At 46.1% G+C, this 115,343-nt stretch carries 89 protein-coding genes, 1 tRNA gene and 1 pseudogene (2 of these 91 running past the window's edge); 53 read left to right on the top strand and 38 right to left on the bottom strand.

What is annotated here, in order from left to right; all coding sequences use genetic code 11:
• On the bottom strand, positions 1–249 hold the beginning of the coding sequence (clpP, locus tag NDI42_RS02210) for an ATP-dependent Clp endopeptidase proteolytic subunit ClpP (protein ID WP_190425527.1). Its footprint begins 351 nt before the window's first position; only the first 249 of its 600 coding nucleotides appear in the window; the start codon lies at positions 247–249; its stop codon lies off the left edge, out of view.
• Between the two features lie 197 nt (positions 250–446).
• Here clpP and ccsB point away from each other — a divergent pair, with 197 nt between their 5' ends.
• From ccsB to NDI42_RS02195, 3 genes are all read left to right on the top strand, one after another.
• Positions 447–1,520, top strand: coding sequence for a c-type cytochrome biogenesis protein CcsB (gene ccsB / locus NDI42_RS02205; RefSeq protein ID WP_190455990.1), 1,074 nt, complete (start codon positions 447–449; stop codon positions 1,518–1,520).
• 146 nt (positions 1,521–1,666) lie between these two features.
• On the top strand, positions 1,667–2,479 hold the full coding sequence (locus tag NDI42_RS02200; RefSeq protein WP_190455987.1) for a KGK domain-containing protein: 813 nt from the start codon (positions 1,667–1,669) through the stop codon (positions 2,477–2,479).
• Between the two features lie 286 nt (positions 2,480–2,765).
• Positions 2,766–3,125, top strand: a complete 360-nt coding sequence (locus NDI42_RS02195) for a DUF6464 family protein (RefSeq protein WP_190425518.1) — start codon at positions 2,766–2,768, stop codon at positions 3,123–3,125.
• Positions 3,126–3,150: 25 nt separating this feature from the next.
• Here NDI42_RS02195 and fmt read toward each other — a convergent pair whose 3' ends face one another.
• Positions 3,151–4,152, bottom strand: a complete 1,002-nt coding sequence (gene fmt, locus NDI42_RS02190; protein ID WP_190455986.1) for a methionyl-tRNA formyltransferase — start codon at positions 4,150–4,152, stop codon at positions 3,151–3,153.
• A 380-nt stretch (positions 4,153–4,532) separates the two neighbouring features.
• Entirely contained in the window at positions 4,533–5,354 is an 822-nt protein-coding gene (locus NDI42_RS02185) for an OmpA family protein (protein ID WP_190455984.1), read from the bottom strand.
• A gap of 269 nt (positions 5,355–5,623) precedes the next feature.
• Here NDI42_RS02185 and NDI42_RS02180 point away from each other — a divergent pair, with 269 nt between their 5' ends.
• A complete protein-coding gene (locus tag NDI42_RS02180) occupies positions 5,624–6,511 on the top strand; it encodes a hypothetical protein (RefSeq protein ID WP_199295171.1) in 888 nt (295 codons plus the stop codon).
• A gap of 345 nt (positions 6,512–6,856) precedes the next feature.
• Positions 6,857–8,530: a hypothetical protein gene (locus NDI42_RS02175; RefSeq protein ID WP_199295170.1), complete on the top strand. Its 1,674-nt coding sequence runs from the start codon at positions 6,857–6,859 to the stop codon at positions 8,528–8,530.
• A gap of 58 nt (positions 8,531–8,588) precedes the next feature.
• Here NDI42_RS02175 and NDI42_RS02170 read toward each other — a convergent pair whose 3' ends face one another.
• Together NDI42_RS02170 and NDI42_RS02165 are read right to left on the bottom strand one after the other, a co-directional pair.
• Positions 8,589–9,278 carry a TVP38/TMEM64 family protein gene (locus NDI42_RS02170; protein WP_190455982.1) on the bottom strand — a complete coding sequence of 230 codons (690 nt, stop codon included), beginning with the start codon at positions 9,276–9,278 and terminating at the stop codon, positions 8,589–8,591.
• Positions 9,279–9,366: 88 nt separating this feature from the next.
• Positions 9,367–10,347 (bottom strand): glycosyltransferase family 2 protein, encoded by a 981-nt coding sequence (locus NDI42_RS02165; protein ID WP_190455980.1) that lies wholly within the window; start codon positions 10,345–10,347, stop codon positions 9,367–9,369.
• A 464-nt stretch (positions 10,348–10,811) separates the two neighbouring features.
• Between NDI42_RS02165 and NDI42_RS02160 the strand changes: the two genes are divergently transcribed.
• Positions 10,812–12,026 (top strand): glycosyltransferase, encoded by a 1,215-nt coding sequence (locus NDI42_RS02160; RefSeq protein ID WP_190455978.1) that lies wholly within the window; start codon positions 10,812–10,814, stop codon positions 12,024–12,026.
• A 51-nt stretch (positions 12,027–12,077) separates the two neighbouring features.
• On the top strand, positions 12,078–13,814 hold the full coding sequence (locus NDI42_RS02155; protein ID WP_190455976.1) for a glycosyltransferase family 39 protein: 1,737 nt from the start codon (positions 12,078–12,080) through the stop codon (positions 13,812–13,814).
• A 107-nt stretch (positions 13,815–13,921) separates the two neighbouring features.
• On the opposite strand, the gene NDI42_RS02150 is transcribed toward NDI42_RS02155, so the two are convergent.
• Together NDI42_RS02150 and NDI42_RS02145 are read right to left on the bottom strand one after the other, a co-directional pair.
• A complete protein-coding gene (locus NDI42_RS02150) occupies positions 13,922–14,530 on the bottom strand; it encodes a DUF3318 domain-containing protein (RefSeq protein ID WP_190455974.1) in 609 nt (202 codons plus the stop codon).
• A 57-nt stretch (positions 14,531–14,587) separates the two neighbouring features.
• The gene (locus NDI42_RS02145) at positions 14,588–16,261 is read right to left on the bottom strand and encodes a NupC/NupG family nucleoside CNT transporter (protein ID WP_190455973.1); all 1,674 of its coding nucleotides are present in this window, start codon (positions 16,259–16,261) and stop codon (positions 14,588–14,590) included.
• A 286-nt stretch (positions 16,262–16,547) separates the two neighbouring features.
• On the opposite strand from NDI42_RS02145, the gene NDI42_RS02140 reads away from it, so the two are divergent.
• Both NDI42_RS02140 and NDI42_RS02135 read left to right on the top strand, forming a co-directional pair.
• On the top strand, positions 16,548–16,811 hold the full coding sequence (locus NDI42_RS02140) for a hypothetical protein (protein WP_190455971.1): 264 nt from the start codon (positions 16,548–16,550) through the stop codon (positions 16,809–16,811).
• Positions 16,812–16,986: 175 nt separating this feature from the next.
• Positions 16,987–17,763, top strand: coding sequence for a DUF1350 family protein (locus NDI42_RS02135; RefSeq protein ID WP_190455969.1), 777 nt, complete (start codon positions 16,987–16,989; stop codon positions 17,761–17,763).
• Between the two features lie 227 nt (positions 17,764–17,990).
• On the opposite strand, the gene NDI42_RS02130 is transcribed toward NDI42_RS02135, so the two are convergent.
• The 6 genes from NDI42_RS02130 to NDI42_RS02105 all read right to left on the bottom strand — a co-directional run bounded on the left by NDI42_RS02130 (position 17,991) and on the right by NDI42_RS02105 (position 21,680).
• Complete coding sequence (locus NDI42_RS02130) at positions 17,991–18,491, bottom strand: hypothetical protein (protein WP_190455966.1); 501 nt, start codon at positions 18,489–18,491, stop codon at positions 17,991–17,993.
• 287 nt (positions 18,492–18,778) lie between these two features.
• Positions 18,779–19,267, bottom strand: a complete 489-nt coding sequence (locus tag NDI42_RS02125; protein WP_190455964.1) for a hypothetical protein — start codon at positions 19,265–19,267, stop codon at positions 18,779–18,781.
• A gap of 58 nt (positions 19,268–19,325) precedes the next feature.
• The gene (locus tag NDI42_RS02120) at positions 19,326–19,868 is read right to left on the bottom strand and encodes a Dps family protein (RefSeq protein WP_190455962.1); all 543 of its coding nucleotides are present in this window, start codon (positions 19,866–19,868) and stop codon (positions 19,326–19,328) included.
• A 131-nt stretch (positions 19,869–19,999) separates the two neighbouring features.
• Positions 20,000–20,674 (bottom strand): helix-turn-helix domain-containing protein, encoded by a 675-nt coding sequence (locus NDI42_RS02115; protein ID WP_190455960.1) that lies wholly within the window; start codon positions 20,672–20,674, stop codon positions 20,000–20,002.
• A gap of 66 nt (positions 20,675–20,740) precedes the next feature.
• On the bottom strand, positions 20,741–21,292 hold the full coding sequence (gene dps, locus NDI42_RS02110; protein WP_190455958.1) for a DNA starvation/stationary phase protection protein Dps: 552 nt from the start codon (positions 21,290–21,292) through the stop codon (positions 20,741–20,743).
• A 124-nt stretch (positions 21,293–21,416) separates the two neighbouring features.
• Entirely contained in the window at positions 21,417–21,680 is a 264-nt protein-coding gene (locus NDI42_RS02105) for a sulfiredoxin (RefSeq protein ID WP_190423083.1), read from the bottom strand.
• A gap of 220 nt (positions 21,681–21,900) precedes the next feature.
• On the opposite strand from NDI42_RS02105, the gene NDI42_RS02100 reads away from it, so the two are divergent.
• Positions 21,901–23,604: a SpoIID/LytB domain-containing protein gene (locus NDI42_RS02100; protein ID WP_190455956.1), complete on the top strand. Its 1,704-nt coding sequence runs from the start codon at positions 21,901–21,903 to the stop codon at positions 23,602–23,604.
• A 134-nt stretch (positions 23,605–23,738) separates the two neighbouring features.
• On the opposite strand, the gene NDI42_RS02095 is transcribed toward NDI42_RS02100, so the two are convergent.
• Positions 23,739–24,038 (bottom strand): ferredoxin, encoded by a 300-nt coding sequence (locus NDI42_RS02095; protein ID WP_190423071.1) that lies wholly within the window; start codon positions 24,036–24,038, stop codon positions 23,739–23,741.
• Positions 24,039–24,454: 416 nt separating this feature from the next.
• Here NDI42_RS02095 and NDI42_RS02090 point away from each other — a divergent pair, with 416 nt between their 5' ends.
• Positions 24,455–25,516, top strand: a complete 1,062-nt coding sequence (locus NDI42_RS02090) for a Gfo/Idh/MocA family protein (RefSeq protein WP_190455954.1) — start codon at positions 24,455–24,457, stop codon at positions 25,514–25,516.
• A gap of 108 nt (positions 25,517–25,624) precedes the next feature.
• On the opposite strand, the gene NDI42_RS02085 is transcribed toward NDI42_RS02090, so the two are convergent.
• Both NDI42_RS02085 and NDI42_RS02080 read right to left on the bottom strand, forming a co-directional pair.
• Positions 25,625–26,578: a glycosyltransferase family 2 protein gene (locus NDI42_RS02085; protein WP_190455952.1), complete on the bottom strand. Its 954-nt coding sequence runs from the start codon at positions 26,576–26,578 to the stop codon at positions 25,625–25,627.
• A gap of 265 nt (positions 26,579–26,843) precedes the next feature.
• Positions 26,844–28,166: a pentapeptide repeat-containing protein gene (locus NDI42_RS02080; RefSeq protein ID WP_190455950.1), complete on the bottom strand. Its 1,323-nt coding sequence runs from the start codon at positions 28,164–28,166 to the stop codon at positions 26,844–26,846.
• 247 nt (positions 28,167–28,413) lie between these two features.
• Between NDI42_RS02080 and NDI42_RS02075 the strand changes: the two genes are divergently transcribed.
• Complete coding sequence (locus NDI42_RS02075) at positions 28,414–28,620, top strand: hypothetical protein (RefSeq protein WP_190455948.1); 207 nt, start codon at positions 28,414–28,416, stop codon at positions 28,618–28,620.
• A pseudogene (locus NDI42_RS02070) lies at positions 28,620–28,964 on the top strand (type II toxin-antitoxin system PemK/MazF family toxin). The gene NDI42_RS02075 and the pseudogene NDI42_RS02070 overlap by 1 nt, the downstream one beginning before the upstream one ends.
• Positions 28,965–29,078: 114 nt before the next feature.
• Here NDI42_RS02070 and crtH read toward each other — a convergent pair.
• Positions 29,079–30,602 (bottom strand): carotenoid isomerase, encoded by a 1,524-nt coding sequence (crtH, locus tag NDI42_RS02065; RefSeq protein WP_190455946.1) that lies wholly within the window; start codon positions 30,600–30,602, stop codon positions 29,079–29,081.
• 305 nt (positions 30,603–30,907) lie between these two features.
• On the opposite strand from crtH, the gene upp reads away from it, so the two are divergent.
• The 3 genes from upp to NDI42_RS02050 all read left to right on the top strand — a co-directional run bounded on the left by upp (position 30,908) and on the right by NDI42_RS02050 (position 32,513).
• A complete protein-coding gene (upp, locus tag NDI42_RS02060) occupies positions 30,908–31,558 on the top strand; it encodes a uracil phosphoribosyltransferase (RefSeq protein ID WP_190455944.1) in 651 nt (216 codons plus the stop codon).
• 225 nt (positions 31,559–31,783) lie between these two features.
• Positions 31,784–32,149, top strand: a complete 366-nt coding sequence (locus NDI42_RS02055; RefSeq protein ID WP_190434864.1) for a ssl2009 family thylakoid membrane protein — start codon at positions 31,784–31,786, stop codon at positions 32,147–32,149.
• Between the two features lie 79 nt (positions 32,150–32,228).
• Positions 32,229–32,513, top strand: coding sequence for a YggT family protein (locus tag NDI42_RS02050; protein ID WP_190426301.1), 285 nt, complete (start codon positions 32,229–32,231; stop codon positions 32,511–32,513).
• 36 nt (positions 32,514–32,549) lie between these two features.
• Here NDI42_RS02050 and NDI42_RS02045 read toward each other — a convergent pair whose 3' ends face one another.
• Positions 32,550–32,984, bottom strand: coding sequence for a hypothetical protein (locus NDI42_RS02045; RefSeq protein WP_190455942.1), 435 nt, complete (start codon positions 32,982–32,984; stop codon positions 32,550–32,552).
• Positions 32,985–33,269: 285 nt separating this feature from the next.
• Between NDI42_RS02045 and NDI42_RS02040 the strand changes: the two genes are divergently transcribed.
• Positions 33,270–33,890 (top strand): hypothetical protein, encoded by a 621-nt coding sequence (locus tag NDI42_RS02040; protein WP_190455939.1) that lies wholly within the window; start codon positions 33,270–33,272, stop codon positions 33,888–33,890.
• Between the two features lie 30 nt (positions 33,891–33,920).
• Here NDI42_RS02040 and NDI42_RS02035 read toward each other — a convergent pair whose 3' ends face one another.
• On the bottom strand, positions 33,921–34,775 hold the full coding sequence (locus NDI42_RS02035; protein ID WP_190455937.1) for a shikimate dehydrogenase: 855 nt from the start codon (positions 34,773–34,775) through the stop codon (positions 33,921–33,923).
• Positions 34,776–34,906: 131 nt separating this feature from the next.
• Between NDI42_RS02035 and NDI42_RS02030 the strand changes: the two genes are divergently transcribed.
• The gene (locus NDI42_RS02030; RefSeq protein ID WP_190455936.1) at positions 34,907–37,414 is read left to right on the top strand and encodes a CHASE2 domain-containing protein; all 2,508 of its coding nucleotides are present in this window, start codon (positions 34,907–34,909) and stop codon (positions 37,412–37,414) included.
• Positions 37,415–37,452: 38 nt separating this feature from the next.
• Here NDI42_RS02030 and NDI42_RS02025 read toward each other — a convergent pair whose 3' ends face one another.
• Entirely contained in the window at positions 37,453–39,504 is a 2,052-nt protein-coding gene (locus NDI42_RS02025) for a tetratricopeptide repeat protein (protein WP_190456041.1), read from the bottom strand.
• 852 nt (positions 39,505–40,356) lie between these two features.
• Between NDI42_RS02025 and NDI42_RS02020 the strand changes: the two genes are divergently transcribed.
• Together NDI42_RS02020 and NDI42_RS02015 are read left to right on the top strand one after the other, a co-directional pair.
• Positions 40,357–43,053 (top strand): DEAD/DEAH box helicase, encoded by a 2,697-nt coding sequence (locus tag NDI42_RS02020; RefSeq protein WP_190455934.1) that lies wholly within the window; start codon positions 40,357–40,359, stop codon positions 43,051–43,053.
• A 212-nt stretch (positions 43,054–43,265) separates the two neighbouring features.
• On the top strand, positions 43,266–45,827 hold the full coding sequence (locus tag NDI42_RS02015; RefSeq protein ID WP_199311182.1) for a glycoside hydrolase family 10-like protein: 2,562 nt from the start codon (positions 43,266–43,268) through the stop codon (positions 45,825–45,827).
• 203 nt (positions 45,828–46,030) lie between these two features.
• Here NDI42_RS02015 and NDI42_RS02010 read toward each other — a convergent pair whose 3' ends face one another.
• Positions 46,031–46,354 (bottom strand): DUF5362 family protein, encoded by a 324-nt coding sequence (locus NDI42_RS02010; protein ID WP_190455932.1) that lies wholly within the window; start codon positions 46,352–46,354, stop codon positions 46,031–46,033.
• Between the two features lie 24 nt (positions 46,355–46,378).
• Between NDI42_RS02010 and NDI42_RS02005 the strand changes: the two genes are divergently transcribed.
• Both NDI42_RS02005 and NDI42_RS02000 read left to right on the top strand, forming a co-directional pair.
• On the top strand, positions 46,379–46,540 hold the full coding sequence (locus NDI42_RS02005) for a hypothetical protein (RefSeq protein WP_206755930.1): 162 nt from the start codon (positions 46,379–46,381) through the stop codon (positions 46,538–46,540).
• A gap of 138 nt (positions 46,541–46,678) precedes the next feature.
• On the top strand, positions 46,679–47,872 hold the full coding sequence (locus NDI42_RS02000; RefSeq protein ID WP_190455928.1) for a pentapeptide repeat-containing protein: 1,194 nt from the start codon (positions 46,679–46,681) through the stop codon (positions 47,870–47,872).
• A 97-nt stretch (positions 47,873–47,969) separates the two neighbouring features.
• Here the strand turns inward: NDI42_RS02000 and NDI42_RS28865 are convergent, their stop codons facing one another.
• A complete protein-coding gene (locus NDI42_RS28865) occupies positions 47,970–48,836 on the bottom strand; it encodes a glycine-rich domain-containing protein (RefSeq protein WP_190455925.1) in 867 nt (288 codons plus the stop codon).
• A 53-nt stretch (positions 48,837–48,889) separates the two neighbouring features.
• Entirely contained in the window at positions 48,890–49,768 is an 879-nt protein-coding gene (locus NDI42_RS01990; RefSeq protein WP_190455924.1) for an aspartoacylase, read from the bottom strand.
• Positions 49,769–49,927: 159 nt separating this feature from the next.
• Between NDI42_RS01990 and NDI42_RS01985 the strand changes: the two genes are divergently transcribed.
• Complete coding sequence (locus NDI42_RS01985) at positions 49,928–50,815, top strand: LysR family transcriptional regulator (protein ID WP_190455922.1); 888 nt, start codon at positions 49,928–49,930, stop codon at positions 50,813–50,815.
• Between the two features lie 176 nt (positions 50,816–50,991).
• Positions 50,992–51,222 (top strand): hypothetical protein, encoded by a 231-nt coding sequence (locus tag NDI42_RS01980; RefSeq protein ID WP_348231358.1) that lies wholly within the window; start codon positions 50,992–50,994, stop codon positions 51,220–51,222.
• A gap of 277 nt (positions 51,223–51,499) precedes the next feature.
• On the opposite strand, the gene NDI42_RS01975 is transcribed toward NDI42_RS01980, so the two are convergent.
• The 5 genes from NDI42_RS01975 to NDI42_RS01955 form a co-directional block, all read right to left on the bottom strand.
• On the bottom strand, positions 51,500–53,410 hold the full coding sequence (locus NDI42_RS01975; protein ID WP_190455918.1) for an ATP-binding protein: 1,911 nt from the start codon (positions 53,408–53,410) through the stop codon (positions 51,500–51,502).
• Between the two features lie 270 nt (positions 53,411–53,680).
• Complete coding sequence (locus NDI42_RS01970; RefSeq protein WP_190455916.1) at positions 53,681–53,869, bottom strand: CsbD family protein; 189 nt, start codon at positions 53,867–53,869, stop codon at positions 53,681–53,683.
• A 250-nt stretch (positions 53,870–54,119) separates the two neighbouring features.
• Positions 54,120–54,944 (bottom strand): cyanophycinase, encoded by an 825-nt coding sequence (locus tag NDI42_RS01965; RefSeq protein ID WP_190455914.1) that lies wholly within the window; start codon positions 54,942–54,944, stop codon positions 54,120–54,122.
• A gap of 316 nt (positions 54,945–55,260) precedes the next feature.
• On the bottom strand, positions 55,261–56,460 hold the full coding sequence (locus NDI42_RS01960) for a response regulator (RefSeq protein ID WP_242017666.1): 1,200 nt from the start codon (positions 56,458–56,460) through the stop codon (positions 55,261–55,263).
• 336 nt (positions 56,461–56,796) lie between these two features.
• Positions 56,797–59,019: an ATP-binding protein gene (locus tag NDI42_RS01955; RefSeq protein ID WP_199311181.1), complete on the bottom strand. Its 2,223-nt coding sequence runs from the start codon at positions 59,017–59,019 to the stop codon at positions 56,797–56,799.
• 752 nt (positions 59,020–59,771) lie between these two features.
• Between NDI42_RS01955 and NDI42_RS01950 the strand changes: the two genes are divergently transcribed.
• The 5 genes from NDI42_RS01950 (at position 59,772) to NDI42_RS01930 (ending at position 65,570) form a co-directional block, all read left to right on the top strand.
• A complete protein-coding gene (locus NDI42_RS01950; protein ID WP_190456033.1) occupies positions 59,772–60,899 on the top strand; it encodes a HetZ-related protein 2 in 1,128 nt (375 codons plus the stop codon).
• A 403-nt stretch (positions 60,900–61,302) separates the two neighbouring features.
• Entirely contained in the window at positions 61,303–62,472 is a 1,170-nt protein-coding gene (locus NDI42_RS01945; RefSeq protein ID WP_190455912.1) for a GspE/PulE/PilB domain-containing protein, read from the top strand.
• Between the two features lie 291 nt (positions 62,473–62,763).
• Positions 62,764–63,447: a Crp/Fnr family transcriptional regulator gene (locus tag NDI42_RS01940; protein WP_190455910.1), complete on the top strand. Its 684-nt coding sequence runs from the start codon at positions 62,764–62,766 to the stop codon at positions 63,445–63,447.
• Between the two features lie 109 nt (positions 63,448–63,556).
• Positions 63,557–65,422, top strand: coding sequence for a M61 family metallopeptidase (locus tag NDI42_RS01935; RefSeq protein ID WP_242017664.1), 1,866 nt, complete (start codon positions 63,557–63,559; stop codon positions 65,420–65,422).
• Positions 65,403–65,570, top strand: coding sequence for a hypothetical protein (locus NDI42_RS01930; RefSeq protein WP_190455907.1), 168 nt, complete (start codon positions 65,403–65,405; stop codon positions 65,568–65,570). The genes NDI42_RS01935 and NDI42_RS01930 overlap by 20 nt, the downstream gene beginning before the upstream one ends.
• Before the next feature lie 107 nt (positions 65,571–65,677).
• Here NDI42_RS01930 and NDI42_RS01925 read toward each other — a convergent pair whose 3' ends face one another.
• The 3 genes from NDI42_RS01925 to nadA all read right to left on the bottom strand — a co-directional run bounded on the left by NDI42_RS01925 (position 65,678) and on the right by nadA (position 68,328).
• Positions 65,678–66,367 carry a TIGR04283 family arsenosugar biosynthesis glycosyltransferase gene (locus tag NDI42_RS01925; protein ID WP_190455905.1) on the bottom strand — a complete coding sequence of 230 codons (690 nt, stop codon included), beginning with the start codon at positions 66,365–66,367 and terminating at the stop codon, positions 65,678–65,680.
• Positions 66,368–66,404: 37 nt separating this feature from the next.
• On the bottom strand, positions 66,405–67,019 hold the full coding sequence (locus NDI42_RS01920) for a TIGR04282 family arsenosugar biosynthesis glycosyltransferase (RefSeq protein ID WP_190455904.1): 615 nt from the start codon (positions 67,017–67,019) through the stop codon (positions 66,405–66,407).
• 334 nt (positions 67,020–67,353) lie between these two features.
• Positions 67,354–68,328, bottom strand: a complete 975-nt coding sequence (nadA, locus tag NDI42_RS01915; protein ID WP_190455902.1) for a quinolinate synthase NadA — start codon at positions 68,326–68,328, stop codon at positions 67,354–67,356.
• A gap of 155 nt (positions 68,329–68,483) precedes the next feature.
• Between nadA and NDI42_RS01910 the strand changes: the two genes are divergently transcribed.
• From NDI42_RS01910 to NDI42_RS01895, 4 genes are all read left to right on the top strand, one after another.
• Entirely contained in the window at positions 68,484–69,410 is a 927-nt protein-coding gene (locus NDI42_RS01910; protein WP_190455900.1) for a TIGR04168 family protein, read from the top strand.
• 42 nt (positions 69,411–69,452) lie between these two features.
• A tRNA-Ser gene (locus tag NDI42_RS01905) sits at positions 69,453–69,537 on the top strand.
• A 58-nt stretch (positions 69,538–69,595) separates the two neighbouring features.
• Complete coding sequence (locus NDI42_RS01900; RefSeq protein ID WP_190455898.1) at positions 69,596–70,057, top strand: MgtC/SapB family protein; 462 nt, start codon at positions 69,596–69,598, stop codon at positions 70,055–70,057.
• Positions 70,058–70,196: 139 nt separating this feature from the next.
• Positions 70,197–70,373, top strand: a complete 177-nt coding sequence (locus tag NDI42_RS01895; RefSeq protein ID WP_190455897.1) for a hypothetical protein — start codon at positions 70,197–70,199, stop codon at positions 70,371–70,373.
• 46 nt (positions 70,374–70,419) lie between these two features.
• On the opposite strand, the gene NDI42_RS01890 is transcribed toward NDI42_RS01895, so the two are convergent.
• Complete coding sequence (locus NDI42_RS01890) at positions 70,420–71,211, bottom strand: SAM hydrolase/SAM-dependent halogenase family protein (protein WP_190426239.1); 792 nt, start codon at positions 71,209–71,211, stop codon at positions 70,420–70,422.
• 113 nt (positions 71,212–71,324) lie between these two features.
• Between NDI42_RS01890 and NDI42_RS01885 the strand changes: the two genes are divergently transcribed.
• The 6 genes from NDI42_RS01885 (at position 71,325) to NDI42_RS01860 (ending at position 76,893) form a co-directional block, all read left to right on the top strand.
• Positions 71,325–71,651, top strand: coding sequence for a hypothetical protein (locus tag NDI42_RS01885; protein WP_190455895.1), 327 nt, complete (start codon positions 71,325–71,327; stop codon positions 71,649–71,651).
• A 2-nt stretch (positions 71,652–71,653) separates the two neighbouring features.
• Positions 71,654–71,866 (top strand): hypothetical protein, encoded by a 213-nt coding sequence (locus tag NDI42_RS01880; RefSeq protein WP_190455893.1) that lies wholly within the window; start codon positions 71,654–71,656, stop codon positions 71,864–71,866.
• A gap of 305 nt (positions 71,867–72,171) precedes the next feature.
• A complete protein-coding gene (locus NDI42_RS01875; protein ID WP_190455891.1) occupies positions 72,172–72,867 on the top strand; it encodes a Nif3-like dinuclear metal center hexameric protein in 696 nt (231 codons plus the stop codon).
• Positions 72,868–72,909: 42 nt separating this feature from the next.
• Positions 72,910–74,751, top strand: coding sequence for an ABC transporter ATP-binding protein (locus NDI42_RS01870; RefSeq protein WP_190455889.1), 1,842 nt, complete (start codon positions 72,910–72,912; stop codon positions 74,749–74,751).
• A 196-nt stretch (positions 74,752–74,947) separates the two neighbouring features.
• Positions 74,948–75,724, top strand: a complete 777-nt coding sequence (gene map / locus NDI42_RS01865; RefSeq protein ID WP_190455887.1) for a type I methionyl aminopeptidase — start codon at positions 74,948–74,950, stop codon at positions 75,722–75,724.
• A 158-nt stretch (positions 75,725–75,882) separates the two neighbouring features.
• On the top strand, positions 75,883–76,893 hold the full coding sequence (locus tag NDI42_RS01860; RefSeq protein ID WP_206755929.1) for a cyanophycinase: 1,011 nt from the start codon (positions 75,883–75,885) through the stop codon (positions 76,891–76,893).
• 151 nt (positions 76,894–77,044) lie between these two features.
• Here NDI42_RS01860 and NDI42_RS01855 read toward each other — a convergent pair whose 3' ends face one another.
• Complete coding sequence (locus NDI42_RS01855) at positions 77,045–77,740, bottom strand: pentapeptide repeat-containing protein (protein WP_190455885.1); 696 nt, start codon at positions 77,738–77,740, stop codon at positions 77,045–77,047.
• Between the two features lie 219 nt (positions 77,741–77,959).
• Positions 77,960–78,697 carry an NADH-quinone oxidoreductase subunit NuoB gene (nuoB, locus tag NDI42_RS01850; protein ID WP_190455883.1) on the bottom strand — a complete coding sequence of 246 codons (738 nt, stop codon included), beginning with the start codon at positions 78,695–78,697 and terminating at the stop codon, positions 77,960–77,962.
• Positions 78,698–78,817: 120 nt separating this feature from the next.
• On the opposite strand from nuoB, the gene NDI42_RS01845 reads away from it, so the two are divergent.
• Positions 78,818–82,387 carry a WD40 domain-containing protein gene (locus NDI42_RS01845; RefSeq protein WP_190455881.1) on the top strand — a complete coding sequence of 1,190 codons (3,570 nt, stop codon included), beginning with the start codon at positions 78,818–78,820 and terminating at the stop codon, positions 82,385–82,387.
• Between the two features lie 144 nt (positions 82,388–82,531).
• Here NDI42_RS01845 and NDI42_RS01840 read toward each other — a convergent pair whose 3' ends face one another.
• The gene (locus NDI42_RS01840) at positions 82,532–82,756 is read right to left on the bottom strand and encodes a hypothetical protein (protein WP_348231357.1); all 225 of its coding nucleotides are present in this window, start codon (positions 82,754–82,756) and stop codon (positions 82,532–82,534) included.
• A gap of 1,012 nt (positions 82,757–83,768) precedes the next feature.
• Here NDI42_RS01840 and NDI42_RS01835 point away from each other — a divergent pair.
• The gene (locus tag NDI42_RS01835; protein WP_190455880.1) at positions 83,769–86,951 is read left to right on the top strand and encodes a DEAD/DEAH box helicase; all 3,183 of its coding nucleotides are present in this window, start codon (positions 83,769–83,771) and stop codon (positions 86,949–86,951) included.
• 6 nt (positions 86,952–86,957) lie between these two features.
• Positions 86,958–87,797: an SWIM zinc finger family protein gene (locus NDI42_RS01830; RefSeq protein ID WP_190455878.1), complete on the top strand. Its 840-nt coding sequence runs from the start codon at positions 86,958–86,960 to the stop codon at positions 87,795–87,797.
• 57 nt (positions 87,798–87,854) lie between these two features.
• Here NDI42_RS01830 and aroF read toward each other — a convergent pair whose 3' ends face one another.
• Positions 87,855–88,745, bottom strand: a complete 891-nt coding sequence (gene aroF, locus NDI42_RS01825; RefSeq protein WP_190455876.1) for a 3-deoxy-7-phosphoheptulonate synthase — start codon at positions 88,743–88,745, stop codon at positions 87,855–87,857.
• Between the two features lie 541 nt (positions 88,746–89,286).
• On the opposite strand from aroF, the gene psb28 reads away from it, so the two are divergent.
• Positions 89,287–89,622 (top strand): photosystem II reaction center protein Psb28, encoded by a 336-nt coding sequence (psb28, locus tag NDI42_RS01820; RefSeq protein ID WP_190426200.1) that lies wholly within the window; start codon positions 89,287–89,289, stop codon positions 89,620–89,622.
• A 57-nt stretch (positions 89,623–89,679) separates the two neighbouring features.
• Positions 89,680–90,183 (top strand): molybdenum cofactor synthesis domain-containing protein, encoded by a 504-nt coding sequence (locus tag NDI42_RS01815; RefSeq protein ID WP_190455874.1) that lies wholly within the window; start codon positions 89,680–89,682, stop codon positions 90,181–90,183.
• Between the two features lie 64 nt (positions 90,184–90,247).
• Here NDI42_RS01815 and ctpB read toward each other — a convergent pair whose 3' ends face one another.
• Positions 90,248–91,552 (bottom strand): carboxyl-terminal processing protease CtpB, encoded by a 1,305-nt coding sequence (gene ctpB / locus NDI42_RS01810; protein ID WP_190455873.1) that lies wholly within the window; start codon positions 91,550–91,552, stop codon positions 90,248–90,250.
• A gap of 298 nt (positions 91,553–91,850) precedes the next feature.
• Between ctpB and NDI42_RS01805 the strand changes: the two genes are divergently transcribed.
• Together NDI42_RS01805 and NDI42_RS01800 are read left to right on the top strand one after the other, a co-directional pair.
• A complete protein-coding gene (locus NDI42_RS01805; RefSeq protein WP_199311179.1) occupies positions 91,851–92,561 on the top strand; it encodes a YdcF family protein in 711 nt (236 codons plus the stop codon).
• Between the two features lie 97 nt (positions 92,562–92,658).
• Positions 92,659–94,080, top strand: coding sequence for a DnaJ domain-containing protein (locus NDI42_RS01800; RefSeq protein ID WP_190455871.1), 1,422 nt, complete (start codon positions 92,659–92,661; stop codon positions 94,078–94,080).
• Between the two features lie 133 nt (positions 94,081–94,213).
• Here NDI42_RS01800 and gndA read toward each other — a convergent pair whose 3' ends face one another.
• Positions 94,214–95,716, bottom strand: a complete 1,503-nt coding sequence (gene gndA / locus NDI42_RS01795; protein WP_190455868.1) for an NADP-dependent phosphogluconate dehydrogenase — start codon at positions 95,714–95,716, stop codon at positions 94,214–94,216.
• Between the two features lie 230 nt (positions 95,717–95,946).
• Here gndA and NDI42_RS01790 point away from each other — a divergent pair, with 230 nt between their 5' ends.
• From NDI42_RS01790 to NDI42_RS01760, 7 genes are all read left to right on the top strand, one after another.
• Positions 95,947–96,885, top strand: a complete 939-nt coding sequence (locus NDI42_RS01790; RefSeq protein WP_190455866.1) for a Ycf66 family protein — start codon at positions 95,947–95,949, stop codon at positions 96,883–96,885.
• A gap of 287 nt (positions 96,886–97,172) precedes the next feature.
• Complete coding sequence (gene ileS, locus NDI42_RS01785; RefSeq protein ID WP_190455864.1) at positions 97,173–100,058, top strand: isoleucine--tRNA ligase; 2,886 nt, start codon at positions 97,173–97,175, stop codon at positions 100,056–100,058.
• 1,149 nt (positions 100,059–101,207) lie between these two features.
• The gene (locus NDI42_RS01780; RefSeq protein ID WP_190455862.1) at positions 101,208–102,125 is read left to right on the top strand and encodes a DUF11 domain-containing protein; all 918 of its coding nucleotides are present in this window, start codon (positions 101,208–101,210) and stop codon (positions 102,123–102,125) included.
• Positions 102,122–106,243 (top strand): hypothetical protein, encoded by a 4,122-nt coding sequence (locus NDI42_RS01775; protein ID WP_190455860.1) that lies wholly within the window; start codon positions 102,122–102,124, stop codon positions 106,241–106,243. The genes NDI42_RS01780 and NDI42_RS01775 overlap by 4 nt, the downstream gene beginning before the upstream one ends.
• An 8-nt stretch (positions 106,244–106,251) precedes the next feature.
• Complete coding sequence (locus tag NDI42_RS01770; protein WP_190455858.1) at positions 106,252–108,345, top strand: OmpA family protein; 2,094 nt, start codon at positions 106,252–106,254, stop codon at positions 108,343–108,345.
• Positions 108,346–108,452: 107 nt separating this feature from the next.
• A complete protein-coding gene (locus NDI42_RS01765) occupies positions 108,453–111,500 on the top strand; it encodes a DUF11 domain-containing protein (RefSeq protein WP_190455856.1) in 3,048 nt (1,015 codons plus the stop codon).
• A 391-nt stretch (positions 111,501–111,891) separates the two neighbouring features.
• Positions 111,892–115,343, top strand: the 5' portion of a protein-coding gene (locus NDI42_RS01760; RefSeq protein WP_190455854.1) for a beta strand repeat-containing protein. It continues 2,299 nt past the right edge of the window; the window shows 3,452 of its 5,751 coding nt (coding positions 1–3,452); its start codon is at positions 111,892–111,894; its stop codon lies beyond the right edge, outside the window.

The raw sequence follows: 115,343 nt of genomic DNA, 5'->3' as shown, positions 1-115,343 counted from the left end.
GCGAATTTGATTCATCGTGTCAAAAATGCCCATGCCTGCGGTGACAGAACCGCCGGGAGAGTTGATGTAGAGGTAAACATCTTTTTCCGGATCTTCGGCATCTAGAAACAGCAGCTGAGCCACGATTAAGTTGGCGAGGTCGGAGTCAACTTGTTGTCCCAAGAAGATGATGCGTTCGCGCAGCAGCCGGGAGTAGATATCAAAGGCGCGTTCGCCGCGACCTGATTGTTCGATTACGGTAGGAATCATTACGCCAAGCCTGTTATCGTGATTTTTCTTAATTTTAGCGATTAGAATGCTGAAATCTCCTGGGCGGGTTTCCGTATGCGTTGCGCGATCGCCTGAAAAAACACTGCCAACTCTAACCAGAGTCCCCAGAACCGATAGGATCAAAGTGGCGCTATGCCGACGCCATTGTTTTAAAACTGCACTTTCTAGTACACAACATGAACCTGGTTGCACTTCAGAATGGGTTGGATAATATCTCGTTTGCTGTCCTGTTTGTCACGATGCTGATTTACTGGGGAGGGGCAGCTTTTAATAACATTCCTTACCTACCAGTATTGGGAACATCGGGGATGGCGATCGCGAACCTTTGCATTGCTGCTTTACTGAGCGCACGTTGGCTGGAAGCTGGCTACTTCCCCTTAAGCAATCTTTATGAATCCCTATTTTTTCTGGCTTGGGGGATTACCACAATTCATCTAATTGCGGAAAATATGAGCAAGAGCCGCTTAGTGGGCGTTGTCACTGCACCAGTGGCAATGGGCATCAGCGCTTTTGCCGCCTTGACTTTGCCATCAAGTATGCAGTCGGCAGAACCGTTAGTTCCGGCGCTAAAATCTAATTGGCTGATGATGCACGTCAGCGTCATGATGCTCTCTTATGCAGCGCTGATGGTGGGTTCGCTGTTAGCGATCGCTTTCCTTGTCGTTAGTGGCGGGAAAAACATCGAACTTCGCGGCAGTTCCGTAGGAACTGGTGGATTTCGCAGTAAGGACGAAAGCGATCGCCCCTACCGTCTACAAAAAGCAAGCGATTTGGTACTTCAACCACAAGGGGAAGCTAGCAACTCATCTTCTGTCAACAGTGTTTTTGAAAGCAATGGCAGCGCCAAAACCGCCGTTCTCGATTTAGCCAACCCCCAAACCTCTCAAAAAGAGGTAATTAATGACGCTGCCATCCTGTCGCCGCAGCGCCTGAATCTCGCCGAAACCCTAGATAACATCAGTTACCGCATCATCGGCTTAGGATTTCCCCTGCTGACAATTGGGATTATCGCTGGTGGTGTTTGGGCAAATGAAGCTTGGGGGTCATACTGGAGTTGGGACCCCAAAGAAACCTGGGCGCTGATTACCTGGCTGGTATTTGCTGCCTACCTCCATGCCCGCATCACCAAAGGCTGGCAAGGGCGACGACCAGCAATTTTGGCAGCAACAGGATTTGTAGTAGTCTGGGTCTGCTATCTTGGGGTCAATCTGTTGGGCAAAGGACTCCACAGCTACGGTTGGTTCTTTTAAGCTTTTTGTTTGTTGGCGGAAAGAACGTTGGCAGGTTGGAAAGTTGTTAGAACCTGACAACGTTTCAAATTGACAACTTGACAATTAGGTGACACCTAACAACTGACTAATCACACTTTGAAAAAATTAAGCCGGGGGAGATAGTTGTGGATAATCAATTCGACTCATTATCAAAAGGCGAAGTTCTCTCTGTTGATGATTCTGCCCAAATTTTAATTGGACACCGCACCTTCAGAGTCGGAGAATTCGCAGAAGCCATCAGAACTCAATTGGAATATGGGTTAGGTGGATGGACAGAAGAAAAAGATGGTTGGTTTAGCGAACAAGGCATCTCTTGTGAGGTGCTGAGATTTGGTTCTAACGGCTGGCAAAAAGGAAAAGTGAGATTTACTCTGGAATTTTCTCCTGAAGATTCAGATGCACCACAGCCACCAGCTACGAGAGCGAGCCAGCCAGTACAAGTACAAGCACCGCCACCAGCAGCTATCGAAGAGGATGAGCTAGTCGCAGCACCGACAGCCTTTATTTATGAAGAAGAGGTCATCTTGGTAGAGGGGCCATTCGCTGAAGATGAGCTGGATTTGTCAGGGACACCAGTTTTCGCTGAAGATGAGCTGGATTTGGCAGAGACACCAGTTTTCGATGAGAATGAACTGGATTTGGCAGAGACACCAGTTTTCGATGAAAATGAACTGGATATGACAATTTCACCAGTTTTCGATGAGAATGAACTGGATTTGTCAGGGACACCAGTTTTCGATGAAAATGAGCTGGATATGACAATTTCACCAGTTTTCGATGAAAATGAACTGGATTTGTCAGGGATGACAGGAATGCAGGACGATGAGCTGGACTTTGCAGAATTATCCCAAAACAATGAGACGGAAGACAATGCAGCCGACTCGCTACTTGACGATGTGTGGCAAGACATGAACCAGGGTAATTGGCAAAATCAATAACATTGTTTATAGCAATTCATCGGGACATGGTATTGTCATGTCCCTACCAAGGTGGCGATAACGTCACCGCGATATATTCCACCCAACCCTTGAAACGCTATAACTGGATGTGAAGCGATCGCATAAGCGAAAGTAGCCTTAGACTTCAGTCTGAGGCTACACCAATTCTTGAGAAGCGATCGCGAAATTTATGTCTTGTCTATTCTCGTTCCCAATGAGGATAAAGCAGGCTATAAGCTGCGAGTGCGATACTTTGAAGATATAGTTACCAACACATCTGTTGTTTATGGAGCCATACTCTTTACCCACAGAGCTGATTTTGACGCATCCACGTCAGTCTCTCGGCAACCTCGATCTAGATTGGACACCGCAACCGGGTAACTATCTAGATGTAGCAGGTAAAACTTACGCTGTTTTAGAACGTCGCCACCGCTACCAGTACAAGGCGGGACGCTATCGATTACATAAAATCGCGCTTTACGTGCAGTCAGCGCAACGTCCGACAGAGAAAAGCTTTGTAAAGGGGCGCTGGGTAATTGGGGATGCTAGATGCCGCTTTAATGCTCACTCAGAGCTAATTCGCTGTGCGGTTAATCCAGAGGGGCCATGCGATCGCTGCCGTTCATTTGAAAGTGCTGAGTGCTAAGTGGGAAAGAGTAAGAGTTATTAACTCATAACTCAAAACTCTCTATAACTTCCCCCACCGCCAAACGAGTGCCATTGGCAAAGTCCCAACCAGACTGAGTGCGTTTTCCAGATAGCTGCACTTCCCGCAGTAGCAACAGTCCATCCCCGGTTTGAACAATGGGCCCCATTCCCTTGACAATATTCACCACTTCACCGGGATGAACTGAAAGGGAAGATAAGGCTTGGCATTCTTGCTGTAATGCCTCTAATTCTGGTGGCAATGACCCATAAGCCGAGCCAAGGGGAGCAGTAGCAATGATTTTGAGAGGATTACCCCGAAATCTCGCCACACAGTCCGGGAAAAATCCTCTGATTTGGTTGTGTAATGCGATCGCTTCTTTCGACCAATCGATAGAATAATCCGGCTTTTTAATCAGCGGCGCATATGTCGCCTCAGAAGCATCTTGGGGGATTAGTTCAATTTCTTGATTCAACTTCCGGAGAGTTTCCACTAACAAATCTGCTCCTACACCAGCCAGCCTTTCTTGCAAATCTTGGGCATTGTCTAACAGCCCAATCGGAGTAGAAGCTTTCAAGAGCATAGCACCGGTATCCATCCCCGCATCCATCAGCATCGTCGTGATTCCGGTTTCTATCTCGCCATGATAGAGACACCATTGGATCGGGGCAGCACCCCGATACTTCGGTAAAATCGAGCCGTGTACGTTGATGCAACCCAATGAAGGCATATCCAGAATTTGTTGGGAGAGAATTTGCCCGTAAGCAACAACCACAAACACATCAGCCCCCGTCTCCTGTAGCTGGGTAAGAGTTTCCTCGTCTTTTTTTATCCGCGGGGGTTGCCAAACTCTGATCTGATGTGATAAAGCTACACTTTTTACTGGTGAAGGCATCATTTGATTGCCCCGTCCCCGCCGCTTATCTGGTTGCGTGACAACGCCCAAAACCTCAAATTCTGGATTGCTTAATAGCCTTTCTAAAGTTGGTACAGCAAACTGTGGGGTGCCAAAAAATATTACTTTCATTTAATTGGGGATTGGGAATTGGGGACTGGGGATTGGGGATTGTTATAGCAATCCTAAATCATTCATTAAATCTTCCGTGTCTCTTCTTATTTTCGCGGTTCATTAATTTTTACAGCTCAGTTATTATTGCTGTAATTCCTTACTTAACAACTAACTAATGATATCAAATCCGTGGAATTGCCCAAAAATAAAAATACCTCTACAGCAATCCTTGTAGGAGTTGTACTATCTGTTTTATTTGTCTGCGCCTCTGCGGTTCGTTTTTAAACAAATGAAACAGGACTGCTATAGAGAGACTTTGGCGCAACCCAAATTCTCCCACTCCCTAATAGAAGAGAAGTTCGCTAACAATGATGGGCAATTGACCAGGCATAATGTAACTAATGGCTAATAACTATTAATTCAATGCGGCGGTTACGCTGTCGGTTGGTATCGCTATCATTAATTACTAAGGGAAAACTTTCGCCGTAGCCAATAACAACCATACGGTATTGCTTACCCAAAGCGGTAGATAAATACTGTTCAACTGTTCTAGCGAGTAAAAATGATTTTTCGGTATTATCTTTGGCTTCCCCAGCGTCATCAGTGTGGGCAGCAATATGAATTGTGGCATCTTGGTAATTACGCAAATCAGCGATCGCTGCGTCCAAAATCACCGGGGCCTCTGGGAGCAAAACCCTCTCAGTACCTTTAAATAAACTATCCGTGGGCAGTGTTACTTTCAAGGCATCCGATGGCGATCCAGGCACAGAGGCGGTTGGTTGACTGGTAATGGGAAGGCTTTTGCCTTGAAGTTGCCCTTCGATGGCAGCTAATCGCGCTTCTAGGGGAACGTTGGCGCGATCGCTACCAAGTTGAGTTTCCAGGCTGCTAGTGCGATCGCGTATTCCCTGTAAATCAAGCTGCAACTGTTGTAACTCAGATTGTAGTTGTTGCCTTTGCTCTATACTGAGCTGTGACGGTATCATCCTAACAGCACTTGATGGCTGCGGCTGTTTGAGGCGTAGCACTCTGACCACCAGAGGCACTTCTGCATTTAAGTCAGGAAATAACGTGGCGACAACAATACCAAAAAGCCCAGCCAAACCACCTCCAACCAAGAGTAGCAGCAGCCGCCACCCTAAAGCCTGTATAAATCGACCCTTGCCCCTAGATTGGCGAGGGGAAGTATTAGCCTTAGCAAATGTTGCGTCTTCTGTCACCCGTTTTTCCCACTTTCTTCCACAACAGAGTAGCACTCGCTAATGTCAACGAGGTTATTCTTTTATGCTGATGCGTATCTTTTCCGCCTCCCTGTTTGTGCTGCATGACCCCGGAAGCGAGATTTAAGGTCAGATAATAAATTTTTTAAAATCTTTTGTCATTTATGCCAGGTTTTATGACATATACATATACGTATAGGGACGCTGCACTGTTCCTTAGGCGTTGCTCTTCACACAAGAAACGCTGTTTAGCAACAAACCCCTAATCGATGTTGAAACGCCTCCTCCGCTCAGTATGGTTTTGCCCCGAACCATACCTTCCTCTCTTAGCGGCTGCGCTGCTGATGGCTCCTAGCTCATTTGCCTTGGCTAGCACAGCTGCGTCTACAATCGCACGTCCCTCACCTATGCAATATCCCCAGTCGTCAAAGGAAGTTCGTGAAGCTGCCCCCGAAATGACTCCCCAAATAGCTCAACTTGGGGTGCAGATCGATCCCCTCGATAGTCCTCATCCCATCCCTTGGAATTGGGTATTGACAACCCATACGGAAGTCAGCACCAAGGCGGGTTCTGGTGTGCGCTACTATCGCAGTCCGTCCTTAGTTTCTCCGGATGGTCAGTACGCAGCCTACAGTCGGATTAAGATGGAGGTGCAGCCGGATTTATTCCGCTCCCGCGTTACGAGTGTGATGTTTTTGGAAAATTTGCGGACAGGGGACTTAAGGACAATCTCAGCATCTTCTCCCTTGGCTGACAATCCTTTTGTCAGTAACGAAGAAGCCGATATGCCAGGGATAATCGCCATTTTGATCCCCGTTTCTTGGTCTAAAGAAGGCGATCGCATCCTAGCACGGCAATTTGAAGGTCTGTTTAGCACCTCTGATGCTTCTGACTACGCCGTTGTGTGGGATCGTAAGCAAAATCGCACTACCACAATTGCGCCAAATAGGAATGATTACAGTAACGCTATCCTGTTAGGTTGGAGTCGCACCAATCCCGACCAAGTTCTCTTTCGCGCTGGCGAATTGGGCGAGGAAAACTGGCCTTTATGGGCTGTTGATCTCGATGGTCAAACCCTAGCCGCCATCGAAGATCAACCTTTGGTGTTTGGTCAAACAATTACCCATTCTTGGGCAGGGCCGCAAGCTCATTACTAATGTTTGGAATTTTGAGTTTTGAATTAGCTTTTAATTCAAAACTCAAAACTTTTATGTTTTTACTTAGTTAGATATTTTTATAAATTATTTTTATTAATAAATAAATTGCGGAAAACAAAACGACCAAAAAAGGTATTATTAATTATTTTTTTGCTTCTGAGTCTATTAATTGGTACTTTAGGAGGATATATTTATTATACCCTAAAAAATAATTCTGCTAAACCTAATATATCTAATTATGAAATATATATCAAAAGTCCATTCAATCAACCAAATTATTATCCGGCAAATCAAAGGATTTCATCAATTTATCAACCCGTTAGTTCGTGGACGGGAAGACTTATATTGCCATCGAAAGAACAGCGACAAAAAGACGATTCGGTACTTTTTGAAGTACAAAACGCTGATTCCACTCATCAAAATTTAATTGGAAAGATTGTCAATTTAAAGTGGAGTGGCGACCCAGAGGTGCAAGAATTTGTTAAAACTGTAACGCAAGATGTAAGTTTTAACCAGACAACTGAAGATAGTAAAAAATCAGGAAATTTGCATCCCGATAGATTGAACAATTGGCAAAGGGTTGGCCCTTTAGAGTCACTGGCGGGGGCAAACCCTCAAGATAATATCATCGTGGAATTACAAAATCCTGTTGTTGTATCCAACGCCAACGACGAACGCCAATCTTTGATTATTACCAAGGAACCCGTGCAAGTCGTGGGTCGAGTTTATGGCTTGGTTAGTATTATTAAAAGAGCAGAAAAGAACAAAGATAAGTTTGTTGTTCGTCACTTTAATAAAACATCACAACAATTCGATGGCACCAGAGAAACTATCCGCATTCCTCAAGTGCCACCTGACCGCAATGGGATTACCAGATCGACGAATCGCGGGCTGGAAAAATCTCCTTTTAATTCAACAGGTTGGTATATTTATGGTGCAAAAGATGCGGATGGTGTCTTTGTGACACAAGCAATTGAACCCCGCGCCCTGATGCGACTCCAAGCGGATGAAGTTTATGTAAATCAGAGGGCAATTGCCTATATTAATAAGATTTGGAAAGGTACGAAAAGGCAAAAGGGAACTGCAAAAATTATTTTACTAGAACCAAAGAAGCAACCAATTACTCCCCAATCTTTAATAGATACTCCTTGGCGCGAGGGAGATAAGGCAATTGTGATTCATACTTATGGGGGGATAGGTGGGAAAAAAGCTGAACCAGCACCTTTGGGTTTGGTTACGGGACACTTCGCTTATGGTATTGCTAAAGTAGTGCGCGATCGCATAACTTCAGAGTTACGCTTCGACATCGAATATCAGCAAATTTATGCCCATAATCCTGATGGCATCGTTGCTGGCGCAATTAAATGGTCTAGCTACATGGGAGATTTACAGCGGGGTTGGCTAGGGAATCGACCAGTTTCCGACATCATTGTTAAATTCGATGCTGTCACCCAAGATTATGATTTTGATGGCATCAAACTGTCACCAATGGATGAATTTTTGCGGCAGTTAAACATCATGATGGCACGCTATCGAATTGGTGATGGTACTGGCGGATCGGTAGTCACACCAGCAACTTCTTGCGTACAAGATGCAAATCAGGCGCTTTTTGTGACAATTAAGCAAGTAGAGGAAGAAGTTAAGTCTAATCCCCGCATTCAAGAATGGTTACGCCGTCATCCCCAAGACACCCAAACTCTGAGATTTAAACAGTTAGTAAAATTGGGCCGCAGCCTTGAAAAACAATTAGCACCCTTGGGGATTATCCGATCAGACTGGGAGAAAAACGCTGAAAATTTAGCAGGAATTCGGGCAACAGACGGCACCCTTACCACCATCTTCAAGGCGCTGACAACTTGGCGCACAATGTTACCGCGACGAGCGCATGATGAAATTGCTACTATATTGTTAAAAAATGGTGCCACATTGTGGGTAATTCGTACTAATCAGGTGGGAGGATTTAATCCAGATATTGCGCCTGTTGCCCCAACAGCAATTTTGGGTCATCGCACAAATTGAAAGAATTGTGGGTTATGAATTGCAAAGCGTTAAGTAAACCCTATTGATTCCTAACTCCTCACTCCTTAGTTTCCCCACGCTCTTTTTCTAATAAAGCCTTGCGTGGATCGCTGCGGCGACGATAATACCATGTGGCACCCCCAACCAGCATCGCCGCTAACAGCAACGCCCCGATTAGAGGCAAAAAATCACCCGTTCTCAACGCTCGCAAACCATAACTGCCCAACATTACAAACGGCAGCACTCCCGGAACTGTTCCCAGAATTGTTCCCAGAAGGTAGTCCCGAAAGCGGACTGACGTTAAACCAGCGGCAAAATTGACTAAGCCGTAGGGAATAATTGGCTGTAGCCGAACGGCAAACATATAGAACAATCCCCCCTGAATCATCTCCGCATCGATGGCAGCTAAGCGCCCAGCCAGCTTTCGGGCAACAAATTCGCGTCCGACCGTGCGCGTAAAGGCAAAAGCCACTACAGCGGCAATCACAGCGGCAATAGTCGTCCAAAGCGTCCCCAGCCAAGGGCCAAAAATTGCGCCACTGGTGAGATTGAGTGCCGTTGAAGGCAATATTAACAGCGTTGCCACGGTATACAGGGCGATATAAATAATCGGTGCCCAGATGCCAGCTTTATTCAGGCTTGCCTGAAGTTGCGCGGGATCGATGCCTCCCAGCAGATATACTGCGATCGCAGTCACAATAATGCAGACGGAAGTAAGTAGGAAAATGCCGCTTTTAAAATTCAACATTTAGGGATTGGGGATTGGGGATTGGGGATTGGGCAAAACTTAGAAATTAGGATTTATTAATTCACAACTTTTACCTCTTAGCTATTCCCTATTCCCTATTACCAATTCCCTCTTCCCCATTATTTTTAAAGCCATAAGCGTCTCGCACTAAATAAAGCGGTCGTCCTTTGACTTCTTCGTAGACCCGACTAAGATACTCGCCAATGATACCCAGAGTTACTAGCTGAATGCCTCCCAGAAATAGAATCGCTACCATTATCGAGGCATAACCAGGAAGATCGACCCCATAGAGCAAAGTCCGATAAATTAAAAAAGTGGCGTAGACAAATGACAATAGAGAAATGGTAACGCCTACGTAACTCCAAACTTTCAAGGGGAGAAAGCTAAAAGAGGTAATGCCATCAATGGCAAAGTTCCACAAACGCCAATAGTTCCAGGTAGTGGTTCCTTTGTAACGTTGGGGACGGTCAAAAAGTACGGATGTTTGCTTAAAACCTACCCAGGCAAATAATCCTTTCATAAACCGGGTGCGTTCTGGCATTTGCTTGATGGCTTCAACCACACGCCGATCTAGCAAGCGAAAGTCTCCGGTATTGCGGGGGATGGGGACGCGACTCATTTTGCCAATTATTTTGTAGAAAGCATTGGCTGTCATTTGCTTCAGCCAGCTTTCTTCTCCACGCGATCGCCTGGTCGCATAAACTACGTCATAGCCTTCGCGCCATTTTTCCACGAGTTCTTTAATTAACTCTGGCGGATCTTGCAGGTCGGCATCAATCGGCACCACGGCGGCACCAGTAGTATAGTCGAGTCCGGCGCTGAGGGCAACTTCTTTGCCGAAGTTGCGAGACAAGTTGACTACTTTAATAACTGGATTACGATGATGATGTTCAATTAGACACTTCAGGGTATTATCCTTACTGCCATCATTGACGCAAACTATCTCATAGCTAGTGTCCAAGGTTTCCAGCACAGATAGCAGTCGTTCAAACAAGTAGTCAATATTTAGCTCCTCGTTGTAAACAGGAACTATCACAGAGAGTTCTACAGAGTTTATACCTGAGGACATATAAAAAAACTACGAAAAGTTAAGATATGTTAATTTTCATCTGGCTTGGCTAAAGTTTAACCTAAATTCTCCTTGTCACAGTAGAATTCTCGCTCTAGGGTTTCTAGACCGTTGCGGCGCTTGTCGCTGTTCGATGTGGCTTTAATGATCGCGATCGCAGTGTAGTTAGGCATTCTATAATCTGGAAGGCTGAAAATTCGGGTATGCCGAAGTCTTATCGCCAATTGTGTCCACCAGGCAACGGGGAAATTACCAAAATCCAGACGTAACTTTACTCTACGCGAATATACGGCATTGTAAAGGTTAGAGCCAAATGTTAATTTCTGCCTTGGCTAAAAAAACAAAAAATTATTTACCTTGGCGACACGACTAGGCTGAATAAAGATTATCATTTTGCTTTAAGCTTGCATGGAATCTCATGAATCGAGTTCGCTCCTCCCACACACTCGATTTGGTGGAGTTTCATGGCGAATTGGTCTGTTACACAACCTCACTTCCTTTTGCCCGTCCCCTTGGGTGCATTGCAAATTCCTGAAGCCCAAACAGCTTCTAAGAATACAAGCACTAGCCTGATTCGTTTATCTCTAGTGATTCCTACTTATAACGAAGGTGAAAACATTGAGTACATAATTCAGTTATTGAGCCTGCTGCTGGATGCAGTTCTCCCTAATGCCTACGAACTGATCGTCGTCGATGATGATAGCCCAGACCTTACCTGGAAAGTTGCCCTGTCACTCGTCAGCAAATATCCCCAAATACGGGTGATGCGGCGAGTTGAGGAACGGGGACTTTCTACTGCCGTGATTCGCGGTTGGCAGGTAGCGAGGGGAGAAGTGTTAGGCGTGATTGATGGCGATCTCCAGCATCCCCCAGAGTTGTTATTGCAGCTGTGGGGAAAAATGCAGCGGGGAGCAGATTTGGCAGTTGCCAGTCGTCATGTGGAAAACGGCGGCGTAAGCGATTGGAGTATTGTGCGGCGGTTTTTGTCCCGTGGGGCGCAGTTAATTGGGTTAATGGTGCTGCCTGGGGTGGTTGGTCGCGTTTCTGACCCGATGAGTGGATACTTTTTAGTGCGCCGCGACTGTCTTGCTGGCAAAATGCTCAATCCGCTGGGTTACAAAATTTTGCTTGAGGTGCTGGGTCGAGGAAATATCAGTTGGATTGCCGAGGTAGGCTACGTATTTCAAGAGCGGCAGGAGGGGATGAGCAAGGTAACTTGGAAACAATACGTGGAGTATTTGCGACATCTGCTGAAGTTACGTTTTTCCCTCTGGCCTGTGGGTCGGTTTATTCGCTTTGGTGCGGTGGGTTTAAGTGGGGTGTTTGTCCATATGGCAGTGTTTTATCTGTTGCGTAGCGAGTTGGAATGGGGATTAACTCGCAGTGCAGTTATTGCGGCTGAAGTGGCAATTATCAATAATTTCTTGTGGAATGATCGCTGGACGTTTGGGGATATCAGCAGTCAGCAAAAGGGCTGGAGCAAGCGCTTTAAACGGCTGTTGAAATTTAATATTGTCTGTTTGACGGGGCTGGTGTTGAATGTGACGATTCTAAATTTGCTGTTTAATTTGTTGGGAATCAACGAATATATAGCGAATCTGATTGCGATCGCTACTGTCACATTCTGGAATTTCTGGATTAACCTCAAACTTAGCTGGCGGGTGACGGAAGTCAGGTAGTTACGAGTTAGGAGTTGGGAGTTAGGAATTAAGAATTAGGAAATATAAATTATGAGTTCTAACTCAAAACTCAAAATTCAAAACTCAAAATTCCCACTCCTGCTGCTAGTGGTGTGGATAGGAATTGGAACTGGCTTGCGCTTGATGAATCTGGCTCTTAAGTCGCCTTGGACTGATGAGTTTTCTACGCTCACTTTTAGTCTGGGCAATAGTTTTACGGGGGTTCCTCTAGATCAAGCGATCGCTCTCGATACTCTTCTGCAACCACTTATACCTAGCGCAGCAGCAGGTATAGGTGATGTAATTCATCACTTACTTACTGAGAGTAACCATCCACCACTCTACTTTGTGCTAACTCACTTGTGGCTGCAACTGTTTCCTCCTCCCGTCAACGGAGGGATGGAAGGATTGGTTTCTTTGTGGGGGGCGCGATCGCTTGCTGCGCTTCTGGGTGTAGCCTCGATTCCTGCTGTCTACGCACTAGCACGGTTTGCTTTTCGCTCCCAGTTAGTCGGGCAAATGGCGGCGGCAATGATGGCAGTTTCTCCCTACGGCATCTTCCTGGCGCAGGAAGCTCGTCATTACACTCTGGCAATGTTATGGGTGATTGCTTCTTTGGGGTGCTTGGTGGTCGCTGTAAGGCACATTCAGCGTCAGAAACCACTGCCAATCTGGTTGGTGCTGGTTTGGGTAGGGGTGAATACTTTAGGTATTGCTAGTCATTATTTCTTCGCTCTTACCTTGTGTGCGGAAGCTGTGGCGTTAATTGCCATAGTTTGGCGAGAAATGAACCGTCCAGACACAGAGAACGCAGAGGAAAGACAAGGAATTGCGGGAATGAAAAAAGCTTCCCTTGAAAAAGGGGATCTGTTTACTCCTCGGTTTCTACTTCCATTGGTTGCGGTTGCTGCGGGTACGCTGGCGGGAGGATTAGTTTGGGTGCCAGTATTTTTGCAGAACAGTTATGGAGGTAAGCTTACTGAATGGATTCAAGGCGATCGCGTCGGCCTTGCTTGGCTGAGTCCAGTGTTTCAGGCGATCGCCGCTTGGATAACTATGATATCTCTGCTACCAGTGGAGGCAAGTCAGTTACCTTTAGTAATTGCTTCTGTGGTGGTGATGGTGATTTTCTTTTTTCGGGCGCTACCCATGCTATATCGCGGTCTAAAAGTCCAGCGGCAGCGCCATCAAAATACTTGGTTATTTGAGGCTTTCGTCTGGAGTGCGATCGCGTTGTTTTTCGTCTTTACCTATTTTCTCGGTATCGACCTCACGCGGGGCGCACGGTATAACTTTGTCTATTTTCCGGCTGTAATAGTGGTAGTGGGAGCTAGTCTTGCCGCTTCTTGGGAAGATAAAGGGAAAACAGCCGTTGTTCTAATTTGGCTGATGGGACTTTTGAGCGGAATAACAGTAGTCACTAATTTAGGCTATCAAAAATATTATCGTCCCGACCTTTTAGCACCAATAATTCAACAAAATTCTCAAGCGCCCGTGCTAATTGCCACCACCCGCAAAACCCACGTACAAAATGGAGAAATGATGGGAATAGCTTGGGAATTTAAACGTCAAGGTTTGCCACAAAATCCCCAATTTCTCTTAGCCCATCAAGACAAAAATCCCAAAACCTCAACAATTGCCTTGCAAAAAACTTTAGCTACTTTGCCGCGACCCCTAGATTTGTGGCTAGTAAATTTCCACGCACCAATAGAATTAAACGGATGCGTTCAAAACCCTTTATCTTCTCCCGCAGTAGATGGCTATGACTATAAACTCTATCGCTGCTAAAAATAAAAAGAGTTTTGGGTTTTGTTACTAACTTCTTTCTTCTTTCTTCTACTTCTTCCTTCACGCTCTTTGCGTCTAAAGCGCTAACGCGGTTCATTTCTTAATCCTTATTCCTGCTTAATAGACTCAGGAACACCAACCGCTGATAAACCAGCGATCGCTCGCAAATTCTGACAACGAATCAACTCGGTAAAATCCAAACTAAGACGACCTTCGATGTTAGCCACAGCTTCAATAGCAGACAACATCTGTCGAGCAGCTTCAGCTTCAGAATAACCCCGCCTAATCGCCACCTTAATTGCCGCTTCATCCGCATCCAGTTGCGACTGAGAACTGCGAGAATTGCGGAAAATTTGGGATAGCGCGATCGCGCTCATTCCTCCAGCCACCACTACACCGACAGCATCCCCCTGCACAAGTTCCACCATCGCCCCTAAAACCCCAGCCAGCGTCACACCTTGATAAATGTCGGGCTTGAACCACTTAATGCCTATCAACCAGGAGACTGTGCGTAAAATTAGCAAATCTCGCTGCGGCTGAGACAAGCGCCGCCATAGATCGAAATTGATGTAAATCGTTCGATCCTGCGCCCAAGGTTGGGGAAAGGGGCTATCAATCACCTGCGGTTGCTGCGGTTTGCTGACAATTTTCGTCAACATCCGACCAGATGCAGGCATGACATCTAATAAGCGGCGAATTTCAGGCTCTGGATTCATCTTTTAGGAGCTAGTGAGAAACTAAAGTAGGTACTGCCCACCCTACTCAAAACTAATCTAATTTTGGGGTACAGGAGATGGAACTGGGGATGCGGTAGGTTTCGGTTGCGATCGCTGCTGATTTGGGGTAGTCGCTTTGGGGGCAGTACCCGTAGGTTTAGGCGTTACTTGGGTAGCTGGCTTAGGAGCAGCACCAGTTGTAGGACGGGGCTTTGCCGCTGGGGGCTTGGTGGCGGGTGATGCCGTCGGTACGGGTGCCACTTTGGGGCTGACTGCTGGTGCTACTAACGGGACGGGAGAAACCGTGACACTGGGCGAAGGCGCGACGGCGGGGGTGATCGGAGCGATTTGAGCGGGGGAAGTTTTGTCACCGAGAATGGTGGGATCTCCTGTGTCAAACACACCAGCCAGACAAGCAATCATCATCGTTGCCAAGGTGCCAACAAACAAAGCTTTCCAACCGAGTTCGGAAATATCTTTGCGCCGCGAGGGAATCAGGGCAATTGTGCCGCCTACGAAAATTCCCACAGATGCTAGATGAGCAAATCCCGAAAGAGCGTAGCTGACAATTAAGACAGTGCGATCGCTCACTGTTCCCGCCGCAGCTGCTTCTGCCAATGCTTGATAAGGAGGAATTGCGGTTTCTAATAGTCTGCGCCCAATAATTACTGAAGCCGTCCAAGATTCACTAAACGGAACACCTGTCAAGATAGTTAGGGGATAAAACAAGAATCCTTGAATATTTGCCAAGGTGACAACTTTAAATACATCACCCACTGGACTAGGTAAACCACCCAACCAACCAAAAAATTGATTAACTAAAGAAACCAAACCCAAGATTAGAATTAACACAGCAGCGATCGCTACTGCCATTTTCACCCCATCTAAAGCTCCCACAATTGCGGCATCTAGTGGGCTGATGCGTTCGATGGGTTCTCCCGCTACGGTTTCCTGTTTAAACTCCTCTTCATCACCAAACGCCTCAAGCTCTCTAGCGCTTTTCTCGGTAGGAATGCCACCAAGAGTGAGAGGAGTTTCTGTTTCTGGGACTAAAATTTTCGATAAAACAAAACAGGCGGGAATCGCGATAATCGATGCCGATACTAAGTGTCCCAGAATGTTCGGAAAAACAGGTCTTAAGAAACTAACGTAAATCGCCAAGGTTGATGAAGCAGCGGTTCCGAAACAACAAGCTAGAATCGCGCACAATTCTGAGCGAGTCATTTTTGCCAAAAATGGCTTGACAACAATAGCCGCTTCAATACCCACAAAAATATTAGCGGCACCGCTGAGGGCTTCGGCTCCACTCAAGCGCATTGTCCAATAGAATAATTTGGCAAAAATGTTTGTAATTACTTGGATGACACCAATGTTGTAAAGTAGCGCCATCAGTCCGGAGAAAAAGATGACTGTGGGTAAGGCGCGAAAGGCAAAAATATATCCCAGATTGATTGGTGGATCTTGACCAGGAACTGGGACAATATTTCTGCCAAAAACAAATCTTGCGCCAGCGTCAGCAGCCAGAAAAACGCCATCAAGTAAGCTAGTAAACCACTCCAGCGCTGTGCGAGTTGGTGGAAACTGAAACACCAAAAATGCTAAAACTAATTGCAAGCCGATGCCCCAGATGATGACGCGCCAAGGTATAACCCGTTTGTGTTCTGAAAACAACCACGCGATCGCGCACAATCCAAATATGCCCAGAAACGAGATAATGTTGAGATAAGACATGGGCGAGAGTCCTTACTTTTATACAAAGTGCTTCCCATTCCGCCTTTTGTTAAAATTTTGGCGTTTTTCAGCTTTATCCCCGCCTTCCGGGGGATGACCCAATACACCCAAGACAATAACTGAAAATGAGGTGCTTCGGTACTACTACAGCCTTAAAATAAGCGCAGAATACAAAAATTTATTCAAACTTAAGATATTTCTTAAAGTCAGGGAAGCAACTTGACTAGGCCAGTCCCAGACTCGTTATCCTAAATCTTGGGCAGTTAACCACCAGCAAATTCAATAAATGGAAGCTTTTGACCCAGTTCCTCCTCAATGGATTGAAGCGGCGATTCACGCCCACGATTTCTGCTGTCCCAAATGTCGCGCTGACTCTAGGGAGCAAGCGCGGGTTTGGATAAACAGGCGATCGCCTGTGATGACCCCAGAGTATCGCAGAAAATGGCAGGAGTTCTATCAGTGCCAGTGCGGTTCTGCGTGGTGGGCGTGGAGTAGCGATCGCCCTCCCTCAGACTTGGCAAAACGCGACCGTCCCCCAATAAACGAATAATGCTTTAGGAAGTGCGCGATTTCCTACGGGATAGCAACTCTTCACGCATTCTCTCTCGTTGTTAGCGCGTTAGCGAAGCGAAATTGTGTCAGCCTGATGGAAAAGAGCGATCGCATCCCATCTCTGCCAAGCAAGCTTTAAGATGAAGATGTATTAACAACGCGCTTATCGCTTCATGGACTGGAAAGAAATATCCGGTAATTGGGTACTCATTCCCCCACATCCGGTGGGAATTGTACATTTTCTTGGGGGCGCTTTTGTCGCTGCTGCACCCCAAGTAACTTATCGTTGGTTACTCGAACAGTTGGCAAAAGAAGGCTATGTGGTAATTGCTACGCCGTTTGTGAATACGCTGGATCATAGCGCGATCGCAGGCAATGTCCGCCTCAGCTTCGATAGCGCCCTGGAACAAATGCGCTCAAAAGGTTTACTCCGACGGCGATATCTTCCAATTTACGGAGTCGGACACAGCATGGGCTGCAAACTGCATTTGCTCATCGGTAGCCTTTTCCCAGTCGAACGGGCTGGAAATATCCTAATTTCCTTCAATAACTACGCCGCACGCGATGCTATCCCATTTGTAGAGCAATTTAATTTTAATAATGCCTTTTCTGTCGAGTTTACGCCTTCGCCCGTCGAAACTAACAATCTCATCGCCCAAAAATACGGCATTCGCCGCAATTTATTGATTAAATTTAATAACGATAATATTGACCAAACAACTGCCCTGAGCGAGTTGCTGCAAAACCGCTTTCCGGGAATGGTGGCGATGCAGATGCTATCAGGAAGCCACCTGACACCTTTAGGTCAAGATGTCAACTGGAAATCGGGAAAAGAGTTTACAGCCTTTGATGCTGTTGGTCAGTGGGTGAAGCAAGAAATTGTCTACCGAGAGCTAAATCTGCTGAAAAAAGAAATTGGACGCTGGCTACAACCGTTCTCGCCAGCTTAATTATGCCAATTTACTTTATAGCGTTTATCAGTTGGGCGGAATATATGGTGGTTTTAATGTCTGGTCAACCTTAGTAAGGACATGGGATTGCCATGTCCCTACAGATGTATCGCACCTAACCCTAGAATTGCTATATTGGCGGTACACTTGTGATTTTCTGCGATCGCCCCAACCCTAAGAGTAAATTGGCGCGATCGCATATGTTGCATCACAAAGAAAAATTAATATCACTGCACCATTGGGGGTAAGCCATCTCCCTTTTCACCCACAAATGTTACCCGGCGGTCTACCCCTATATCAAACTGCCAACTGTTGTAACGGGAGTTGGCTTCACCCCATCTAGATTCAAAAATCACAGTGTAGCCTCCTCTAGACTTACGGGGATTAACAACTGTCGTCAGCGTCATAGGTTGATTGCAATTCTTCATCAGCGCTGGAGGAGGGGGTGCGCCGCAGGTATTGTAACCAGTTTGCACTGAACCGGGTTTATCGGGCCATGCGCCAAGGCTGCCGCCGACGACTAAGGGGCCATAATAAGCATAAATGCGGGGTGGAGATTTTTGCTTATTTGCTGCTTCCTTGGCTAACGCGATCGCAACACTTACAGTAACTTGTCTGTCCATGCGCTTCCCAGTTGGACGTTGCACAATTATCTGATGATTTGGTTGCAGGGGTAAAACTGGTGTAACTGCGCTGTATACGCTTAAGAGTAAAGCTGGGAGCATCATACTGTAGGCACTCAGTGGCAGATTGTTCTTTTCTATACGAGTGCCAGATATCTACTAAAGTTCCACATCTCCAATGCTTGAATACTGCGTAGGGTGAGCATTGCCCCACCCTAGGCATACTTTTGGTATTGGTAATAAAATCACCAATTACCACTAGCCAAATTACTTCATATTAACGGCATCTCACAACTTAAATAGGATTGCTATAGAAATGAACAATAATAAATTGTGCTTTCTTTTATTCAGCGCCAAATAGCCACAAAAGTCCTACTATTTTATCGTTTCTTTCAGCAATGCGGAGGCCCGTCATAGTAGGAAATTAAACTATCTCCTGACTCAAGAATAAACTGAACTTGACGGTCTGTAGCAACATGAAACCACCAACTATGTTTAAGTTCCCCTCTTTTATACGGGCTGTCCCACTTACAAACAAATATTATGTTGTCCCCTCCCACAGGTAAGTGAACGGAGGAATTGCTTTTTTGGGGAAAGATTCTATTCTTTAATTTTTGAACTAGAGTGACCGAATCGTTCTGTTGTTTAGCAGCTTCGCCTTCAAAGGTAATAGTGAGCAGCGTTATCTTAGGGTAGCACTCAGTTGGAATGTAAACACCGCCTATATACTGTAAAGTTAAAATATTTTCCGAACCAGGGGAATCAGGCCATTTTTGAACACACCCATTCCGATTCTGATAAATTCGTGGCGGTGATGGTAGCAAATTTGCTACTTGTTTAGCTAATCTAATTGCTTCACTAGGACTCAGTTCTGGCTGCATAAAAAATTGAGGAGGTAGAACTTAATCTACCTCCTCAGTATCTACTTTTCCCGATGAATTACTTCATATTGACGGGAACTTTCAGACCTTCTGCCGAAAGTCTGCCGTCTGGCTGAATGGATTCACCTTCGATGAAGGAACGCAACATCCAAGCCATTTGTTCATGTTGTTCCATCAAGCCGGTGAGGAAATCAGCGGTACCTTGATCGTGGAAGTTATCTCCGCACTGATCGATGTGTTCGCGCAGGTTGCGGATAACTTGCTCGTGATCTGACACGAGGTTTTCTACCATGTGAAAGGCGTTGGGAAGAGTACCTGGGTCTTCTTTAATAGAAGCGTACTTCAGGAAGCCTTCCGCAGTTCCTACTGGATAACCACCCAAGGCGCGAACTCGCTCAGCGATCGCATCAATGCTTTCCGTCAATGCGGTATAGTGTTCTTCCCACAGTTGGTGCAAGGAGCGGAACTGAGGCCCGACGACATCCCAGTGGTATTTTTTGGTTTTGATCAATAGCAGGTAGGCATCTGACAAATCTTTATTTAATAAATCGGTCACGCCTTGACGCTGCTCTTCTGTTAAACCTATGTTTAAAGGACGCATAATTGTTGTGTTCTCCAGAGATAGTCACTCTTATCAGTGCAACAAATCTATACAGGAGATTCATCAGCCAAACGGGAGATTCATAGATCGCTTGGTGTTGCGTGGTTTTGAGTGTAGTCAGCTTAGTAGGCTCATGCTTTAGAAATAGCACTGACTTTGGCGCGGTGCAGAAGTTTCTCTCCTTGGCGGTAGCCGATGTTACGTACTTTCACCATTTCCCCTGGTTGGGCGGTTCCTTCGATGAGTTGATGTAGCTTTTGGTCGTAAGGTAATTCTGCACCAACAGATGCGATCGCTTCCACTCCCCACGCAGCTAGAAGCTTTTCCACCGGACGTACCAAAGGCAGCAATTGCACCGCCGCCATCTGAGGATTTTCCTGGGCTTTATTAGCAGCTGTAGGCCAATATACTAAAAAAGATTCCAAAATTTGCAGGCTTGAGTGTTGAAATTCCAGCAGCAAAGTTTCCCGCTGCTGCTCCATCTGCGCCAAAAGAACCTGGTACTCCTGCTTCAGAGCTTCCTCTACCTTGGGCGCATTCCCAGTCCCCAGCCCCCAGTCCTCAGCCCCCAGTGCCTTCATTTTCCCAAAAATTGTCAGTAACTCGCTTACCGATACTTTCAGCACTTGACTAATCTTAAAGAGTGTTTCTACCCGCATCTGGGACACTTCTCCCAACCGCAGATGCTTCACCTGTCGTTCAGAAACGCCAGCTTCTCGACTCAAAGCTTTAAAACTAGAAATACCCACCTGCTGCATTAAGTCCTGCAACAGCTGGGTGTAATTTTGCTGCGAAGATTGGCTCATCTGAGTCTAAGAATGAAGAATCCCCTGTGCTTTAGCCAGGGGAGTGTCAAAAAAGTGAATTTGGCGTTAGTTGCTGGCTACTACTTCTTTTAAAGCAGCAGTAGAAGTTACTGCGGAAGCTTGTAGATGTGCTTCTAAGAACCACAACCGCTTATCAATTGCGCGAGAAACTTCCGTGTAAAGGTCAGCAGTATCAGCATCACCCAGCTCAGCTGAAGCATCAATGTTTTGGCGCAGCGATTTGGCGTATGGTGCAAAGCGGTCTGACAAAGCTGTGATATGGTCTTTGCCGTCGAGAATATCAAAAGGATACTCTGGCAGCATGGACACATTCGCCGCCGTGCGAACTGTCCCCTTTGCTAACCCTCCCAAGGCTGTCACCCTTTCGGCAAATAAATCGATGAATTCTTCTAACTCAGTGGCGAGTTCATCAAAAAGTAAGTGCAACTGGTAAAAATCCATACCTTTGACATTCCAGTGCGCTTGTTTCACCTGAGTTTTTAGGTCGAGGGTGGTTGCCACGGTTTGGTTAAGAAGCTCAATCACTTTAGACCGAGTTTCTGGGGCAATGTCAATGCTGGTCGGGTAGAGACGTGAAGAATTATTCTTGCTAGTCATTATGTCTCGCTCCTTGTAGTGGAAGTATAAAAAAGCGCACCTGACGGCTTGTGTAGATTATATTCGCGGTTCATAATTCATGGAAGCTTGTAGTGCTACTCTTGAACAATGAACGTTTTCATGCTCAGGCTAGGTGCATACTCAGAACAGAACGCGGTGCGCGGCGGATGCGGCAACGAATGGTTTCTTGACCTAAACGCTGAATCGCCTCAAATCTATGACAACCTGAAAAACCATAGTATTCTCCATCCACTTCCAGCACGTCGATGGGTTCTTGCTGACCAATTAGTTGAATCGATTGCATCAAAGTTGCCACTTTAGCTGGGTCAGTTTGTCGGGGCAGAGGACGGTGAATTTTTCGCAGGGGTATCTCTTGAACCCTTACCATAGGACGAGTCGCTGTCTCCATCTAGGTTCCTTCCTTCTAAATCATACTCATTATGACTTCGTTTTGCAACCAGCCATTGTGAATCAAGCTGAAGATTCTCGCTCATCCCCTTCGCATTTGTGCCTTGCGTCTAGCACAATAGATGGAGCAACTAGCTACCTAGTTTGAGACTGAATATAGGGTTACATCTATCAAAAAGTCTTCTATCCTCAGATAGTTCATGCAAAAAAAGGGTTACACCTTGAGACAGATTTTGGTAAAGACCAAGCCGAACCGTCGGAAATTTATTCGTCCGGCTGGGGCGGAAAATCGGTTGAGCCACTGGTCTAGCACCGTCCTAACGGTGTTTTGTCTGGTGGGACTCACGGCGGCGTCAGGAGCGCCCCCAGCTAAATCGGATGTAGAACTGAAAGTAGGTGTAGTGCAGCGGTTTGGTGAGGAACCGACTGATGAAATGACGTTAGCTGCAACAACAGGCGATCGCTTAACTGTGCGTTTTGATGCAGGCGATCGCCAACAAACCCTGCAAGCAAGCAATGTCAAGCTGCAAGTGACAATGCAAGCGCTACCCGACCCAGTGCTAGAGGAAAGGCTTGTTCTAGGAACCTACCGCAGCTTTGAGACAGCGGAATACAGTGCCAACCAGTGGAAAGCCAAGGGAATTGAAGTTGAAGTGGCGCAGCCGGAACGCTGGCAGGTTTGGGCAAAACGAGATGTTTACAAAACGCCTTTAGTGCGCCGCTGGCTGTTGCAGAGTCTCAAAACTCAAGGCAATCAAGCTGCCTTTCTGGATACGGAAATTGTGCAGCAGGTGCCAAAAACGTCTTTAGTCGTGAATGGCGTTAAGTACAGTCGCGACAAAATGGAGATTACGGCGGCCAAAAACCTGATCCAGGTTCAAAAAGGTAAAAACGCCAAAAATAGTTTTCTCTACGCGGGCCCCTTGCAACTGCAACCAAATGCCTACGGCACCTACACCCTAGTAAACCAGGTACCGCTAGAAACTTATCTGCGGGGTGTGGTACCGCATGAACTTGATGCTGGTGCGCCGTATGCGGCGGCTGAAGCGCAGGCAATTATAGCTCGAACTTACGCTTTGCGGAACTTGCGCCGATTTACTGTGGATGGGTATGAATTGTGTGCCGATACTCACTGCCAAGTTTATAAAGGTCTAACTGGCACAGTGCCAACTACCGACAAAGCGATCGCAGCTACCAAAGGCAAAGTGCTAACTTACCAGAATGAACTGGTGGATGCCCTTTATTCGAGTACCACTGGCGGCGTTACTGCTCATTTTAGCGATGTTTGGAATGGCTCAGATCGCCCCTATCTCCAAGTTGTGGTAGATTCAGCGAACTCTGTTTGGAACTTGTCGCAGTTTCCTTTGGCTTCTGAGCAAAATATCCGGCGGTTCATTAACCTAAAACAAGGATTTAATGAAACTGGCGCGAATTGGTTTCGTTGGAGTCGGTCTAGCACTATTGTCCAGATTACCCAGGATTTAAAGCGTTATCTCCAGAGAACAAAGACTCCTTTTGTCCCGTTTAACACAATTAAGCAGTTACGGGTGGTGGAGCGAAGTCCTTCAGGACGTATTCTCAAATTAGCGGTGCAAACTGACACAGGTGTGATAGAAATCCACAAAGATGATGTCCGCAGCGCCTTTATGGCACCCCGCAGCACTCTGTTCTACTTGCAACCTATTTATGGTGCCGACAAAAGCGTAAAAGGTTATGCCTTTGTTGGCGGTGGACTAGGGCATGCCGTAGGGATGAGTCAAACAGGCGCATTCAATCTGGCTAAAGTAGGCTGGTCAAGTCAACAGATTCTCAACTTCTACTATCCAGGGGCGCAAATTCAACCTCTCAACGAGTCAATTACCTTTTGGCAGGATAGATCCCAACAAACCCAGCCCAATTCCTGAAAAAAATTTAGGAGGGACACTCGTTATGGTGTCCCTCCTAAAACAATGAATTGTCAGTAGTCAGTAGTCAGTAGACATTTGAAGGTTTCAACCTTCCAATTTTCCAACTCTTAACAGACCATTGACTCATCTTCTTAATACAGTTCTTCTTCTTGATGGGTCATGATGGTGCAATCAGACTTGGGATAAGCCACACAAGTCAGGACGTAGCCAGCTTCAATCTGATCGTCATCCAAGAAAGATTGGTCAGACTGATCGACTTCACCCGCAGTTATCTTGCCAGCGCAGGTAGAGCAAGCACCAGCCCGACAGGAGTAAGGCAAGTCAATGCCTTGCTCTTCGGCAGCGTCGAGAATATAGGTATCGTCGCTTACATCAATTGTGGTATCCAGACCTTCAGCTTCGTTGATTAATGTAACCTTATAGGTTGCCATGCAGCGTTCCTCTCACTTAGTCGAAATGGCACTAGAAATTTGTAGAGCGACCCTTCCAGCTCACTTCGCTCATGCAAAGGTCTGCTTGCTGGGTTCACTTCCTTTCTGATACTACGGGAAAAATCAGAATCTTTTACACCAAATCAATAAATAGTGTGAATGGTATTCATAATAAACTTTTTCGGTTCCATCCTAATTACTTATATTTATCAGTCTTATGCTACACCAGTGATACTATGTTCAGTTAACACTTTATCCTGAACATCCAGATATATTTTTAGGGTGAATAGATTAGAGGGGATTATATATGGAATTAATAATAACAATTAATAGTTAGATAAAAGGCAGTTATGAAGAAGTCAAATAATAGTGATTTGGGAATATTTTACAGTGTTAGCGATCGCGCCTAATTGACAATGGCAACATCAGTCTCTCATCCTGTTTGGTCTGGTAAGCTCCCGATACGTGTGGCGGTGGTGGGAACCGGATTTGCTGCTAAACTACGGGCGCAAACGTTGCAATCTGAAGAACGCGCCCATCTGGTAGCAGTTGCTGGGCATACGCCAGAAAAAACAGAGGAATTCAGTCAAACTTACTCTTGCCTTGCCGTCTCATCTTGGGAAGAGTTGGTTTGTCGTGAAGATGTGGATATGGTGATAATCTGCACAGTGAATCAAAATCATGGTGCGATCGCGCTTACAGCACTTAACGCAGGTAAACACGTAGTCGTCGAGTATCCCCTCGCCTTAGAAGTTGACGTTGCAGAAGAAGCGATCGCCTCTTCAAAAGAAAAAAACCAACTCCTGCACATCGAACATATAGAACTACTCGGCGGATTGCATCAAGCACTGCGACAAACTTTACCCCAAATTGGAGAAATTTTTTACGCCCGCTACAGCACCATCAATCCCCAACGTCCAGCACCCCAACGCTGGACATATCACCCAGAACTATTTGGTTTTCCTTTTAGTGGCGCACTTTCCCGCATCCACCGTTTGACAGATTTGTTTGGCACCGTAGCCACTGTCAGCTGTCAAGCCAGATTTTGGGGCGAATTGGAAACTAGGGAAGAGGGATTAGAAATTAGGAAATCCTCCCAATTCCCCAGTCAAGAGTCCCCATTCTACAAATCCTGTCTTTGCACAGCCCAGCTAAAGTTTACCAGCGGCGTTGTTGCAGAGGTAGTTTATGGAAAAGGGGAAAATCTCTGGCAACCATCACGAAGTTTTGAGGTTCACGGAGAACAGGGGGGATTAATTTTCGATGGAGATGAAGGCAAGCTGATAAAGGAGAATGAAACAACGCCAATTGAGGTGGGAGGACGACGGGGTTTATTTGCTAAAGATACTGGCATGGTTTTAGATCATCTAATTGAAGGCACCCCCCTATATGTAACCCCAGAAGCTAGTTTATACGCCCTCAAAGTTGCCGATGCTGCCCGTCGTTCAGCAGAAACTGGGCAGACAGTTTTAGTTTAAACGCTTCCCTCGGTAGTTATAAACAAGTAATGTATGTTGGGTTGAGGAACCTCACCCAGCATTGCATAAATTGATTGAAAATATTTGCCTTTAAAAAGCTTCCACTTGCTACTTACGACTCGCTACATTATGAAAACCACCTACTTCGGAAAGAGTGTAAAGCGGTCTGCCTTTAACTTCTTCGTAAATTCGTCCAATGTATTCCCCCAGAATGCCGATACTCACCAGCTGTACAGCACCTAAAAAGAAAATAGCAACCAGAATAATTGTAAACCCAGTTAAAGGCGATTGGGGGACGAAAATCCGCCAATAAATAACTAACAAACCCATGAAAATTGCGGCAACAGCGGCGAGTAAACCTACATAGGTGGAAATTCGCAACGGTACTTTAGAAAAGGACACCAAACCATTTATCGCCAAAGACAAAGATTTGCTAAAGGTGTATTTTACTTCACCAGCAAAACGAGGATGACGCTCAAAGTATACCGCTGTTTGTTGGAAGCCAATCCAAGAGCGCATTCCTCGAATGTAGCGATCGCGTTCTGGCATAGAATTAAGTACATCCACTACTTGCCTATCCATCAAACAAAAATCCCCGGTGTCTGTGGGAATGTCTACATCAGCTAACTGCTTGAGAAGGCGATAAAAGACGTAAGCTGTAAAGCGTTTAAACCAGCTTTCTTTCTGGCGTTGGGTGCGCTTAGCATAAACCACATGATAGCCTTGTCGCCACTTTTCCACCATGTCAGGAATTAACTCTGGCGGATCTTGTAAGTCAGCATCAAGGATAACTATTACTTCACCCCGGACATAATTTAAACCAGCTGTTACGGCAATTTGGTGTCCAAAGTTACGCGCCAAGCTTAGATAGCAAACTCGCGGATCTTTTTCATGCAAATCTCGCAGCAGTTCTAAAGACCGATCTTTACTACCATCGTTGATTAGAATTAGCTCCGCCTGGTCATCCAACCGAGCCATTAATCCACTTATTCGTCGATACAGTTCCGGGAGAGTGTTCTCTTCGTTGTACACCGGAATTACCAAAGAATACTTTGGTTTCATTGATTATTAGGCATCTCGCCTTTTGACAGAAACAACTTTTAAAATTTTCTCAGAAAAAAGGACTTTTTTTCTGGTATTATAGGTCTTATTAATTAAAAATTATATGGGCTTCTTAATAATTGAAATATTAGCCTATATACTTTACGCACAGATTTCCATTATTCAATCATACGTCAATAGGTAGAAAAAGTATAGTAAAAGTTGCTACAAAAAAATGTTTTTTTAACCTTTAAATGAAAAGAAAAAGAGAAGTTTTTTTTCATTTTTAGATAGTAGCCTCTAATTTATTGGGAATACCTTCACAACCGCCGGGAATTGTGGATCTAGTTTCCTCGCCTCCCCAAGCACAACAGTATTGACGCTGTTCTTCGGAGAGTTGCTGTACACCTGTGAAATCAGCATTTTCTACGACAGCGCCAGTAAAAACGCCAGTTCTGTAATTGGGGTAGGGGGGTTGAGTGTGACTGCGTGGGGTGGCGGTCTCCGCTGAACCGTAGAACAAGCGGGTGGCTTTAAAGTCAGCACCAGCAAGATTAGCTCCGTACAAAATAGCACGAGACAGGTTAGCTTTGACTAAATCGCAGTTGCTTAAATTGGCACCGATGAGATTAGCTTCGCTTAAGTCGGTGCGGCGCAGATCTGTATTAGACAAATCTGCCTTAGCCAACATGACTCCCAAATCAATGACCCGCACACCGTTGACGCGATCTTCAGCATAACCTCCAGCACCATCAAAAATGGCTCTCCCTAAGCGGCGATCGCGTTCTAGGGGAGTCAGTAATTTCGAGGTTGACAAGAAACGGAGAATTTTCGATTTCCCGCTAGAGTCTACACTGCTAAGAATAGCGGCGGTGCGTCCTTCAGCGAGTAACCGCTCTTGAGGCCAATCTTCTAGAAGCCCTTCTTCATCTAATACTAAGTCAGATATCCCCTGAAAATAAGTATCAATCGTTTGCTGCTGGGTAATAATATTTTGCTGAGCGGTGAGATCGTTTTGCTTAATCGTCAAATCTCTGGAAATAATATATTGTCGCCAAGCTACATATACAGCTAAAACGGCAATGAAAATTTGCCCGACAGCACCAGTCCATTCTGCCAGAGATCCGATTTCGTCCCATTTTTGCTGGTTCGCCCATTCATTAAGGCGTTGGTTGATACCACTGAACTTGAGTAAAGCGAAGAGCGATACTATTGCTCCCACAACAGCTACTATGATTGAGCGCTGTTTTGCTGGAACCAACTCATCCAGCAGCGGTTGGGAACTAATCCACAGTACGCGCAGGGAAATCAACCCGCCGACAAGCGCCCCCGACACCCCAATCCAGAAATTATTGATAGATAACCCAACGACTACCAAAGCGATCGCCATAAAGATAATTGGCGATACTACTGGAATAGAGGGAGTTTGTTTGTTGAGTAGGAGACTTCGCGGCATTTTAGCCAATTGTTGCTCATATTGACTTTGCGCCTCAGCGGAGGGCGATCGCATCTGAGGAAGTTGGTTGTTTTCAGGCGAACTTTTCCCATTCTGACTATCAGGGGCGTTTGTGGGTAAGTTTGACTGGCGAGGATCGGGCGGTGTCGTCATGTGTCGATTTAATTAGCCTAAGATAACCCATGCTTTATTTTTGTGCTTCGTAGCTGGGTTAGTAGCATTTCCATTTGCCTTAGTTTGGATTGTATCACTGACCCTGTGGCGATTGGTACGCGCTCAACTGAGGCTGAAGATAAATTGTGAATGATATTCGCCCACAAAAGCTACAGTCTGCGGTGATTTTAAAAGCGCGATCGCTATTATAAAACAAGCAACTTAACAGAAAATAGGAGCATAATTTATGAATGCACAATTAGTTGACTCCCTAGTTCAAGTTATTTTAGCTCTCTCACCCGATGAGCGATCCCTACTAGAAGAAAAATTATTTGGGAATATACCCTACCCTTCAGCCCTTGAATTAGCGCACCTTGCAGAAAGCGGAGGAAATTTTGACTATTTGCACGATGAACCGGATATTTATACCCTCGAAGATGGAAAACCAATCTAGTGACACTAAAAAAAGGAGATATTGTCCTAGTTAATCCCTTTACAGACTTGAGTACAACAAAATTACGTCCTGCCTTAGTGCTGGCGTTAAGCTCTACAATAGATGAAGTAACTCTTTGCTTCATTTCGTCTCAAAATGTCACCATTTTAAATTCGGAATAATTTGCTCTTGATGTTTCAGATCCAGAATTTGTTAATACTGGATTGAGAGTTGCCTCTAAAGTGAGAGTAACTCGAATTGCTACTCTTGAGAGTAGATTAATTATCAGACGCTTGGGAGAGTTGGGAAGTCTGCAAATGCAGCAATTGAACGCAGTGATGATACGGGCATTTCAAATAATTTAACCTGTGCAATTTGCAGCCAGAAATCACAAGAACATTTTGGAGTAGTTTAAAAAAGATGCGATCGCGTCCCTATTTTCCTCTGCGCCCTCTGCGCCTCAGCGGTTTAATCTCCTCCTACAACCCCAAATCCACCGCCACCCGATGAGCGCAAGCAAACCCCGAAAACGCCACCGCATTTAAACCCTGTCCCGGAAACGTACTATCTCCCACACAATAAAGTCCCGGAATAGTAGTTCTATTAAACGGCATTCCCAACAATCCTAATAACTTGCGACCGGGAATCGGCCCATAAGTGCCATCTTCACGATTTAAAAAGCGCCGATGAGTGCGAGGAGTCCCAACTTCCAGATAATCTAAACTTGCATCTAAGCCTGGGAAAATCTTCTCCAAACGCTCAATAACTCGCCCGGCTGCTGCTTCCTTCTTCTCTTCGTACTCACTAGAAGAAAGTTCCTGCCAATTTTCAATCCAATCCGGTGTAAATGCGTGCAGAATGTGATAACCTGCTGGTGCTAAATTCGGGTCAAGCAACGTAGGAATTGACAAAAAGATAGTGCCTTGTGTCGCTTCCATATTTTCCCAATCTTCCAACAAAATATGGTGACATTCTGTTCCCACTGGCAAAACATCTGCTTTAACTCCCATATGCAAACTCAAGAAACTGGGAGATTTTTGATAACGTTTTTGCCACTTCTTCTCAGATGTTGGCATCTCCTCTGGTGGTAATAACTTCTCAAAAGTATCCCAGCGTGTCGCATTAGAAACGATGCGCTTAGCGCGATATACTTTTCCATCAGCCAGCTCAACGCCAACGGCGCGATTATTTTCGGTGATAATTTTCGTGACTCTGGCTTTATACTGAATTTCCCCGCCAACTTTTTCCAGTCCTTCCACCAGTTTTTGGGCGATTTGTCCCACGCCGCCTTTAGGATAGTTGATGCCGCCATAGTGCCGATCTGAGAATACCATCCCGGCATTAATCATCGGAGTGCGATCGCTTGGCACAACTGACCAGATGTAACAGTCCATGTCGATAAATTGCAGCAGTTGCGGGTCGCTAATGTATTTCCTGGCAATATCACCAACATTTTGCGGCAAGTATTTCACCAAACCCAGACACGCCAATGGATGCCGGAAAAACACCCGCGCCAGATACCGGGGTTCTTCCAGCGATAGCAATTCCATCACATTTAGACAATTAAAAACCTTCCAACATTCATCGTAAAACTTGCGAATCCCCTCACGCTCATGCGGAAAGTTGGCAGTTAGTTCTTGCAAAAATTTTTCATAATCGCGATGAATTTTCAGGTCTAAGCCGTTAGGCAAATGATAGTGAATCTGTACGCTATCGGGAATAGTTTCTAGGCTGACGTTTACAGCTTCCAGGGCGCGGGTGAGCAAGTTGGTAGTACCTTGAGTACCAAAACCAAAAATCATCGATGCTCCCACGTCAAAGCGATACCCTTCCCGTTCAAAGTATCCGGCACTACCTCCGGGAATTAAGTAGCTCTCCAGTACCAGAACTTTAGCGCCTTTCGCTGCTAGCTGGGTTGCACTCACCAGCCCTCCAATTCCAGAACCGATAACAATAACATCAAACGTCGATGCAGCGGAGGTAGGGATAGAAGTTGCAGGCATGGAAGAGAAAGGAAATTACTTAACGTTTCTGAGTTTAACGTCTTATATTACATCTCGCCTCAAAAAAAAATGGGACTAGCTTGCTACTGCACACCCAGCCCCACCTGCCGATCCTTAATGAGAGGAGAACACTAAAAATAAATATAGTCTTGTTGATAATAGATGTCAATACTGTTGAAAATAATTTTCAACAGTATTGACATCTCGTTGGACGGGATGCCAAACAGAGGCGACGAGAAGAATCGCTCTTAGCGTATGATAGGTCAGGTCTTTGAGCTGGCATCCCTCAGTCAAGATAAGCAACTATGACTCTTCAACTGCGTGTCTACGTTCCTCCCCATCCCCTGATTAAGCACTGGCTGGCTGTAGCTCGCGATGCAGCAACGCCGTCGGTGTTGTTCAAGAGCGCGATGAAAGAACTGGGGCGCTGGCTGACTTATGAGGCAATTCGGGACTGGCTACCGACGATAGAAACGACGGTGCAAACACCGTTAGCTGAATGTCCTGCCACTTTTATCAATCCAGAAGTGCCGCTGGTTGTAGTGCCGATTCTCCGAGCAGGATTAGGATTATTAGAGGGGGCGCAGACTTTGCTACCTTTGGCTTCGACTTATCATATCGGTTTGGTACGGAATGAGGAAACGCTGGAAGCCAGCTGTTATCTCAACAAAATGCCGGAGCAATTTCATCCCCAAACGCGAGTTTTAATTACTGACCCGATGCTGGCGACGGGTGGGACAATTATGATGACGATGGCAGAGTTGACTAAACGAGGCATCGACCCAGCTTTGACGCGGATTATTTCTGTGGTAGCCGCGCCACCAGCGTTGCAGAAGCTTTCCTCAGCTTATCCGGGTTTGATTGTCTATACGGCAATGATTGATGAGGGTCTGAACTCTCAGGGGTATATTGTACCGGGATTAGGAGATGCAGGCGATCGCACGTTTGGGACATAGGGAGTGGGGATTGGGAATTGGGAATTGGGAATTGGGAATTGGGAATTGGGAATTGGGAAAAAGTCTTACCTAGTCCTTAGTTCCAAGTCCCTAGTCCCTAGTCCCTAGTCCCCAGCCCCCAGTCCCCAGTCCCCAATCTCCTCTACTCCCCTAGTCGGTAGGCAGGGGGGTCAGCTAAAAGTTACCCTGAAAACAGTTGAAAAAAGATCGTGACGGTAGTTAAAGATGAGTCAGCGCGATGGTTTTGGAAGCGGATTTCTGGCTGGGACTATAGTTGGCGGTCTAGTCGGTGGGATTGTCGGGGCGCTGATTGCTTCTGGACGCACCTCGGAAGCTGATGCCAAAGATGCGTCTCTGCTGAATTCGGGAGCGTCAGAAGCTAAAGCTGGCAAAGGTAGAAAGCGTCAACTCAAAGACTCAGATAGTATTGAATTTGCACGGCGGAGCTTAGAGGATAAAATTGCCCAACTAAATGCGGCGATTGATGATGTCCGGACTCAGCTTGGCAATGTAAATGGAAACGCTGTGGAAATAGAGCGGGAGCGATTCTCTCCCTCTGACGCACTCTCGTCCCTACCCAAAGATCCCTAAACTCAAAGTAGAGCAAATCCGTTAAACTAACTTCAAGTTTCAAGCGTTCACCGATTATCAAAAGGAAGCTTCAACACCAATGAATTCTTCAGCCGATTTACTAATCAACACTATCTCCACCTTTCTGAACATCTATGTTTTTCTGTTGATTGTGCGGATTCTCTTAACTTGGTTCCCCACAATCAACTGGATGAACCAGTTGGCTTCTACCTTGAGTCCGATTACAGATCCCTATCTCAACATCTTCCGTTCTATCGTTCCGGCGATGGGTGGTCTAGATATCTCGCCGATTTTAGCGATTTTAGTGCTGCAAATTTTGGCACAGTTGTTTGGCAGCATTCAAATGAGTCCCGCTGGTTTCTAAGATTTTAGATTCTAGTCCAAAATCTAAAATTGGGTGTTAGCGGCGAACTGTGCCTGTAAACCCAGCGGCTTTGAACTGCTTGAGCTGCAAGGGAGTCGGCTGATTTGCCGGAACTGAAATTCTCAGTTCAAAATCACTGACTCCAGGCGGCACTTCTTCGATTGAACCCAGGCGCGTCCGGTTTTGCATCACCGAGTCTCCATTGGCATCGTAGATGCGACCAAAGATATCGGCGTTGAGAACTGGCTTATTAGAGCTATTTTCGGCTTTTCCGGTGACTATAAAGCAATTAGCTGCACGGCTCGCTCCGGTACTCGTAACCGCTCCTTGGCCTATATCAGCCGGGCAGTCATGGTAGGTAACTTCAGAAAGTTTAATCTGTGTCAGTGCCAGTGCAGGGGGACTAAACAGCAAGCTGAATATCCCGATGAGGCATGACATCACAACAATAGAGACGGCTCGAAATCGCATAAACCCCACCATGACTTAGGTTTTTCGGTGACATCAATCCTCAGCTTACCGCGAATCTAGGTCAAACAAGGGACTCTTGGCTGGAGAGAGAGGGAATTATTAATTAGCAATGCTTCAATTAGCAGGTGTCCCTTTTTGTCCAAATAAACTCTTACGGTGCCTTGAAAGCTCTGCGATAATAGTGGATAAACTCTAAATGAGCGTTCCGATACAGGGCATTGCCACTCAGAATTTGTAGGATAACTCTAGGGAGTGGTAAGAGTCCACTCTGTAGAAAATATTGACATGAATCCATCTGAGATTGATGCAGCTCTGCAAGCAGCATTTAGCCAGTGTGACAAAATGTTGTGTCCTCTGAGTGAGGAGCAAAAACAAATTTTGCTGCAAGTTGTTGTTGAGGAACTGATAGGTGTTGCGTTGGGTGTTCCTGAGCCTGAGAATGGGGATGGCGATCGCACTAATCCTCTTGCAGAACTGACACCAGAGCAACGCAGGGCTTTGCTGCAATTTGTCAAGGAGCAAGAGAGAGAAAATCGCCTTTGGAAAATCAAATTGCTAAATGACTGGCTGAATAATCAAGACTCTGGAGAAATGCAATTTATTCGCGATCGCTATGGTTTCCAATGGCTAAATCGCGTCCAGCCAGTTCACTTAGCCGAATATTATCAGTTAAAGCTAAAAGTAGGCGATCGCATTGAAGTCTCGAATGGTCTTTGGGAATGGGTGCAAGAAAATGGCCCCTGTAGCCGCGAATGGTTTCCCTGTACGGTGGTTGGAGTTTCTGAGACAGCAGAGGGCGAGAGAACCTATACTAACTGCATCATCCGCTTTGATAATGGGACTGAGTACGAGATTCAAGGCATTTACGACTGGAACAGTTTTAACTGGCGATGGACAAATAATTGAAGGCTCTTAGGCAATAAAAAGAGCGTTTCGTTATTGTATTGCTTGGCGCATTACGTCTACCGGTGGCTCTTTGTCTAACCAGAATTTTAGAGCGATCGCGCCTTGTTGGACGAGCATTTCTAACCCGTCGATAGCGATCGCACCTTGTGTTTTTGCTTGTTGTAGAAACTTGGTGGGGCGGGGCGTGTAAATTAGGTCATAGGTGATCGCGTCTTTCTTCAATCGCGCCATTACACCTATATCGACGGGAGACTGATCAACTTTGGGAGACATACCTACTGGTGTTGTATTAACTAGCAAATCTGCTTGAGAAATTAGATTTGGCAGTTCTTCCCAAAGATGGATGTGTAAATTATTAATTGCTAAAGGTGAATTGCTCCAACTCTGTTGAAAAGCGTTTAAATTCTCTCGGTTACGCCCGACAACATGAATAGAAGCACAGCCGAGTTTAGCGCAACCCGCAACCACTGCTCGCGCTGCGCCGCCATTGCCTAAAATTACGGCTTCAGTTTGACTCCAATCGCGCTTGTAAGCGAAAAGAGGCGCGATAAAGCCCTCGACATCAGTGTTGGTGCCAATCCAACCCCCAGCAGTGTTTTTGACGGTGTTAACGGCTCCCACGGCTTGGGCAATATCAGATACTTCTGATAGCAAGGGAATAATTGCCTGTTTGTGGGGGATAGTGATGCTGAAACCAACCACACCAATAGCCCGAAAACCTGCGATCGCATCCTCTAAATCTTTTGGTTGCACCGGGAAAGGCAGATAGATGTAATCTAATCCTAGAGAAGCGATGGCTGCATTGTGCATCTTGGGAGACTGGGAATGCTCGACGGGATGACCAATCACCCCTAAAAGTTTAGTTGTACCTTTAATCAGCTGCATTAAGTAAAAATCAGTTAGAATTATCACTCCTTTAACAATACGTCATTGGGAATTGGCGATTCTTAAGTTCCTAATGACCAATGAGTGCGGAAATTGTATGTCAAAATCAGGATAACGGATACTAAGCCACCATGCTGGGAAGACTACTAGGGGGGCGCTATAAACTAATCGAGGAATTGGGATCGGGAGGATTCGGTCAAACTTACATTGCCGAAGACACACAGCGACCCGGAAAGCCCAAGTGTGTTGTAAAGCATCTCAAACCAGCTCGTCAAGATCCCGCTTTTTTAGCGATCGCTCGGCGTATGTTCAACACCGAGGCAAAAACTCTCGAAAAGCTGGGACACCATACCCAAATTCCCCATCTGCTGGCATATTTTGAAGAAAATAAACAATTTTACCTAGTTCAGGAATTCATTGAAGGACATCCGCTCGCCGATGAATTGTGTCACAAACAACTGAGCGAAGCTGAGGTAATTGACCTCTTGCAGGATCTGCTGGGCATTCTGGAGTTTGTTCACTCTTATCACGTCATCCACCGCGACATCAAACCGAACAACTTGATCCGCAGGCAGCAAGATGGCAAATTAGTCTTGATAGACTTTGGTGCTGTAAAAGAAATCCATACCCAGCTGGCAACAGAGTCAGGCCAAACTAACATAACCGTGGGAATTGGCACCCAAGGTTATGTACCCAGCGAACAACTAGCGGGTAAACCAAGATACAGCAGCGACTTGTATGCCTTGGGGATAACAGCAATTCAAGCGTTAACAGGGGCTAAACCTTCTCAATTGCCAGAAGATCCCGAAACCTGCGAAATTATTTGGCGGGATAAAGTAAAAGTTAGCGATCGCTTGGCAGAAATATTAGACAAAATGGTGCGCTACCACGTCCGGGAACGCTACCAGTCTGCCACAGAAGTAAGCCTTGAACTCCAACAACTGCAACAAGATTTATCTGCGCCGACCGATGAAAATCCCTTTGCCAAAACCAGAAAAAGGGTAGGTGCTGCTATAGCGATCGCAATTACCAGTATGGTAGCCAGTGGCTTAGTGCTGGGAGCGCGACACATGGGAGGAGTAGAATCGCTAGAACTGGCGGCATTCGATCAAATGGTGCGGTTGCGTTATTTGACGCGGACGTGGGAAGACTTAGACCGAAAGCAACCGATGGAAGGGCCAGATTCTCGCCTGCTGGTAGTTGAAATCAACGATGCAGATATTGCGGCTCAAGAAAAATATCCTTTAACTGACCGAGTTTTAAATCAGTTATTAAAGAAACTGGAAAGTTATAACCCGCGTGCCATCGGCTTAGATATTTACCGAGATTTACCTGTACCGCCTGGTTATCCAGAGTTAGAGAAGACATTGCAAACAAGCGATCGCATCATAACTGTTTGCAAAATGAGTAATCAGGATAACCCTGGAATTGCACCCCCAAAAGCAGCATCTGAAGATAGCGTTGGCTTTAACGATTTAGTCATTGACCCTGATAACAAAGTTCGTCGCAGTCTTTTGTTTGCCAACGACGACAACGGTGCTTGTAAAACAAGTTACTCGTTTGGCGCTCAACTAGCACTGCACTACTTAGAAAAAGAAGGTATCCAAGCAGAGGGAACCCCCGAAGGGCATCTCAAGATAAATTCAACTATATTCAAACGCTTAAAACCCAATTTTGGCGCATATCAGAACGCTGATTCTGGAGGCTACCAGATTGTTTTGGATTATCGTTCCGCTCACAATATCGCGCCGCAGGTAACGCTTAGTGATGTCCTCACAGGGGAGATTAACCCGAATTTGGTAAAAGATCGCATCGTCATTATCGGTGTGACATCAAGCAAAAAAGATAACGCTTTTTACACCTCCTACGGTGGCGGTCGGAAGATGTTCGGGGTGCTGGTGCAAGCACAGGTGATCAGTCAAATCCTCGGTGTAGTTCTGGATAATCGACCGCTGATTTGGGACTGGTCTGAATGGGTGGAAATGCTGTGGATTGCCGGCTGGGGACTTGGGGGAGCAGTTTTGGTTTGGAAAATCCGTCGTCCTCTGGTGTTGATTGTGGGTGGAACCGCAACACTGGGAGTGATATTTTTTACCGGGTTCTATTTATTTACTCAAGGCGGATGGGTGCCAGTCGCGGCTCCAGCTTTAGCCGTAGTTGCCAATGGCTCGGCTTTCGTGCTGCTGCGGCTGTATCGGTCAACCCAAAAGCACTTCCAAGACACAAAGAAGCGGAAACCTCCTACATCTGCGGACAACCAGCCAAAGGTAGACCCAATTTACGCAGCAGACACGCTCCCACTTCAGGAAGTTAGCTTCCTATCAGGCGCACAAACAACCGTGGGAGGCAGTTTAGAGCCTCATCAGTGTCAGCCGTATTCGGTCAATGGCACTAAGGGGCAGCTATTGACGGTGAAAGCACAAGAAGGCAACGTGAATATTGAGGTAATTGCGCCGAATGGCGAAACAGTCGGGAAGGTGAGTGAGCGATCGCACTGGCAAGGGATACTACCGACTGATGGCGATTACAAAGTCAAAGTTTATGCAGCTGATGCCTCTGTATATGCAGTTAGTTTGGATGTTGTAGATAATACTTCAGCCGGAAGCACCGCAGCCACAATTGTCAGCATTCACACGTGAGCTGCCATTTCTCGTTAACGGGACTTAGATAATTTTATTTACAAGCGTCGTAGCAGTTCTGGCAACAATTTACCAGGAACTTTAGAAAGAGCAAGATTTTGCCCTTGCAACCCACGTTCGCGATAAAATGCTCGAATGGTCTGCACAACTAATGAAAGAGCAGATTCATAAGAATCAGGTTGATCGCTAAAGCCTTGCAACGCTTGTAAATGGTAGTGTAATGCTGCCTCTAAATGCTCTAGCTGAGATGTTTTTTCTAAAGAAAACTTCTTATCTGTCGCCATTTGATAATGAGCCAATCCCAGATTATTCTGAGTAGCAGATACATCAAATGTCACTGGAACTGGGGGATTATTGTTGCTAAGAAACTCGACAAGCGCGATCGCACTCTCATAAGCTGCAATACACATCTGTAAATATTGTTGCTGCCCCTCTGGGTTAATTTCTACCTGAGTTGCCAAATGCCAATAAGCCGTACCCAAATTATTCTGCGTCGCCGCACAACCTGCTGGTGCTGACTGAGGCGTGCGATAAGTCAGCGCACTTTGATAAGCCGCAATCGCAAGTTGTAAAAACTCTTCCGGTTGTTCGTACTGGGCAAGATTCCAGTATGCGGTGCCAATATTATTTTGCAGCATTGCCCAGTTAAGGGAATCTCGCTCTGGATTGTAGAATGGAAGTGCCTCAGTGTAAGATGCGATCGCGCATTTGAGATGCGTAACTGGCTGTTGCTGTTGCGCCAAATGCCAATAAGCCGTACCCAAATTATTCTGCGTCGCCGCATATTTTAGCGGTTCATCTTCTGGGGAACGATAACGCAAAGCTTCCCCATACGCCAAAATCGAATTCTGCAAGTTTTGGGCAGTATCTTGATGACGCGCTAAATCCCCATATGCTGCCCCCAAGTTATTTTGAATCATGGCGTAGCTGTGGGGTGCGTCGTCAGGATTGAACTTGGTTAAAGCAGTATGATATGCGTTAATTCCTTGCTCAAGATAAGCAAGCATCTCCTGGGAATCCGCAGCGTAGCGAGATAGCATCCAATAGAGATTGCCCAGATCGTTGAGAATATCAGCAGCTAACGGCGAGGATTCCTCCAACCATGCCAATGCTTGATCGTAAGCCTGGATAGCCGTTATTAGATTTTCCTGGGAAGTATTCGATTGTTCAATGCGATCGCGATAATAATTTCCCAGCCTTAAATATGCTTGTGCAAGTTCTTCCGGTGGGCGAGATTGCTGTAATTGCTCAATCTCCTGCAAAGATTGCACCGCATCGGCAGGATTAAGGATAAAGGATGCTTTCTCTTCCCCCTCGCCGCTTGTCACCGGCGCACCTGATTCCTTTTTGAAATCCTCCTTCTGGGATGCCGGATTTTCCTGATCGGCGAGGCTAAATTTATCTAATTCACTGCCCAGAATGTGCCACAGATTTTCCTGCGGTACCGCCGTCTCCTCTTGGGGGACAGTTTGGCGGGGGAATTCCTTTAGAGAAGTTGCCATCAATGTTCTTAAATCTGAAGCTGGTGCGGGTTCCCCTTCAAACTCAAACACTCCCGTGTGCCATCGCCAAAACTCAGGTGCCGACGTCTCAATAGCGCGCAACCAAGGGCGAGGCATCCACAGCAACAGGCTAGACTCTAAATTAGGCAGACTGCGCTCAATTGTCTTTAGCGAGTTCAGGAAGAATCCCTGCACCTTCGCTGATTGTTTGGTTAATAACTCAACACCTAAAATTTGAAATCCCGGCGGGTTATTGCTTGGTGGCGGGTGTTGCCCTAACCACCGATTAATCTGCGCCACAGGATGCGGTTGGCTCAAATTCAAGTTTAAGCTTACCAGTCGCGGATATTCTCTGGAAGCCGGAGGACGGAAGACGGAATTAATTCCACCTGCTTTACCCCTGCTGTCTTCCGAAATTGCCAACTCTGCGTGTAACCGCGCCGCTAGACGATTTCTCAGGCTAATATCATCGCATACCGCTATAAAGATTTGGCGGCGCAAACCCAGACTCAGCGCCTGTTTCAATCGCTGGTAGATTTGCCGATTCACCAAGGAAATTTTCCGGTGAGCGGTATCCGTCACCGTCATGCTGGCAGGGGAGTGTCCGTTAACTTGTGCCACAGACGCTATTGAGGGGCTAGGGACTAGGAACTGGGGGTTGGGGACTAGGGGCTAAAAAGGGAAAAGTCAAGAATTCTTTTTTTGCCTTTTTCCTTTTACTGATTGCCTTCCTATGGTGGATATACAGCTCTTCTAATTACTGTTGTCTAGCTCAGGATTAAATGCAACTATCGTCTATCAGCCAAAAGGATGAATTAATCTTTCACAATTTTGGCTAAGGGCTACAGAAACTAGCAGGAGCCGGGTTGGTTTGGGCGATCGGTAGTCAATCCAACTAAAACTGTCAAATTGGTGTTGGGTTTCGCTTCTGCACGAGTCCTACCTACAAGGTTGCTGGATATATTTATAAGTATCTTGGCACCAAACAGCGGCAAGAGGAAATAGCTAAAAGTGATACTTTAACTATGATTTAGGAAATTTTCAGGAGTTGTTTAAAGTGCTTGGATTAGCGGCATAAGTAACACTAACAGCTAAACTAATGTAGGTTTTTTAAATTTAATTTTGCTAAAAATTAAATTATACTATTTATAATAGCGTTAATTAGTTGATTAATTTACAATTAGATTTTGGTAAAGCAGTTTTGACAGGCTCACAGCGCGAGAGGGGATGAAGGCAGTGGCGAAAAGCCGCGTTTATCACACGCGATCGCGATCGCACCTGGAAAACAGCCGCTTTTAGTCAGGAGTTGGATAAGGGGTAGCACTTTAAGGAATCTCCGATTCTAAAAAAGCGCTTTAAAATTGGAGATAGAGCGGATACACCGTTAATTATAGAGTTAAATCCCTGAAAGCAAGTAGATTAGAATTATTTGGCAGCACCGTGCCTACAACAATACCAGAGCTTGATCTAAAGAACCTGTTTCCGTTTGAACTAGACGAATTTCAGTCGGAAGCGATCGCGGCGTTAAATGACGATTGCTCCGTAGTCGTGTGCGCCCCAACAGGTGCGGGAAAAACGCTGATTGGGGAATACGCCATACACCGCGCCCTGCATCGCGGCGGGCGAGTATTTTACACCACGCCCTTAAAAGCACTATCCAATCAGAAATTACGAGACTTTCGCGAAGTCTTCGGCGCGGACAGGGTAGGTTTATTGACTGGCGATGTCTCCATCAACCGGGATGCCCCAATCCTAGTGATGACCACAGAAATCTTCCGCAATATGCTTTACGGCACCCGCATCGGCGAAGTCGGCACCTCCCTAGCTGGAGTCGAAGCCGTCGTGCTAGATGAGTGCCACTACATGAACGACCGCCAACGCGGTACCGTTTGGGAAGAATCAATCATCTACTGCCCCCACGAAGTCCAGCTAGTAGCCCTTTCCGCCACCGTCGCCAACAGCGACCAACTCACCGACTGGCTGAATCGCGTTCATGGCCCGACAAAGCTCATATATTCAGAGTTTCGCCCAGTTCCCTTGCAGTTTCACTTCTGCAATCCCAAAGGACTGTTTCCCCTGCTGGACGACTCGCGAAAGAGAATTAATCCCCGCCTCAAACCCAAAAGACAACAAAAAGAAAAAGGCAAAAGGCAAGAAAGCCCTAGCCTAGTTTACGTCTTGGGTCATCTGTGGCAACGGGATATGCTCCCGGCGATATACTTCATCTTTAGCCGTCGGGGTTGCGACAAAGCAGTAGAAGAGTTGGCTGATATAACCCTAGTCAACGAACAAGAAGCGAAAATTTTAAAACAGAAAGTAGAGGAATTTTTAGCGCGAAATCCCGAAGCAGCCCGTAGTGGCGGGGTGGAACCTTTGCTCCGGGGTATTTCCTCCCACCACGCCGGAATTTTACCAGCCTGGAAAGGTTTGGTAGAGGAACTGTTTCAAGAAGGCTTGGTGAAAGTGGTATTTGCCACAGAAACCCTGGCAGCTGGGATTAATATGCCTGCCAGAACCACAGTAATTTCCAGCCTTTCCAAGCGCACAGACCGGGGACACAGACTGCTAACAGCTTCCGAATTTTTGCAAATGTCGGGACGGGCAGGACGGCGGGGGATGGACACTACAGGTCATGTAGTGACTTTACAGACACCATTTGAAGGTTCCAAGGAAGCGGCTTATTTAGCAACCTCTGGCGCTGATCCTTTGGTGAGCCAGTTTACCCCCAGCTACGGCATGGTTTTAAACTTGCTGCAAACCCATAGCATAGAAGAAGCTAGAGAGTTAGTCGAACGCAGCTTTGGGCAGTATTTGGCGACATTGGATCTTAAACCGCAAGAACAAGCGATCGCAGATTTGTCAGCAGAACTGGCGCAAATTGAAAGCATACTTCAAACAGTAGACGGCAAACTGATCCAAAACTATGAAAAACTGGTTGCCCGACTCAAAGAAGAACGCCGCTTACTGAAAACCTTAGAACATCAAGCCGAAGAGATGCGATCGCGCGAAATTGCGATCGCCCTCACTACAGCCTCACCCGGAACCCTCCTCAACCTAAAAGGCAAACACGTCCCCGTCTCATCTCCCATCCCAGCAATATTAGTCGCCCGCATACCCGGTTCCGGCCAATTGCCCTACCTGGGTTGCTTAGGCGCAGATAACCGTTGGTATGTAGTCACCACCGCCGACGTAGTAGGTTGCCAAGAATGGTCTCGCTTATCCGAAGTCGAATCCCTACAGCCACCCCCAGAGATATTTAAAGCCAAGCCTGGACAATCCAAAAGCAGCACAGAAGCCACCGCTGAAATTGCCCGTCAGATTGGATGGGCATCCAGCCGCGTTCATGGTTCATCCCAACTAGGCAACGAACCATCAACCATCAACGATGAATATCCAGAAGTCATAGCCCAACAGCAGCGACTCGCCGCAGTAGAAGCGCAACTGAAAAATCACCCTGCCCTACAGTGGGGCAACCCCGCCCTCCTGATCAAACGAGCTTCGCGGCGGCAGATGTTGCAAGACCAAATCGCCCAACTGCAAGCCCTGCTTCAAGAACACTTAGCACGCCACTGGGAAGAATTTCTCGACCTGATGGAAGTTTTGCGGCATATGGGCGGACTCGATAACGTAACACCGACACCTTTGGGAGAAGCCGCCGCCGCCATTCGCAGCGACAACGAGTTGTGGGTTGCTTTGGCGCTGATGTCGGGAGAAATGGACGAATTAGACCCCCAACACCTAGCCGCCGCCTGTGCCGCCTTTGTCACCGAAGCACTGCGCCCCGACAGCTGGACAAGATACGACACACCGTCAGAGGTGGAACAATCTTTAGGCAAGTTGCGGACTTTGCGCCGTCAGTTGTTCCAGCTACAGCGTCGCTATCGAGTCGCACTGCCAGTCTGGATGGAGTATGACTTAACTGGTTTGGTGGAAAGTTGGGCATTAGGCGAGCAATGGCCGCAGCTATGCGCTAACACCAGCTTAGATGAAGGAGATATAGTTCGGGTGCTGCGTCGAACTGTGGATTTATTATCTCAGATTCCCCATATTCCCCATGTGTCAGATGCCTTGCAGCGCAATGCTTATCGGGCGATTCATTTAATTGATCGCTTTCCGGTTAATGAGAGTGTTGCTTAGAATTAGCAATGGCTAATGGCTAATGGTGCAACTATTAGCCATTAACTAATGACACAGGCTTATATGTCGCCTGGGCTACAGACTAAGATTTGCAGGAGCAGCTTGTGTTGAGGAGTGGTTTTCGTTTTTCAGAAAAATTCAAAAGGCGATCCCCCTTAAAAAAGGGAGCAGCAAAAGAAAGAATAATCTTTTCCTCTTTATTTGCTTATTTTTTGCCTTTTTCCTTTTTACTTTTGCCTTCTTCGGTTAGTGCCGCACCTGGTGTAATGGGTGTGGTGAAAAGTCAGACAAATGCAACGCAATGGGAAGGTATTACAAGACGCTTGGGGTTGAGTGGTGTCGCCTACTGTATTGTTGACTTGCAGCAAATTCGACAAGCGGCAGATTTGACAGGTACGCAGGTTTTATTTTTACCCAACGTTGAAACTCTGAGTGCTGTACAGGTACAAGCGTTACAAGACTGGATGGGTAAGGGCGGGCGCATTATTGTCAGCGGCCCCGTGGGGACTTTATCCCAGCCGGATGTGCGAAGTAAATTGCGATCGCTTCTGGGCGCATACTGGGGATTCAGCCTGCAAAATCCCTCCACCCTCGCCCCTACCTCCGGAAAAACCCAGGGATGGATGCAACAGAACGGACTCACCGGAATTATTCGCGGCGGCGTAATCATTCCTGCTGGGTTGACAAGTCAAACCGCCGCTGTCTGGAAATCCACCGAAAATCCCCCAGCAGTCGTGACTACAGACCGCTCAGTTTTTTTAGGCTGGCGCTGGGGAGTCGATACAGCCTCTGAACCCAAGCTAGATAGCGCCTGGTTGCGGGCATCCCTGACTCGCTACGGGGGAGTCGGGACAGCTAGCAACCCAGCACAACGAAATTGTACGCCACCGAATGCGATCGCAAGTTCTGCCTCCACCCCTGCAAAACCCCCTTCCCCAGCCCCAACAAATCGCAGTGCTGCACTTCCCCCCGCCTCTCCTGCATTCCAACTCCCAGACCTAAATGGCGATGGTCTAGTAGCGCCTGCTGGACTAGAAGTAAAACCCAGCTCCCAACCCATCACAGCCTCACAAGCAATTGCCATGCGTCAAGAGCTAGAAGCTCTCATCGGTCGTTTTCAGAGCGCCCAGCTAGCCGCCAACACCCTTACAGGAGGATTGGAGAACCGGGGAACTTCCTCAACTCAAAACTCAAAAGTCAAAACGCCAAATCCGCTCAGTAATGCCCGCCTAGGGCTGCAAAACTTTCTTCAACTCGTTGCCCAAAAAAACTACACAGGAGCCAGACAACAGTGGCTTCAGGCGCGGCGCATCCTATGGGACAACTACCCCAAAGACCGACCCCAAACCCAGCCAGAAATTCGGGCAATGTGGTTAGACCGGGGTACGATTATTCGTGCTGGTTCAGAGCAGCAACTAGCTAAAATTTTCGACCGACTAGCAGCAGCAGGGTTTAACACTGTCTTTTTTGAAACCGTCAATGCTGGATATCCCATTTACCCAAGTCGCGTTGCCCAAATTAAAAACCCACTGGTGCGTGGCTGGGATCCCCTAGCATCTGCTGTCAAATTAGCCCATCAGCGACGCATGGAATTGCACGCTTGGGTATGGATTTTCGCTATTGGCAACCAGCGTCACAACGCCCTGCTCAACCTCCCCAAAGAATATCCCGGCCCAGTGCTTGACCTCAACCCTACTTGGGCAGGCTACGATAACCGGGGGCGCATTTTCCATCTGGGTTCCGGTAAAACTTTTCTTGACCCTGCCAATCCAGAGGCGCGGCGCTACTTAATACAAATGTTGGAGGAAATTGTCAAGAATTATCAAGTTGATGGGGTTCAGTTCGACTATATTCGTAATCCCTTTCAAGACCCTAATGCCGGATATTCCTTTGGCTATGGTACAGCTGCTCGCCAGCAATTTCAGCAATTAACTGGTGTAGATCCGGTTAAGATTTCTCCAAAAGATAGAGACTTGTGGCAAAGGTGGACGCAGTTTCGCACTAATGCAATTGACAGTTTTGTAGCAGAAGCATCCAGAAATCTACGCTCTATAAAAAGTAACCTCATTTTGTCGGCAGCAGTGTTTCCCTTTCCTAAAAATGAACGCCTGCAAAAACTGCAACAAAATTGGGAAGTTTGGGCGCAACGTGGGAATATAGATTTATTGGTGCCGATGACTTATGCTCTGGATACAAACAGGTTGCAGAGTTTAACACAGCCTTTGCTAAGTCAAAATCAACTGGGTTCAACCTTGATTTTGCCATCTATTCGACTGCTGAATCTGCCGGATGTGGTAGCAGTAGATCAAATTCAGGCACTGCGAAATTTTCCTGCTAGTGGTTACGCCTTATTTGCTGCGGAAAATCTCAATGATAATCTGCAAGGAATCTTCCGTCGTACTCAGTCGCTACAAGCGATCGCATCCCCTCTACCTTATCGTCAACCCTTCAAAGCCGCAGCTGCCCGTTACGTTTCTCTACAACAAGAATGGACTTTTCTAGAGGCAAATAATCAACTTTGGATTAAAGAACCAGCTCTCTCGGAATGGCGTAAACAAGCAGATGCTCTCTCTAAGGCACTGAATCAACTAGCAGATAATCCTTCTAGAAATAATCTGACAATGGCAAAAGCCTTGTTAGCATCTTTTCAATTTCAATTCAAGAAATGGATGCAATCGGAAGGTTTAGAGCAACCTTATCAAGTCGAAGTTTGGGCAAATCGTTTGGCAACTTTAGAGAGATTGTTGCTTTATGGTGAGCGCACGCTGAAGTAAAGGTTAAAAAGCAAAAATACCAGGAGAAAAGGAAATCGCGGCTACACAAACGAAGTCCGCCTGCGCGGACTCAATTAAGCCTGCCAAGGCAGGCTTAGTTTGTGTAGCGCCAGACTTTAGCCTGAGCGCATTTTTGCAAATAGGTGAGGCAATCGCCTCACTCTCAGCATTCCTAGGATCTGATTCTTAAGGGGAGAAATCTTTCACGGAGTAACGTTGACAGCCCCTAAAATTAGACCCGTAATAAGTGCAATAGCAATAAAAATGAGTGCTATCAATATCAGCCAATACTGGAGAGTATAGAGTTTCCTAAGTTGCTCAAGCGCTATCATTAAATTTTCGATATCGTTTCCTTGAGTATCAGCAATTAAATTAAAAGAAGAAGCGGCTTTGGTAGTCCAGAAGCCAATGAGTATTTGCAAAACTCCATTGATAATGCCGCTGATTAAACCCGATCTGACACTGACGATTCCCCCGATAATTAGAAGCACTCCCAAGGCAATTAGGAAGTAGCTAACAAAGCGCATTTTTTGAGCAAGATCCTTAATCAGATGGTTGTGCGACTGGTTAAACTCGTAGCGATCGCTTTCCACTTCAAACTTCCTCCCAATGAACTGAGACAGATTTTAGGACATCGCTGCCAGATTGGGATCGTAGATATAGAAAACGATAAGCGATGCGTGAAGCAAAGCGATCGCTCTGGTAAATCTTGAACCGTTCCCAACGCTTCATAATCTCAAATGCGCTGCAAACAATTTATTATCCCTTTACGTAGCAAAGCGTGTAGCTTAGCATCAAGACAGTTTTAGCTGCCAACCAAGAGCAGACACGAACCGAGGGGAGCAGAAATTGTGGTAGCAGACTTCAAAGAAACAGATTTAAGGGGATCTCATCTCAAAGGGAAAGATTTGCGGGCAAAAGACCTCAGAGGGGTTAACCTCAGCGAGGCGAACCTGACTTATGCAGACATGATTGAAGCCAACTTGGCTTCAGCAAACCTGAGTGGATCGAATCTGGCTGGGGCGTGCTTAAATTTAGCTAATCTGAGCGAGACAAACCTCAGAGGAGCCGATCTGAGTGCCACGAACTTTGTCGGGGCTGATTTGAGCAAAGCAGATTTGAGGGCGGCAAACCTGAAAAAGGCTAATCTCGTTAGCAGCAACCTGGAAAATGCCAACCTAACTAGAGCCAACTTGATTGGGGCAGACTTAACAGCAGCGGATCTCACGGGAGCTATCTTACACCAAGCTATCTACAATCAAGAAACTCGGTTCTCACCAGGCTTTGACCCCAAGCAAGCTTCTGCTTACTTGATTGCCTATAACGTATCGCTAACAGGGGTAAACCTGAGTGAAGTGGATCTAAGTGGGGTTTATCTAAAAGCAGCAGACTTGAGGGCGGCAAACTTGATGCGGGCAAATCTGGTTGGGGCAAATTTGGAAAGTGCTAACTTGGCGGGAGCCAATTTAGTCGGGACGGATCTTAGTAAAGCCAAGCTGAGGGGAATCATTCTGGAAAAAGCTGTCTACACTCAAGAAACTTTGTTTTCCTATGATTTTGACCCACGAGAAGCCGGGGCTTATTTAATTGCTGCTGGCGTATCGCTGCCTGGGGTTAACTTGGGTCGAGTAAATTTGAGTGGAGCAGATTTGCGGGGGACGAACCTCAGAGGGGGAAAGTTACGGGGAGCAAATCTAATAGAGGTAGACTTAAGCAATGCCAATTTGAGAAAGGCTGACTTGGAAGATGCCGACTTGAGTAGGGCAGATTTAAGAGGGGCAAATTTGACGGGAGCCATTTTAACTCAGGTAAACTTGAGCGAAGCTGACCTGAGAGGGGTAGACCTGACTCGAACCGATTTGCGGGGAGCTAACTTGAGTATGGCAGACTTGCGAGGAGCGGACTTGACGGGAGCCATTTTAACTCAAGTGAACTTGAGTGAGGCTGATTTGCGGGGTGTAGACCTGACGCGAACAGACTTGCAGGGAGCTAATCTCAATGGAGCAGACTTGACTGATGTTGATTTGAGTCGAGCCAATCTTTGAAAAGGCAAAAAAGTTAGGAGTGAGGAGTTATTAATTTAATTTTAAACAGCGTCTCTAGAGCTGTATCTGCCTATCCAGCCTGAAGGCGTGCCTGTGATCACATACAGACTGCACAACCGTCATTATTACCACCATTACTACCACCACCACTGCTATTACCACGACCGCCGAACAGGGAAAAAATAATGGCTATGGGTATCCACCACCAAGACCACCCTGAAGATTTTCCCGAAGTAGAATTATGTTTGTTCTCAGAAGTTGGGGTTGGAGTGTTACGAGGTAGCGGAGGATTTTCAGCAGCTTGAGACAACGCTAGTTCAGAATTTGTAGAGTGAATTTTCGGAGGAGAAATTTCTGCTATCAGTAGCGTAGAGCTGCTGATAGTTAGGACTAACATAAACGACAACAGAGCGATCGCTATGAATTTCAGCAAAGGCAAGCGAGGTAGATAAACAGATGGCAACCGACTCAGAGTAAAAGATGGTTTGGCTACAACCCAGTACCGATAAGCGTTGACTCGCGTGAACTGAACATCTGGACTAAATCGGATGTCGGGTGGAGACCAGATATCGGACGGGGGGCGCTGGCTAAAGAATTTTTCATAGCTAATCAGCGTCTGGTTATAGAACCTATAAAAATTATCCTGTTCGCTAGAACCGCCACGAGTAGGGTGGTGGTGCAATGGTTTCTGTAAGATTTTGGCGCAAAACTCATCCCAGTACGATCGCGTGTAAGTCAAGTGCAGATGCCAAACTTGATCCACTTGATCGGAGGGAGTGACGGGATGTTCAGCTATAACAGCAAGAAAGATAAACTTTTTGTATTCGTCAATCACTTGCTGAGTATATTCAACCGTCCATCCGTTTTCTCTTGCCAATCTTTGACTAAAGGGAAAAGCAGCGTCAGGGTCATCAAGGGAAAATTCTTGAATACTTTGGTAAAGTTTTGTCTGCTGAGCGTTCATTAGTGACTCCTTTGTGGTTTTTACTCACCGATTCACTTTTTATCCTTTTTGTCTCAAACTACAACCAGTTCCTTTTGGGTTATGCACATGGCAATTCCTTTCTCGTAGTAAGCCGCCTCGTTAATGAAAACTGGATAAACGGTTGATGTTCCTTGATAAGCGATCGCTCGACCATCAAATGTCAAAAACATTGGCTCGCCTGGTTTAATAGCTTCGTAATCTCTAAATTGAAGTTCTGGGTGGATCATTGCATGAATTTCCCCGTCCTCATTTCTGGGATAGTCGATTGTCTGTAAGCATTGATAAATTGTGAAGGTATCTCTTGCTGGGAAAGGTGTTCCCCGGTTATAGGCGTCTACAAAGTCTAAAATTGCGTAGATAAGTTCTTCTGTTTGCTGAAATAAACGTGCATCCAACACGCCTTGTGCAACAGCACCCACTTCGATCGCGCAACCGAGTTCAGAAATGGATCTCAGAAACGGGCTATTATTCTCGTCTTTCCATCGATACACCTTCACGCTAGGATTCACGGATTTGAGATAAGCGGCTAACTGAAGGTTGAATGGATGCTTGGTACTTGGAATAATCGTCAGCCCCATGTTGGCTGTGGTCGTGTGCAAATCGATTGTTAAGTTGGTTTGCTCTTTTGGGAGCGATGCCAACCTTTGGTAAATTTCTTTGGCTCGAATTGCTTCATAGTTGGAAAGCTGGGCATTCTCTAAATCCTGTGGGTGGAAACAGCGATTGAGGTCGGTATCAACGTACCGCCTCCCGATTGCATACGCTTTAGGATTCGCTAAAAGTGTAATGCTCTCAAAACTCGCTCGTGCGATCGCGTTGGGAAATCGCTCGAATTTCTTCACCAAATAAATTCCTGTGAGTTCGTTTCCGTGAGTTCCACCAACAATAGCAACACGTTTGATCTGATTCATATAGAAATTCCTCCCTACCCCAACCACAGCACTTTTTGTTGAGTCAGCTGAGTTGAGGTTTATAACGTCTTGCCATCCAGATTAGCCAAGCTATTACTATATGTCCAATATTTTATTGAGAGGTAAACTATATCTAAGAAATATAGTAATAGCTAACAGATGGAACTTCGACATTTGCGTTACTTCATCGCCGTGGCACAGGAGTTGAACTTCACTCGTGCTGCGGAGCGTCTACATATCGCGCAACCTCCCCTGAGCAAGCAAATTCACGATCTTGAAGTCGAGCTTGGGGTGCAACTGTTCGATCGCACCAAGCGACCACTCCAGTTAACAGTAGCTGGAGTTATCTTTTTAGAAGAAGCGATGAGCGCGATCGCTCAGGTAGAGAATGCCATCAAAATGGCGCAACGTGCCAGTAGAGGAGAAATCGGGCGTTTGGTAATCGGCTTTACGAGTTCAATGGCAAACAGCTTTTTGCCAGACATCCTGCGCGTTTACCGCGATCGCTTTCCCAAGGTGGAACTTGTCTGGCGGGAACTAGCAACTTCCCACCAATTGCAAGCGCTGCGAGATCGACAGCTTGATGTTGGCTTTTTCCATTTAACGTCATGGATGCTTCAAGCCGCTGATTTATGCTTAATGACGATTTGGCATGAATCTTTGATTGTGGCATTACCAGCAACTCATCCACTGGCGAACCAACCGCAAATTTCTTTGAAAGCACTGGCACAGGAAGTGTTCATCCTCCCTTCTCGTCAATTCTCTCCGGTCTTATCTGAACAGCTTGAACATCTATGCCAACAATCTGATATTTCACCTGTTGTCATCCAAGAAGGAACAATGATGCTGACGATTCTGGGTTTAGTCGCTGGTGGCGTTGGAATTGCCTTGCTACCTGCGAATGCCCAAAATCTTCAACGCAAGGGTGTCGTCTACAAAAACATCACTGAGTCAACATCAACTATCCCGATGGCTGCTGTGTGGCGACGGGACGATGCCTCAGCTACTTTGCGTGAGTTCTTAGAAGTAACAAAAGAAGTCACTTAAACTCACTCTCTAGCAGTGGGTTCAGGTTGATGCTATGTCTCAACTCAAACCTTCTTTTAGTAAAGCAATAATTCTAGTTAGTAGAATCGAATTTTTATCAAAAATTAAATGCGTTATGAATAAATATTTACTTGCCTGCCTAGCCTTTTTACTAATCATTATGTTGATGATTAGCAATGCCTTTCATGGAACGCCATCGGCACTTGATTTTGTGGCGAGATAATGTCGCCGATGATGTAAAAATTGAATTGTACGCAGGGTCAAAACTAGCTAAAGGGATCGCGTCTAAAACAGCAAGTGATGATGTTTTTGAATGGACACCAGAAACAACAATATTACCACAGTCTGTTATTCGAGTAACAAGTTTAAAGTATCAAAATGTTTTTGGGAGCCTACTGTTAAAGTAGAAACTCCCAATATTTAAAGTCGATTACGGGAATAGCGACTTATTTTTTCTTGCGCGTCCAAAGGTCGGTAAACATCATTGTCATCCCGCCCAAAAAAATAGCGATCGCCATCCCGCCTGCAATTGCATTCGTCCAATCAATATTTTCCATCAAATTACTTTGCCAATTTTCATCTAGTCAACGCTACCAGATTAACGCCTCTGATATTGAATGGGGACTGGGGACTAGGGGCTGGGGACTAGGGAATAGGTAAGACTTTTTCCCAATCCCCAATCCCTTAGGCAACTTTGGGGATTTCCTTGAGATAAACTCGCAAAAATGGTTCAGCCGCGCCAAGCTTGTACTGTTCCAGCAAGCCTTTGGCGCGGATGGAGATGTTGTCTCCTTCCTTAATAACCAAAGTCGAGTCGTCGCTGATACCCCGTGCTAGCATCATCTCAGTTTCGGTGGGATTATCCAAAACTATAATGTCACTACCGTGGTAAAACATCCCCTCCTTCTCTAAGACATCTTCCCTGTACTCAGCAATCAGCAGATCCAGCTTTGGATTACGCAGCAGGTTCTGTACGTTGCTGTTGTAATCTTTGTTCAAGTTTTTCTCAGAACGATTGACAAAAACCCCTTCGCGACAAACCGCGCCAATTGTCCATTCCGGATGTCGAATTAGAACATCGTCAATAATTTCTTGGAGTTCTTGAACTGAAATCTTGTTGAAGGTGATAATCGGTAGCCTCGCATCTTTCTCTGATGCAAAGAAGGTTTCCAAAATATGCGAGGGTACATCAACGCTTTCACCCACAGCAGGTTTAAGGTGCATATAAATGCCGGGAGCGGCGTTAATCTCGATGATGCCAAAATCACCATTTTTCCAAGATTTTGCCAGGTCGCCAGCAATTACGTCAATCCCAAGGCAAGTTAGGTGGAAATGTTGGGCAATGTCTTGCGCCAGGATGATGTTGTCAGGGTGAACGTCGCTTGTCTTATCGATGCTCAAACCGCCTGCTGAGAGGTTGGCAACTTTGCGAAGATAGACAATGCGATCGCTTTCTATTACGCTATCGAGTGACAATTCCTGTTCTTCTAAATACATCTCCATCGCCTCATCGCACTGAATCTTTCCCAGTGGCGAAGTTGGCGTATCTATCCGTGCTGGCTTACGATTTTCTCGCTCGATCAACTCAGCAATAGTTGAGTCTCCATCACCCACTATCGATGCTGGACGGCGTTCAGTCGCCGCTACAAATCTGCCGTTAACGCATAGCAATCGGAAATCTGTCCCCGAAATACTTTTCTCAACGATTATCTGAATTGGTTGGTCTTTAGGAATCGCATTGACTGCTCTGCTAAAGGCATATTTCATTTCCTCCGCATTTTGCACATCAGCCGTTACCCCAATTCCTTTGTGACCAACTACAGGTTTAACGGCTACTGGGTAGCCAATTTCTCTGGCTGCTGCCCTTGCTTCTTCCAGCGTGTAAACGATATCACCTTTGGGTACCGGGAAGCCCAAAGTAGCTAAGAAAGCCTTACAGTCATCTTTGCGAGTGGTGAAGTCGGAATCCAAATGACTATCGCAGTCAAAAGTTGTGGCTATACCGCGAACCTGTTTTTTTCCATAGCCGTATTGAACCAGTCCTTCGTCCCACAGATAAAAGGTAGGAATCCCATTTTGGTAGGCTGTACGCCACAGAGCGTAAACTGTTGGCCCACCGTAAGCAGATTTCCGAAATATCTCCTGTATCGTCTTGATCTGATCTTCCAGCCGGAAGTTTTCATGTTGAGTAATTGCTTCAAACCAGTCCCAAACGCAGTAAACTACTGACCGAGTTGTGCGTGCATGGAGCGATTGAACCGCAATCGTCACAAAGTTTTCATTCGGTTTGACACTCCAGTGGTGGAGGTGCAGCCCCATGTCGAGCTTTCCCACTTCTGAGGTTGTCCGGGCGAAGAGCTGAGCATGGGAATCATAAGTTTCCTCGCCCAAGTGCGGGTAGCGATCGCTAATAATCGCAACATAATCTTCGAGAGGACGCGCTTCTGTATTGTTGGTTACTGCAAAATCGAATACTAATGCCCCTGTCTCCAAATATGGGTTCGGGCCAATGTAATGCTTGAAGTTGAATATGTCGAAGGCATCAGTTTTTCTAGCATTGACTCGGACTGCATCGGTGCTTGTATCTCGGTTCATTAAGTTTCTCCGGTTATCTAAACACCCTTAAAATTTGGAGTTTCGGTTATTTTGAACCTAACCCTATTCTGTTGCATTTTCAGCTATCGCAGGGCATACTCATTCTGAGTTACGTTCCCATACTATCCCAAAGCCTCATCTTGCTTGGGATAAAGCTCTTAACCAACAGATGAATTGTCAGAATCCCTTAGCAAAACCTAAAAAACCCGTCTTCTCAAAGAAGACGGGTTTTTTGGATTTGGTTTTATCACCTGATATTGATTAAAAAACCTAAGCGTTATCTACAATCTGTTTTGCTTTATCTTTCAGGTCTTCTTTAAGGTGTATTGCCGCAGCTTCATCCTGCTTCACTTGCCCTTCTACTTGGTCTTTTTGGTCGCCTGTCACATGACCAAGTGCTTCTTGAGCCTTACCTTCAAGGTTTTTAGCAACTGCTTCCGCTCTGTTTTCAATGCTCATTTTTATTTTTCCTTAACAATAGTAAGTTATTTTCGATACCCTATTTTTAGTATTGAATTTTACTAGAAGAAATCACCTCCCTCGGAGGGTAGATTATAGAATAGCTACGGGTTGGTTAATAATCCCACCCGTAGCTATAGCAATCCTAAATAATTCCTGAACCCCTCTAGGGACACGGCACTGTCGTGTCCCTACACTAGGGTGAATACTCGTTCACAACTTAAATAGGATTGCTATATCCTACTTTTTCTTAATCAAGAATTGGCTTGCGAGTTTGCAGGTCAAATTTGTAACCGTGTGGAAGAACATGAAGCCTAGCTCCGCAAACTGCCAAAGCCTCATCCTTTAATATTTCACCCACGTTGCTGTGTGTAATGCCTGACTCATCGACAATAGTGACAGCGCCTTCCCCAATCACTTCAAACTTGTTATCGCTGATGGCGATCGCTGTATTCTCGTCAATACCAAAACCCAAGACAGCAGGCTGCTGGGCCAAAGCTGAAATTAAGCGTCCCATACGACCGCGCTGCAAGAAATGCTGATCAATCACTACCCCAGGCAGAAAGCCCATACCGGGGCCCATTTCGACAACATTAACGCGAGGATTTGTCTCTGAATCTCCTTCAATAATCATGATATCTGGCATCATGGCAGCGCCTGCGCTTGTGCCTCCGACCACGATTCCTTCAGCGTATCGTCTGTGAATCGCGGCATCGACTTCTGTACCCTTAAGATTGCTGGTGATGCGAGCCTGATCGCCACCCGTAAAAAATACGCCAGTAGCTTTCTCAATAGCTTCTAACGCTCTAGGGTCACTTCCGTCGTCTCGATGAGCCGTGTCAATGATTCTTACGTCATCAACTCCCAGGCGTTCAAAGACTTCGGTGTAGGTACGTCCGACTTCATCAGGTAGCCCTGTCGCTACTGTCATAACGACAATCCGAGCCTGGGTACCGCCAGCGCGGCGAACGAACTCTCGAAGAATCGTGCAATCTCCTTCTTTATCTTCCGCTCCCCCGATAATTACCAATTGCCCACGGGCATTAGTCACGGGTGTGGTTTCTCCGGTTTCCATTTATTTAAATCCCAGGTATCAATGAGGGTATGAATCGCTGTTTTTGACATAGAAATTCCCAGGAGGTATAAAAACTCCTAGGAAATAGGATATTTGTCAGATTGGCTGTCCTTGTTAATTACTTTACCTAACAGTCGGTACTGAGACTTCTTTCTATGGATATAATTCTCAGCCTGTCTGTGTTGAAAATTACATTTTCTTTTTACATGAGGATTGGAAAAAGGCAAAAATCAAAAGGTCAAAAAAACTTTTTTCTTCCTGCGTCCGGAGCCACAAGCATCCCACTTGTAAATCCCCTTCTCCACAGTTTCTTCAATTAGTAGAGTAACTTTGCTTCGTCCAATACAGGAGTTTGGGTGCCGAAGACTTCGTAGAGGTCAATCCCTTGCTGCTTACCACGAGGTATTGCGCGGTCAATCCATCGGCATCTGAATAACTCTGGTTGACTTAGCTGGGCGATAACGGCATCACTAGCAAGAATTTCACAGCTGTAGACTTTTGTCAATTCTTCTAGACGAGCGGCAGTATTTACCACATCACCAATTACTGTAGAGTCCATGCGATGATCTGATCCTACTGTCCCAATCATCGCAGTGCCTGTGTGAATTCCTATACCAATGCGAAGTGGCTCATTTAAGTTGTACTGTTCGCGATTGGCGTTAAACTTATTTAGACTGTGTATCATCGTCACCGCAGCGGTGAGGGCATCCTGTGAGTGGTTTCCAGCGCGGTCAAAGACAGCCATGATCGCATCTCCCAGGAATTTGTCAATAAAACCATGATTGGTAGCGATCGCGCTATTCATCTGGGTATAGAAAGCATTCAGCCACTCAAAAGTTTCATTCACTCTTTGAGATTCAGTGATGCTTGTAAATCCCCGTATATCGCAAAACAAAATAGTTAGTTCTTCTTGTCTGGCGTTTCCCAGCTGAATTGATTCTACCCCTTTGGGTGCAATGCGTCTCAAGAATTGATCTGGCACAAATAACCGCAGCTTCTCTGAAAGATATTGATTAATCTCCCATGCAGCTGATATTTGCCCCTTAATTTTTTCTTTGACTTGTTCTTCGATTCTTCGCTCTTGTTGTTGCGAGCGCATCTTGTTCAATCGCAATGTACTAGATATTTTCTTGATTAATAAATTACTTTTTATCGGCTTAGTAAAATAATCATCTCCCATCATTTCCAAGCCTGTTAACCGGGAATCTTCATCATCCAAAGCCGTCAAAAAAATTATCGGCACCGTTTGGAGATTTTGATCTTCCCGCAACCGACGGCAAACTTCAAAGCCCCCCATTCCTGGCATCATTACATCCAGCAAAATCAAATCAGGCCGAAAATCTTGCACAATTTCCAATGCTTGAGAGCCGGATGATGCCACAAGAGTTTCATAGCCTTGTGAGTGCAACAACTCTTCTAGCAGTAATAAATTATTTGGCTCATCATCAACTAATAAAATACGCGGCAGGGGCTTTGTCATGGGATTGACAATAGATAGAGCAAGTGGCGCCGTCATATAAAACTGCTTCTCCTAGCAACGATTACACTCGCGCCTTATTTTTGACTTGAGTAAATCTACTTAAAACAGTTGTCTGACTTAAGTAATTTTAGTTGGATGCCCCTGACCAATCTTCAGCTTCCTGAGATATTCTCAGTACAACCACGTAGATAAATGCTTTATGTGGCTGCTGTGTCGGAAGATATATCTGAATCTTCTTAACACATTGAAACATACGCAATTGGCGATGACAATTAGTCATCAGATAGAAAGAAATTCAACCCCTTTAAGGGGTTGAACTTTTTGGGAGTGCTGTTCAATAACTGTCCGAAAGCGGCTAAAGATGTTTTGTCACTAATTCTGAATAAAAGATCGGACGGTTGTAATCACAGTATCCAGGTCTAAGGGCTTGCTAATGTACCCGTCGGCACCAGCAGCCAAACAGCGATCGCGATCGCCAGACATTGCCATCGCCGTCATCGCAATTACGGGGACAGACCTCCATAAAGGGTGAGCCTTGAGTTGACGCATAATTTCAAACCCATCCACACCCGGCAGTTGGATATCCATGAGAATCAAGTTAGGTAGCGATCGCGCCAACACATAAGGAGATCGCATCGCCTCCAGCATTGTGCTACCGTCATAAATTAACTCAACCACATAACCTTCTAATTCCAACACATCTGAAATCAACGCCTGATTGAAGGCATGATCTTCCACCACTAAGATCCGTTTGGTATCCCTTGCAGCTAGATTAACATCGCCGTGAGTTCCTACAAAAAATGAAGACGGCGACTGTTTAACTGGCATTGGTACTGGCGCGGCTAACTCCTGCGGCACATCAGCTATCGGCAGCCATACTCGAAACGTACTGCCTCGATTTACCACCGATTCTAGAGAAACAGTGCCGCCGTGGAGTTCCGCCAACCGCTTAGTTAAAGCCAAACCCAGCCCGGTGCCTTCATGTTTTCTGGTTAAGGAAGCATCTATCTGCTGGAAAGGTCGAAATAGCAGATGCCACTTATCTTCAGGAATTCCGATACCTGAATCGGCTACTTCAAAACATAAGTAAGGGGTAGTGGGATTAATCAAACTGCGTTCTGGGCGAAATTCTTTTGCTAACTCGGCTCCATAAGCCAATCGCCCACTCAGTTTAATTTTTCCTCGATTTGGCGTAAACTTAACAGCATTGGAAAGCAAGTTAATCAATATTTGGCGGACGCGACGCTCATCTAGAGAAACTTGACCCAGGGAATATTCGAGTTCCAGCGATAGGGCGATTTGCTTTTTCTCAGCACGAGGCTGAATCATTTTCAGGCATTGATTGCACAATTCTGGGATGCAAACTGGCCCAAGGTCGAGTTCTACCTTTCCAGCTTCGATTTTCGATAGATCCAGAATGTCATTAATCAATTGCAACAGGTGTTGACCACTTTCTTCAATCACCCGCACGTAGTTCGTCTGACGCGGGTTCAAGGTTCCAGCGATTTGTCGGAGCAATAGATCGGAGAATCCCAGAATGCTGTTGAGGGGGGTTCGCAGTTCGTGGGACATAGAAGCGAGAAACTCAGACTTGAGTTGAGAAGCCCGTTCTAAATCCTCGTTAATTTGGCGCAAGTGTTCTTCAGCCTGCGCCCTTTCAATCGCAACGCCCAGTGTACGACAGGCTGCTAAGAGCATATCTTGTTGGGGAGCGTCCTGAAGTTTCTGCTGACTGCGAGACTCCAGCGTTAACACGCCAATGATGTTGCCGTTGGCGGCAGGAATCGGAAAAATGCCTAGTTGACCAATCCCTGGATGGCGAAATCCAGGTACTGCTTGGGGATGGCTTTGATAATCGTCAATAAATAGCGGCGATCCTGTTTCTACTACTTGCCACAGTAAGCCCTGACCGTAAGGAATCCCTTGATTCAGCAGGGCTTCTATCTCGGCAACTGCTGGTACCCCGTAGGTGGCAATGAACTGGCTGGAAATCTCATTTGTGAGCATACTGGCTCTCGCGTCCCTGCCTTGACCGATAATCACTTTGACATCGCCGAAGGCAGCGCCCATTGTTGCCACTAGGTAGGAAAGTGCAAATTGCCCAATCTCCCCCAACTCACTGGCTGGCTGTAGCCGTTGCGTCATTCCCTGCAAAAAGGTTAAACGCCTCACCTCGGCATTTAAACGTGCCTGGGATTGTTGATAACCAGTGACATCGCGGAAGGTAAACAGCCGTCCGCCATCGTTGGTTAAGGTGGTGTAAACTTCGAGGCAGATGCCGTTAGCTTGCTCTATGTAAAGGGAAACATTCTCAGTGTCTGGTCTGTTTAGGGCAGATGCGATTTGCTCGCGCTGCTGTTGCGACCAGTAGCCCTGTGCTACGACTTCAGCGAAGACATCATTACAATGTGGCTTACTAGCAAGCGTGTCGTCAGAAAGCCCCAAAATTTCGGTTAATTTGCGATTAAACAATACCAGGTGATGGCAGCGATCAAACAATGCGATCGCATTGTCTACTTGATTCAAAATCAGTTCTTGTTCCTCCTTTAACTGCTGCAAAGTAGCGATCATCTGCTCTGGCTCTATTGTTTTCATCAAGAAGGAAGGGATTAAACTTTATTTATTTAAATTAACAAAATTTAACACCTTCCTTGAGTGAGGCAAATAACGCATTAATTGTGATCTTAGACACATGGGGATTGGGGAATTGGGGAATTGGGGATTGGGAATTGGGGATTAGGGATTAGGAATTGGGAATTGGGAATTGGGGATTAGGAATTAGGAATTGGGAATTGGGAATTGGGAATTAAGAATTAGGAATTAGGAATTGGAAAGAATCTTCCCCAGTCCCCAGTCCCCAGTCCCCAGTCCCCAGTCCCCAGCCCCTAGTCCCCAGTTCCTAGTCCCCAACTCCCTATGTAAATATTTGTAACTTGTGGCGTAATTTTTTAACTCCTACCTGAGAAGTCAATTGAGGTGCAAAAGTTGGCTGTTGGTAGTAGAATCAGAAATTACCCCTACTCCATTCGACGCATACTTTTAAAACCTCAGACTTAGTGATAGCAAGCCAAAAGGCTTGGGTGTTATGATCTCAAGCACTTTGCCTTGAGATCGTCATCTCAGTCGCTTGTTGTTCTTCGTCAAATCTTTGGGTGGGGTGAGATCACTTCTATCCAAAGGTAGACATGATGAAATAAAGAGCAGTTAATACTCAAATGGGTTGGCGTGAAATGAGGTTTGTAGGGCAAACTTTAGATCAGGAAAGTGAGTTTGGTGTCGTTCGTCCTACGTCCGGATTCCAAACTCATGAATTGAAGACTCAAACGACGCTGGGAACTCAAAACTCCATGTCATCGGCTCAAGAAATAGCACAGAATTGGCGAAAAGAGCTGGCATCTGACTGTCCTGAATATAGCGCAGCAACCCACGAAAGTATTATTAGCTGGCTGATGGGCGAGGACTTAGAGCGTTTTGAAACGTTTAACCCAACTCAGATGACAATTGCTAAGCAAGCGATGGAATATCGCTATCGCATTTTACGGCAACGTTATTTAGGAGTGGGGCCAGAGCGTGCCTATCGCAACTTGACTACGCGGCTGGGCAGTTTGGTGTTGTTGAGGAATAAAATCCGCACTTGGGTGGCTTTGTCGCGCGATCGCCAGCGAGCAGTAGCAGATGTGTTGCAGGAAGTAATTCAGGAATTACTTCATAGCGATCGCTACATTCAACAACAAATTACCTGGATTACCAAATGTACCGAAGACACTCGTCTTCGTAACTCCCTGCTGATGAGCAGCATTGAAGAATATTGCCTTAGACCGATTCGCAACCAGCCGCTGTTAGTGTACAGGTTTGTTAACTATCTGCGTCGATCTCAGCGTGGCGGCATGACTCACGTCCCGGATGGAGAGTTAGTGCGACTGGTTTCTGAGGAAGTGACGCCGGATGAAGCAGACAATCCGGTGAGTTTACTAGACGCGCAAGCGGTTTCCCAATACCAAGAAAATCAGGCAATTGAAGAACAAATGTCCATGCGGACAGCTGTTAAGCAGGAATTTAGGAGTTATTTAACTGAAAACGTCAGTAAAGAAGCTGCTGCATGGTTAGAGCTTTACCTGCAAGGAAAGTCTCAAGAAGCGATCGCCAGCGCCTTGAACTTGCAGATCAAAGAAGTTTATCGTCTGCGGGAGAAAGTCAGCTACCACGCGATTCGGGTTTTTGCCATCAAAACTCAGCCAGAGCTAGTCGCAAATTGGCTACAAACCTCTGTACAGGATAGCTTTGGGCTGACACTCACCCAATGGCAGCAATTGTGCGAAAGCGTTACCCCGGTAAGTCGCCAGCTAATTGAGCTGTTGAAAAATGGTAAATCAATGGAAGCGATCGCGGCTGAGTTGAACATGAAAAGCCATCAAGTTATGGGAGAATGGAGCAAACTATACTTAGCCGCTCAAGCTTTGCGGAGCGATCCCTGAGCCGTGCCGAAAAACACTGGCATTCTCTCCCTATAGTCTTAACGAAACTATAACTATTGACTGGTTTATTGACATTAAACCGCTAATCAATCGCGGTAACTCCATCGAAGGTGCATCTAAGATATTAATCAGGACTTAGATATTTGGAATAGGGACTAGGGGCTAGGGAGGAAAAATTCTTTTTGCCTTTTGCATAAGAACCTTTTACCTTTGTCTTTGCTTTTTTTCCAATCCAATACGGTCTGCTTAAGAATAGTTGTAGGTTAGTCCCTTGGCACCTCACTCAACAGGCATATAGCATTTGTTGGATGAGGTGCTATCCCAACAAATCGTAGGGTTTGGATATTTGGCTTTCAGTGAACCGTGTTGGTTCTCCAATCCCACCTTCGATAGATGTAAACAAATGTTTAGACTGATTGACAAGCTCCTGCCCTTTGAAGCCTGTCTTTACTATCAAATCTTACCCCTAGCCGTTGAAGGCAGCTGCCTGAAACTGGGCATGGTGCATCCAGACGATACCGCCACCTTAGACTACCTCCGCCGCATCCTGGCTTACCAGAACTACTCGCTAGAAATTCAGGTAATAAAAGCCGAGGCTCTACAGGCAATGCTCAGCGCCTACTTGAAAAATACCGGAAATTCTCAGCAACCAGCTCAAGATGCCCAAACCCCAACTCCGGCAACCAAACCCTCAGGCAGTCGAGTTGGTGAGGAAAAACTGCACAAAAAGTCTGATCGGATAAATCGGGACACTCTACCAACCTTGATTGTGGATAGTCCACAGGAGTTGATACAGGAAATCAATAGCGCAAACGCTCAACCTGCTTCCGGGCCAACTCAGGAAAGACCGACTGGAAAATCAGATTTAAAGCGCGACAACAAAGACACGGGCGCTAGACAAAAGACACCCGTTAGTAAAGAGCGAGTAGCGGGCGCATACCCTTCACCCCATCAGGTTTATGATTCTACAGTTTTAACAACTCTTTCGCCGCAGCAGCTCCTTAAAGAATTGCTGCGGCGGGCGTTGAGCGGGACAATTGATCGGATTGATTGCGAACGCCATCTGTATGAAGGTAACATTCTCTGTAGTCGAGATAACGTCTTACATTGCGCGATCTCAGGGCTGCCTCTGCCCGTTTTGCAAGGAGTTATCGACGAGCTAAAGCGGATAGGAAGCTTACCTTTAATGCCAGTCCAACAGCATCAAAAGGTTGAGATTGAGCGATGTTATCAACAAGAAAGTTTGTTGCTGCGCTTGCAGATTATGCCTTCCCAGTATGGAGATGAGGCAACCCTGCAAGTGTTTCGGGGAGAAGCTTTGAAGGCTTATAAGCAGCAGCAACTCTCAATTCTGTGGCGGGAAGCTTTGAGTATTGGGGAGAAACTTCAGCGCAAGGTGAATCAAATATGCGATGTCTACGGCTCAGACTCCTTGCAGGGCGCTTCATCCGATCCCATGCCGAACAAAGAAGCCCTCAATCACCTGCTAAAAAGCGTTGAGCAACAGCTCTCAACCCTCAGTCCGTTGCCAAGCGATCGCAAACACGATGATTCTGTTCGCGTTAAGGGATAAGATGGCTCCTCGGTAATGATAATCTAAGCGTAGGAGAAGCTTTTTCCTCAAGGCTCAAGGAAGGATGAAAGCCGAAAGCTCAAACCAAGGCGGATGAGATCGCGCGTTTAGCCCATCGCTGCTATAGGAATGAAAGGCAGGCTGTACGGCGACTACAAAAGCCTATATCAAAGAGAGTACCTATTGCGGTAGGGTATTATCTAAGCTAAACAATGAAACGATTAATAGCCCATCCTAGATAATAGTATTTTCAGAAGTTAAATTAAAATTTCACACCTTACACTTCCTTTCATGCAGACCAAAGCTTTTTCTGAGCTTTTCCCCTTATTTAACACTGCCGCTCCAGAGACATTAGAATGGCTTTTGTCTGTTGCAGTCGATCACGAATACCCATCAGATAGAGCTGTTTTGATGGAAGACGCTTGGGGCAATGCAGTTTACTTTTTAGTGTCAGGTTGGGTAAAAGTACGTCGTCTCTCTGGGGAAGATGTCGTTACCTTGGCGATATTGGGCAGAGGTGATTTTTTTGGGGAAATGGCAATTCTCGATGAATCTCCCCGTTCCACCGATGTAATTGCTCTCTCATCAGTAGAATTGCTCAGTGTCTCCGCCCAGCGGTTTATTCAAACTCTTTTCAAAGATCCGCAATTGCATCACCGAATGTTGCAACTGATGGTGAAGCGTCTGCGCCAAACTAACTTACGATTTCAAATGCGCCATCAGCCGCCAGCTGTGAAATTAGCCAATACTCTAGTGGGTTTGGGAGAAAACTATGGCGAATCCACTGAGACGGGAACAGAAATCTTTAATATCCCCTTTAAAGATTTGGCTAATGTCACAGATATCAGCGTCGAGGACACGACAAAAATTATGGGGAAACTGGATAGTAAAGGCTGGATCAAGATCAATCCGGCACGTCAGACGCTACATTTAACTAACCTCAAGCAACTAACCCATCTGGCGGGACGAATTTAGGTAGTACTCAGGTAAGAGTGGGAAAGTGGGATTGGGATTCCACCTTCCCACGCCGACGGACAACTGGCTAATCGCTACATTAGTTAATAGTTCCCCATAAAAATTAAAAATGACACAAGCAACCGTTGTTCGCGATCGCTATTTACCTCAGACCGCACCAAAAATTCATTACCTGGTGGCAATCCGCGAACCCGAATCCCATTTATTTGAGGTATCTTTAACTCTACGGGACTGGCAGCTACAGGTTCTGGATTTAAAAATGCCTGTGTGGACTCCTGGTTCCTATCTGGTGCGCGAGTATTCCAAGCATCTGCAAAATTTTTCTGCTTATTCCGGCGACCAACCTCTGACGTGGCGCAAATTAAGTAAAAATCATTGGCAAGTAGACACAAATGGTGTGTCAAAAGTTACAGTAAATTACCGTGTATTTGCTAACGAGCTAACAGTGCGGACAAATCATCTGGACGCAACTCACGGCTATTTTAACAGCGCAGCCTTGTTATTTTATATACCAGAATTTGAGCAACAACCAATTCTAATTACAATTGTGCCGCCGCGCCCAGAGTGGCACATCACAACACCCTTACAAGTTGCATCTGATTTGGAATTGCCGATTTTAAATTTTGGCTCCGGGGATGTTCGGCAAAAATCAGAAAGTGCCGAATCTAACCAGGAATCTGATTATCCAAAATCGACAATCGACAATCGAAATACCTTCCTGGCTCCTGATTTTGACACGCTGGTAGATAGTCCCTTCGAGATTGGGACTCATCAGTTGTATCACTTTGAGGTTATGGGAAAACCCCATGAATTAGCTATCTGGGGAAAGGGTAACGCGGAAGCAGAGCGAATGATTCCGGATATCCAGAAAATTATTGAGGTGGAAGCTCAACTGTATGGGGGTTTACCTTATGACAGATATGTGTTTTTGCTGCATCTAGCTTCTACGGGGGCTGGTGGCTTGGAACATAAGAACTCTTGCACCTTGAATTACCACCGTTTCGGGTTTCGCGAACCGGATAAGTACAATCGCTTCATGCAGTTGGTGGCGCATGAGTTCTTTCACCTGTGGAACGTTAAGCGCATCCGCCCGAAAGCGCTGGAGGTGTTTGATTATACCGGAGAAAATTACACGCCTTCTCTGTGGTTTAGTGAGGGGACGACGAGTTATTACGACTTAGTGATTCCGTTTCGGGCTGGGATATATGATATTAAGTCTTTCTTGAATGAGTTGGGTAAGGAGATTACCCGGTTACAAACAACACCGGGGAGACGGGTGCAACCCGCAAGCGAGTCGAGTTTTGATGCTTGGATTAAGCTTTATCGCCCGGATGCTAATAGTGGAAATTCTCAGATTTCCTACTATTTAAAGGGGGAAATGGTATCATTTTTGCTAGATTTGCTGATTCGAGCGCGTCATGAAAATAAGCGATCGCTTGATGATGTGATGCGGCAAATGTGGCAGCAATTTGGGCAAGATGAAGTCGGTTTTACTCCAGAAGAGTTGCAGCAAGTAATTGAATCGGTTGCTGAAACAGATTTGAAGGAGTTTTTTGCTCGATACGTTGACGGAACCGATGAGCTACCTTTTGATGAGTATTTGTCACCTTTTGGCTTGCGCTTGGTTGGGGAAAAAGAGGAACCAGTTGCTTACCTGGGGGTGACGGCGAAGACAGAAAACGGGCGGGAAATGCTCAAATTTGTGGAGGCGGGTTCTCCGGCGCAGTTAGCCGGAATTGATGCGGGAGATGAGTTGCTGGCGATAGACGGTTTTCGGGTGACGGCGCAAAATTTGAGCGATCGCCTGAAAGATTACAATCCAGGTAACACTATCCAAGTTACAGTTTTCCATCAAGATGAACTCCGCACAAGTCTGGTGACTTTGGCAGAGCCTCGTCCGACTTCCTATAAAATTGTCCCAGTGGAGTCTCCAGACGATACCCAGAAACAAAACTTTGCTAGGTGGCTGGGTTGAGGCGTTAAAATGCGCGATCGCTCTTTCAAGTTTTGCAGAAGATGATGAAAGTGCGATCGCGTTTGGTAAAGGTAATTTGGTTGATATTGGCTCGGTTCAAGATTTAGCGCAACGGCAGCAAAATGTCAATCTATTACTACGCCACTAGGTTAGTTGCCGGGGCTGTTGGTGGTGGGGCTGAAATTCCCATAAATCCCTATTATGGGTATTAAAAATCCTAAGAATAATAACTGAAAACCTAGAAAACTTCTCTACTTACTTCCTAGTGCGATAAAATTCTGCAAGTCGAGAGGGGGAAAATCCCAGGAAATAACCAATAATTACAATCTGATTAATTAAGGTAGTTTTTAGCACCCCAAGTTTTTGCCAACGACGTGCAGAAGTCAACACGGAAGCGGGGACAAGAGTAACATTTCCCAAACGTCGCAGGCGAAGGATAAATTCAAAATCTTCCATAATTGGGAGATTGGGAAAACCCCCAATCTCGTGAAAAACCGATGCTTTCAAAAAGATTGCTTGATCACCGTAGGGTAGATGCAAAAAGCGCGATCGCCAATTTACCATCTTTTCTACCAGACGAAGCGATCGCATCCGTGCATCAATCTTCAACTCAAATGCACCAGCAATTGTTCCTCTTTCAGCTAATGCTTGGCGAACCATAGCATCGAAACCAAAAGGTAAACGACTATCCGCATGAAGAAATAGCAGAATATCCCCTGTAGCAACTTTAGCACCCACATTCATTTGGCGATCGCGACCAGCAGCAGTAGACAGAACTTGTACACCCAAAGATTTAGCTATAGCGACAGTTTCATCCTGACTTCCCCCATCCACCACAATCACTTCCACATTTGTCGTCTTTTCAAAGCTTGCTAAATTTAATCTAATTCGGGAAGCCTCATTTAAAACTGGAATAATAACCGAAATCCTTGGTGCTTCTGTCACTCATGACTCCTAACTCTAGACGCGATATATCGCATCTCTACAATTCAAAATTTTTAAGTTGTGCCAAATCCTCTGGACGGTCAATATCAGCCAGAGGTGGAAGATAAGCTATACTCAAATTCATAGAGGACGCGATCGCTATAGTTTTTGCCAACACATCCGAAGTTCCCCAAGGAATTTCCGCAAACAGTTGGGGAAAAACCCGACGCAAACCTATTAAATAATATCCTCCATCCAACGCTGGCCCCAAAACCAAATCGTGCAGAATTAGCCCATCAAACGCTTCTGACATAATTTTCGCACTCAAATCGGGGCAATCAGTGCCAATAATCAAAGCACCCTCTATCCCGTTACTAAAAGCACCATCAAACGCCGACACTATCCGCAACCCTAAATCTCCATCAACTTGAGGCTTACAGACAAAATCAGCCCCTAGCCAGTCTTGCATCAGCTGTTGACTACCGCCAGAAAAATAAACTTCCACACTCGTAGGACGTTCCCCCTGGAGTTCCCTAACCCGTGAAAGAGTATATTCAGTTAACTGACGATGAAGATTTGCCGCACCTTGGGTTCCCAAAGCCGGAATTAATCGAGTCTTCGCTTTTCCCGGTTCTGGATAGCGAGTAAAAACAATTAAACACTCTTTACTCATTTTTCCGATTTTAGCTAAAGCGTAGTTGGGTTTCGGGGAGCATCCCGTATTTGCAAATCGCCCAATTGAGTCCGCGCAGGCGGACTTGGTTTGTGTAGCCGCGATTTCCAATCGCCAGGTATTTTTGCAAAAACGGGCTGCTCCCTTGGGTTTCGTGCCTCAAACCAACCTACAATTATTTTTAACTAGGAGGGATTTGCACCGATGACAACTATGCTTTGATCCCCCCAACCCCCCTTTTTAAGGGGGGCTAAGAAAAAGCGACACCTTAAAGCCCAAACACTAGAGAAATCCTTTGAGAATCTCCTGAAAAAGGGCTAATAAAAAGGTTCAATTAAATACTCATTTCCAACATCCGCTGCATTGGACGCAACGCTGCAACTCGCATTTCCTCCGGTAAAGTCACCTCTGGCGTTCGATTTTTCATCGCTAAATAAAGCTTCTCCAGCGTATTTAACCGCATAAACGGACACTCATTGCAAGCACAATTATTCATCGGCGGCGCTGGAATAAACTTTTTATTCGGCTCCCGCTTCTGCATTTGATGGATAATCCCCGGCTCAGTAGCAACAATAAATTCCCGGCTATCACTTGCTTGAGAATAATTCAGCAGAGCAGAAGTAGATCCAATATAATTGGCGTGGCGCAAAACTGGAGGTTCGCACTCAGGGTGAGCAATTACCTCAGCATTTGGATGTTGAATTTTTAGCTGGATAATCTTCTTTTCAGAGAAGGTTTCATGGACAATACAACTACCTTGCCACAGCACCAAGTCTCGCCCAGTTTGCTCCATAACATATCGCCCTAAATTTCGGTCGGGAGCAAAAATTATCGGTTGATTTTCTGGGATTTGGTTGACAATTTTAACCGCGTTAGAACTTGTGCAAATAATATCGCTCATCGCCTTAATTTCAGCGGAGCAGTTAATATAAGAAACCACCAAATGTCCGGGATGAGCAGCTTTAAATTTGGCAAAGGCATCCGGCGGACAACTATCTGCCAAAGAGCAACCTGCGTCCAAATCTGGCAGCAACACCAGTTTATCTGGATTGAGAATTTTGGCCGTTTCCGCCATAAAGTGAACCCCTGCAAAGACGATGACATCAGCATCGGTGCTGGCTGCTCTGCGAGAAAGTTCTAAGGAATCCCCGATATAATCTGCTACATCCTGAATATCAGGGTCTTGATAGTAATGGGCAATAATAACGGCGTTAAGCTTCTCTTTTAAGGCTTTTATTGCCTCAAACAAATCGTAAGGGAGTGCGTCGGTCTGGGTAATAGTGCGCTGGGGAAGTGTATTGGTAAACACAGTTAAAAGATGCCTTGAGTACCAAGTTGCTAGGGGTGTAATCAGTAATTATAGTTGTTTTTACCAAAAGCTGCTGTGGGGGATTAGGTTTTTTATATAAGAAATTTCTCTCGTTCCTCAGATTGCTATTCTGGAATATAGGCAAGGGGGTAGGCATGACGAGTTATCAAGAGAAATCCATCAAAATCGCTGTTGTGGGAGATGTTCACGACCAATGGGAAGCTGAGGACGAACTAGCCCTCAAGCATCTAGGTGTTGATTTGGTGCTGTTTGTGGGGGATTTTGGTAATGAATCGGTGGATGTAGTAGAGGCGATCGCATCTCTCAATCTCCCCAAAGCAGCAATTATGGGCAACCATGACGCTTGGTATAGTGCCTCAGATTGGGGTAGAAAGCGGTGTCCCTACGACCGTGAAAAAGAAGACCGAGTGCAGGAACAATTGGATTTACTGGGAGAAGCCCATGTCGGCTATGGTAAGCTCGACTTTCCAGAACTCAATTTAAGTGTGGTCGGGAGTCGTCCCTTTAGCTGGGGTGGCTTGGTTTGGAAAAATGCGGAATTCTATCAAGAGCGTTACAAAGTAACGAATTTTGCAGAATCCACCGAGCGCATCGTCGCGGCAGCAAATAGCGCCGCTTATGAAACTATCATTTTTATGGGACACAATGGCCCAATCGGGTTAGGCGATCGCGCAGAAGATCCTTGCGGGAAAGATTGGTATCCCATCGGCGGCGACTATGGCGATCCGGATTTTGCGGATGCGATCGCTCAATCTCGCAACCAGGGTAAAACCATTGCCCTAGTTACCTTCGGTCATATGCACCACCAACTGCGTCATACTAAAGAGCTGCGAAACCCTATCTATGTCGGCGCAGAAGGCACAGTTTACTTAAATGCGGCAAGTGTACCCCGGATTATTCAGACACCAAGCGATCGCTTGCGTAACTTCTCCCTTGTTTCCCTGCAAAACGGTGTCGTCTCCCAAGTCTCCCTCGTTTGGCTTGGCGGTGGCTTCAACATAGCATCCGAGCAAATTCTTTATCGTCGCCAAGAGTCAGTACAATCAATCCTCAGCCAGTAGTCAAAAGATCCACCAATCTTGATATGATAAAAAAATGAACCTGGAGAGGTGGCAGAGTGGTCTAATGCGCTCGACTTGAAATCGAGTGAACCGAAAGGTTCCGAGAGTTCGAATCCCTCCCTCTCCGTTACCCAAAACAGCTTGTAACTTAAACTGGTTGAAGTATTCCTTCTTCCAGTACAAAATTGTCACAAACTTACTTACTTTCCCCGAATGATTGGTTAGGCATCAGCTTCAGGCTATGCTTTGCTATGCTTGTTGGAGCGATTATCGGTATAGAACGCGAACTAAAGAACAAACCAGCTGGCTTAAGAACTCATATGCTGGTAAGTTTTGGTGCAGCACTTTTGACATTAATACCCCTTTTGGTAGATGAGAATGAACTAAACTCTGATGCTCTAAGTAGAGTAATTCAAGGAATTACAGCGGGTATTGGGTTTTTAGGTGCTGGGGAAATTTTACGGGAATCGCAGCAGGAATCGAGGAAAAAGATTAAAATTCACGGACTCACTTCTGCTGCTGCTATTTGGGTTTCTGCGGCGTTGGGAATTGCCGCAGGTTGTGGGTTATGGCAGATAAGCTTAATTGGTGCTTTGTTGTGTTTTTTAGTGCTGAGAGTCTTTAAAAAAGTAGAGCCTCATAGCTAAATTTTCTCCACATTTGGAGTTTGTGAATCGGCGTTTCATCTCTCAAAGTGATGAGATTAAATTCAGCAAAGGGGAAGGCGCGGTTTAGGGAATCGCCTTGATATGCTGTATGAGTAGCCTGGAACTGGAAATGAGACTTATGAATAGAGCGGTGGTGTCAATTATAGTTTTGGCATTGTTAATATTAACCATTTTCTCTCCCTTTGCAGCTCTCGGTACTTTGATGTTGGTACTTTTAGCAGCGGCATTTGTTTCAGCATTTTGGAATGTGGTGCAAGCAGCGGCAGGAAATTCCAAACAGCCTTCAAAAAATTAAAAATGCAAAATTAATTAGGATTTTGCATTTTTAATTTTTAATTTGGTTAACTCAGGCGAGTTACTAACTGATTTAAGCGGGGTCTGCCGAAACGTTCCCAAGCACTTCCGCCGCGCAGAAATAACTCCATCCAGCGGATCGGTTGATTATCTTTAGCGGAATTCCAACCAGAACTTCCCGGCGAAAATGCCAGAGTTCCTTCTGGGACTTTGAAACTACCGTCTGAGTAGATGGCATCGCTGACCACATCTCCGACTCGAACCACCACCTTTTGTTCTGGTTTCAAATCGACGCTATGGGCGGGGATAGTGGTTTTAATGTTACCGTAGCCATCACACCAGGCGATGCGATCGCTTGGTGCATCAGGTATCTGGTCTGGCTGCAAGACTTCTCCCAAAAGGCTAGTATCTCCCGAAGCGATCGCAGCAGCAGCAGTGGGAAACACATCCCGCGATCGAAACTGCGATCCTCCCCGCGAAACCTTCACTGTGTGTAAAACTTCAGCATGGTCTTTGATAAAAGAGAGAGTGTAGCCAGCAAATACACCCACCACTTTGACACCATTTGGTAGCAGAGCATACGTCAATCCCTCGCCCTCGTTGTTTTTACGGGCCTCCGGGTCATCTTGGCGAGGAGCGCAATTGTGATATATTAGTCGATCTGCGGAACCAGGGTTTAGTCCGAGTTGCGCCACCCAAAAGCCAGTCGCCAGGGTACTGAAGGGAGGCACCGAGAGGCAGTAAATCTGGGATGCTGGTAAAGCCATCAAAAGACGTTGTGTAACCTCAGCAAATGCTGGATCACCGTTTCCGTAGTCTGCAATCAGGCTAATGAACATAGCGCCTCTGAATAGAAGTTTGCTACAGCAATATTACTGCTCACCGAATCAAAAAGCGATCGCTTTCATTTTGAGATAAACTCGTGACACTAGAAACGAAAGGCAATGGTTAGATGTCCGATATTTTCGTGATGATTCGGAATCAAGATAACAATGCCTTGACTTCCATTGATGGCATTGCATTTGTAACTTTACTTCGGCAAGACGGACAGCCGCTTGCAGAGGAGACTTTTGACTTTATTTATGCGGATGCGGGTTTTGATGACCTTCCGGTTGGGGAATACACTGTAGTTGTGAAACATGAACTGGTTGAACCTCAACAAACAACCTACGATGTAAAAATTATTAGTGAAGATGAAGTGATATTGCTAACATTTGTGTACCTAGAGCCAGAATGGGTATTCCTTCGCATTCGAGCTGCTGTAGAAAAGAGATTATAGCTATGAAAATTAAAGTTATTCCGCCCTGCTCAATTAAAATGTTTCGCTATCGAGTCAATTTTCTAGCGAAGGATCTCTGGAAAGAAAAAGACCCAATTTGTCGGGCGAATTTAGCTTTACAGCTAGCGGATGCGGCTACATCCCTGGCGAGACTAGAATTACAAGAAGCGCAAAAATTACAGCAAACTTCTCAGAGGATGTCTGAAAAGTCATAATCGAGACGCTTAAACAGTCGAGATCCCCCTTGCATCCCCCTTAAAAAGGGGGACTAAGACTTAATTCTCCCCCCTTGAAAAGCTGCCTTGTATACACATCTCTATACAGAAGAGAAATCCTTGGAGATCCCCTTGCCTCTTGCTTAAAAAGGGGACTTTGACTCCGGTTCCCCCCTTTTTAAGGGGGGTTGGGGGGATCAAAACGTTATAGGACAGCGCTAGAAGACTTGTGTATACACGGTAGCCTTGAAAAGGAGGGCTGGGGGGGATCAAGCTAGCTTTTGACTCTTTTTATAAGTAAGATTATGCTCACTATAAATGATATTGCTATATTTTTAAATCAATTCTTTGCCGTCCATCGTTTCGGTGATGACCAAGGCGGAATTTACCACCATTCAACACGCCCAATTCATCGTTTTGGATTAGCGCTGGAACCTTGGGATGGATTGGTAGAATGGGCAAAATCTAGACAAATAGATGCTTTATTTCTACATCGTCCCTGGAAACTGGAACCGGGGTTAGCGCCAGATATAGGTGTGGTCGCGTATCATTTAGCTTTTGATGAACGCCTGACACTGGGGTTTAATAATCGTCTTGCAGATGTGTTGGGAATGTCTGCATTAGAGGTGTTGGGTGAGAAAGAAGGGCGACCAATTGGGATGCTGGGGGAAATTCCCACTCAGAGTATGGTGAGTTACTGTAGTTGTCTAAACGAAATCTTCGGCGGACGCGACAAAGTGCTGGCGGGAGTTAGCGGTGAGGTGAAGCGGGTTGCTGTAGTTGGCGCGATGACAGATGCGCTGGTACGCGAGGCGGCGTTGCGTAAGGTCGATTTATATATTACAGGGCAGTTGAGACAACCTGCTGAAGCTGCTGTAAAAGAAACTGGTATCAGCGTTGTTGCAGTTGGTCATCGTCGCTGCGAAGAGTGGGGGTTACGGGCCTTATCTGGAGTGTTGCGCGATCGCTACTCGAAACTTCAGGTTCTCTTACCTCCCTGAAGGTGCAACACAACATCCCTAAAGACGATTTATAACAAAGATATGAGTCGTCACCAGAAATTTAACTTTCTCCAGGGTATTTGGCAACGTTTGCGTCAATCTCTAGCAGTTTTCCGATACAGCGATCGCGCCCTCAGCTTAGTTTGGACTACTAGCCGCATTCTGACAATCATCTTTGCCATCCTTACTATAGTGGCAGGTTTGCTACCAGCCGCCGTCGCCTATGTAGGCAAATTAATTGTCGATGCAGTAGTCTTAGCTTCTCAAACCGGGTTGCAAAGCGAACGCCTTCAAGCTTTGGGTTACGTGGGACTCGAAGCGATCGCAGTTATATTACTTGCAGGTAGTCAGCGGGGTTTAACTGTTTGTCAATCTTTGCTGCGAGTCCTGCTGGGACAAAAAGTGAATGTTCTAATTTTGCAAAAAGCGCTAACGCTAGAACTTCGCTATTTTGAGGATTCCGAATTTTACGACAAATTGATGCGGGCGCGGATGGAAGCATCAAGCCGTCCCCTCTCCCTAGTAAGCCGCACATTCAGCTTAATTCAAAATGCTCTCTCACTGGTGACTTACGGCGGCTTGTTGCTGAATTTCTCCGCTTGGGCTGTGGTGATACTTGCAGCAGCAGCATTACCCGCCTTCATCGCCGAATCTCGCTTCTCTGGGGAAGCTTTTCGCCTATTCCGCTGGCGATCCCCCGAAACTCGCGCCCAACACTACCTAGAAACCCTGATTGCGCGAGAAGACTACGCCAAAGAGGTGAAACTTTACCAACTGGGGGATCTGTTACTACAACGCTACCGTGACATCTTCCATCGACTTTACGACGAAGACCGCAACCTGACTCTACGGCGAGGATTTTGGGGTTACTTGTTGGGGTTATTGAGTACCTGCGCCTTTTATCTCGCCTACGCTTGGATTGTACTGGAAGCGATCGCTAGTCGCATCTCCCTCGGCGACATGACCATGTACTTAATGGTATTCCGCCAAGGACAGTCTACCTTTTCCGCCGCCTTGGGTTCCATCGGCGGAATGTACGAAGACAACCTGTATCTCTCCAACCTCTACGAATTTCTAGAAGAAGAAATCCCGAAATCTTGGGGTACAGCAACTGAGGGGTTAATTCCCGGTGATGGGGTACGTTTCCAGAACGTCTACTTCACCTACCCTGGAAGTTCGCAACCCGCCTTAAATGGAATTTCCCTACACCTGAAACCAGGAGAAAAACTAGCAATTGTCGGGGAAAACGGTTCGGGAAAGACTACCCTGATTAAGCTTTTAACCCGACTGTATACACCAGACTCAGGACGCATTTTACTCGATGGCTTAGACTTACAAGAATGGGATAGTGAAGTGTTGCGCGATCGCATCGGCGTAATTTTTCAAGACTTTGTGCGCTATCAGTTCAAAGTCGGGGAAAATGTCGGCGTTGGCGATGTAGACCACATAGAAGACGAAAAACGCTGGAAAATTGCCTCCGAAAAAGGCATGGCTGAACCTTTCATTGAGAAAATGGCCCAAGGCTATCAAACTCAATTAGGGAAATGGTTTCGGGGAGGAGTCGAACTCTCCGGCGGACAGTGGCAGAAAATTGCTCTTTCCCGTGCATTTATGCGAACTGCGGCGGATATTTTGGTGTTAGACGAACCAACAGCAGCGATGGATGCGGAAGCTGAAGTAAAGATTTTTGAACGTTTTCAGAAGCTTACCCAGCATCAGATGGTTCTCCTCATCTCGCACCGCTTTTCAACTGTACGCATGGCTGACACAATTGTAGTTTTAGAAGGAGGCGTTGTACTGGAAGAAGGAACTCACCAAGAGTTGTTGCAGCTTCAGGGACGCTACGCTACCCTTTTTAAACTGCAAGCCGCAGGATACCAGTAGATATATCAACACAAAACGAAACTCAACATCCGTGTAAACAAGCGTGACTTGTTGAGTTTCCACACGGTAAGCCCAACCTACAAATTACTTCTTCTTTCTTTCTTTTTTTCTTTCTTTCTTCTTCCTCCTCTTCCTTCGCGGTTCATCTCTTAAACTCAACCCAAAACCATCAACTACAACTTAAAAGGCAATAACAATGAAAACCGAAATGATCGAGATTTTATCTAGCAGAGAAGTAGAAAAAATGCGTGCCTCTGGACGCTTAGCCGCCGCCCTCCTGTCCCACCTAGAACCAATGGTTAAACCAGGAGTAAGCACATTACAAATCAACGACGAAGCAGAACGCTGGACAAAAGAACAGGGAGCAATAAGCGCTCCACTAGGCTACAAAGGATTTCCCAAATCTATCTGCACCAGCATCAATGAAGTAGTATGTCACGGCATCCCAAGTGCTAAACAAGTTCTTAAAGACGGTGACATTATTAACATTGACGTGACACCAATTCTTAATAGTTATTACGGAGATACATCTAAGACATTCTTTGTCGGTTCGCCCTCACCTACAACAAAAAAGCTGGTTGAAGTAACCAAAGAGTGTCTTTTCCGAGGAATTGCCGAAGTTAAGCCTGGGGCGCGGATTGGCGACATTGGTGCAGCTATCCAAGAATATGCTGAGAAAGAGGGCTTTTCCGTAGTGCGGGATTTTGCAGGACACGGCGTACACCGCGTTTTTCATACTGCACCAGAGATTCCCCACTATGGTAAACGGAATACAGGTAAGCGTCTGAAATCGGGAATGGTCTTCACTATCGAACCCATGATTAATGAAGGTACTTGGGAGGTGGAAGTTCTCAAAGATGGCTGGACTGCTGTCACCAAGGATCGAAAGCTTTCCGCTCAGTTTGAGCATACAGTAGTTGTGACTGAGGAAGGTGTCGAAATCCTGACTCTACGCGAAGAAGAGATGCTGTAGAGTTGGCGGTTTGACGCCAGGGGCAAAATTATTATCGGCGTATCCACATATCTCGGCAAAACGCAAGCTTTCCGGTTAGTGCCATTCGCCCGGTAATATAATTCTCGTTACCAGTAGGGGCGGGAAAACCCCACTCCGACAATTTCAGTCAGCAAGCTATGGTAAATTTATCCCGACTCCCTTCAGCACTGAAAATCAGCACGGTGGCACTGTTGTTGATGATAATAATGACAGTTCTAACCTTACCCGCCCAAGCCAAAGTTACGCGCTATCTGAAGGGTAACTCCGCCGATGTTAATCCTACCTTAGCTGGCCCAGCCTATAACTTTGGCGGCGGTGGCCCTGATGTAGATGAGGCGATTCAGTGGATGATTAATCAGGTAAGGGGTTGTACAAATTGCGCCACCAAAGTTGATGTCGTAGTTATCAGATCCTCCGGCGATGATGGATACAACGATGCGATCGCATCCATGAAAGGTGTTGACTCCGTGGAAACTCTTGTCATCACCAGTCGGGACGATGCACAAAAAGCGAATGTTGTCAATCCTATCAAAAACGCTGAGGTGATATTTTTTGCTGGTGGCGACCAGTGCGAATACACCCGGAACTTCAAAAATACAGCGGTTGAGGCGGCGGTAAAATCAGTAAATGCCAGAGGTGGCGCAATTGGTGGCACCAGTGCAGGTTCGATGATCCAAAGTGATTTTGTTTACAACGCCTGCTCGGATACTGTGGAAACCAGGGAAGCTTTAGAAGACCCCTATGAAGACATCAGCTTCACCTACGACTTCTTTAAGTGGGCGAATATGAAAGCAACCCTTGTAGACACCCACTTTAGCAAACGCGATCGCATGGGTCGCATCATGACCTTTATTGCGCGTCAAATCAGAGACGGGATATCTGACAGCGCCTTCGGAATAGCAGTAGACGAAGATACATCGGTTGTTGTAGATAAAAACGGGATGGCGCGGGTGATGGGAGGTGGTGCATACTTTGTCCTCGCTGACCATATGCCAGAGGTATGCGAACCGCAAACCCCCCTGACCTTCTCTAACTACAAGATTTGGAAAGTTAAAAGCGGCGGTACATTCAACCTCAAAAATCGCCCTACATCTGGCTACTATCTCAGAAGCGTTAACAAAGGGCGACTTAGCTCAGATCCGTACTAATATAGGGTTTCTCAGTTGGGCGGAATATATCGCGGTTCTGAAGTTCTCCCCATCTTGGTAGGGACATGGCATTGCCATGTCCCTACATATGTATTATGTATCGCACCCAATTGAGAATTGCTATAATCTCGTTCCCAGTCATATCTTAAAGCTAGTCGTGGATTGTCCCATCTGGCAATATTGCGCCGGTCAACTTGGCTCCAACCAGCTTAACCAGCAGGCGGTCATTTACCCCAACCTTTGCATCAGTCAAATCAGCACCACTCAAATCAGCACCACTCAAATCAGCGCCAATTAAGTTAGTCTCCCGTAAATTGGCATCCCTCAAGTTTGCTTGCAGCAAATTGGCTCTAAAAAGATTCGCTCTGTAGAGAGAGGCTCCCTGAAGATTGATTTTATGTAGAAAGGCATCGCTCAGGTTAGCTTGGCTCAAATTAGCATAACTGAAGTTTCTGCCTGACAAGTCTTTTTCTTTGAAGTTAGCACCACGAAAGTCGCCTCCACTGAGATCGGAACGCGCCGAGTTGGTTTGATGGTGAGATTTAGCCTGTTCGTTCGGGCGAGATCGAGAATTGGCTGCGGTATTATGTGGTTGTGTACGAGATTGCGATCGCTGCGATTGAGCCGTTTTTTTAGAAGTATTTCTTTGAATTGACCGCAATTCATCCCGTGCGTGATTAATCTCTTTGAGTTTTTCTTCAGCCTTTAGCCGCAACCGAGGATTATCTTCAGGAATCCGATCGGGATGCCAAATAAACGCTAAATCCTTATAAGCCTGGTTCACCTCTTCCGGTGACGCTCCAGGCTCAATTCCCAGCACTTTGTAGCATCGGTTTAGATCGCTCATCTAAACCATCCTATCGAATGCTAAGGTATGTTGACACTGATGCAAGGAGCCTGAAAATAATATTTCCCGCTAAAAGCTAAAGTGAGCTAAAGCTTACTGAGTGAGTTTTCAACCCGTTTCAACGGTTTGCCAGCTTTTAGCGCTGAGTTTCCTCTCGCGCCACGCACCCCCGTGCGCTTTTAACACAGCGCACGGGGGTGGCTTCCATTCCCTACCAATTCAGATTTTTGATTGATTCTTTTCTGGGAGTGATGGAAACATCACAGAAGATGCCTCTTTTATCATTTTGGCTAATTCTTCGGGCGGATTATTCCGCGACGATGACTCTAAATATTCCCCAGAGTAAAGCGGTGGCGCAGGCTTCATTTTGTGAGTAATGCTGTAGTAGCGATGACTTTGAGAAAATGCACCTTGCTCCTGTATCGATTCTTGCGCTACTTTCTTACGCAGTTTGATGATGGCATCAATAATTGCCTCTGGTCTGGGAGGACAACCAGGTAAATATACATCTACCGGAATTAACTTGTCCACGCCTCGCACCGCTGTCGGTGAGTCGCTGCTGAACATTCCCCCAGTGATTGTGCAAGCACCCATCGCAATTACATACTTGGGTTCTGGCATTTGTTCGTAGAGGCGCACCAAGGCGGGTGCCATTTTCATTGTGATGGTGCCAGCAGTGATAATAACATCAGCATGGCGAGGACTGGGCCAAGGTTTGAAGCCAAAACGCTCGAAGTCAAACCGTGCTGCGAAAAAAGCAGCCATTTCAATAAAGCAGCAAGCAGTCCCAAACATCAGAGGCCACAAACTGGACAGTCTAGCCCAATTATACAAATCGTCTACTGTGGTTAAAATGATGTTTTCGGAAAGCTCTTGGGTAATCTGAGGACGCTCAATAGGATTGATTATCTGAGTTTTTTGCTTGTTCGGCTCAAGTCTAGTTGCTGTCGGGTTCATAATTTTCTCCTTTAGCTCAACATTGAAAACCTGATTCCAAGATGTCACCATCAATCAGGTTTCGCCAGTAAAGTTAAAGGTGTTAAGCACTAACTTAAGTCTCTAACCCCCTAATGAGGTATGGATCGCTATAAGCAAAAACGCCAGCGCGGTGTTATCCTTACTCTCCAAGGCTTGAAGAAGCTGCAAGATGCAAGACATCAGGCGGAAATTCTGGAAAATGCTGGAGACAAGTATACTCTTGAAGAATTAAGCGATCGCACTCAACTAGCTCCCTTTACTGTGGCGAAGGTTCTTGCTCGTGATGAAGGTGTCGATAAGCAGACACTCGCTCTTTTTTTTCGAGCCTTTAATCTGGCGCTAGATAAACCTGATTATTGCCGACCTAAACCAGATATTGAATCAGCGTCCAAAAATCCCCCTAAAACTCGCTCTTGTTGGGGAGAAGCGATTGATGTCTCGGTTTTTTACGGACGCGAGGATGAACTTGCAAAACTAGAATACTGGATTTTGAGCCAGCATTGCCGACTTGTCACCATCCTGGGAATGGGGGGAGTTGGTAAAACTGCGGTTTCGGTGAAATTAGCCGAACAAATTCAGGATAACTTCGAGTATGTCATTTGGCGATCGCTTCGTAATGCCCCACCCCTCAAAGAAATTCTTTCCCACCTGATTGAGTTTTTCTCCAATCATCAAGAAACCCATTTACCAGAAAATATTAGCGCTCTAATTTCTCGCCTCATTGATTATTTACGTTCTTCACGTTGCTTGTTAGTTCTAGATAATGCTGAATCTCTTTTATGCAGCGGTAACTGTGCTGGATACTATCGAGAAGGATATGAAGATTACGGCGAATTATTCCGACGAGTAGGCGAAGCCGCTCATCAGAGTTGTTTAATTCTTACTAGCCGGGAAAAACCTAGAGAAGTTGCCGCCCTAGAAGGAGGATTACCCGTTCGCTCTTTGCAATTATCAGGTTTAAATGCAGTTGTCGGACGACATATATTTAAAGCTAATCATTTCTTTTTCGGCTCAGACTCTGAATGGCAAGAACTTATTAACCGCTACGCAGGCAATCCCTTAGCTTTAAAAATTATTGCCACCACAGTCCAAGAATTATTTAATAGCAATATATCACAATTTCTCGCTGAAGGCACAACCGTTTTTGGCGATATTCGAGATTTATTAGACCAACAGATTAACCGACTGTCAGATTTAGAAAAGCAAATAATGTACTGGCTGGCAATCAATCGCGAACCCGTTTCGCTTGCCGAGTTGCGAGAGGATATTGTTGCGCCTTTATCCCCGGCAAAGTTACTAGAAGCGTTAGAATCGCTTTTCAGGCGATCGCTTGTCGAGAAAAGCAACTGCCTCTTCACTCTTCAACCAGTAGTAATGGAGTATCTAACTGAGCAATTCATCGAGCAAGTTGTTGAAGAAATTGTTACTCACAAACTTTCATTTTTCCAAACCCATGCTCTCATCACAGCTACAGCAAAAGACTATGTAAGGGATACTCAAATTCGCCTTATTCTGAAACCGATTAGCGATAAATTGCTTTATCTCATCGGCAATAAAAACAATATTAAAAATCAACTCGTTGAAATTTTATCAAACCTGCGCGGAAAATCTCCAAGAGAAACAGGCTATGCCGGAGGTAATTCCCTAAATTTGATGATTCAAATGCAGATTGATTTAAGCCAACTTGATTTTTCTCATCTAACAGTTTGGCAAGCTTATCTTACCAAAGTCAATTTGCATCAAGTCAATTTTGCCCACTGTGAATTATCCAAATCTGTTTTTGCGGAAAACTTAGATAGCATCATCTCGGTAGCATTTAGTTTGGATGGAATTTTGGCTACTGGGGATGCAAATGGTGATATTCACCTGTGGCAAGTTGCGGATGGTCAACAACTTTTAGCTTGTCATGGGCATACTGGTTCTGTACAATCAGTTGCCTTCAGTCCTCAAAATAAGATACTAGCCAGCGGCAGTCACGACCATACTGTAAGGTTATGGGATGTCGCTAGCGGTCAATGTCTGAAAGTTTTAGAGGGACATACCAGTTGGGTTTGGACAGTTGCTTTTAGTCCAGATGGGCAGATTTTAGCTAGTGCCAGTGTAGACAAGACGGTGAAACTTTGGGATGTCGCCACAGGTTTAGAGTTAAGAACTTTGCAGGAAGATAGCGATGCGGTATTGTCAGTTGCTTTCAGCCCGGATGGCAAAATTTTGGCAAGTGGCAGCATAGACAAAAAGGTGCGTTGCTGGGATGTTGAAACAGGTCGCTGCGTCAGAATTTTGCAGGGACACACTTGGTGGATATGGTCAGTTGCTTTTAGTTCAGATGGTTGCACCTTAGCTAGTGGCAGTGAAGACTGTACAGTACGTTTGTGGGATGTTGCCACAGGTCGAGAGTTAAGAACTTTGGCAGGTCATGCGAACCGAGTATGGTCAGTTGCCTTTAGTCCATCTGATGTCACAGGGAAGATGCCTGTGTTACTGGCTAGTGGCAGTTGCGATCGCACAGTGAAGTTGTGGGATATTAACACTGGCGAGTGTGTCCGAACTCTACAGGGACACACCAGTTGGGTATGGTCAGTCGCCTTTTCTCCACATGGTTACACCCTTGCCAGTGGTGGTTTAGACCAAACTGTAAAACTGTGGGATGTCTCCACAGGTCGCTGCATCAAAACTTTGCAAGGACGTATCAGTTGGATAAAGTCAATTAGCTTCAGTTTGGATGGTCAAATTTTGGCTAGTGGCGGTTATGACCAAAAGGTACGTCTTTGGGATGTGGCAACAGGTCGCTGCATCAAAACTTTGCTGGGACACAGTAATGGAATTTTGGCAGTTAGTTTCAGCCCTGATGGTCAAATTGTGGTCAGTGCTAGTTATGACCAAACGGTACGTTTCTGGGATGTGGCAACAGGTGGCTGCATTAGAGTTTCCCAAGGGCATATTGATGGAGTATGGTCTGTTGCTTTCAGTCCAGATGGAAAAACTTTGGCTGTTAGTTCGTACCGCGAGGTGAAGCTTTGGGATGTTGCTACAGGTGTCGAGTTAAAAACTTTGCAGGGGCATTCTGATGTAGTCTATGCAGTTAGCTTTAGCCCGGACGGTTCTATACTTGCCAGTGGTTCTCAAGATTTTACGGTAAGGCTATGGGATGTGAAAACAGGCAAATGTCTGCACGTATGCCAGCAACATATCAGTTGGGTACATTCAGTTGCTTTCAGTCCCGATGGTAAGATTCTGGCTAGTAGCAGCAGTGACGAAACTATCACCCTATGGGATGCGGTGACAGGTCGCTGCTTAAAAACTTTGCCAGAAGGTAGTCATGGAATATGGTCGCTGGCTTTCAGCCCTGATGGTGTTCTAGCCTGTGGTAGCACTGACCCCAAGGTGAAACTCTGGGATGTGGCAACAGGTAAGTATATCAAATTGCCAGGACATAGTTTGGCGGTATATTCAGTTGCTTTCAGTCCCGATGGGCAGATTTTAGCCAGTGGCAGCAAAGATGAGACGATTAAGCTTTGGGATATGCAGACTGGTGAGTGTTTGCAGACGCTAAGAAGCGATCGCCCTTATGAAAAAATGAATATTACTGGTGTTAGTGGTTTAACTGAGGCGACTATCGCCACTTTGAAAGCTTTAGGGGCAGTTGAGTCTCCTGTATCCCCACAATAATATTTCAATCCCTAATAGGGATTAAGACCCACGCCGCACCTATATCCTATAGGTAAGTGTAAACGTTACTCAGTCCAGTCTTAAATAAATGCCGGGGCTGGATTCAATTTCTTTGCTTGATGAGAAAGGTGATAAATTATCGTCTTACCTAAATTTATTCTGATTTGGCAGGGAAAACCGCCTTGTGCTGGTTACAACCCACATCAGAAGCAAAAGCTGGAGTTGCCACGGTGAAAACAGCAAACACACAATCAGACTAACAATCGCTGCTGATGCAGCGAGTTTGGCGATTTCGTCATGGGAGTTTTCCAAGACTAGGTAGGCTAAACCTAGCGATATCACCAAGGGGATCAGAAAAAGTAAGGACATTACCTGTCACCTCTCGAACTAGAATATACACGCTACTCCGTTTAAAAAGTACGCTTTTTTAGAGTCATTACTGACGGTTATTACTCATTTTTCTCTAGCCGCCTCCTGTTGTCATCACCCAATTGGATAAGGTTTATCAGTTAATGACTTAGATACACTGAGGAATCAGTATAGATCAGATTTTAAAATTATGCTTGATAGTGCTTGGCGAATAGGAACCGGCGTGAATGAGAACGATAATGACTGACCTAAACGGAAACAGAAAAAACTTCAGCCAAAAAATTAAACGCTCTCATAACGCCAAGATAGTAGTAGAGGAGTTTGATTTTTTTGCTTGTATATAGCGTTTAAAGCGATCGCGTTATCAGAGGAAATTTAGACAAAGGATGGTTTCCCTAGCCGCTAGATACCAGACGGGAATCTTACCACCGGCAGCCACTATCGGCGATATATTAAGTTTTGTTACAAATATTGCGGGGTGGGGGGTGTCACCCCTCAGAGAGGTTATAGTTAATTTAGTAGATGCACCCTGATGATCGACGCCCTCAAGTTCTTGTTGGGCGTTTTTATTTTTGGGGGTACGCCACCTAGACTAGAGCGGCGAACAGATTTATATTTATAAGCAAGTTCAGCGAGAGAGGAGATTAGCGATCGCTATCCCCTCCCTCGCCTACCCCTTAATTTTTGCCCTTTGCTGTCCCAACTCCCCGCCAGTCGGGGACAAATCGGGAAAAACTTTTATTGCTGCGGACATGAGGAGACTTTAAAGACAACTAGCCGCTAAAGCCTACCAGTATTACTGCTAAAGCACCTATCACCGCCAAGATAGTGAGTACAAATCCGGCATTTGGGCTACCTTTCCAAGAATAATCTTTGTCTTTCATTAGAACTCAGCTTTTTTAAACGACTTTTGCTTTAATTGTTACATTTTTTAATGATTAGAATACCAATCTCGCTAGGGATTGCTCTTTTAACCAGCTAAAATTTCATCAAACTCACCCCGCATCTACCTATGAAAATCCTCCACGGCACATGGATTCCCAAGGCAGAAGCTAGCTTCATCCAAACTGGTGCATTTTACCTGTGGGTAGAAACTCCCGTTGTCCCAAAACGCCGCAACGCCAAACACCCAATTCATCCCTATCATCTTCGCGAATCCGACTTGGAAGCCTTCCTCAGTAATGAACTAGGCATCGCAGCAGCATCCAGACATAAGATTAGCGAAAATATTTCTCCCCAATATTTTGCCTTTCCCACCGCCAACAACCAACCTTTACCATCTCCTGAATTAACGAAATATTTAGAAGCTGAAGTTGAAGAAGACTATGAAGGCTTTCTCTATTGGGAAGTTGATGCTTATGAAGTGAATACCATATTAAAAGCTGGCACTTCTAGCTATGATAGGGTAAGCAATATTATCAAAATAATAAATGATATTCACTTTTTAGCTTTACATAATTCCTCAGAAATCCTCATCGGCTCAGACCTATTATTTTGGTATCACTACACCCAATCATTTAAAGAAATTATCCTCAAAGACCAATATATTCCCGCGCTCAAATATCGCGAACTCCCTGCCGCAACAAAAGGAAAGCGGAAACAAACAAATACTTTTGAAATTTATTCAGGCTGGGAAATTATCTCGGAAAAGTACGAGTTACTAATTGAAAAATTTGTAGAGTATATGCCTTTAGTCTGCGCTGCTGGCTCTGCCACCTTCAGCACAACAGTTGAATTTTATTCAAAAGAAACATTCCTCCGCAATTTTTCCGAATGTTTGCTCAATGAAATCGTTACCCATACACCCTCCACTGCCAAATTCGATCAACAGATTACAGACACCATCCTCTACGGTTGCCTTTATCCAGAAAGAAAAAACCCGCAAACTACCGACCAAGCACTAGAAGAATACAAACAATGGTACGCTTGGAAAGACAAATTAACCCGCAGCCAAAATCCAGGTAATTTTTACCTCTGCTTCCAGTTAAAAGAAGCCGCTGCTGATAATGTAGATAACTGGCAAATTCAATTTTTGGCTACAGCTAAACAAGACCCATCCTTAAAACTTTCCTTAGCTGAATATTGGCAACTGGGTCAGAAACAAAAAAAAGACCTACAAAAATATTTTGGCAAGGATTTTGAAAATAACCTATTGTTGAATCTGGGATATGCAGCACGGATGTATCCTAAACTTTGGCAGGGATTGGAAACTGACCAACCTATAGGTTTGCCACTAAATTTAGCAGAAGCCTTTGAATTTCTCAAAGAAAGCGCCTGGATATTAGAAGATTCCGGTTACAAAGTCATCGTTCCCGCTTGGTGGACACCGGAAGGTCGCCGCAAAGCTAAAATTCGCCTGAAAACTTCCTCTCGTCCTAAAGGTCAAACTAAAGCTGCTAGTAAAGGATACTTCAGTTTAGACTCAATTGTGCAATATCAATACGAACTAGCAATCGGCGGTCAAACTGTTACTGAAAAAGAATGGCAGCAACTTGTAAACGCCAAAAGTCCACTGGTGCAATTTCGCGGTCAGTGGATAGAGTTAGACCAAGAAAAAATGCAGCAAATGCTGGAATTTTGGCAAAATAATGCCAAAGATCAGCCAGAAATGACGCTGACAGATTTGATGAAACTAGCCGCAGAATCAGAAAATGAATTAGAAGTAGAACATGACCAGACTTTGGCGGAAATGATGGCAAAGTTGCAAGATAAAAGCAAGCTGGAACCAATTGAAAATCCGCCGCAGTTGCAGGGAAATTTACGCGAATATCAAAAGCGAGGCGTGTCCTGGTTGCAATATCTGGAAAACCTGGGTTTAAATGGTTGTCTCGCAGATGATATGGGACTGGGAAAGTCGGTTCAGGTGATTGCTAGATTGGTGAATGAAAAAGAATCGACACCATCAATTTTACCAACTTTATTAATTGCACCTACCTCAGTTGTCGGAAACTGGCAAAAAGAAATTGAAAAGTTTGCTCCCCATCTGCAAGCAATGGTGCATCATGGTAGTAACCGCATTCAACAAGTAGCGGAGTTTAAAGCAGCTTCTCTGAATCACGATGTTGTTATTACTTCATTTACTTTGGCTCGAAAAGATGAAAAACTTTTGGAAAGTGTGAACTGGCATCGATTGGTGTTGGATGAGGCGCAAAATATTAAAAATCCTAAAGCGGCCCAAACTAAGGCAATTTTAAAGTTGCCAGCTACACATCGACTAGCTTTGACGGGGACTCCAGTAGAAAACCGCTTACTAGATTTATGGTCAATTTTCAACTTTTTAAATCCTGGTTATTTGGGTAAAGAAGCACAGTTTCGCAAGTCTTTTGAAATTCCAATTCAAAAAGATAATAATAAGGTGAAGTCTACGACATTAAAAAAGTTGGTAGAACCGTTCATTTTACGCCGGGTGAAGACTGACCAATCAATTATCAACGATTTGCCAGACAAGGTTGAACAAAAATTATATTGTAATTTAACTAAAGAACAAGCTTCGCTGTACGAGGCAGTCGTTAAAGATGTAAGCGAAAAAATTAATAATTCTGAAGGGATTCAGCGCAAAGGGTTAATTTTGTCAACCTTACTGAGGCTAAAACAAATTTGCAATCATCCAGCGCAATTTTTACAGGATGGAAGCGAGTTTTCAGTTGAGCGATCGCATAAACTCGGTCGTCTGGCAGAAATGGTCGAAGAAGCCATTTCTGAAGGCGAAAGTATGTTAATTTTTAGCCAGTTTAAAGAAGTTTGCGACTCCTTAGAAAAATATCTGAAACACACTTGTCACTACAACACCTATTACATTCATGGAGGCACCAATCGCAACAAGCGAGAGCAAATGATAGCTGAGTTTCAAAACCCAGAAACAGAACCTTCGGTATTTATTCTCTCCTTAAAAGCTGGTGGCGTAGGTATTACCCTCACAAAAGCTAATCACGTCTTTCATTTTGACCGTTGGTGGAACCCCGCAGTCGAAGACCAAGCCACAGATAGAGCTTTTCGTATTGGTCAAAAGAAAAATGTGTTTGTTCACAAATTCGTTGCTATCGGCACCTTAGAAGAACGCATCGACAAAATGATAGAAGATAAGAAAAAGTTGTCATCTGCTGTGGTTGGTGCTGATGAAGCTTGGCTTACAGAACTTGATAATGAAGCTTTTAAACAACTAATTTCACTCAATAAAGCCGCAATTTTGGAGTAAACTATTATGACGCAATTTAGCCGTACCTGGTGGGGTAAACGCTTTATTCTAGCCTTAGAATCTTTCAGCGATTCCGCTAGATTAGGACGCGGACGTTCCTATGCGAGTAATGGAAAAGTTCTCAAATACAAAATTGACCAAAACGAAATAACTGCTACTGTTAGAGGTTCAGTCAATCCCTATTTTGGAGTATATAAAGAGCCAAAATATAGCATTAATATCGAAATTAAACCAATTGATAAGGCTAACTGGTCGAAAGCAATTAAATATATTTCATCAAAAGCCAGCTTTGTTTCTAAGCTGCTGATGAATGAGGTTCCTGATAATATTGAAGAGGCTTTTGCTGATTTGGGATTACATCTTTTACCTCACAGCCAAAAAGACTTTAAAACCAGTTGTTCCTGTCCAGATTACGCTAATCCTTGTAAACACATTGCTGGGGTTTACTACGTGGTAGCGTCCCAATTAGACCACAACCCGTTTTTATTATTTGAACTCAGGGGTTTATCTAAAGAAGCCTTGCAAGCAGAACTGGCAAAATCTCCTTTAGGACAAGTTTTATCCATCGAACTAACGGCAAAAGAAATTCCTTTAGAAACCTCAGCGTCTTACTATACTCCCCTAGAAAAAGTACAAATTGCTGAAAAGATAAATCCTAGAGAGTTTTGGCTAGGGACTAAGCGATTACCACAAACTGTGGAAGCAGTATCGCCAGCAAGTTTGCCAGCGATTTTGATTAAAAAACAGGGAGATTTCCCGCCTTTTTGGAAGAAAGATAGTTCTTTTATTGAAACGATGGAGGAGTTATATCAGCGAGTAAGAACCAAAAATAAGGAAGTTATGTAATACTCTCTACCCTGGTTCCCAAGCTGAACCTGGGAACGAGAGGAAGAGGGTATGATATTAAGCGATCGCTTCACAAGTCTTGACAGAAAAATGAACAGGGGCAGATTTCAAACCCGCCCCTACTTCAGATATATTACGCCCGACAGCCGCTGCTACAGGTCTTAAGCTGTGAACTAGACTCACCATATCTTCTAAAGAAAGCGCCTGACGGGCATCGGAAACCGATTTTTCGGGTTCTGGGTGACATTCAATAATTAACCCATCTGCGCCACACGCGATCGCAGCCTTCGCCAAAGGTGCTACCAATTCCCGCTTACCTACCGCATGGGAAGGATCTACGATGACTGGCAAGTGCGTTATCTGCTTCAAAGCCACTACTGCGCCTAAATCCAGCACATTGCGCGTATAGTTATCGAAACTGCGGATACCCCGTTCGCACAGCACCACATCCGGATTGCCGTGGCTTAAAATATATTCTGCCGCCATGACAAATTCTTCAATAGTAGAGGCTAACCCACGCTTGAGTAGTATTGGTTTACCAGCTTCTCCCAAAGCTTTTAGCAAATCGAAGTTTTGCATATTGCGGCTACCAATTTGCAGCATATCAGCATGGGTCGCAACAGCTTCTATTTGCCCAATTGACATGACTTCTGTGACGACGGGGATCGAGTAACGCGATCGCACCGAAGCCAAAATCTGCAATCCTTCCACTCCCATTCCTTGAAAAGCATAGGGAGAGGTGCGGGGTTTGTAGACACCACCGCGCAAAGCCTGAACGGGTGCAGCGGCGAGATGACTAGCAACAGTTTCCATCTGATCCCAGCTTTCCACTGTACAGGGGCCGCCGATAATAACCACGTCTTCTCCACCGAAGCTGACTTTTTCGGAAAGTTTGACAACGGTTTGGTGATTAGAGTGAGATTGTGAGGCAAGTTTAGCGTTGATCATGGTTCGATTCTCCTTAGAAAAAAATGTGATGTTGACAAAACAAAAAGCCCGGAACCTGATTGCAAGTTCCGGGCGCTGGACGATTTATCGACATGACGCTATTTACCCGGAATTTGCTCTGGGCCAAAAGTAAAAGCCATAAAACCAGCTACTGAAATAGGTCATCACGATTAAAATCCAATCCTTGAAAAAACAAAAAAAACCGCAGAGTTTGTTCTGCGGTTCACTAGGCGGTTCCAATGGGGACATTGGATTCACTCCCGGTGAACCGCGTTAAACCAATAAAAGTAAAAACTGCTGCTGAACATTTGTAAGACCTATAAATCTGAAAATTTATTACATACCTTTAACCATTGACGTTAGCAGAGGGATCGGGCGGTGTCAAGAGGTTATGAGAGCGGTTAGGTCTGCCCGATCCCACATTGACCCTACAACTACTTTTTGGAATCAGCCCAAGCCAGTAGAAGCTAGACAGTGCAGTTCTCTTCTAAATGATGAGATGATATTAAATTGACCATTATAAAAATTTAGTCGTACCATTATGGCGGAAATTCAGTTTGCCAGAGGACTCAAAGAAGAAGTTATACCGGATGTAAAGCTAACCCGTTCGCGGGATGGCAATCAAGGTACTGCGACGTTTTATTTTCAAACTCCCAACGCCTTCAACAGCGAAAGCGCGGAAGAAATCACCGGGATGTACATGATTGACGAAGAAGGCGAAATAGTGACCAGAGAAGTCAAAGGCATATTTGTCAATGGTCAAGCTAGAGATTTACAAGCGGTTTACCTGATGAAGTCAGAAGATGAATGGAATCGCTTTATGCGCTTCATGCAGCGGTATGCCGAAGAGAATGGTTTAGAATTTAGCAAATCCTAAATAGATTTTGAGTTTTGAGTTAGGGTTGGAAATTAAAAACTCAAAACTCTTGCTTGTATGACTAACCTGCCTCACCCTGATATAAAGGGGATGACAGTAACTTGCGCTGTCATTACCGTTAGCGATACGCGATCGCCCGAAACAGATACTAGCGGTCAGTTAATTAAGCAGTTACTCCAAAATGCAGGTCACGCAATTGGGGAGTACGCCCTTCTCAAAGATGAACCTACGCAAATTCGGGCGCTGCTAGCAACCCTAGGTCAACGCCCGGATCTAGATGCTTTAATTTTCAATGGTGGCACTGGGATCGCACCGAGAGACACGACCTACGATGCTCTAGAGAAAGAACTCTCAAAAACTTTGCCTGGTTTTGGCGAGTTGTTCCGCTTTCTGAGTTATCAAGAAATTGGTTCACGGGCGATCGCATCTCGCGCTGTTGCTGGCGTTTATCAAAGCAAGCTGGTCTTCTCTGTTCCCGGTTCCAGCAACGCCGTTAGACTTGCAATTGAGAAGCTTATTTTGCCAGAGCTTGTTCACTTGGTCAACCAAATTAAAGGCTAAAAACCAAAAGTAGAGAGATTAAATTTAACCTCTCTACATTTTGCCTTTTACATGATTGCCTAATTTACCGGACGCTGAGCGATCGCGGTAATTGGGGCTTACCCGGCTGGGCGAGTTTAGTATTTTCCAACTCAGCGATCGCGCGGGCATATTGCGGATCTTCCTGAGTTCCCAGTAACGTCGGATTACTGCCAAGACGCTTGCGCTGGTCGTCGTTCAAGTCAATCTTGACATCAGGAGTAACCCCTTTCTGGCTGATATCCGTTCCCTTTGGCGTGTAGTAGTGAGCAATCGTCACAGCTAAACCAGAACCATCACTCAGAGAATGCACCGACTGAACTAGCGCCTTCCCAAAAGTTTGAGAGCCGATAATCTTCGCACGACCATTATCCTTCAGCGCCCCAGAGAGAATTTCGCTAGCCGATGCCGAATTGCCATCTACCAGCACAGCAAGAGGCAACTGAGTCAACGACTTGCCATTTGTCTTAAATTCTTCATTTGCTCCCTTGCGGTCTACTGTCCGGACGATGGCACCTTTATCCATCCACATCTGGGCAATTTCTACGCTGGAGTGCAGTAACCCACCCGGATTACCCCGCAAATCCAATACAAAAGCATCCACCTTGTCGTTATTGAGAGTCTTAATCGAGCGACGCATTTGTTCTGCGGCGTGGGCGCTAAACTCATTCAAGCGGATATAGCCGACGCGGATTTTACCTTCCTGCTTGACCGAAGAACGGACAGCAGCCAGTTCAATCTGCGCCCTAGTCAATGCCACATCCTTATCCCTGCCTTCGCTGGATATCTTCAGGGTGACTTTCGTCCCAACTTCGCCCCGGATCAAGTTAGCGGCAGCTTCCACACTCATCCCCTTTGTGGTTTTGCCATTAATTGCCAAAATCTTATCTCCCGGCTTGATACCCGCTTTGAGAGCTGGGGAATTCTCAATCGGTTCCACAACGGTCAGATCCTTGGTTTTTTCGTCCAGTTCCAGCTTCAAACCTACGCCAGACAGTTCTCCAGAAGTTTGGCTAGTCAATGCTTGATACTGTTTGGGATCAAGAAAACGAGTGTAAGGATCCTCTAATTTTTCCAGCGCCACCCGGATAGCCTTGTAGGCTTCTTCGCGGGTAGCGTAGTTTTTGGATAGCAGGTCTTGTCGGGTCGCTTGCCAATCCACCTGATTAAAGGTGCCATCAACATATTCCCGGTTGACAATTTGCCATGCTTCATCGACAACCGATTTTGGACTTTCTTGCAGGGCAGCTCGGACAGAGGGACCGAACAAAGACAAAGCTGCCGTGGTTGCGATCGCTCCACCAAACAGAGCAACGTGGAGCCGAGAGAAGTTTTTTGGGGATGGATTCATGAAGAGTGGCTTGGGAGGGGTTTAATCTGTAGATACCGTGTGACGCCTGAAACGAACTATTTCCAAGATACTCAGGTTTCTTATCTAGGCTGCATCAATTTTGTGCCAGTTCGCCCAGTGTCCTCATTATTCATATTAGTAGCCAGGATAACAGCCTTGTTTGACTCGACTTTCCTGCTAATTTTTTACTTACCTCAGTTTAATAGGCACCAGCCTAAAAGAACAACAAAATAGTCTTAATAGCTAAAGTAGTGTAAAGCATTACTAAATTTCATCCGAACAAATACTCAAATAAATTGTGAACCGCCCAGTTAGATTTACTTACCAGCAGCCCCACCGTGCCGCAGTTCATCAGTTTGCCTTCAGAAGCGCTCGACGGCTTTTACTCTTCATTATCGCTATTCTAGGCGTTATCTTGGGCGGATGGCTATTAATCATTATGCTTTCTTTGTACTCTGCCTCACAAGCTAAAGTGGATGCCTATTTTGTCTTAGGCGGAAGTATTAGTCGAGAAATATACGTAGCCCAGCAAGTAAAAAAAGACCCAGAAATACGGGTTTTAATTTCTCAAGGCTCTAAAGACCCCTGCATCTGGCTAATTTTTCAAAGAGAAAATGCTTCTATTGAGCAAGTTTGGCTAGAAAAGTGTGCAAAATCAACTTTTAGCAATTTCTATTTTGGGATACCAATTCTGCGCTCTTGGGGAGTCCGTAAAATTAAGTTAATCACCTCCGCCAGCCATCTGCCAAGGGCGCAGTGGCTCGCGCAAATTTTATGCGGCGCTCATGGGATTTGGGTAGAAACTGAAATCGTACCAGAACAGGGTATTCCTGCCAATCGAGAATCATTTCTCAAGACAGGATTAGACGTAACTCGTAGCTTAGTATGGGCGGTGTTAAGTCAGGTAATTCAACCCAAATGCAACCAAGTAACTCGGCTGGCGGATGTGGATATAGAACAGTGGCGCGAGCAGACTTTTAAGTGCGAACATCAAGGAAATGTAAAGTGAGCGTGCGTTAGAATCTATGGAATTTTGGGAACACTGAATATAAACCCAATCAGCCGCTTTCTTGCTGTACACCAAGCTTACAGCACAAATAACTTAGATGAATAATATCAATCGGTCTTACGAAATTCTTGGGCTGAAACCCGGTGCATCGCACTCAGAGATTAAGCAGGCTTACCGACACCTGGCTAAGACTTCGCATCCAGATCGCTTTTCTCATGATACTCAGCTAAAACAAAAGGCAGAGGAGGAAATTAAAAAAATTAACCAAGCTTACGAACAGCTAAAGTTTTATTTGGAAAATTCGGTTGATAAAACTTCTACTACAGGGATTTATAAAAATAATTTATCTAATGCAGAAATATACTATAGCCAGGGATTGGAAAATGTTAAAAAAGAAAAATATGAGGAAGCAATCGAAAATTTTACCCGCGCAATCCGGATCAATTCATACTATATAGAAGCATATAAATCCAGAGGGTTTGCCTGCTCCCAACTTGGATATAACAACAGAGCCAACTCAGATGCAAAGAAAGTGGCAGAGCTTGAGCTGAAACAAAAAGCGGCAAAGCCATCACCCGCACCGCCACAACCTTCGCCACCGCCACCGCCTGCATCTGTATTCCCACAATGGAAATGCGATCACACCCTCACCAGCCATTCAGAATTAGTTGCTGCTGTTGTCATCAGTTGGGATGGAAAAACCCTTATCAGTGGCAGCTTTGACAAAACTATCAAGCTATGGAATCTTGCTACAGGGAAGCTAATCCACACCCTCACAGGCCATTCAGACGGGGTGCGTTGCCTTGCCTTTAGTAAAGATAGAAGAACTTTTGCCAGTGGCAGTGTTGACAAAACCATCAAGTTGTGGGATTTGGCTACAGGGAAAGTAATTCGCACCCTTGGCGGTTTGTTTTCTGGGCATTCAGACGAAGTCTCGGCTGTCACCTTCAGCCTAGATGGGCAAATTTTAGCTAGTGGTAGTAACGACAAAACTATCAAGTTTTGGCAGACAACTACAGGAAAAGAACTCAACACCCTTAAAGGACAGTCAGCCCAAGTTTTGTCTATTGCTATCAGTCGGGATGGAAAGATTCTTGCAAGTGGCGGTTTGGAAAAGCCGCTCAGAATTCGGCAGATGGGCAACGGTCAACTAATTCGTTCAATTGTCGGAAATTCTGGCTATGTTTTGTCTGTCGCCTTCAGCCCAGATGGACAAAACATAGCCAGTGGGAGTTTCAAACAAATCAAACTGTGGCAGACAGCTACAGGCAGAGAAATCTGTACTCTCACAGGGCATACAGGTGCGGTTTATTCTGTCACTTTCAGCCCAGATGGAAAGACTCTTGTGAGTGGCAGCGAGGACGGCACTATCAAGCTGTGGCAGATAGCTACAGGCAGAGAAATCTGTACTCTGGCGGGGCATTTAGGTGTAATTTATTCTGTTGCTATCAGTCCAGATGGAAAGACTATCGTGAGTGGGAGTCATGACAAGACTATCAATATTTGGCGATTTAGTTGATGGTAATTCGCGCACTTTTGGCTCCCCTATAAAATATGAAGACGCTACAGAATATTTTGCTATTTCCACCTGCTTAAAGCTGAAAAAAGAAAATAGGGTAGGTAAAAACTCACCCTATTTTTTTTCTACTTTTCTATTCCGGAGCGTCCGGGGTGGTTAAAACTACCGCAGGATCTTGAGCTTGAAGGGGTACAGGTGTCGAGGTTTGTAAAGTTTCCTCGTCAAGCGCCGTCCATTCGGTGTGGAAGAAGCCTTCTTTGTCAATACGCTCGTAGGTGTGAGCGCCGAAGTAATCGCGCTGAGCTTGAGTGAGGTTTTGTGGCAAGCGATCGCGTCGATAACTATCAAAATAATCCAGCGACGCACTGAACGCCGGAACTGGAATCCCCAGCTTCGCTGACTGGGACAAAACTTCCCGCCAAGCGTCCTGACGATCCAAAATTGTCTGCTTAAACTCAGGAGCCAAAAGCAAATTGGGCAACTCTGGATTTTCCTTGAAAGCAGATTTAATCTTATTCAAGAACCCAGCTCGAATAATACAACCACCCTTCCAAATCCGGGCAGTTTCGCTCAAATTCAGGTCATAGGAATAAGCCTTTGACGCTGCACTCAATAGCGCCATACCCTGAGCGTAAGAGCAAATCTTCGAGCAATAGAGAGCATCACGGATTTGGTTAATGAAGGTTTTGGTGTCCCCCTCATACTTCCCACTAGGGCCCGTTAAAATCTCCGAAGCAGCCACCCGCTCCTTCTTAAAGGCAGACATGATCCGGGCATTAACCGCCGCCGTCATCGTCGGAATACAGATCCCCAACTCCAGCGCACTCTGAACAGTCCAACGTCCCGTACCTTTTTGCCCAGCCGCATCGAGAATCTTATCAACCAGAGGTTGATTAATATCTGGATCGATGTAAGTAAAGATATCCGCCGTAATCTCAATTAGGTAGGAATTGAGTTCATCGGTGGTGTTCCATTCGGCAAAAATCTCGTGCAGTTGCTGGTGATCCAACCCCAAAGCATTCTTGAGCAAGTCGTATGCTTCCGCAATCAGCTGCATATCGCCGTACTCAATGCCATTGTGTACCATCTTGACGTAGTGACCAGCCCCACCCGGGCCAATATAGGTCACACAGGGGCCATCATCTACCTGAGCCGCAATCTTCGTCAAAATTGGCTCCAGATACTCGTAGGAGCTTTTCGTGCCTCCTGGCATCATGCTAGGGCCATTCAGCGCCCCTTCTTCACCCCCACTGACACCCATCCCGATAAACCTGAACCCCTCCGGCTCTAATTCGCGAGTGCGACGAGCGGTATCGTCAAACAGGGAGTTTCCACCGTCGATAATAATGTCGCCCTCATCCAGCAGGGGTTTGAGCTGGTTAATCACCGCATCCACTGGCGCACCAGCTTTTACCATGATCAGGATTTTGCGGGGGCGTTCCAGAGATTTGACAAAATCTTCAATTGAATAGGCGGCGTGGACATTTTTTCCCTGCGCCCGCTGGGCCATAAAGGCATCCGTTTTTTCTGGCGTGCGGTTATAGACGGAGATGGGGAACCCATTGCGCTCTACATTTAGCGCCAAGTTTTCGCCCATGACGGCTAAACCAATTACACCAAAGCTCTGCTGTGTCATAAGATTCAATGTTCAACTCTGCAATGCTTTTGAACAGTTGCGTTCCTTTCAGGGTATCCCGATATCCTATGGGTTTCCCGTAAAGAAGATATTAAGAGTCGCCAAAACTAAAGCGCCCTTAGTACAAAAGACATCAAATTGAAACAGCTAATTTAATTTCAATTTGTATCTAGGTCAACAGTTCTCTTGCAAAATTGGATCATAGACACAAGTTTTGGAGCATCCATAAAATGCTGGCATATATCCTGGCGATCGCTGTTGCTGTTAGTAGCCTCGCCCTTTACTTAGCAGCTTTCTTTTTCCCTGAAGTCCATCGCAAGAATGACTTTATCTGGAGTGGCGTGGGATTATTCTACGCCTTGGTTTTGTGGGTGTGTGCGGGACGCATCACAGGCGGCGTACTGCTGGGACAAGTAGCTAGCGTGGCGCTACTCGGTTGGTTGGGTTGGGAAACGCTTACATTACGGCGCTCCCTCACCCCAGCAGCACAGCAGACTGCGATACCTAGCCCAGAGGCGTTACAGGAACTGACAAAATTATCCCCACAGCAGCGGGTCACTAATCTGTTCGCAAATCTTAAAGAAACTGTGGGTAAAGTAACAGGGGATAAAAGCAAATCAGACACCCAAACCACCCCACCCCCAGCACCCACTGACTCAGCAAAATCACCCGTTACGGTGGTGGACAACCGAGTAGCTGATAACAATCAACCGCCCGTACCACCAGCGCCCCCCCAGTCTCAACTGCTAGATTCCATCGTAGGGCAAGAAGTAGTTGATGAAGTCACTGTAGAAGAACTGGCTCAAGAAGCCGCACCCCAAACCGATTTGGATGACTTGGAACCCCAAGCAGCTGTAGAAGCAACTGAATCAGCCACAACCGAATCAGAGGCTCCTGAACCCGTTCTTCCGAACCCACCCGCTCCTGTGGTGGAAACCAATTTGGATGATCTGGAACCCCAAGCAGCTGTAGAAGCACCTGAATCAGCCACAACCGAAGCTGAGACTCTTGAACCCGTTCGTCCGCACCCACCCGATCCTGAATTGGTGGAAGCGGCTCTAGAAGATGCCGAAGAGAAGCATGTCCCAGCTTCACCTCCACCTACCTCAGAAGAAACTCCAGCGTCAGAAGCTAATCAACCCTTAGAAAACCCACCCAACCCAACTTAAAAATAGGGATTGGGGGCTGGGGACTGGAAGGAAGATTTGCTTCCTTGTCCCCAGTCCCTCCTATCGTTAAGAGAGGCACGAAACCCGACACCATAAGCATTCGTTGGGTTTCACTATCGTTAAACCCAACCTAACTAGCGCTGTGTTAGTGAGGCGGCGCTTAGTGAGGCGGTCGCCTCACTAAGCGTGTTCCCAGTCTCAGCCTGGGAACGAGAAAAAGTTGAAGACCTTGGGACTTGTAACCGATAATGAAGAAATATGACTCTACCATTCATCGGTATTGAACTGTGACAGCAACAGGGAACTATAAGGACACCGTTAATCTGCCCAAAACCCAGTTTGATATGCGGGCGAACGCCATCAAACGGGAACCCGAACTGCAAAAGTTTTGGGCAGAACAGCAAATTTACGAGCGCTTGTCGCAGAACAATCCCGGCGAGTTATTTATTCTGCACGATGGCCCACCCTACGCTAATGGGTCATTGCATATTGGTCATGCCCTAAATAAAATTCTCAAGGATATCATCAACAAATACCAACTGCTGCAAGGGCGCAAAGTTCGCTACGTTCCAGGTTGGGATTGTCACGGCTTGCCTATTGAGCTGAAAGTCCTTCAGAATATGAAACAACCTGAGAGGCAAAATCTCACTACTCTGGAACTCCGCCACAAAGCCAGAGACTTTGCTCTCAAGACTGTGGATGAGCAGTCCCAAAGCTTCAAGCGCTACGGTATCTGGGGCGACTGGGAAAACCCTTATCTGACGCTAAAGCCGGAATATGAAGCGGCTCAGATTGGCGTTTTCGGTCAGATGATGCTGAAAGGTTACATCTATCGCGGCTTGAAACCCGTTCACTGGAGTCCCAGTTCTAAAACGGCGTTGGCTGAGGCAGAGTTGGAATATCCGGAAGGTCACACTTCGCGCAGTCTATATGCGGCGTTCCGGATGACGAGTCTTTCGGAGGCAGTGAAACCTGCGCTGGGAGAGTTTTTGCCGGATTTGGGTGTAGCTATCTGGACGACGACACCTTGGACGATTCCCGCTAACTTGGCTGTCAGTTTAAACCCAGACTTAACTTATGCGGTGGTTGAAGTTGAGTCGCAATCTGCTATTGGCTGGAAATACTTGATCGTCGCTGCTGATTTGGTTGAGCGATTATCTGTTACGTTTGGTACTCAGCTGACCGTGAAAGCGACAGTTATGGGCAAGGATTTGGAGTATTCCACTTACCGCCATCCTCTATTTGACCGCGAAAGCCCGGTTGTAATTGGGGGGGATTACGTCACAACTGAGTCTGGAACTGGTTTGGTACATACTGCCCCTGGTCATGGTCAAGATGACTACCTAGTGGGTCAGCGTTATAATTTGCCCATTTTGTCTCCGGTTGATGCCGATGGGAAATTTACCGAGGAGGCGGGACAGTTTGCGGGATTAAATGTGCTGGGTGATGCCAATCAAGCGGTGATTGATGCTCTCGTGGGAGTGGGTTCGTTGTTGAAGGAAGAACCCTATGTCCACAAGTATCCTTACGATTGGCGGACGCAAAAGCCAACGATTTTCCGGGCGACAGAACAGTGGTTTGCTTCTGTGGAGGGATTTCGGGAGGAAGCGCTCAAAGCGATCGCATCCGTAAGATGGATTCCCGCAGTTGGTCAAAACCGCATCACGCCAATGGTTGCAGATCGTTCCGATTGGTGCATCTCCCGTCAGCGCAGCTGGGGCGTCCCAATTCCCGTCTTCTACGACGAGGAGACGGGCGAACCTCTGCTAAACGAAGAATCTATCGCCCACGTTCAGGCAATTATCGCCCAGAAGGGTTCTGATGCTTGGTGGGAAATGTCGGTAGAGGAGTTGTTGCCAGAAACATACCGCAATAATGGCAAGTCTTACCGCAAAGGCACCGATACAATGGATGTCTGGTTTGACTCCGGTTCTTCTTGGGCGGCTGTACTGAAACAACGCCCGGAATTGCCCTATCCAGCGGATATGTATCTGGAAGGTTCGGATCAGCATCGCGGTTGGTTCCAGTCCAGCCTCTTAACCAGTGTGGCAACTAACGGCATCGCACCCTACAAAACCGTATTAACCCACGGTTTTACGCTGGATGAAAAGGGTATGAAGATGAGCAAATCGCTGGGTAATGTTGTCGATCCAGCAATGGTCATCGAAGGCGGCAAAAATCAAAAAAATGATCCTCCCTATGGTGCTGATGTGTTGCGTCTGTGGGTGTCCTCGGTAGACTACACCTCAGATGTCCCGATCAGCAAAAGCATCCTCAAGCAGTTGGGGGATGTGAGAAACAAGATTCGCAATACGGCGCGTTTCTTGTTGGGGAATTTGCACGATTTCGACCCTGCGAAGGATGCGGTTCCTTACAATGAGTTGCCGGAACTCGACCGCTATATGCTGCACCGAATGACGGAAGTATTCGCGGAGGTTACTCAAGCGTTTGAGAGTTTCCAGTTTTTCCGCTTTTTCCAAACGGTGCAGAATTTCTGCGTAGTTGACTTGTCTAACTTCTATCTAGATATTGCCAAAGATAGGCTTTATATTAGCGCCCCGGATTCTTTCCGCCGTCGCAGCACTCAGACAGTGCTGGCTGTGGCTGTAGAGAATTTAGCACGAGCGATCGCGCCCGTTCTCTGTCATATGGCAGAAGATATCTGGCAATATATCCCCTATCCCACGCCTCACAATTCTGTGTTTGAAGCAGGTTGGGTAAAATTAGACGAGCAATGGAACAAGCCAGAAATGGCACCATTCTGGCTACAGTTGCGGCAAATTCGCACCGAAGTTAACAAGGTGATGGAACAAGCACGCGCCGAAAAAATGATTGGTTCTTCCTTGGAAGCCAAAGTTTTACTCTACATCCCGAATGCTGAATTTCGATCTTTACTGCAAGATTTGAATCCTAACTCAGTCCCCAGCACACACAATGGTGTGGATGAGTTGCGTTACCTGTTTATTACTTCTCAGGTAGAACTGCTGGATTCTCCAGACGCTTTGCAGGGTTTAAAATACAGCTTGCAGTCAGATGGGATAGGAATTGGTGTAGTTAAAGCAGACGGGGAAAAATGCGATCGCTGTTGGAATTACTCCCTCCAGGTCGGCGAATCAACTGAACATCCCCTACTTTGCGAACGCTGCATTCCAGCCTTAGCAGGTCAATTTTAACTGGTGCGACGATACATCTGTAGGGACATGGCAATGCCATGTCCCTACCAAGGTAGCCCGAAAGTCAGAACTGCGATATATTCCACTCAACTCAGAAACGCTATACAGCGGCTTGCAGTCGGATGAAGTACAGGCTATGTGGAGAGATCCTAGACTTTTTGGAGAAGTCGGGGATCTGTGTATCTCACTCACCCGAACAGCGCTGTATAGAAGAATGTCACTGACACAAGCAGAGGCAGAAATTTATTTCGAGTTTAGGCCAATTAAATGCCATTCCCTGTATAGAGCAATATTTTAAGGGTATTGGTCAATATCGTTCACTTAAAGCTAAAAATACAAACCTTACTGCAACTTCAGCAGCCTTTGTCCGTGTAGCTGCGCCTTTAAGGTTAAGCCAGAAGTATTGCTATTACTCTCATTTGTTACTCAAAGATTACTAATTTTCCCCAAAATAGGTACTTTTTTGGCATTTTGTTGTGATATTCCATACCAAAGAACATAACAATTAGTTCAGCCAAATTGCTGATAAAACAGCCTACAAAATCAGCAATTTGGCTGAATTTTAGTAAATTAGGCTATTGTTATCTTGAGCTGCAAGTTACCTTGAAATAATTCTTAATCTTGAGCCCAAGCATCTAATTCTCTGGATAGGTGTTAATATTATATCCGTCTGTTTAGTTCTCGATCCCAGCGGCGGTTACTATTACAGGGGGTCGAAAATTTGCCACCAATTGCAATTATGGTGTATTAGTACCTAAGTATGTACTTACCGGAGGTTGATGTTCGTCATGCTACGCTAGAAGCTTCATTGGTGTTATAGCCTTCCGTAGGGATAAAGCGATCGCTTTCTACCTTGTCTTTGAATCTGCTGCCATCAAGACAGCCGAACCAAAACAAGGCACAGGTTCTTATAACTGTTGAAAGTATGAAATTTAACTCAAAGCAGAAGCAATAACTTTAGTGTAAGATTTTAAACGGCTCAGAAAATCCTCTTGCGGAGCAAATAAATTCCAGATATATTGTCGTAGCAACCTGGTCATGTTAAACTTTCACTTCATCGGGTTCTATTGTTATAAATCATCAGGTAATCTACGCCTCAAATTCTTGAACAGTCCAGCAATGGGGTGTTTTATTTAGTTATCTTTGCTGATGAAATACCTGTTAAATCTGTTAGAGCGTATCTACCTACCTCTAACAGTCATATTGACTTGTTCGGTTGCCTATCAGTCGTTACCTGTTGGCTCAGTTGAAATCTTAAATTCAGCTTCAGCTAATGGTGACAATCTGCCACCAGGCGGCGTGCAATCGAATCAAACAACGCTTACAGCAGGACAAGCTGTATTAGAGTTGATTAAAACAGGCGATCGCGCCGCAGCTGAACCGGGCGATACCGTTATCTACCGCCTCGCGCTGAAAAATACTGGTACAGCAGCCGCCAACAACATTGTCATCACAGACAAACTGCCTGTCGGTTTGCAATATTTGCCTAAAGCTTTGCAAGGCTCTCTCTCCACTGGCACCTCAACTACTCCAGTAACATTACAGCCAGCTAGCACCTCTAACCGGACAGTTACCTTTATTTATCCCAGATTGGCTCCCAATGAGACATTGAACATTGTCTATGCCGCCGTAGTGACACCAGACGCAGTGCGGGGTGACGGGAAAAATCAAGCTCAGGAAGCCAGGAGCAACATCGCCACGCATCAGCTACGCATTAGACCCGGAATTTTATCAGACTGCGGCACCCTAATTGGGCGGGTATTTGTCGATAAAAACTTTGACGGCGAACAGCAGCCAGGAGAGCCTGGAGTGCCAAATGCCGTGATTTTTATGGATGACGGCAACCGCATCACCACCGATGCCAATGGGCTGTTTTCTCTAGCCAATGTGCTATCCGGTTATCGTACAGGCACTCTGGACTTAACCAGTCTGCCGGGATACACGCTGGCTCCAAACAAACGCTTTATTGAGCGCAATAGTCAGTCTCGCTTGGTGCAGCTGCAACCAGGAGGACTGGTAAGAATGAATTTCGGAGTGACACCCGCGTATGGCGAGGGGCAGCCATGAATAAGGCAAAAGGCAATCATGCCAAAGCAAAAGAAAAAATCTTTTCTTCCTTTTCTTTGTTTTTAGTTTTTACAGTTTATTTTCTGCTTCCCCGATCTGTTAAGGCTGATGAACTACCTGTACAATCTTCGGACGGAGCAAAGAAAGATTCAGAGTTTGAGATTCAGGATTCAGATATCTCTCCCATTGCTGAGGAGACGGCTACCGAAGAAGCGACAACAGAGAATTTAGAAGTTTTACCAGCAGAGAATTTACCCCAAACGTTGCCTCTTTACGGACTTCAGGAAGCGATTGGGGAGGGGTCAGACACAGCAACGCTACCGCTAAACTTGCTATTGCAAAGTGAATCTCTACCTCAACAAACGCAGGCTTCAACACCAGCGGCTTTACCCGAATTTTTGCAGGAAGCGTCTTTATCTTCTCCGCGTTTTGAGGGGAAACAAGGAAATCAAACAGAAGTTAAAAAGTTAGCTCAATCCGAATCGCCCAGCAACCCGATTCCCCAGGAAACACAGGATTCTACAAAGGAAGCGCCAACTAATAGTGAACTAAGGGAATCTGTATCGCCAACTAATGCTCAAGCTGAAGAATCCGGCAATGAAAGCACTTTATCACCCACAGAAGTCCGGATTCTTGCCCCCAAGAGTAAAGAAATAGGAGCGCGTTCCACTAACCTTGTAGTTCAGTACAATTCCCAGTCTCAGATACAAGTCACCGTCAACAACAAGCCTCTCGATCCTAAAATTCGCTCTAGTGTTGAGCGAAATGAGGCACAGAATATCACTACTCAGGTTTGGTATAACATTCCTTTGGAGAAAGGCGAGAACGCGATCGCCATCCAAGCTGCACAAGGCACGCCAGTTACTCTCCAATTAAATGTTAAAGACACAACCGAGCGCATAGAAATATCTCCAGTGGGAGATGCCCGCGTTCGCGCTGATGGTCGTTCCACAATTAAGCTGGAAGGCAGAATCACCGATGAAAACGGAGAATTAATCCGCCAAGATGCGGTAGTAACTTTAACTGCCAGTGCGGGTAAATTTATTGGTGCTGACGACGACAAAGACCTACCCGGATTTCAGGTCGTTGCCAAGGAAGGACAATTTGCCGCCGAACTGCAATCCGGTTTAGAAGCTCAAAAAGTCCGCATTCGTGCTGCCACAACTACCACAGAGAAACGAGAACGGATCGAGGAAATCAATCGGACGCAAGAAAATAGCTCCACACCAACAGCATTGCCGCCTTTGACTGAAAATCGAGCCATCAGTCCTGAAGTTGGTGGATTACCTAGACAAAGCGATCGCCCAATCAATCCGCAAGTAGGATTACCTACCCAAAGCGACTACTTATTACCCACTAAACAGGCAAGCTACACCAATGAATTAGAAACTTTTACCCAGGTAGAATTTATTACCAACCTGCGCCCTTCCATAGCTTCGGGCGTGATAAATTTACGGATTGGCTCTAGAGGTACAAATTACTGGGGTTCTCGTCGTGATTTCCTCGATCCCGACACCATCGACGAAGGCATGGGCATCGATTTGAGCGCCGCTGTCTTCGCCACAGGCAAAGTAGGGGAATGGCTATTTACAGGAGCATATAATAGCGCCCGCAACCTCAACGAAACCTGCGATGGCATCACTCGCCTATTCCGAGGCCCCCAATTCTGCGAACAACAATATCCCGTCTACGGCGATAGCTCCACAGTCGATTATCTAACCCCCTCTACAGATAGCGTCTATCTGCGGATGGAACGTACTTCTCCAGTTCCGGGTTCCGAACCAGACTATGGGATGTGGGGCGACTACAATACCACAGAATTTTCCCGCGCCTCCCAACTATATAGCGCCACTAATCGTCAACTGCACGGGTTCAAGGGCAACTACAACCTGGGTAATTTACAAATTACTGCCCTGTATAGCCCGGATGTCGAAGGCTTCCAGCGAGACACCATTGCTCCGAGCGGCACCAGCGGCTATTACTTTCTCTCCCGCCGCCTGCTGATTCCTGGCAGCGAAAACGTTTTTGTAGAAACAGAGGAAATTAATCGCCCCGGAACCGTTACATCGCGCAAACAACTATTTCGCGGTGCAGACTACGAAATTGACTACGACCGGGGGACACTGCTGTTCCGCCGTCCCGTCTTCGCTACAGAGTTTGACCCCTTTGGTGTCACTCAGGTGCGGCGAATTGTGGTGACTTACCAGCATGAAGCTACACCAGGGGACAGCACGAATATCTATGCTGGGCGCTTGCAATATAATTTCTCGCAAGAGTTTGGGCAACAAAGTTGGCTGGGGGCGAGTTATTGGCGACAAGACGAAGGGGCGCAAGATTTTGAACTGTATGGGGCAGATTTCCTAGTCCCCTTGGGGAAAGACGGGCAAATTGTTGGGGAATATGCCCACTCAAGGAACAACAATCCCTTTTTAGGGAATGTGACAGGGAATGCCTATCGATTGGAAGCATATGGTGCGATCGCTCGTACTATCTTAGCCCGTGGTTATTACCGTTCGGTGGAAGAAGGCTTTGCCAACAACGCTACCACCAGCTTCACCCCCGGACAAACTAGATACGGCGCTAGCGTCGCGACCCAAGTTACTACCAGCATCCAGGTAAGTGCTAGCTACGACCACGAAATTAACTTTGGCATTGCTCCCGCCGAAAGGATCAACTTTTTCGACATCTTCGATCCCCAACCCCAACCCATCCCAGGAGAACGAGTCGATAACTCCCTCACCACCATCCGCGCAGGGGTTTTGCAAAGATTTGGTGCTGCCGATCTCAGCCTAGAATACGTCAATCGCTCCCGCGACGATCGCCTTGGCGATACCTTCGACAGTGATGCCAGCCAAATCGTCTCCCGCGCCAACATTCCCCTGAGTCGCGCCCTCACCTTCCGCGCCCAAAACGAGCTAAACCTAGACGACAGCGACCCGCTTTATCCCAATCGCACTACTTTCGGACTCGACTACGAGGTAATGAAAGGCGTTAGCCTGCGACTCGCCCACCAATTTGTAAATACAAGAGTATTTGGGCGCGACTCGATTAGCAGCATAGACACAATCGTCGAACAGAAACTAGGCGAAAACACCTCCATCACAGGTCGCTACTCGATTATTAGCGGCTTCAACAGCATCACTGGTCAGGGAGCCGTCGGTTTAAATCATACCTGGGCAATCGCCCCAGGTTTACGAGTCCTGCTTGGTTACGAGCATATCTTCAGCGACCAATTTGGGCGCACTGCTGCTGGACAACGATTTGCCCAACCCTATGCCACAGGTCAAAGTGCCTCTGCTTTAGGGATTATCGGCGGCGATGCCTACAGTGTGGGACTGGAATACACTGATAACCCCAACTTCCAAGCATCCGCCCGCGTCGAACATCGTACCGGATCTGGTGGTAACAATACTGTTATCGCTGCGGGTGCTGCTGGGAAACTTTCACCTTCTCTAACTGCTTTGTTCCGCTATCAACAAGCCAATGGCGCAAACCAATTATTACGGGCATTGGGAGATACGGTAGATATCAAGCTGGGCATGGCTTACCGCAACCCAGTTTCGGATAAATTTAACGCTTTACTCAGCTATGAATATCGCCGTAATCCTTCAACAATTCCTGAAACATTGCTGTTAGGAACTGGTACGGGATACACAGATCACGTTTTTGCTGCTGAGGCGATATATGCTCCTTCCTGGCGGTGGGAATTTTACGGTAAAGGGGCGGTGCGCCAAAGCGAAACTTATTTATCCAACAACTTCAGCAATTCTTCCATCGTGTTTTTAACACAAATGCGGGTGACTTATCGATTGGGCTATCGCTGGGATATAGCGGGAGAAGGACGCTGGATTGGTCAGCCGGATGTGAATTTCAACGAAACAGGTTTTGCTGTAGAAGCGGGTTATTATGTAACGCCTGATTTGCGAGCTTCGTTGGGATATAGCTTTGGTAGTGTGGACGATCGCGATTTTAGCGGCTATCGGTCAGATGGTGGGATTTATTTCGGTTTGACGCTGAAGGTAAACGAGCTATTTGGCGGCTTTGGGCGACAAAAAGTTGCACCACCCCAGCAGCAAGAATCTTTAGTACAACCTGTAGCAACAGAAAGTCAAAAGTAAAAAGAAACATGAAAAAGAAAACTATTTTTACCTTCTTTCTTTTGCCGAGTTACTTTTGCTTTTTGCCTTTCACTGGAACTACTCAAGCAGCCAATTTTAGGATTGTTGTTAATAGTAATCAGGATGGAGCAGTCAACCCTGATAGCGCTCTTACTTTGCGCGAAGCTATTGAGATTGCCAATGGAAGTTTGCCCTTAGAGCGTCTGAGTAGCACTGAACAAACGCTGGTTTCACCTATTAATGGCAATACGCTAATTGCCTTTGATTTGCCAGCCTCAGAAACTACTATCCGCCTAGTTGATGTTTTGCCACCCCTATCCTCTCCGGGATTGGTGATAGATGGTACAACCCAACCGGGGTATGATGCCGAAAAATCTGCAACTGCGGAAATTGCAATTCCAATTCCTTCTGTTACAATAACTCCCGCAGCCGATCGAGAGGTATTTCGCGGCTTAACAATTGTTGCTGATAGGGTGACAATTCGCGGTTTGAGTCTTTACGGTTTCACGTCCCGTCTTGAGGCTACTGCCACTTTACCACCAGCAGATATTTTCATTGATAGTCCTCAGTCTGTTGCTGTTGTTGGCGACCAAGGAAGACAGACACCGGAAAATGCTCCAAAAAATGTAGTAATTGAGAACAACTGGTTAGGGATTCCATTAGATCAAAAAGTGCCTCAAACTACTTCGGCATTTGGGGTATATGTGTTTAACAGCTTAGGGACAACAATCCGACGAAACCGAATTTCTTACCACGACGGTAGCGGGATAATTAGCGCTGTAAAAGCCAACAATTTGCAGGTTACAGAAAACATCATTGTTGGTAATGGAATTGCTGGAATGCCGGATGCTATCCGATTGGAAGGAGAGATTGAAAAAGCTCAAATTAACTCAAATTTGATTTGCGGAAACGATGGTAGTGGTGTCTATTTGTTCAAGCCGGAAGGCGCAGCGCAGATTAACGATAACCAGATTACATATAATGGTCGCCGCTTTCGTCGGGCAGGAGTTTATCTGATGGGAGATGGCCACCAGGTGAATAATAATCAAATTAGCAATCAAACTGGCGCTGGTGTTGTAGTGGCGGCTTATCCTAAGAGCGATCGCAACATCATCCTAGGCAATCGTTTTAATAACTTAGAAGGTCTAAGCATTGACTTAGTAGCACAGGAAAATGTGAACGTACAAGCCTACCAACGGGGAGACGGCCCCAACCCACTACGCAATTCCAAAAATCGTCGTCTTGATACAGGCAACTCTGCCATAAATGCCCCGCAATTTATCAGTTCCGAATTTTATACGGTAGGTACTACAACTAATATCTTAGGCACGGCTGATCCGGGTTCAGAGGTGTCAATTTATCTGGTTCAGAAAGAAGCCGGGATATCCTATGGCCCTTTAAGCGAACCCTTGACTAGAGTTGTAGCGGATGAAGAGGGGAAATTTAGCGCCAGTGTAGAGATGCAACCAGGGGAATTAGTAAGCGCGATCGCTACCATCCCAAAATACGGCACCTCTGAAGCCGCCGCCAATGCTGAAATCGTCTCACCAGGAGGCGACCGGGTAAACCTCTCTTCCACCACCAACTTCACCAGCAGCAATATCTTGCGAAGCAGACTGGGGGCAATTCCTCAATGTACCACCGAGCCTGTCCCGCCTGTAGTACAGCAACCGCCGGAAGAACCAGAACCAGAACCCACACCGCCAGAACCAATCAGAATAAGTGTCCCCACCAACGTACACTTTGCCCTCGATAAAGCGACCCTGAGTCCAGAGAGTGCCAGAATTCTCAACCGAATTGCCCACGTTTTACGAGAAAATCCCCAAATCGTCATTGAACTTCGGGGACACACCGATCCCAGAGCCAGCGATGCTTATAATCTGAACTTATCAAATCGACGCGCGATCGCTGTGAGAAATTACTTACTGCGTCAGGGAATTCCCCCAGAACGAATGACGATTCGCGCTTTGGGCGAAAGTCAGCCGCGAGTAGTTGGAAGAAGCCGTCTAGATCATGCCCGTAACCGTCGCGTCGAATTTATCTTCAGAGATGCTAGAGGTATCGATCTGTTTGTTCAAGAACAAGATTTGCAGTTGGAGTAGGAAAAAGGCTCTCATGCTCTCATGCAAAAGAAAAAAATAATTCTTTATGAGAGCCTTGTACTTTTTGATGATATTGCCAGACCAAGTGTGAGGAAACTGTTAGTTTGATGTTGAAACTTTACCCGCATTCCCCAACAAATCAAACGCCCCTTAGCCGCTGGAGTCGTCTTTGCGGTAGCCTTGCCCTTGCCATCTGTGCTATTAGTGCTGCCAGTAAAGTTGCATATGCTGAAGGCAGCCGGGAACTGACCGATAACCCAGGCGATCGCCCTTACCTGGAATATTATGAAGCGGCTACATTTCTGGATACTCCAATACCGCGTCGAAGCAGAATTAGAGTTTTTGCTAATCCAGGGGAAACCATCTATCTTGGTTCCAGTGCCATTGGAGTTGGAGTTGGCGAGATCAGATATAGGGCGCCCAATAGCATTACTTTCACTTCTTGTGATGCAGGTATCGGTAAGATTGTCAACCGAGCGCAAGAGGTTGCTGGTCCTGCGCCGCTCAATCCCGCAGGCTACACTCCCTGCATCATTACGCCGGCTCAGACTACCGCAGCCGGAGCTGGAATTTGGGAAATTGATTTTGTCAGCCCAAATCCTACTAATGCTGCCATTAGTAACAACCCACCTCCAGTCCCTGCTCAAGCTAACTGGACTCAGCCGAATACTGGTGTTGTGACAGCCTGGGATGTCACAGTTGCCAACGGAAATCAACCTATCCTCGGTCGAGCCTATGCCAATTATCTGTCACTCAACCTGGGAGCCAATGGGCGAAGTCTCCAATCCGAAGCCGTGATTCTCACCGATGAAGGCTATCTGTACCGAATCGACCTGAACCGTCTTGACCCTTTTGGATTTATCTTCTTTGCCAATAACAAAGGTTTCACACCAACTCCAACCGGCGGTCCGATTTACCAATCTGTTCCGCTTGCAGGAAGTAATGTATATAACCCGGATCAGCCAGATTTCGGGACAGATGTCACCTATAAAATCTTCTTTAATCGACCCACCAGTCCTAGCCTGCCCCTGGAAGCACCCATAAGTCCAGCTAGTGGCGGTCGCACATGGCTACTAACACCAGCCGTAGCACCCCCTACTCCCACTGATTTTACATTTACAGGCACAGAGGGGACTAGCGGTCAAGCTGGTACTACTGACCCCTTGGGAGGTACTTTCAGCTTTAACACTCCCTCACAAGGCAGTTTCAGAATTGTTCTCGATCTCAACGGAGACAGTACATACGGCAACGCCAACGATCGCGTACTGGTTGGTGTGGCAGAGTCTGGGGTCAACACTGTACCTTGGGATGGCTTAGATGCCAATGGAGTGAATGTTTCTGCTAGAGATATCCCTTACGGAGCGCAAATCGTACTCAGTGCAGGTGAAATTCATTTTCCGTTTCTAGATCCAGAAAACAACCCCGAAGGTCTGATTATCCAGCGACTCAATGAGCCAAATGTGGCAACGCTACCGACTCCGAACCCTTTTGAGGTCTACTATAACGACGCTCCTTTAACCAATAATCAACAGGTTCCCGGAGCGCCTAGTCCTGTGAACGCTTTGGGAGGGATTTCCAGTAATAATGGCGCTCATGGGTTTACTAACCTGTTTGGTGATAACAGAGGCATTGATACCTGGACATACTACCCGTCTACGGTGACTGCTCTTGAAACAGGCATCAGGATATCAGCAGCCGATTTGCAAATTCAAAAAACACTGGTGACTAACCCAGTCGTTGCAGGTAGTCCCATTACCTACAACATCACCGTCACCAACAACGGCCCCTCTAACGTCACAGCAGCAACAGTGACAGACACTGTTCCCGCTCAAATCACTGGAGTAACTTGGACTTGCGTTATTACAACCGGGACTGGTAGTTGCGGTCAAGCTAGCGGTACGGGGAATGCTATCAACACTACGGTAAATCTCAATAGCGGGGCTGTTGCTACCTATACCGTCACAGGTGCCATCTCTCCCACTACCCCATCAGGGGAATTGACCAACACGGCAACGGTCACGCGACCTAATGATGTCACAGACCCCAATCCTGACAACAATACGTCAACCAGTACTACAACTATTCAACCCAACCCAGTTACGCCGACTGGAGTCAAATCAGTTCGTCTGTCCAACGACGCAGATGCTAGCGGTTCTGTGACGACTGGGGATATTGTTGAATACACCATCACCTACTTTAATGGCGCTCCTACTCCAGTCACCAATTTGCTAGTGACTGACCGCATCGATACCAGCAAGTTGCGTTTCGTTCCTGGCAGTTACAGCTTTACCGCCTCTGGTGCTGGAACAACGGTGACAGGAAATCCTAATTTCAACGGCACAACTGACCAGAACCTGACGAACCCAACATCTTTGGGAAATTTGGGTGGAAATGGCTCTCAGGTGGTTATCAAGTTCCAAGCGGTGATCACAGCGCCAGCTGGTACGCAGATTCTTAACCAAGCTACTGCTACATCTACAGGTGGAACCGTGGATTTATCTGTCAGCGATGCTGCACAAAATGAAGGCGACTTGCCTCAAGTCATAGATGACGGTAATAACCAGGGGAATCTTCCTAACCCTGCGGATGATGAACCAACTGTAGTCAACGTAGGTGGAAATGCTGGAAACCCGCGTCTGCGTTTGGTGAAGAGAATTACATCAATTAGTCGGGGTGGTGTGCCGCTTAGCGGGGTTAACTTTGCAAGCTTTGTGGATGACCCAACTGATGACAATGATAACGCTGCTGGCTGGTCGCAATTGTCGCCAGTAGGAGTTTCCCAGTTAGCCTCTGAGACATCGTTGCAAAGCGGCGATGAGGTGGAATACACCATTTATTACCTTTCTGATGGTACTGCTCCAGCTAACAATGTCAGACTATGCGATCCGGTTCCGGCTGCGACAACGTTTATCCCTGACAGTTTTGGAGCTGGTGCCGGAATTTCCGTGAATCAATCCGGGACTGTTGCTCCCCGAACTAATGTTTTAGATGCAGACGAAGGGACATTTTTCGCACCTTTAACTCCTTTGCCTGCGGGTAATGCTTGCCCTAGCCAACCTAATTCTGATGGGGCCGCAATTGTTAACCTGGGTAATGTTTCTAATCAAAGTGGTAGCAATTTTGGTTTTGTACGCTTCCGCGTCAAAGTTAATTGAGTAAATTGTAAATCTCAGCTTCAATAACTGCGGATTGAACTAACCAATAAAGCAGAATGTAAATAGAGGCTTCAAATGATGGCAATTCTATCTCTATTTGGTTATAAATACTGAGTTTATAGTAATGATTCTTTTATAACTGAAAGTTAAAGAAATTTAACGATCTGGAGTTGCCAATCATTCTGCTTTTAGCACTTTTGAACCTTTGAAAGTGCTATTATTTCCTTTGTCCCATCTATCTAAAGAAAAACCCAAATGGGTAAATAAACTCAATAATTACAGTTAGCTGTTGCTAACTGTTGCTGAATATCTGGGATTCAAATAGCCTAGCGAAATTTGTTATAAATACTGCGCTAGTTATGTATATCGTCGAATTTTTAAAAAGCTAGCTATGAACTTATTTTTTAAATCTATCTCAGGTGTTCCTAGAGTAGGAACTTCCTTGTACAGCGTCTCCAAGCAGCAAAAAGTTAATCTGATTGGCACTCTGGCATTTCTGATGGCGGCAGCGAGCAGCTGGACACAATCGGCTTATGGGGAAGGCAGTGTCAACTTGACTTCTAGTGGTGGTAACAGACCCTATTTGGAATACAGCACTAACGCTTCAGCATTTATTGCCGGAGTACCCCGCAGAACCACCATTAAAGTTTACGTCCAGTCAGGAGAAACTATCGATCTCGGCTCCAGTGCCGTCGGAATTGGTTCGGGTACGATTAACTATCGATCGCCCAACGGGACAGCTGGTAGTTGTGGTGGAGCAGGTTTTATCGCCAACCGGGCGCAAGAGGTTGCTGGCCCTAACCCTAATCCGGGTAGCGGCGGCTTCGTTCCCTGTACAGTTACTGATGCTCAGACTACAGCTGCTGGATCTGGAATTTGGGAAATTGATTTTGTCAGCCCCAGTCCTGGCAGTCTTCCTACGAACCCAACCCCTTCTGCTGCCAATGCTAACTGGTTAGCTCAGACCGCTGCTGATACGTTTGTCGCTGCTTGGGATGTCACCGTGCGAGATGCTGTGGATCCACCCGCTACTGTGGGTACACCCGTTACTGGACGAGCGTATGCCAATTATTTAGCTCTAAACATGGGAGGTAACAGTCGCTCTTTCAGTTCTGCACTTGTAGTTCTTACTAGAGACGGCTATCAATATCGAGTCGATGGTAATGGACTCGATCCCTTTGGATTCACCTTTTTTGCAGATGAGCAAGGGTTTACAGATACTAGCGGCAACCCACTTTTTCAATCCATTCAACTGACGGGTGCTAATCCTGGCACGTTACCTCCTGGCATTACCTTTCGCAACCCCAACCAGCCAGACACACCTACAGACAGAACCCATAAGCTTTTCTTTAACATTCCTAATAATGCAATGCCCCAAACGGCAACTTCACGAAGCGGCACAACGTGGCTCAATCCGACGACAGCACCCCCACCAACGGCTAGCAATTTTGCATTTACGGGAAATGAAGGAACGCCTAATGCAGCAGGAACATCGCCGTTAGGCGGTCAATTTTCCTTCAATGCTTCCGCACCCGGAAGCTACCAAATCAGGCTGGATCTCAATAACAACGGGATCTATGGCGATGCTGACGATCGCATCCTGGTTGGTTCGGCAGGTGCCGGGCCAAATTCTGTTCCTTGGGATGGGAGGGACGCTAATGGAATTCCCGTCCCTGCTGGAGCGACCGCTTACGATGCCCAAATTAGCTTATTTGCTGGAGAAACCCATTTTCCCATCCTAGATCCAGAAAACAACCCTAACGGTCTGATAATCCAGCGCATTACTCCCGCCGGTCTTAATCCCAATGTTGTTTACTATAACGACAGATACAACTACAACGGCAGCAATACTTACGATTACAGTTTGTGTGCCGCAGCACCCCCACCGCCAGAGCCACCACCACCACCGCCGCCAGATGCTGGTGCTGCTGGATGTTATGGCACTCCCCCAACTCCCCGCAGTGGCTTAGCTGGCGTTGACAGTTCGGGAGGCGCTCACAAATGGAGTAGTAATTTCGGCGACAGAAGGGGGATGGATACCTGGGCGTACTTCCCCTCGTCAGCAACAAGCCTTCAAAATCGAATTTTAATTCGCCAAGCTGACCTGGCAATTACCAAAACTCGCACTCCAACTACCGTCATTTCTGGCAGTGCTATTACTTACACCATTACAGTTACAAATAACGGCCCCAGCAATGTGACGGGAGCTTCTGTCATTGACGACCTTCCAGATACAATCGCTAACCCGACTTGGAGTTGTGCAATTACCTCCGGTACTGGTAGCTGCGTTGCTGCTAGTGGTTCTGGGGATATTAACACGACCGTGAATCTCAACAATGGAGCGATCGCCACTTACACTGTGACGGGTACGATTTCTCCCTCTGCTTCAGGAACGCTAAGCAACACCGCCACTGTGTTGCGACCCAATGATGTCACCGACCCCAACGATCCCACTCGCCAAGGAGCGAACAACAACAGAGCTACTGACACCACAACTATTGGTGCTGCTGCTGCTGTTGCTGGGACAAAATCTGTAGCACTAGCAGCAGATGTAGATGGAACAGGTTCGCTTACTCCGGGCGATCGCGTTCGTTATACAATTACCTACACCAACACAGGCTCAGCTGCTGCTACTAATTTCCAAATAGTCGATCCTCTCCCTGCTGGTTTAACCATATTTGGGACACCCACCGTCACCCCAACGGGAGTTGGTACCAATGCCGCCGTAAATCCAGCTTACAACGGTGCTGGGACAAATACTCTACTCGATGTTGGGGCAGTGCTGGCAACAAATGGCACCATCACCGTAACTGTAGAGGCTACTGTTAGTAGTGGTGCTACTGGCAACATATTCAATCAAGCTACTGCCACCTCAGATGCCCCCGGATTCCCGCCTAGTGGAGTGCCTACCGATGCCAGCACGCCACCAGGTAACATCGACCAGACTCCATACCCCAATAATGGTGCTACCGATCCCACGGGTATTACAGTTGGTGCCGTCCCCGTACCCCTGGCAAACAAATCCGTCCGCTTTGTCACCGACAACGACGGCACCCAAACACTTACTATCGGCGATGACCTGCAATATACCATCACTGTTAGAAATACTACATCAAGTCCTATCAATAACTTAGTCATCAGCGATGCGATTCCGGTTCAGTTGCGGGTGCTGCGAAATACCATCAATGTTTCTGGAGGTTTTACAGTCGCCTCCAGCCTGCCTAACGATGATTTCGATGGCACCGGGAATCCAGTTGCCTTAACCAATCTCGGAACCCTGGCAGCGGGTGCTACCGTGACTCTTACCTTCAACGCCCGCCTCAAACCAGGATCTGCTAGTCCTATTACTAACCAAGGCAGAGTAAACTACGCAGGCGATGGTGGCAATCCTGTACTTACAGATGCCAGTGACAGCAATAATCCGACGGCACCCGGTACTAACAACGATCCGGGCGATCCTGGTGTTGGCACAGGCAACAATGTCAGCCAGCCCAACAGCAGTCCTAGCGACCCCACGATCATCAATTTTGTCAGCCCGTTTGAACCTAATGGAACTAAATCTGTACGTATATTCACGGACGCTGACAACAATGGTGTTTTGACCACAAACGATGTAGTGGAATACACTGTTATCTATACGAACTCCGATCCAAGCAACGTTATTACTGACTTTCTAGCAACTGACTCTCTCCCCAGTGGGTTAGCCTTTGTTCCGGGCAGTTACAGCTTTACTTTCTCTGGAACTGGAACAACGGTGACGGGGAACCCCAATTACAACGGCACAACCGACACGAACCTCACCAACGCTGACCCCACAGGGGCGTTAGGTTCAGGAGGCGGACA

The sequence above is a fragment of the Funiculus sociatus GB2-C1 genome (genome assembly GCF_039962115.1).
Lineage (GTDB): Bacteria > Cyanobacteriota > Cyanobacteriia > Cyanobacteriales > FACHB-T130 > Funiculus > Funiculus sociatus.
Note: the sequence above shows the minus strand (reverse complement) of the source record. Positions and strands in the feature narration are given on the sequence as shown.

Excerpts from the sequence above, each read along its gene's own strand:
- ccsB (WP_190455990.1), top strand. The coding sequence starts at position 447 with ATGAACCTGGTTGCACTTCAGAATGGGTTGGATAATATCTCGTTTGCT.
- NDI42_RS02195 (WP_190425518.1), top strand. The coding sequence starts at position 2,766 with ATGGAGCCATACTCTTTACCCACAGAGCTGATTTTGACGCATCCACGT.
- fmt (WP_190455986.1), bottom strand. The coding sequence starts at position 4,152 with ATGAAAGTAATATTTTTTGGCACCCCACAGTTTGCTGTACCAACTTTA.
- NDI42_RS02180 (WP_199295171.1), top strand. The coding sequence starts at position 5,624 with ATGTTGAAACGCCTCCTCCGCTCAGTATGGTTTTGCCCCGAACCATAC.
- NDI42_RS02170 (WP_190455982.1), bottom strand. The coding sequence starts at position 9,278 with ATGTTGAATTTTAAAAGCGGCATTTTCCTACTTACTTCCGTCTGCATT.
- NDI42_RS02165 (WP_190455980.1), bottom strand. The coding sequence starts at position 10,347 with ATGTCCTCAGGTATAAACTCTGTAGAACTCTCTGTGATAGTTCCTGTT.
- NDI42_RS02160 (WP_190455978.1), top strand. The coding sequence starts at position 10,812 with ATGGCGAATTGGTCTGTTACACAACCTCACTTCCTTTTGCCCGTCCCC.
- NDI42_RS02155 (WP_190455976.1), top strand. The coding sequence starts at position 12,078 with ATGAGTTCTAACTCAAAACTCAAAATTCAAAACTCAAAATTCCCACTC.
- NDI42_RS02150 (WP_190455974.1), bottom strand. The coding sequence starts at position 14,530 with ATGAATCCAGAGCCTGAAATTCGCCGCTTATTAGATGTCATGCCTGCA.
- NDI42_RS02145 (WP_190455973.1), bottom strand. The coding sequence starts at position 16,261 with ATGTCTTATCTCAACATTATCTCGTTTCTGGGCATATTTGGATTGTGC.
- NDI42_RS02140 (WP_190455971.1), top strand. The coding sequence starts at position 16,548 with ATGGAAGCTTTTGACCCAGTTCCTCCTCAATGGATTGAAGCGGCGATT.
- NDI42_RS02135 (WP_190455969.1), top strand. The coding sequence starts at position 16,987 with ATGGACTGGAAAGAAATATCCGGTAATTGGGTACTCATTCCCCCACAT.
- NDI42_RS02130 (WP_190455966.1), bottom strand. The coding sequence starts at position 18,491 with ATGATGCTCCCAGCTTTACTCTTAAGCGTATACAGCGCAGTTACACCA.
- NDI42_RS02125 (WP_190455964.1), bottom strand. The coding sequence starts at position 19,267 with ATGCAGCCAGAACTGAGTCCTAGTGAAGCAATTAGATTAGCTAAACAA.
- NDI42_RS02120 (WP_190455962.1), bottom strand. The coding sequence starts at position 19,868 with ATGCGTCCTTTAAACATAGGTTTAACAGAAGAGCAGCGTCAAGGCGTG.
- NDI42_RS02115 (WP_190455960.1), bottom strand. The coding sequence starts at position 20,674 with ATGAGCCAATCTTCGCAGCAAAATTACACCCAGCTGTTGCAGGACTTA.
- dps (WP_190455958.1), bottom strand. The coding sequence starts at position 21,292 with ATGACTAGCAAGAATAATTCTTCACGTCTCTACCCGACCAGCATTGAC.
- NDI42_RS02105 (WP_190423083.1), bottom strand. The coding sequence starts at position 21,680 with ATGGTAAGGGTTCAAGAGATACCCCTGCGAAAAATTCACCGTCCTCTG.
- NDI42_RS02100 (WP_190455956.1), top strand. The coding sequence starts at position 21,901 with ATGCAAAAAAAGGGTTACACCTTGAGACAGATTTTGGTAAAGACCAAG.
- NDI42_RS02095 (WP_190423071.1), bottom strand. The coding sequence starts at position 24,038 with ATGGCAACCTATAAGGTTACATTAATCAACGAAGCTGAAGGTCTGGAT.
- NDI42_RS02090 (WP_190455954.1), top strand. The coding sequence starts at position 24,455 with ATGGCAACATCAGTCTCTCATCCTGTTTGGTCTGGTAAGCTCCCGATA.
- NDI42_RS02085 (WP_190455952.1), bottom strand. The coding sequence starts at position 26,578 with ATGAAACCAAAGTATTCTTTGGTAATTCCGGTGTACAACGAAGAGAAC.
- NDI42_RS02080 (WP_190455950.1), bottom strand. The coding sequence starts at position 28,166 with ATGACGACACCGCCCGATCCTCGCCAGTCAAACTTACCCACAAACGCC.
- NDI42_RS02075 (WP_190455948.1), top strand. The coding sequence starts at position 28,414 with ATGAATGCACAATTAGTTGACTCCCTAGTTCAAGTTATTTTAGCTCTC.
- crtH (WP_190455946.1), bottom strand. The coding sequence starts at position 30,602 with ATGCCTGCAACTTCTATCCCTACCTCCGCTGCATCGACGTTTGATGTT.
- upp (WP_190455944.1), top strand. The coding sequence starts at position 30,908 with ATGACTCTTCAACTGCGTGTCTACGTTCCTCCCCATCCCCTGATTAAG.
- NDI42_RS02055 (WP_190434864.1), top strand. The coding sequence starts at position 31,784 with ATGAGTCAGCGCGATGGTTTTGGAAGCGGATTTCTGGCTGGGACTATA.
- NDI42_RS02050 (WP_190426301.1), top strand. The coding sequence starts at position 32,229 with ATGAATTCTTCAGCCGATTTACTAATCAACACTATCTCCACCTTTCTG.
- NDI42_RS02045 (WP_190455942.1), bottom strand. The coding sequence starts at position 32,984 with ATGCGATTTCGAGCCGTCTCTATTGTTGTGATGTCATGCCTCATCGGG.
- NDI42_RS02040 (WP_190455939.1), top strand. The coding sequence starts at position 33,270 with ATGAATCCATCTGAGATTGATGCAGCTCTGCAAGCAGCATTTAGCCAG.
- NDI42_RS02035 (WP_190455937.1), bottom strand. The coding sequence starts at position 34,775 with ATGCAGCTGATTAAAGGTACAACTAAACTTTTAGGGGTGATTGGTCAT.
- NDI42_RS02030 (WP_190455936.1), top strand. The coding sequence starts at position 34,907 with ATGCTGGGAAGACTACTAGGGGGGCGCTATAAACTAATCGAGGAATTG.
- NDI42_RS02025 (WP_190456041.1), bottom strand. The coding sequence starts at position 39,504 with ATGACGGTGACGGATACCGCTCACCGGAAAATTTCCTTGGTGAATCGG.
- NDI42_RS02010 (WP_190455932.1), bottom strand. The coding sequence starts at position 46,354 with ATGCGCTTTGTTAGCTACTTCCTAATTGCCTTGGGAGTGCTTCTAATT.
- NDI42_RS02005 (WP_206755930.1), top strand. The coding sequence starts at position 46,379 with ATGGTTGTGCGACTGGTTAAACTCGTAGCGATCGCTTTCCACTTCAAA.
- NDI42_RS28865 (WP_190455925.1), bottom strand. The coding sequence starts at position 48,836 with ATGAACGCTCAGCAGACAAAACTTTACCAAAGTATTCAAGAATTTTCC.
- NDI42_RS01990 (WP_190455924.1), bottom strand. The coding sequence starts at position 49,768 with ATGAATCAGATCAAACGTGTTGCTATTGTTGGTGGAACTCACGGAAAC.
- NDI42_RS01985 (WP_190455922.1), top strand. The coding sequence starts at position 49,928 with ATGGAACTTCGACATTTGCGTTACTTCATCGCCGTGGCACAGGAGTTG.
- NDI42_RS01980 (WP_348231358.1), top strand. The coding sequence starts at position 50,992 with ATGCCTTTCATGGAACGCCATCGGCACTTGATTTTGTGGCGAGATAAT.
- NDI42_RS01975 (WP_190455918.1), bottom strand. The coding sequence starts at position 53,410 with ATGAACCGAGATACAAGCACCGATGCAGTCCGAGTCAATGCTAGAAAA.
- NDI42_RS01970 (WP_190455916.1), bottom strand. The coding sequence starts at position 53,869 with ATGAGCATTGAAAACAGAGCGGAAGCAGTTGCTAAAAACCTTGAAGGT.
- NDI42_RS01965 (WP_190455914.1), bottom strand. The coding sequence starts at position 54,944 with ATGGAAACCGGAGAAACCACACCCGTGACTAATGCCCGTGGGCAATTG.
- NDI42_RS01960 (WP_242017666.1), bottom strand. The coding sequence starts at position 56,460 with ATGACGGCGCCACTTGCTCTATCTATTGTCAATCCCATGACAAAGCCC.
- NDI42_RS01955 (WP_199311181.1), bottom strand. The coding sequence starts at position 59,019 with ATGAAAACAATAGAGCCAGAGCAGATGATCGCTACTTTGCAGCAGTTA.
- NDI42_RS01950 (WP_190456033.1), top strand. The coding sequence starts at position 59,772 with ATGTCATCGGCTCAAGAAATAGCACAGAATTGGCGAAAAGAGCTGGCA.
- NDI42_RS01945 (WP_190455912.1), top strand. The coding sequence starts at position 61,303 with ATGTTTAGACTGATTGACAAGCTCCTGCCCTTTGAAGCCTGTCTTTAC.
- NDI42_RS01940 (WP_190455910.1), top strand. The coding sequence starts at position 62,764 with ATGCAGACCAAAGCTTTTTCTGAGCTTTTCCCCTTATTTAACACTGCC.
- NDI42_RS01935 (WP_242017664.1), top strand. The coding sequence starts at position 63,557 with ATGACACAAGCAACCGTTGTTCGCGATCGCTATTTACCTCAGACCGCA.
- NDI42_RS01920 (WP_190455904.1), bottom strand. The coding sequence starts at position 67,019 with ATGAGTAAAGAGTGTTTAATTGTTTTTACTCGCTATCCAGAACCGGGA.
- NDI42_RS01910 (WP_190455900.1), top strand. The coding sequence starts at position 68,484 with ATGACGAGTTATCAAGAGAAATCCATCAAAATCGCTGTTGTGGGAGAT.
- NDI42_RS01895 (WP_190455897.1), top strand. The coding sequence starts at position 70,197 with ATGAATAGAGCGGTGGTGTCAATTATAGTTTTGGCATTGTTAATATTA.
- NDI42_RS01890 (WP_190426239.1), bottom strand. The coding sequence starts at position 71,211 with ATGTTCATTAGCCTGATTGCAGACTACGGAAACGGTGATCCAGCATTT.
- NDI42_RS01885 (WP_190455895.1), top strand. The coding sequence starts at position 71,325 with ATGTCCGATATTTTCGTGATGATTCGGAATCAAGATAACAATGCCTTG.
- NDI42_RS01880 (WP_190455893.1), top strand. The coding sequence starts at position 71,654 with ATGAAAATTAAAGTTATTCCGCCCTGCTCAATTAAAATGTTTCGCTAT.
- NDI42_RS01875 (WP_190455891.1), top strand. The coding sequence starts at position 72,172 with ATGCTCACTATAAATGATATTGCTATATTTTTAAATCAATTCTTTGCC.
- NDI42_RS01870 (WP_190455889.1), top strand. The coding sequence starts at position 72,910 with ATGAGTCGTCACCAGAAATTTAACTTTCTCCAGGGTATTTGGCAACGT.
- map (WP_190455887.1), top strand. The coding sequence starts at position 74,948 with ATGAAAACCGAAATGATCGAGATTTTATCTAGCAGAGAAGTAGAAAAA.
- NDI42_RS01860 (WP_206755929.1), top strand. The coding sequence starts at position 75,883 with ATGGTAAATTTATCCCGACTCCCTTCAGCACTGAAAATCAGCACGGTG.
- NDI42_RS01855 (WP_190455885.1), bottom strand. The coding sequence starts at position 77,740 with ATGAGCGATCTAAACCGATGCTACAAAGTGCTGGGAATTGAGCCTGGA.
- nuoB (WP_190455883.1), bottom strand. The coding sequence starts at position 78,697 with ATGAACCCGACAGCAACTAGACTTGAGCCGAACAAGCAAAAAACTCAG.
- NDI42_RS01845 (WP_190455881.1), top strand. The coding sequence starts at position 78,818 with ATGGATCGCTATAAGCAAAAACGCCAGCGCGGTGTTATCCTTACTCTC.
- NDI42_RS01840 (WP_348231357.1), bottom strand. The coding sequence starts at position 82,756 with ATGTCCTTACTTTTTCTGATCCCCTTGGTGATATCGCTAGGTTTAGCC.
- NDI42_RS01835 (WP_190455880.1), top strand. The coding sequence starts at position 83,769 with ATGAAAATCCTCCACGGCACATGGATTCCCAAGGCAGAAGCTAGCTTC.
- NDI42_RS01830 (WP_190455878.1), top strand. The coding sequence starts at position 86,958 with ATGACGCAATTTAGCCGTACCTGGTGGGGTAAACGCTTTATTCTAGCC.
- aroF (WP_190455876.1), bottom strand. The coding sequence starts at position 88,745 with ATGATCAACGCTAAACTTGCCTCACAATCTCACTCTAATCACCAAACC.
- psb28 (WP_190426200.1), top strand. The coding sequence starts at position 89,287 with ATGGCGGAAATTCAGTTTGCCAGAGGACTCAAAGAAGAAGTTATACCG.
- NDI42_RS01815 (WP_190455874.1), top strand. The coding sequence starts at position 89,680 with ATGACTAACCTGCCTCACCCTGATATAAAGGGGATGACAGTAACTTGC.
- ctpB (WP_190455873.1), bottom strand. The coding sequence starts at position 91,552 with ATGAATCCATCCCCAAAAAACTTCTCTCGGCTCCACGTTGCTCTGTTT.
- NDI42_RS01800 (WP_190455871.1), top strand. The coding sequence starts at position 92,659 with ATGAATAATATCAATCGGTCTTACGAAATTCTTGGGCTGAAACCCGGT.
- gndA (WP_190455868.1), bottom strand. The coding sequence starts at position 95,716 with ATGACACAGCAGAGCTTTGGTGTAATTGGTTTAGCCGTCATGGGCGAA.
- NDI42_RS01790 (WP_190455866.1), top strand. The coding sequence starts at position 95,947 with ATGCTGGCATATATCCTGGCGATCGCTGTTGCTGTTAGTAGCCTCGCC.
- NDI42_RS01780 (WP_190455862.1), top strand. The coding sequence starts at position 101,208 with ATGAAATACCTGTTAAATCTGTTAGAGCGTATCTACCTACCTCTAACA.
- NDI42_RS01775 (WP_190455860.1), top strand. The coding sequence starts at position 102,122 with ATGAATAAGGCAAAAGGCAATCATGCCAAAGCAAAAGAAAAAATCTTT.
- NDI42_RS01770 (WP_190455858.1), top strand. The coding sequence starts at position 106,252 with ATGAAAAAGAAAACTATTTTTACCTTCTTTCTTTTGCCGAGTTACTTT.
- NDI42_RS01765 (WP_190455856.1), top strand. The coding sequence starts at position 108,453 with ATGTTGAAACTTTACCCGCATTCCCCAACAAATCAAACGCCCCTTAGC.